109 protein-coding genes, 2 tRNA genes, 1 other RNA gene and 2 pseudogenes (2 of these 114 cut by a window edge) are annotated in these 114,302 nt (G+C 62.1%); 64 read left to right on the top strand and 50 right to left on the bottom strand.

The features are described 5' to 3' along the window. The 4 genes in view from gluQRS to ABWI03_RS22625 are tightly spaced (at most 51 nt apart) and all read right to left on the bottom strand, a layout consistent with a single transcriptional unit that may run on beyond the window. A protein-coding gene (gluQRS, locus tag ABWI03_RS22640) for a tRNA glutamyl-Q(34) synthetase GluQRS (protein WP_298776455.1) crosses the window boundary here: on the bottom strand, positions 1-154 show its start. The gene continues 743 nt to the left of window position 1, outside the view; the window shows 154 of its 897 coding nt (coding positions 1-154); the start codon lies at positions 152-154; its stop codon lies off the left edge, out of view. Position 155: 1 nt separating this feature from the next. Next, positions 156-764: a TetR/AcrR family transcriptional regulator gene (locus ABWI03_RS22635; protein ID WP_298776450.1), complete on the bottom strand. Its 609-nt coding sequence runs from the start codon at positions 762-764 to the stop codon at positions 156-158. A 51-nt stretch (positions 765-815) separates the two neighbouring features. After that, complete coding sequence (locus tag ABWI03_RS22630) at positions 816-1,376, bottom strand: TIGR03086 family metal-binding protein (RefSeq protein ID WP_298776445.1); 561 nt, start codon at positions 1,374-1,376, stop codon at positions 816-818. Positions 1,377-1,427: 51 nt separating this feature from the next. Then, positions 1,428-2,495, bottom strand: coding sequence for an Lrp/AsnC family transcriptional regulator (locus ABWI03_RS22625; RefSeq protein WP_206029666.1), 1,068 nt, complete (start codon positions 2,493-2,495; stop codon positions 1,428-1,430). A 109-nt stretch (positions 2,496-2,604) separates the two neighbouring features. Between ABWI03_RS22625 and argE the strand changes: the two genes are divergently transcribed. Together argE and ABWI03_RS22615 are read left to right on the top strand one after the other, a co-directional pair. Next, positions 2,605-3,792: an acetylornithine deacetylase gene (gene argE / locus ABWI03_RS22620; protein WP_298776438.1), complete on the top strand. Its 1,188-nt coding sequence runs from the start codon at positions 2,605-2,607 to the stop codon at positions 3,790-3,792. Positions 3,793-3,817: 25 nt separating this feature from the next. Then, entirely contained in the window at positions 3,818-5,107 is a 1,290-nt protein-coding gene (locus tag ABWI03_RS22615; protein WP_124566689.1) for an MFS transporter, read from the top strand. A gap of 22 nt (positions 5,108-5,129) precedes the next feature. Here the strand turns inward: ABWI03_RS22615 and ABWI03_RS22610 are convergent, their stop codons facing one another. From ABWI03_RS22610 to ABWI03_RS22600, 3 genes are read right to left on the bottom strand one after another with little or no spacing between them, the layout of a single operon-like run. Next, positions 5,130-5,909 (bottom strand): helix-turn-helix domain-containing protein, encoded by a 780-nt coding sequence (locus tag ABWI03_RS22610; RefSeq protein ID WP_298776436.1) that lies wholly within the window; start codon positions 5,907-5,909, stop codon positions 5,130-5,132. Positions 5,910-5,948: 39 nt separating this feature from the next. Continuing rightward, positions 5,949-6,209, bottom strand: a complete 261-nt coding sequence (locus ABWI03_RS22605; RefSeq protein WP_234036929.1) for a winged helix-turn-helix domain-containing protein — start codon at positions 6,207-6,209, stop codon at positions 5,949-5,951. Positions 6,210-6,231: 22 nt separating this feature from the next. Further along, a complete protein-coding gene (locus ABWI03_RS22600; protein WP_353798875.1) occupies positions 6,232-6,621 on the bottom strand; it encodes a response regulator transcription factor in 390 nt (129 codons plus the stop codon). Positions 6,622-6,753: 132 nt separating this feature from the next. On the opposite strand from ABWI03_RS22600, the gene ABWI03_RS22595 reads away from it, so the two are divergent. Beyond that, the gene (locus ABWI03_RS22595) at positions 6,754-7,062 is read left to right on the top strand and encodes a DUF6191 domain-containing protein (RefSeq protein WP_124566691.1); all 309 of its coding nucleotides are present in this window, start codon (positions 6,754-6,756) and stop codon (positions 7,060-7,062) included. A gap of 28 nt (positions 7,063-7,090) precedes the next feature. Here the strand turns inward: ABWI03_RS22595 and ABWI03_RS22590 are convergent, their stop codons facing one another. The 3 genes from ABWI03_RS22590 to ABWI03_RS22580 all read right to left on the bottom strand — a co-directional run bounded on the left by ABWI03_RS22590 (position 7,091) and on the right by ABWI03_RS22580 (position 8,571). Continuing rightward, positions 7,091-7,909: a pentapeptide repeat-containing protein gene (locus tag ABWI03_RS22590; RefSeq protein ID WP_298776430.1), complete on the bottom strand. Its 819-nt coding sequence runs from the start codon at positions 7,907-7,909 to the stop codon at positions 7,091-7,093. Between the two features lie 56 nt (positions 7,910-7,965). After that, complete coding sequence (locus tag ABWI03_RS22585; RefSeq protein ID WP_298776428.1) at positions 7,966-8,406, bottom strand: hypothetical protein; 441 nt, start codon at positions 8,404-8,406, stop codon at positions 7,966-7,968. A gap of 77 nt (positions 8,407-8,483) precedes the next feature. After that, positions 8,484-8,571: transfer RNA gene (locus tag ABWI03_RS22580), tRNA-Ser, on the bottom strand. Positions 8,572-8,707: 136 nt separating this feature from the next. On the opposite strand from ABWI03_RS22580, the gene ffs reads away from it, so the two are divergent. From ffs to ABWI03_RS22560, 4 genes are all read left to right on the top strand, one after another. Beyond that, an RNA gene (gene ffs / locus ABWI03_RS22575) (signal recognition particle sRNA small type) lies at positions 8,708-8,807 on the top strand. 42 nt (positions 8,808-8,849) lie between these two features. Further along, on the top strand, positions 8,850-10,142 hold the full coding sequence (locus ABWI03_RS22570; RefSeq protein ID WP_095969589.1) for an aspartate aminotransferase type Ic: 1,293 nt from the start codon (positions 8,850-8,852) through the stop codon (positions 10,140-10,142). Positions 10,143-10,240: 98 nt separating this feature from the next. Next, positions 10,241-11,596 carry a glycosyltransferase 87 family protein gene (locus ABWI03_RS22565; protein ID WP_298776424.1) on the top strand — a complete coding sequence of 452 codons (1,356 nt, stop codon included), beginning with the start codon at positions 10,241-10,243 and terminating at the stop codon, positions 11,594-11,596. Between the two features lie 18 nt (positions 11,597-11,614). Then, positions 11,615-12,196 carry an HhH-GPD-type base excision DNA repair protein gene (locus ABWI03_RS22560; RefSeq protein WP_095969591.1) on the top strand — a complete coding sequence of 194 codons (582 nt, stop codon included), beginning with the start codon at positions 11,615-11,617 and terminating at the stop codon, positions 12,194-12,196. A gap of 7 nt (positions 12,197-12,203) precedes the next feature. Here the strand turns inward: ABWI03_RS22560 and ABWI03_RS22555 are convergent, their stop codons facing one another. Beyond that, positions 12,204-13,112 carry a LysR family transcriptional regulator gene (locus ABWI03_RS22555; RefSeq protein WP_298776417.1) on the bottom strand — a complete coding sequence of 303 codons (909 nt, stop codon included), beginning with the start codon at positions 13,110-13,112 and terminating at the stop codon, positions 12,204-12,206. Positions 13,113-13,213: 101 nt separating this feature from the next. On the opposite strand from ABWI03_RS22555, the gene ABWI03_RS22550 reads away from it, so the two are divergent. Then, entirely contained in the window at positions 13,214-14,260 is a 1,047-nt protein-coding gene (locus ABWI03_RS22550) for a YeiH family protein (RefSeq protein ID WP_298776414.1), read from the top strand. On the opposite strand, the gene ABWI03_RS22545 is transcribed toward ABWI03_RS22550, so the two are convergent. Further along, positions 14,253-15,257 carry an AraC family transcriptional regulator gene (locus ABWI03_RS22545; RefSeq protein WP_298776411.1) on the bottom strand — a complete coding sequence of 335 codons (1,005 nt, stop codon included), beginning with the start codon at positions 15,255-15,257 and terminating at the stop codon, positions 14,253-14,255. The two genes, ABWI03_RS22550 and ABWI03_RS22545, sit on opposite strands and share 8 nt — an antisense overlap. A gap of 200 nt (positions 15,258-15,457) precedes the next feature. Here ABWI03_RS22545 and ABWI03_RS22540 point away from each other — a divergent pair, with 200 nt between their 5' ends. The 7 genes from ABWI03_RS22540 (at position 15,458) to ABWI03_RS22510 (ending at position 22,490) form a co-directional block, all read left to right on the top strand. Then, positions 15,458-16,432, top strand: a complete 975-nt coding sequence (locus tag ABWI03_RS22540; RefSeq protein WP_133728618.1) for a quinone oxidoreductase family protein — start codon at positions 15,458-15,460, stop codon at positions 16,430-16,432. A gap of 30 nt (positions 16,433-16,462) precedes the next feature. Beyond that, on the top strand, positions 16,463-17,362 hold the full coding sequence (locus ABWI03_RS22535; RefSeq protein ID WP_298776406.1) for a TauD/TfdA dioxygenase family protein: 900 nt from the start codon (positions 16,463-16,465) through the stop codon (positions 17,360-17,362). Between the two features lie 51 nt (positions 17,363-17,413). Next, on the top strand, positions 17,414-18,466 hold the full coding sequence (locus tag ABWI03_RS22530; protein ID WP_298776403.1) for a beta-keto acid cleavage family enzyme: 1,053 nt from the start codon (positions 17,414-17,416) through the stop codon (positions 18,464-18,466). A 95-nt stretch (positions 18,467-18,561) separates the two neighbouring features. Further along, the gene (locus ABWI03_RS22525; protein ID WP_095969598.1) at positions 18,562-19,923 is read left to right on the top strand and encodes an MFS transporter; all 1,362 of its coding nucleotides are present in this window, start codon (positions 18,562-18,564) and stop codon (positions 19,921-19,923) included. Beyond that, on the top strand, positions 19,923-20,528 hold the full coding sequence (locus ABWI03_RS22520; RefSeq protein WP_298776400.1) for an RBBP9/YdeN family alpha/beta hydrolase: 606 nt from the start codon (positions 19,923-19,925) through the stop codon (positions 20,526-20,528). The genes ABWI03_RS22525 and ABWI03_RS22520 overlap by 1 nt, the downstream gene beginning before the upstream one ends. Next, positions 20,521-22,122: a long-chain-fatty-acid--CoA ligase gene (locus ABWI03_RS22515; RefSeq protein WP_298776399.1), complete on the top strand. Its 1,602-nt coding sequence runs from the start codon at positions 20,521-20,523 to the stop codon at positions 22,120-22,122. The genes ABWI03_RS22520 and ABWI03_RS22515 overlap by 8 nt, the downstream gene beginning before the upstream one ends. After that, positions 22,119-22,490, top strand: a complete 372-nt coding sequence (locus ABWI03_RS22510) for a carboxymuconolactone decarboxylase family protein (protein ID WP_095969600.1) — start codon at positions 22,119-22,121, stop codon at positions 22,488-22,490. Before ABWI03_RS22515 ends, ABWI03_RS22510 begins: the two co-directional genes overlap by 4 nt. A gap of 6 nt (positions 22,491-22,496) precedes the next feature. On the opposite strand, the gene ABWI03_RS22505 is transcribed toward ABWI03_RS22510, so the two are convergent. Then, positions 22,497-23,810, bottom strand: coding sequence for an ammonium transporter (locus tag ABWI03_RS22505; RefSeq protein ID WP_003943791.1), 1,314 nt, complete (start codon positions 23,808-23,810; stop codon positions 22,497-22,499). Between the two features lie 162 nt (positions 23,811-23,972). On the opposite strand from ABWI03_RS22505, the gene ABWI03_RS22500 reads away from it, so the two are divergent. The 5 genes and pseudogenes from ABWI03_RS22500 (at position 23,973) to ABWI03_RS22480 (ending at position 31,367) form a co-directional block, all read left to right on the top strand. Further along, entirely contained in the window at positions 23,973-26,207 is a 2,235-nt protein-coding gene (locus ABWI03_RS22500) for a DNA polymerase III subunit gamma and tau (RefSeq protein ID WP_298776396.1), read from the top strand. 289 nt (positions 26,208-26,496) lie between these two features. After that, positions 26,497-26,580 (top strand): annotated as a pseudogene (locus ABWI03_RS22495) (multicopper oxidase domain-containing protein); the annotation flags it as partial. Between the two features lie 222 nt (positions 26,581-26,802). Beyond that, positions 26,803-28,017 carry an acetyl-CoA C-acetyltransferase gene (locus ABWI03_RS22490; protein ID WP_007731553.1) on the top strand — a complete coding sequence of 405 codons (1,215 nt, stop codon included), beginning with the start codon at positions 26,803-26,805 and terminating at the stop codon, positions 28,015-28,017. 45 nt (positions 28,018-28,062) lie between these two features. Beyond that, positions 28,063-30,204: a 3-hydroxyacyl-CoA dehydrogenase NAD-binding domain-containing protein gene (locus ABWI03_RS22485; RefSeq protein WP_095969605.1), complete on the top strand. Its 2,142-nt coding sequence runs from the start codon at positions 28,063-28,065 to the stop codon at positions 30,202-30,204. A 108-nt stretch (positions 30,205-30,312) separates the two neighbouring features. Beyond that, positions 30,313-31,367, top strand: a pseudogene (locus ABWI03_RS22480) (hypothetical protein). Positions 31,368-31,390: 23 nt separating this feature from the next. Here the strand turns inward: ABWI03_RS22480 and ABWI03_RS22475 are convergent. Both ABWI03_RS22475 and ABWI03_RS22470 read right to left on the bottom strand, forming a co-directional pair. After that, positions 31,391-32,692, bottom strand: coding sequence for a class I SAM-dependent methyltransferase (locus tag ABWI03_RS22475; RefSeq protein WP_003943932.1), 1,302 nt, complete (start codon positions 32,690-32,692; stop codon positions 31,391-31,393). Beyond that, positions 32,689-34,092: an FAD-binding oxidoreductase gene (locus ABWI03_RS22470; protein WP_095969608.1), complete on the bottom strand. Its 1,404-nt coding sequence runs from the start codon at positions 34,090-34,092 to the stop codon at positions 32,689-32,691. Before ABWI03_RS22470 ends, ABWI03_RS22475 begins: the two co-directional genes overlap by 4 nt. Positions 34,093-34,430: 338 nt before the next feature. Here ABWI03_RS22470 and ABWI03_RS22465 point away from each other — a divergent pair, with 338 nt between their 5' ends. Continuing rightward, on the top strand, positions 34,431-34,865 hold the full coding sequence (locus tag ABWI03_RS22465) for an SRPBCC family protein (protein ID WP_095969610.1): 435 nt from the start codon (positions 34,431-34,433) through the stop codon (positions 34,863-34,865). A 54-nt stretch (positions 34,866-34,919) separates the two neighbouring features. Here the strand turns inward: ABWI03_RS22465 and ABWI03_RS22460 are convergent, their stop codons facing one another. The 3 genes from ABWI03_RS22460 to ABWI03_RS22450 all read right to left on the bottom strand — a co-directional run bounded on the left by ABWI03_RS22460 (position 34,920) and on the right by ABWI03_RS22450 (position 37,612). Continuing rightward, positions 34,920-36,431: an alpha/beta hydrolase gene (locus ABWI03_RS22460; RefSeq protein WP_298776392.1), complete on the bottom strand. Its 1,512-nt coding sequence runs from the start codon at positions 36,429-36,431 to the stop codon at positions 34,920-34,922. Then, on the bottom strand, positions 36,431-36,727 hold the full coding sequence (locus ABWI03_RS22455; RefSeq protein ID WP_124566711.1) for a hypothetical protein: 297 nt from the start codon (positions 36,725-36,727) through the stop codon (positions 36,431-36,433). Before ABWI03_RS22455 ends, ABWI03_RS22460 begins: the two co-directional genes overlap by 1 nt. A gap of 84 nt (positions 36,728-36,811) precedes the next feature. After that, positions 36,812-37,612 (bottom strand): Rv3717 family N-acetylmuramoyl-L-alanine amidase, encoded by an 801-nt coding sequence (locus ABWI03_RS22450; protein WP_095969613.1) that lies wholly within the window; start codon positions 37,610-37,612, stop codon positions 36,812-36,814. A 109-nt stretch (positions 37,613-37,721) separates the two neighbouring features. On the opposite strand from ABWI03_RS22450, the gene ABWI03_RS22445 reads away from it, so the two are divergent. The 4 genes from ABWI03_RS22445 (at position 37,722) to ABWI03_RS22430 (ending at position 40,821) form a co-directional block, all read left to right on the top strand. Further along, a complete protein-coding gene (locus tag ABWI03_RS22445; RefSeq protein WP_003943929.1) occupies positions 37,722-38,060 on the top strand; it encodes a YbaB/EbfC family nucleoid-associated protein in 339 nt (112 codons plus the stop codon). A gap of 12 nt (positions 38,061-38,072) precedes the next feature. Then, positions 38,073-38,693: a recombination mediator RecR gene (gene recR / locus ABWI03_RS22440; RefSeq protein WP_003943917.1), complete on the top strand. Its 621-nt coding sequence runs from the start codon at positions 38,073-38,075 to the stop codon at positions 38,691-38,693. Next, a complete protein-coding gene (locus ABWI03_RS22435; RefSeq protein ID WP_095969614.1) occupies positions 38,693-39,262 on the top strand; it encodes a TetR/AcrR family transcriptional regulator in 570 nt (189 codons plus the stop codon). Before recR ends, ABWI03_RS22435 begins: the two co-directional genes overlap by 1 nt. Before the next feature lie 86 nt (positions 39,263-39,348). Continuing rightward, positions 39,349-40,821 (top strand): MFS transporter, encoded by a 1,473-nt coding sequence (locus tag ABWI03_RS22430; RefSeq protein ID WP_298776387.1) that lies wholly within the window; start codon positions 39,349-39,351, stop codon positions 40,819-40,821. Here ABWI03_RS22430 and ABWI03_RS22425 read toward each other — a convergent pair. Continuing rightward, on the bottom strand, positions 40,808-41,521 hold the full coding sequence (locus ABWI03_RS22425; protein ID WP_172436514.1) for a TetR/AcrR family transcriptional regulator: 714 nt from the start codon (positions 41,519-41,521) through the stop codon (positions 40,808-40,810). The two genes, ABWI03_RS22430 and ABWI03_RS22425, sit on opposite strands and share 14 nt — an antisense overlap. A gap of 65 nt (positions 41,522-41,586) precedes the next feature. On the opposite strand from ABWI03_RS22425, the gene ABWI03_RS22420 reads away from it, so the two are divergent. The 11 genes from ABWI03_RS22420 (at position 41,587) to ABWI03_RS22370 (ending at position 53,204) form a co-directional block, all read left to right on the top strand. After that, on the top strand, positions 41,587-42,165 hold the full coding sequence (locus ABWI03_RS22420) for an FAS1-like dehydratase domain-containing protein (protein WP_296553404.1): 579 nt from the start codon (positions 41,587-41,589) through the stop codon (positions 42,163-42,165). Then, positions 42,162-42,590: a Zn-ribbon domain-containing OB-fold protein gene (locus ABWI03_RS22415; RefSeq protein WP_095969617.1), complete on the top strand. Its 429-nt coding sequence runs from the start codon at positions 42,162-42,164 to the stop codon at positions 42,588-42,590. Before ABWI03_RS22420 ends, ABWI03_RS22415 begins: the two co-directional genes overlap by 4 nt. Then, positions 42,587-43,000, top strand: a complete 414-nt coding sequence (locus ABWI03_RS22410) for a hotdog family protein (protein ID WP_095969618.1) — start codon at positions 42,587-42,589, stop codon at positions 42,998-43,000. The genes ABWI03_RS22415 and ABWI03_RS22410 overlap by 4 nt, the downstream gene beginning before the upstream one ends. Continuing rightward, the gene (locus tag ABWI03_RS22405) at positions 42,997-44,178 is read left to right on the top strand and encodes a lipid-transfer protein (RefSeq protein ID WP_298776383.1); all 1,182 of its coding nucleotides are present in this window, start codon (positions 42,997-42,999) and stop codon (positions 44,176-44,178) included. The genes ABWI03_RS22410 and ABWI03_RS22405 overlap by 4 nt, the downstream gene beginning before the upstream one ends. A 32-nt stretch (positions 44,179-44,210) precedes the next feature. Then, positions 44,211-45,419, top strand: a complete 1,209-nt coding sequence (locus ABWI03_RS22400; RefSeq protein ID WP_298776381.1) for a DegT/DnrJ/EryC1/StrS family aminotransferase — start codon at positions 44,211-44,213, stop codon at positions 45,417-45,419. Between the two features lies 1 nt (position 45,420). After that, entirely contained in the window at positions 45,421-46,257 is an 837-nt protein-coding gene (locus ABWI03_RS22395; RefSeq protein WP_298776379.1) for an SDR family NAD(P)-dependent oxidoreductase, read from the top strand. After that, positions 46,254-47,384, top strand: a complete 1,131-nt coding sequence (locus ABWI03_RS22390) for a steroid 3-ketoacyl-CoA thiolase (RefSeq protein ID WP_298776376.1) — start codon at positions 46,254-46,256, stop codon at positions 47,382-47,384. The genes ABWI03_RS22395 and ABWI03_RS22390 overlap by 4 nt, the downstream gene beginning before the upstream one ends. 27 nt (positions 47,385-47,411) lie before the next feature. After that, complete coding sequence (locus tag ABWI03_RS22385; RefSeq protein WP_298776374.1) at positions 47,412-49,622, top strand: acyl-CoA dehydrogenase family protein; 2,211 nt, start codon at positions 47,412-47,414, stop codon at positions 49,620-49,622. Between the two features lie 17 nt (positions 49,623-49,639). Continuing rightward, complete coding sequence (locus ABWI03_RS22380; protein ID WP_298776371.1) at positions 49,640-50,845, top strand: acyl-CoA dehydrogenase family protein; 1,206 nt, start codon at positions 49,640-49,642, stop codon at positions 50,843-50,845. 1 nt (position 50,846) lies between these two features. After that, the gene (locus tag ABWI03_RS22375; RefSeq protein WP_296553418.1) at positions 50,847-51,974 is read left to right on the top strand and encodes an acyl-CoA dehydrogenase family protein; all 1,128 of its coding nucleotides are present in this window, start codon (positions 50,847-50,849) and stop codon (positions 51,972-51,974) included. A 66-nt stretch (positions 51,975-52,040) separates the two neighbouring features. Continuing rightward, on the top strand, positions 52,041-53,204 hold the full coding sequence (locus tag ABWI03_RS22370) for a low temperature requirement protein A (RefSeq protein WP_298776367.1): 1,164 nt from the start codon (positions 52,041-52,043) through the stop codon (positions 53,202-53,204). 4 nt (positions 53,205-53,208) lie between these two features. On the opposite strand, the gene ABWI03_RS22365 is transcribed toward ABWI03_RS22370, so the two are convergent. Genes ABWI03_RS22365 through ABWI03_RS22350 form a run of 4 tightly spaced genes read right to left on the bottom strand, consistent with a single transcriptional unit; the run spans position 53,209 to position 57,907 of the window. Then, positions 53,209-54,921 carry a vWA domain-containing protein gene (locus ABWI03_RS22365; RefSeq protein WP_298776365.1) on the bottom strand — a complete coding sequence of 571 codons (1,713 nt, stop codon included), beginning with the start codon at positions 54,919-54,921 and terminating at the stop codon, positions 53,209-53,211. A gap of 59 nt (positions 54,922-54,980) precedes the next feature. Next, entirely contained in the window at positions 54,981-55,694 is a 714-nt protein-coding gene (locus ABWI03_RS22360; RefSeq protein WP_095969627.1) for a type 1 glutamine amidotransferase, read from the bottom strand. After that, positions 55,687-56,940 (bottom strand): Mur ligase family protein, encoded by a 1,254-nt coding sequence (locus ABWI03_RS22355; RefSeq protein WP_003943457.1) that lies wholly within the window; start codon positions 56,938-56,940, stop codon positions 55,687-55,689. The genes ABWI03_RS22360 and ABWI03_RS22355 overlap by 8 nt, the downstream gene beginning before the upstream one ends. 25 nt (positions 56,941-56,965) lie before the next feature. Then, on the bottom strand, positions 56,966-57,907 hold the full coding sequence (locus ABWI03_RS22350; RefSeq protein WP_298776362.1) for an EamA family transporter: 942 nt from the start codon (positions 57,905-57,907) through the stop codon (positions 56,966-56,968). 108 nt (positions 57,908-58,015) lie between these two features. Between ABWI03_RS22350 and ABWI03_RS22345 the strand changes: the two genes are divergently transcribed. After that, the gene (locus tag ABWI03_RS22345) at positions 58,016-58,909 is read left to right on the top strand and encodes a LysR family transcriptional regulator (RefSeq protein WP_162114058.1); all 894 of its coding nucleotides are present in this window, start codon (positions 58,016-58,018) and stop codon (positions 58,907-58,909) included. Between the two features lie 144 nt (positions 58,910-59,053). On the opposite strand, the gene ABWI03_RS22340 is transcribed toward ABWI03_RS22345, so the two are convergent. Further along, positions 59,054-59,431 carry a PLDc N-terminal domain-containing protein gene (locus tag ABWI03_RS22340; protein WP_003943489.1) on the bottom strand — a complete coding sequence of 126 codons (378 nt, stop codon included), beginning with the start codon at positions 59,429-59,431 and terminating at the stop codon, positions 59,054-59,056. 249 nt (positions 59,432-59,680) lie between these two features. Next, positions 59,681-61,489, bottom strand: a complete 1,809-nt coding sequence (gene leuA, locus ABWI03_RS22335) for a 2-isopropylmalate synthase (protein WP_095969630.1) — start codon at positions 61,487-61,489, stop codon at positions 59,681-59,683. A 270-nt stretch (positions 61,490-61,759) separates the two neighbouring features. On the opposite strand from leuA, the gene ABWI03_RS22330 reads away from it, so the two are divergent. The 4 genes from ABWI03_RS22330 to ABWI03_RS22315 are packed head-to-tail and all read left to right on the top strand — an operon-like array spanning position 61,760 to position 65,434. After that, positions 61,760-62,125 carry a DUF8021 domain-containing protein gene (locus tag ABWI03_RS22330; protein WP_003943492.1) on the top strand — a complete coding sequence of 122 codons (366 nt, stop codon included), beginning with the start codon at positions 61,760-61,762 and terminating at the stop codon, positions 62,123-62,125. Continuing rightward, positions 62,125-63,078, top strand: coding sequence for a hypothetical protein (locus tag ABWI03_RS22325; protein WP_298776346.1), 954 nt, complete (start codon positions 62,125-62,127; stop codon positions 63,076-63,078). Before ABWI03_RS22330 ends, ABWI03_RS22325 begins: the two co-directional genes overlap by 1 nt. A gap of 49 nt (positions 63,079-63,127) precedes the next feature. Continuing rightward, the gene (locus ABWI03_RS22320) at positions 63,128-64,393 is read left to right on the top strand and encodes an aspartate kinase (protein ID WP_003943494.1); all 1,266 of its coding nucleotides are present in this window, start codon (positions 63,128-63,130) and stop codon (positions 64,391-64,393) included. A gap of 6 nt (positions 64,394-64,399) precedes the next feature. After that, entirely contained in the window at positions 64,400-65,434 is a 1,035-nt protein-coding gene (locus tag ABWI03_RS22315; protein ID WP_042447794.1) for an aspartate-semialdehyde dehydrogenase, read from the top strand. 63 nt (positions 65,435-65,497) lie between these two features. Here the strand turns inward: ABWI03_RS22315 and ABWI03_RS22310 are convergent, their stop codons facing one another. Together ABWI03_RS22310 and ABWI03_RS22305 are read right to left on the bottom strand one after the other, a co-directional pair. Continuing rightward, a complete protein-coding gene (locus tag ABWI03_RS22310; protein WP_298776341.1) occupies positions 65,498-65,839 on the bottom strand; it encodes an Imm51 family immunity protein in 342 nt (113 codons plus the stop codon). Positions 65,840-65,883: 44 nt separating this feature from the next. Continuing rightward, a complete protein-coding gene (locus ABWI03_RS22305) occupies positions 65,884-66,525 on the bottom strand; it encodes a TetR/AcrR family transcriptional regulator (RefSeq protein WP_020905924.1) in 642 nt (213 codons plus the stop codon). A gap of 159 nt (positions 66,526-66,684) precedes the next feature. On the opposite strand from ABWI03_RS22305, the gene ABWI03_RS22300 reads away from it, so the two are divergent. Beyond that, on the top strand, positions 66,685-68,484 hold the full coding sequence (locus ABWI03_RS22300; protein ID WP_298776338.1) for an acyl-CoA dehydrogenase family protein: 1,800 nt from the start codon (positions 66,685-66,687) through the stop codon (positions 68,482-68,484). A gap of 1 nt (position 68,485) precedes the next feature. Further along, positions 68,486-69,418, top strand: coding sequence for an oxygenase MpaB family protein (locus tag ABWI03_RS22295; protein ID WP_298776336.1), 933 nt, complete (start codon positions 68,486-68,488; stop codon positions 69,416-69,418). Positions 69,419-69,501: 83 nt separating this feature from the next. On the opposite strand, the gene ABWI03_RS22290 is transcribed toward ABWI03_RS22295, so the two are convergent. Next, a complete protein-coding gene (locus ABWI03_RS22290; protein ID WP_298776334.1) occupies positions 69,502-70,821 on the bottom strand; it encodes an HNH endonuclease signature motif containing protein in 1,320 nt (439 codons plus the stop codon). A 48-nt stretch (positions 70,822-70,869) separates the two neighbouring features. Further along, entirely contained in the window at positions 70,870-71,646 is a 777-nt protein-coding gene (locus tag ABWI03_RS22285; protein ID WP_298776331.1) for a TetR/AcrR family transcriptional regulator, read from the bottom strand. 65 nt (positions 71,647-71,711) lie between these two features. Here ABWI03_RS22285 and ABWI03_RS22280 point away from each other — a divergent pair, with 65 nt between their 5' ends. From ABWI03_RS22280 to ABWI03_RS22265, 4 genes are read left to right on the top strand one after another with little or no spacing between them, the layout of a single operon-like run. Then, a complete protein-coding gene (locus ABWI03_RS22280; protein WP_298776329.1) occupies positions 71,712-72,551 on the top strand; it encodes an alpha/beta fold hydrolase in 840 nt (279 codons plus the stop codon). Between the two features lie 56 nt (positions 72,552-72,607). Further along, positions 72,608-74,374, top strand: a complete 1,767-nt coding sequence (locus ABWI03_RS22275; protein ID WP_298776326.1) for a multicopper oxidase family protein — start codon at positions 72,608-72,610, stop codon at positions 74,372-74,374. Positions 74,375-74,410: 36 nt separating this feature from the next. Next, positions 74,411-75,625 carry a CaiB/BaiF CoA transferase family protein gene (locus ABWI03_RS22270; RefSeq protein WP_296554961.1) on the top strand — a complete coding sequence of 405 codons (1,215 nt, stop codon included), beginning with the start codon at positions 74,411-74,413 and terminating at the stop codon, positions 75,623-75,625. 1 nt (position 75,626) lies between these two features. Beyond that, on the top strand, positions 75,627-76,538 hold the full coding sequence (locus ABWI03_RS22265; RefSeq protein WP_298776323.1) for a hydroxymethylglutaryl-CoA lyase: 912 nt from the start codon (positions 75,627-75,629) through the stop codon (positions 76,536-76,538). Between the two features lie 16 nt (positions 76,539-76,554). On the opposite strand, the gene ABWI03_RS22260 is transcribed toward ABWI03_RS22265, so the two are convergent. The 5 genes from ABWI03_RS22260 to ABWI03_RS22240 form a co-directional block, all read right to left on the bottom strand. After that, positions 76,555-76,860, bottom strand: coding sequence for a hypothetical protein (locus tag ABWI03_RS22260; protein WP_298776321.1), 306 nt, complete (start codon positions 76,858-76,860; stop codon positions 76,555-76,557). A 47-nt stretch (positions 76,861-76,907) separates the two neighbouring features. After that, entirely contained in the window at positions 76,908-78,005 is a 1,098-nt protein-coding gene (locus ABWI03_RS22255; protein WP_298776319.1) for a DUF8320 family protein, read from the bottom strand. Next, on the bottom strand, positions 78,002-79,258 hold the full coding sequence (locus tag ABWI03_RS22250) for a sensor histidine kinase (RefSeq protein WP_253252818.1): 1,257 nt from the start codon (positions 79,256-79,258) through the stop codon (positions 78,002-78,004). Before ABWI03_RS22250 ends, ABWI03_RS22255 begins: the two co-directional genes overlap by 4 nt. After that, positions 79,201-79,443, bottom strand: coding sequence for a LuxR C-terminal-related transcriptional regulator (locus ABWI03_RS22245; protein WP_166811985.1), 243 nt, complete (start codon positions 79,441-79,443; stop codon positions 79,201-79,203). Before ABWI03_RS22245 ends, ABWI03_RS22250 begins: the two co-directional genes overlap by 58 nt. Before the next feature lie 191 nt (positions 79,444-79,634). Continuing rightward, positions 79,635-80,339, bottom strand: a complete 705-nt coding sequence (locus ABWI03_RS22240) for a response regulator transcription factor (protein WP_166811873.1) — start codon at positions 80,337-80,339, stop codon at positions 79,635-79,637. A 193-nt stretch (positions 80,340-80,532) separates the two neighbouring features. On the opposite strand from ABWI03_RS22240, the gene ABWI03_RS22235 reads away from it, so the two are divergent. The 4 genes from ABWI03_RS22235 to ABWI03_RS22220 are packed head-to-tail and all read left to right on the top strand — an operon-like array spanning position 80,533 to position 84,881. Next, the gene (locus tag ABWI03_RS22235) at positions 80,533-81,057 is read left to right on the top strand and encodes a TetR/AcrR family transcriptional regulator (protein WP_020968240.1); all 525 of its coding nucleotides are present in this window, start codon (positions 80,533-80,535) and stop codon (positions 81,055-81,057) included. Next, entirely contained in the window at positions 81,054-82,538 is a 1,485-nt protein-coding gene (locus tag ABWI03_RS22230) for a flavin-containing monooxygenase (RefSeq protein WP_298776315.1), read from the top strand. Before ABWI03_RS22235 ends, ABWI03_RS22230 begins: the two co-directional genes overlap by 4 nt. Then, the gene (locus tag ABWI03_RS22225) at positions 82,535-84,250 is read left to right on the top strand and encodes a GMC oxidoreductase (protein WP_298776312.1); all 1,716 of its coding nucleotides are present in this window, start codon (positions 82,535-82,537) and stop codon (positions 84,248-84,250) included. The genes ABWI03_RS22230 and ABWI03_RS22225 overlap by 4 nt, the downstream gene beginning before the upstream one ends. After that, on the top strand, positions 84,234-84,881 hold the full coding sequence (locus ABWI03_RS22220; protein ID WP_298776309.1) for an acetoacetate decarboxylase family protein: 648 nt from the start codon (positions 84,234-84,236) through the stop codon (positions 84,879-84,881). The genes ABWI03_RS22225 and ABWI03_RS22220 overlap by 17 nt, the downstream gene beginning before the upstream one ends. Before the next feature lie 281 nt (positions 84,882-85,162). Here ABWI03_RS22220 and ABWI03_RS22215 read toward each other — a convergent pair whose 3' ends face one another. The 7 genes from ABWI03_RS22215 to ABWI03_RS22185 all read right to left on the bottom strand — a co-directional run bounded on the left by ABWI03_RS22215 (position 85,163) and on the right by ABWI03_RS22185 (position 92,081). Next, the gene (locus ABWI03_RS22215) at positions 85,163-85,465 is read right to left on the bottom strand and encodes a hypothetical protein (protein ID WP_298776307.1); all 303 of its coding nucleotides are present in this window, start codon (positions 85,463-85,465) and stop codon (positions 85,163-85,165) included. Between the two features lie 26 nt (positions 85,466-85,491). Next, positions 85,492-86,325: a mycofactocin-coupled SDR family oxidoreductase gene (locus tag ABWI03_RS22210; RefSeq protein WP_020905939.1), complete on the bottom strand. Its 834-nt coding sequence runs from the start codon at positions 86,323-86,325 to the stop codon at positions 85,492-85,494. A gap of 49 nt (positions 86,326-86,374) precedes the next feature. Continuing rightward, positions 86,375-87,226 carry a mycofactocin-coupled SDR family oxidoreductase gene (locus tag ABWI03_RS22205; protein ID WP_166811861.1) on the bottom strand — a complete coding sequence of 284 codons (852 nt, stop codon included), beginning with the start codon at positions 87,224-87,226 and terminating at the stop codon, positions 86,375-86,377. After that, positions 87,223-88,236, bottom strand: a complete 1,014-nt coding sequence (locus tag ABWI03_RS22200) for an ABC transporter permease (protein ID WP_298776303.1) — start codon at positions 88,234-88,236, stop codon at positions 87,223-87,225. Before ABWI03_RS22200 ends, ABWI03_RS22205 begins: the two co-directional genes overlap by 4 nt. An 8-nt stretch (positions 88,237-88,244) precedes the next feature. After that, positions 88,245-89,774: a sugar ABC transporter ATP-binding protein gene (locus ABWI03_RS22195; protein ID WP_166811859.1), complete on the bottom strand. Its 1,530-nt coding sequence runs from the start codon at positions 89,772-89,774 to the stop codon at positions 88,245-88,247. Positions 89,775-89,790: 16 nt separating this feature from the next. After that, positions 89,791-91,089 (bottom strand): sugar ABC transporter substrate-binding protein, encoded by a 1,299-nt coding sequence (locus tag ABWI03_RS22190; protein WP_166811857.1) that lies wholly within the window; start codon positions 91,087-91,089, stop codon positions 89,791-89,793. Between the two features lie 74 nt (positions 91,090-91,163). After that, entirely contained in the window at positions 91,164-92,081 is a 918-nt protein-coding gene (locus ABWI03_RS22185) for an alpha/beta hydrolase (protein ID WP_166811855.1), read from the bottom strand. Positions 92,082-92,360: 279 nt separating this feature from the next. On the opposite strand from ABWI03_RS22185, the gene ABWI03_RS22180 reads away from it, so the two are divergent. From ABWI03_RS22180 to ABWI03_RS22150, 7 genes are all read left to right on the top strand, one after another. Beyond that, on the top strand, positions 92,361-94,331 hold the full coding sequence (locus tag ABWI03_RS22180) for an alpha-ketoacid dehydrogenase subunit alpha/beta (protein WP_298776298.1): 1,971 nt from the start codon (positions 92,361-92,363) through the stop codon (positions 94,329-94,331). After that, the gene (locus ABWI03_RS22175; protein ID WP_200312910.1) at positions 94,325-95,947 is read left to right on the top strand and encodes an AMP-binding protein; all 1,623 of its coding nucleotides are present in this window, start codon (positions 94,325-94,327) and stop codon (positions 95,945-95,947) included. Before ABWI03_RS22180 ends, ABWI03_RS22175 begins: the two co-directional genes overlap by 7 nt. After that, positions 95,916-96,671 carry a helix-turn-helix domain-containing protein gene (locus tag ABWI03_RS22170; protein WP_200312911.1) on the top strand — a complete coding sequence of 252 codons (756 nt, stop codon included), beginning with the start codon at positions 95,916-95,918 and terminating at the stop codon, positions 96,669-96,671. The genes ABWI03_RS22175 and ABWI03_RS22170 overlap by 32 nt, the downstream gene beginning before the upstream one ends. Positions 96,672-96,783: 112 nt before the next feature. Beyond that, complete coding sequence (locus ABWI03_RS22165; protein ID WP_095969646.1) at positions 96,784-97,338, top strand: Fur family transcriptional regulator; 555 nt, start codon at positions 96,784-96,786, stop codon at positions 97,336-97,338. A gap of 31 nt (positions 97,339-97,369) precedes the next feature. Beyond that, entirely contained in the window at positions 97,370-98,821 is a 1,452-nt protein-coding gene (locus ABWI03_RS22160) for a catalase (RefSeq protein ID WP_298776293.1), read from the top strand. A 269-nt stretch (positions 98,822-99,090) separates the two neighbouring features. Further along, positions 99,091-99,777 (top strand): HAD family hydrolase, encoded by a 687-nt coding sequence (locus tag ABWI03_RS22155; protein ID WP_124566735.1) that lies wholly within the window; start codon positions 99,091-99,093, stop codon positions 99,775-99,777. Between the two features lie 6 nt (positions 99,778-99,783). Next, entirely contained in the window at positions 99,784-100,773 is a 990-nt protein-coding gene (locus ABWI03_RS22150) for an LLM class F420-dependent oxidoreductase (protein ID WP_298776290.1), read from the top strand. Here the strand turns inward: ABWI03_RS22150 and ABWI03_RS22145 are convergent. Together ABWI03_RS22145 and ABWI03_RS22140 are read right to left on the bottom strand one after the other, a co-directional pair. After that, positions 100,670-102,049, bottom strand: coding sequence for a sensor histidine kinase (locus tag ABWI03_RS22145; RefSeq protein WP_298776288.1), 1,380 nt, complete (start codon positions 102,047-102,049; stop codon positions 100,670-100,672). The two genes, ABWI03_RS22150 and ABWI03_RS22145, sit on opposite strands and share 104 nt — an antisense overlap. Beyond that, on the bottom strand, positions 102,046-102,750 hold the full coding sequence (locus tag ABWI03_RS22140; RefSeq protein ID WP_296554993.1) for a response regulator transcription factor: 705 nt from the start codon (positions 102,748-102,750) through the stop codon (positions 102,046-102,048). Before ABWI03_RS22140 ends, ABWI03_RS22145 begins: the two co-directional genes overlap by 4 nt. A 167-nt stretch (positions 102,751-102,917) precedes the next feature. Here ABWI03_RS22140 and ABWI03_RS22135 point away from each other — a divergent pair, with 167 nt between their 5' ends. From ABWI03_RS22135 to ABWI03_RS22125, 3 genes are all read left to right on the top strand, one after another. After that, the gene (locus ABWI03_RS22135) at positions 102,918-103,382 is read left to right on the top strand and encodes a light harvesting protein subunit alpha (RefSeq protein WP_235171158.1); all 465 of its coding nucleotides are present in this window, start codon (positions 102,918-102,920) and stop codon (positions 103,380-103,382) included. Between the two features lie 220 nt (positions 103,383-103,602). Continuing rightward, the gene (locus ABWI03_RS22130; RefSeq protein ID WP_007732353.1) at positions 103,603-104,406 is read left to right on the top strand and encodes a metal-dependent hydrolase; all 804 of its coding nucleotides are present in this window, start codon (positions 103,603-103,605) and stop codon (positions 104,404-104,406) included. A gap of 97 nt (positions 104,407-104,503) precedes the next feature. Next, positions 104,504-106,270: a cholesterol oxidase substrate-binding domain-containing protein gene (locus ABWI03_RS22125; protein ID WP_298776284.1), complete on the top strand. Its 1,767-nt coding sequence runs from the start codon at positions 104,504-104,506 to the stop codon at positions 106,268-106,270. Positions 106,271-106,275: 5 nt separating this feature from the next. On the opposite strand, the gene ABWI03_RS22120 is transcribed toward ABWI03_RS22125, so the two are convergent. Beyond that, positions 106,276-106,944 (bottom strand): DUF6891 domain-containing protein, encoded by a 669-nt coding sequence (locus tag ABWI03_RS22120; RefSeq protein WP_298776282.1) that lies wholly within the window; start codon positions 106,942-106,944, stop codon positions 106,276-106,278. Between the two features lie 89 nt (positions 106,945-107,033). Continuing rightward, positions 107,034-108,650, bottom strand: coding sequence for a DHA2 family efflux MFS transporter permease subunit (locus tag ABWI03_RS22115; protein WP_166811839.1), 1,617 nt, complete (start codon positions 108,648-108,650; stop codon positions 107,034-107,036). A gap of 120 nt (positions 108,651-108,770) precedes the next feature. Between ABWI03_RS22115 and ABWI03_RS22110 the strand changes: the two genes are divergently transcribed. Further along, the gene (locus tag ABWI03_RS22110; protein ID WP_095969655.1) at positions 108,771-109,247 is read left to right on the top strand and encodes a MarR family winged helix-turn-helix transcriptional regulator; all 477 of its coding nucleotides are present in this window, start codon (positions 108,771-108,773) and stop codon (positions 109,245-109,247) included. Between the two features lie 57 nt (positions 109,248-109,304). Here ABWI03_RS22110 and ABWI03_RS22105 read toward each other — a convergent pair whose 3' ends face one another. Further along, positions 109,305-110,336 (bottom strand): ABC transporter substrate-binding protein, encoded by a 1,032-nt coding sequence (locus ABWI03_RS22105; RefSeq protein WP_298776278.1) that lies wholly within the window; start codon positions 110,334-110,336, stop codon positions 109,305-109,307. Between the two features lie 189 nt (positions 110,337-110,525). Here ABWI03_RS22105 and ABWI03_RS22100 point away from each other — a divergent pair, with 189 nt between their 5' ends. Then, entirely contained in the window at positions 110,526-112,082 is a 1,557-nt protein-coding gene (locus ABWI03_RS22100) for an acyl-CoA synthetase (protein WP_298776275.1), read from the top strand. 1 nt (position 112,083) lies between these two features. Here the strand turns inward: ABWI03_RS22100 and ABWI03_RS22095 are convergent, their stop codons facing one another. The 4 genes from ABWI03_RS22095 to ABWI03_RS22080 all read right to left on the bottom strand — a co-directional run bounded on the left by ABWI03_RS22095 (position 112,084) and on the right by ABWI03_RS22080 (position 114,032). Next, positions 112,084-112,437, bottom strand: coding sequence for a VOC family protein (locus tag ABWI03_RS22095; protein WP_298776273.1), 354 nt, complete (start codon positions 112,435-112,437; stop codon positions 112,084-112,086). Between the two features lie 100 nt (positions 112,438-112,537). Then, the gene (locus ABWI03_RS22090; RefSeq protein ID WP_298776271.1) at positions 112,538-112,861 is read right to left on the bottom strand and encodes a hypothetical protein; all 324 of its coding nucleotides are present in this window, start codon (positions 112,859-112,861) and stop codon (positions 112,538-112,540) included. 74 nt (positions 112,862-112,935) lie between these two features. Beyond that, positions 112,936-113,009 (bottom strand) — tRNA-Pro (locus ABWI03_RS22085). A gap of 54 nt (positions 113,010-113,063) precedes the next feature. Next, positions 113,064-114,032, bottom strand: a complete 969-nt coding sequence (locus ABWI03_RS22080) for a metallophosphoesterase (protein ID WP_298776268.1) — start codon at positions 114,030-114,032, stop codon at positions 113,064-113,066. A gap of 132 nt (positions 114,033-114,164) precedes the next feature. Here ABWI03_RS22080 and ABWI03_RS22075 point away from each other — a divergent pair, with 132 nt between their 5' ends. Beyond that, on the top strand, positions 114,165-114,302 hold the beginning of the coding sequence (locus ABWI03_RS22075; RefSeq protein WP_003943491.1) for a GatB/YqeY domain-containing protein. The gene runs 339 nt beyond the window's last position; the window shows 138 of its 477 coding nt (coding positions 1-138); it begins with the start codon at positions 114,165-114,167; its stop codon lies beyond the right edge, outside the window.

Raw genomic sequence — 114,302 nt, 5'->3', positions numbered from 1 at the left:
TCGCGCCGGGGCGGACACGGTCGAGATCCTCGACGCGAATGAGGAAATCGCGCCCGCTGGTGCGGGCGAACAGCCAGGCCAGAAGGGCGGTACGGAGGTTTCCCAGATGGAGATCACCGGACGGACTCGGCGCGAAGCGCCCTGCTCCTGCCACGTCAGCTGGCGAGCACGACGGAGGTGGGCAGATTCTCGGCGTCGTGCAGGGTGAGGCGGATCTGGGATTCCAAAGCGTGATCGAGGTACTGCGGTGGATACATGGCGGGGCTTCCGAGTGCGTCGAGTGCCAAACCGTTGACGGTTGAAAGTAGAAGTGCCGCTCTGGTTTCAGCTTCCGGAGTGCCGATTCCGATCAAGACGGTCGAGATGCCGGTGCGGATCGTGAACAGAGTTGTCCGGCGGATCTCGGAGAGTGACTCACTGGTTGCGGCGCGCACGGCAAAGGCGGCGAGCACATGTGCCTCGCGCGTACGTTGCTCGTCGAGGGGCAACAGTTGCGAGAGCGCTTGGAACAGGGAGGCATGTGGGTCCGCGTCGGCGGACGACTCGGCCAGTCGCGTCAACAATCGATCGACGAGGGTTCGCAGTGCGAACGCGAACATCTCGTCCTTGGTCGAGAAGTGATGTTGCACTGCGCCGATCGAGACGCCCGCCCGTTTTGCGACCTCGCGAACGCTGGCATTTTCCAGTCCGGATTCCGCGGCGACGTCGAACAATGCCGCCGCAAGCAGGTCTGGACTCGTGGAGGATTTTCGGCGTTCCGGCATACCGCGACATTACCTGTGTATGGAAGTAATGCCCACGTCAGGGGTGCTTTTTCAGGCCTTCCGGCCCAGGAAGGCAAGGAGTTTCGTTGCTTTGTCAGCGTTGTCCGGAACCGGAATTTCAGGGCCACACACACCTCTCATGCGGATCGACTCGCCGAGGCCCGCTGCGATCTCCGAGACCCACTCCACGTCCGTGTCGCGCATCGTCGTATCGGTGCCCGTTGCGGCTGCGAGGTCCCAACCGTGGATGACCAGATCGAAGCACAGGAAGCCCTCGACCGTGGCCCCGAGGTTGGTCCGGCCGAAGTGCCCGTCGTACTCGAGGGTGGACTTCGACGGATCGTCGAGAATGGCCTGCATCGAATCGCGGACGGCCGCCCAGGCTGCTGACGGGTCGTCGTCGACCGACGGACCGGGTGCCAGTTCCAGGCCGACTACCTTGACCATGTCTCGTTCGCTGTCGAGTACGTGTCTCACGACGTCGCGAGCGGTCCAGCCTTCGCAGGGGGAATTGTCGTCCCATCGATCGGCGGGTACGGCGTCGATCCGCGCCGTGAATCCGGCGGCAAGATCCCGATAACGCTGGGCGGGGGAGATCTCTGTTGAAGTCATGACGTCAATCCTTCTCCACAGCGGCGCGTCGTGATTGATTATTTCGGACATTCACTCGATCTCCGGGGCCTCCGCCCAGATGTCCATCGGTACGACACCGGCGCTCTTACCTTCGTCATCGAGAAGGCGGCCCACTCTTTTCATCGATCGCAGCACCACCGATCTGTTCAGCACCACCAGACCCGGCGCCTCTTGGGCAAGTTGTACCTCGGTAATGGGGGTTTCACGCAGGGAATGAGCGGCGATCGCGAGCAGTGTGTTGGCGCGGCCGCCGGATATACGCATACACACCCGTGTCCCCGGCACTCGTTCCACCAGCGCACGAATCGTCGACCGGTCCGTGGGATCGACATATCCCCACACCCAGGTGACGAGGGGCCAACCGGACAGCGGTAGCGAGACGTCGCAGCGGAACACGATTTGGTTGCGTGAGGTGAGTTCGGCAAGTCGCCGCCTGACCGTACTTTCGCTGAGTCCGGTGCCGACGGTGAGCTCGGCAATCGAGGATCGACCGTCCTCGCCCAGTTTCAATATCAATTGGCGATCGACGGCGTCGAACGTCTTCCCGTGATGGCGCTGATCCGTCGGCGCATATTTGTAACGCACAGGCCGGTCTGTCATGACCGTTCGCTGAGTGGCATCGAGTACCTGCAATTTCCAGTCGTCTCCGATCGCGAAGACCTCGGTGACGAGGTGTGCACGCGAACTGACGATTCCGGGTACCGACGCGAGCGACCGAAGCAGGAAGCGCGACAGGAAAGCCATGTCTCTGACCTCGACGAGAAGAGTCAAGTCGCCTGGGCCGCTTGTGTGTTCGACGCTCAGAACGTGCGGCCAGCGGGCAAGTCGTTCCGCGATCGTCAAGGCGTACGAAGTCGTGCAGTCGACTTCGACGAAAGCCAGACACGATTCCGGACGGCCGTGGCCGGTTGCCCGCGCGGAGACCCAGGCGGTGCCGGAGTCCTGTAGCCGCTGCCAGCGGCGTGCGACGGTGACCGGATCGACTTTGAGTGCGTCACCTACCGTGCGCCACGACGCTCGCGGGTCGAGCTGCAGGCAATTGATCAGGGCGAGGTCTATGTCGTCGAGTACGGCGGAATCCTGCGTTTCTTCGATCATCGTGCAAGTATCGTGCATCTTCACTGTGTCTGGGATCACTTCATTCATGCTCGAAGGCAGAACGCGGTGGCGAGAGTCACCGCGTTCCTGCTGGGAGAGGAGAACCCTGATGCCGTCCACCACGTTGTCCACCGTTCCGACCGAGAGAACCCTCGATTGGGTGCAGCGCCTCATCGAGATAGATACGACAAGTTCCGTGAGCAATCGACCGTTGATCGATCTTCTCGCTGCAGAACTGCGTCGCCACGGGGTCGAGCCGATACTTGTTTCCGACGACGAGGGGACGAAGCTCAATCTGTTGGCCACGTTCACCCCTCCTGACGGAAGTACTGCCGGTGGTGTGATGTTTTCCGGTCACACAGACGTTGTGCCGGTCGACGGTCAGGATTGGAGTAGCGACCCTTTCACTCCTGACATTCGCGACGGAAGTCTGTACGGGCGCGGCACGTGCGACATGAAGTCGTTCATCGGGATCGTCGTCGCGGCGATCCCCGACATCGTTGCTCGGCCGCTGGCTAAGCCGATTCACTTTGCCTTCTCCTACGACGAAGAAGTCGGCTGCATCGGTGCAGCCGGGTTGGTCGAAGAGGTTGTTGCGCGGAACCTGCGCCCCGACGTGTGCGTCGTCGGAGAGCCGTCGGAGATGCGCGTCATTCGCGCACACAAGTCGATGAATGTCATACGTGTTGATCTGCATGGTGTTTCGGCGCACTCGTCGCTCACTCCGCAAGGAGTCAATGCAATCGAATACGGTGCCGAGTTGATTCGATTCGTCAGAAACCGTGCCGACGAACTCCGGGCGTCCGGCCCGTACGACGACGCATTCGACGTGGCCTGGACGACGTGTTCGGTCAATCTCGTGTCCGGCGGAATAGCAGTGAACACAGTGCCCGAGGATTGCTCCATCACTTTCGAGTTCAGGAGCATCAGCACAGCCGGCGCCGCAGATCTGCTCGAACGCTTTGCCGCCGAGACGAATCGGATCGAGAACCTGATGCAGGAAGAAAACCCGTCGGCCTCCGTGACGATGCACGTCTCGGCCTCGGTTCCTCCTTTGGAGACGGATGCGAATGCTTCGGCGGCCGCACTGGTCGAACAATGGGGTGGCCTGCCCTCGGACGAAAAGGTCGCGTACGCCACCGAGGCCGGGATGTTCGCGAGCATCGGTATCCCCACCGTCGTGTGCGGGCCGGGAAGTATCGCCCAAGCGCATGCACCCGACGAGTACGTGACACTTGACCAGTTGGCACAGTGCGAGCAGTTCGTTCGGAGCGTCATCGCTCACGCCCGCGCCTGATCCACCCTCACCCCTAAGGAAAACCATGTCCACGGCAACTACGCCAACCTCCGGAACTGTCACCCCGGAGCGCCTGGCCGCTGCTCGCAAGGCGGTGATCAGCAGCTCACTCGGCGCTGCGCTCGAATGGTTCGACGTCATCGTCTACGCGTCATTCGCAGTGGTCATCGCCCATAACTTCTTTCCCGGCGGCGACAACACACTCGGCCTGATACTGACGTTCGCGACGTTCGCGATCTCGTACGTCATCCGCCCGCTCGGCGGGATGGTTCTCGGCAGCTACGCAGATCGTCGCGGGCGCAAGAATGCCCTGACGTTGACGATGATGCTCATGATGATCGGCACCCTCATCATGGCTGTGGCGCCGACGACCTCGATGATCGGGCCGTGGGCCGGCGTCGTCATCCTGGTTTCGCGACTCATTCAAGGGTTCTCTGCCGGCGGCGAATTCGGCACTGCCACAACCTTCCTCGTGGAAACAGCGCCCCACAAGAAGGCGTTCTATTCTTCCTGGCAGGTCGCCAGTCAGGGCGCCTCGGTTTTCCTGGCATCGTTGTTCGGATACATGCTCAACACCCATCTTTCGCATGAAGCGCTCTACTCGTGGGGCTGGCGCGTTCCGTTCTTCTTCGGCATCATCGTCGGGCCGGTCGGCCTCTACATCCGTGCCAAGCTCGATGAAACGGACGATTTCAAGACGAGCGTTCCGGAGAAGGCTCCGCTGAAGACGACGCTGACCAGGCATCTCGGCCGGGTGCTGACTGGTGCCGCAGTAGTGGGCGTCGCGACTATCTCGATCTACCTCATCTTGTACATGCCGACGTTTGCCGTGAAGAACCTCGGAGTTTCCGCCTCTGCCGGCTATCTCGGCGGCATCGTCGCCGGACTGGTCACCTTGATCACCGTGCCGTTGATCGGGCATCTTGCAGACCGGGTCGGACCTGCGAGAGTTATGACCTGGGCCTCCGTTGCGGCAATCGTCTTGGCCTGGCCGCTATTCAAATTGATGGTCGATCACCCGTCGACTCTGACGCTCGTCCTGGTTGTTTCGGTCCTGGGTGTCATCATGGCGTTTGCCTTCGGTCCCTTGCCCGCCCTGATGAGTTCGCTGTTCCCGGCGGAGATCCGGGCTACCGGAATGTCTTTGTCGTACAACCTCGGCGTGACCTTGCTCGGCGGAATCGCGCCGTTGGTCTTGACCTGGTTGATCAGTACAACAGGCTCGCTCGACGCTCCGAGCTACTACTACATGACCGTCGCAGTGCTCTCCCTCGGCGGTCTGTGGTCTGCCAGGACGCTTTTCAGCCAGAAGTGACGGCGGGGGAGCGCGGAAGCGATTACGCGACCGCGTCTCCCTCTGCCAGCGCAACGACGGTATCCGACCCATGCCAGTCGGGGGCTTGAGTTCGGAGTAGAGCTGCCGGGGTCAGTGAAGAGATTCGGCGGCATTCACGAGTCAAGTGGGCCTGATCGCTGAATCCGCAGTGCGCTGCGGATTCAGCGAGTCCCAGCGCGGGTCGACTGCGAGCGAGCGCCATGAAGCGCTGGAGGCGCAGGATCGAGCGCAGCGTTGCCGGGCCGTATCCGAAGGCGTCGTTGCATCGACGTTGGAGTTGGCGCGAAGTCAGTGCCGCCGCGTCGGCGAGAGAGCTGACACTCCACGAATGTTCGGACAGTGCGGTGCGAACGTGGTTGATCACCGGATCGTGCCGGAAACTCGAACTTGCCCAACTCCGGACAGCGCTCTCGAGAATGGCGACCTGTTCGTGGTCTTCGGAATTCTCCAAGCGGTTCAACAGTATTCGTTCGGTGCGTGCGTCGGTTACATCGCTGAGATCGGCGCGAGAATCCCGAAGCTCGGACGCCGAGGTTCGCAACATGGGCGATGCCGATCCCGGGCGGAATCGAACACCCACGGAGCGTGTTCCGGGCGGAAGAGTAAATGACCACGCAGCGGTTTCGGGGCCACAGACGCGTATGCCGACGCCACGTATCCACAGCACGTCCATGCAGGCATCGGGCACGAGGAGGTGTTCACCTTCTGCACACGCCGTCCAGCCGCACACCAGGATGTCGGAGAGATCCGAGGCGACCGATTGTGGTGTGTACCAACCCATGAGAACAGCCTATCGAGGGGCACCGACACGAAGGCGATTTCAGTCGACCGGGCCGAAGCGGTATCCGAACCCCCGGATGGTTTTGATGTATTTCGGTTTCGCGGGATTGGATTCGAGTTTGGATCGCAGACTGAGAATGGTCGCGTCGACCACACGCGTCTTTTCGTGATCGGAACCCCAGACGTTCCGGATCAGGTGATCACGTGAGTACACGCGCCCAGGCTCGGTCGACAGTTCCAGGAGTACCCGCCATTCGGTCCGGCTGAGAACCAGCAGCTTTCCACCCATCGTCGCCGTCATCGCACGTTGATCGAGGAGCAGGTCACCGTGACGTTGGTGCTTGCCGGGGGGCGGGATGTGCGGTTTCACGAAGGATCGCCGTGACCCGAAGATCGAGCGCGTGAGAATCGATCGGGTTCAGTACAAAGTCCGAAACAGCGCCATGTGGTGCTTCGTCGATGTCCTCGTGGGTGTCCACCAACATCATGATCGGCATCGAACTGCGCAAGCGGATCTGTCGTGCAATCTCGTAGCCGTCGATGTCCGGTAACAGGAGATCGATCACGGCGATATCGAAACTGTCGGTGTCGAGGTCGTCCAATAGGCGGCGCCCGGTGCGGACGAGCTGTGTTTGATGACCGAAATGAACTAATTCGGTCCCGAGTGTCCGGGCAAGCTCCGAACGGTCGGTAGCTGCAAGTATCAAGCTCACGTGAAATCCTCCCCCGAAGGTGTTACTAGTCGTAACAGCGTGCATTGTGGCAGATCATCTATCGCATGGCCACAAGAAGGTGGCTGATCGAAAGTTACGGGGATCGGGGGCGTTCGTCGCTAGACTTCTTTCATGGGCACTCTGTTCGCGTTGACGCTGCCAGGCTTGCTCGTGCTGCTGGTCCTGTTTGCATTCGCGGAGACTCTCTGGAACCGGCTCACCGGTGGTCGGGCACTGCCGTGGACTCGGGGACGCACGACTCGTCCTGTCTCGGCAGCAGGCTTCGAGGAGGTTGCTGCCCTGTTTCAGGGCTCCAAGCATCATGAATTCGAGCAACGGCAGAGTGCATTGATGCATCGTGAGGACGGAACCGACGGTGATCCGCCGTGGGTGTCGATCGATCCGGAAGCCAACAAGGTCGTTCTTCGTCGACGGAGTTGACAGTCGGCGGAGTTGACCGTCGCCAGGCTCAGGCCCAGTGGCCGGGGCGGGTAAGCGAATCGGGAAGCGTGGTAGCCGAATCGCCGATCGCCGCGTTGATCTGGAATTGAGTGAGAAAGATACTGCCGCGGAGTTTTGCGCCGCGAATGTCGGTGCCGCGTAAGTCTGCACCGATCAGATCGGCCCGATCGAGATCGCAGCCGCGCAGGTCTGCCCCGATCAGATAACTGCCGCGAAAGTTGGCCCCACGCAGGTCGGAACCACGGAATCTGGCGCCGATGAGGTCTGCGCCTCCGTGGTCGAGTTTGCGCCCCTTCTTGCCCGAGACCTGTGAGCGCACAAGGTCACTCGTCTGCAAGAGCAGTGTGTTCACTGCCGCCCGGTGTGCCGAGACGTCGACGGCTCGAATTTGCGAAGGCGTGCCGTTGGTCAGGCTTTCCGTCTCTGCCAGTGCCGCGTCGAGTTCCTTCCGAATCGAGTGGGTCTGCTTCAGGGAGCGGGCTTCGGTGAGATACCAGAGCAGTTCGTGCAACTGGCGTACGACAGGGAAGGTTTCGAACATGTCTGACGCGGTCTCCGGGGCATCTCGCCAACTGATGCCGTCGTAGGTATGCTGTGAAACCTTCTGTCCCGCACCGAAACATTCGTACACTGTGCAACCGGTGAAGCCCTTCTTTCGCAATCCAGTGTGAATGCCGCAACGGAAATCCTGCTGCAGGTTCTTGCAGGGGTCGCCTGCATTCTTGTTGGTCGCGAAGTCGGAGGACTTGGAAAAGGGGAGTGCGACACAGCACAGGCCGAAGCAATTGCTGCAATCCGCGAGCAGATTGGTCTGGCCGGCAATCACGCGCACTCCTGATTGTTGGGGTGGACGGAAAGTGTGTCTTCGGGTTCGTGAGTCTGTCAAACGAAATTGCGTGTTTCGACAGTAAGAAGCCCAGCGACGCCGAGGTCGTATCCCGCGCATATTGCGGGGTACCAATCCGGCAGGCGTGAGTCCGGACCACGCTCGTGAAGTAGGTCGAAAATCGGATGGATGGCCCAGCTTGCTGCAACCAGTCGCCGTGCGGATCTCGACGGCAGGATAAGTGCGCCGACGAAGACCGCAAAAGTGGCGGCCACTGCACTCCATTCGCGAGTGGGGATGGAGACGTCGACCGTGTGCCTCAGCCGGGCTTGTCCCTGTCGAGCCACGGGATAAACGGCCGCCGCAACCATGAGGCCGACGGCGTACGACGACGTTCGGTTGCGAGGCATCCACTTTTTCAGGGGCGCGTCGACAAAAGCGCTCAACGCAAGGCCTGTGCCTCCTGCGATGAGGCGGCCAGTTGTCGAGGGAAGCATTCGGCGACAGTATCGCGGCTCGGCGACGCTTCGCGGCAAAGAAAAAGTCCCCGACCAAAACTGGTCGGGGACTTCCCTGGCGGAGGATAGGGGATTTGAACCCCTGAGGGCGTTAACCCAACCCGCGTTCCAGGCGAGCGCCATAGGCCACTAGGCGAATCCTCCGTGGAGCAGCATACCCAATTGCGGGCGTGAAGCGTTAAACGGGTGCCTGAGCTGCGAAGAACCAGTGGATCGCGGGGTTTGCATCTCCGCCCCGGTAGGTGGTGTGCAGCGGCCGACGAAAGCCGTCTACACTGTTCATTGGATCCCGCGCGGCGCGCATCCTGTGAACTCCCCCAGGGCCGGAAGGCAGCAAGGGTCAACGGGCTCTGCCGGGTGCGCGGGGTCCTCTATTTTTTTCACATACCCGACCCCGCCTCGTCGGTGAAAGGCCGCTCCGGATGCCTATCCAAACCCAGATCGGGTTGATGAGCCATGAAGAACTCACCTCCGAGCATGAGAGCCAGAGCGCGAAGTACACGCAGCTCCAGGCGCAGAAGCTCGCACTCGATCTGACCCGCGGTAAGCCTTCCCCGGAACAACTCGACCTTTCCGCAGAGCTGCTGACGCTGCCCGGCGACGGTGATTTCCGTGACGGAAGCGGCACCGACTGCCGCAACTACGGCGGACTCACCGGTCTGCCGGAACTGCGCGCCATCTTCGGTGAGCTGTTGGGTATCCCCGTTGCGAACCTTCTCGCCGGAAACAATGCGAGCCTCGAGATCATGCACGACAACGTCGTGTTCTCACTGCTTCACGGCACACCTGATTCGGCGCGGCCGTGGGCACAGGAAGAGAAGATCAAGTTCCTCTGCCCCGCACCGGGCTACGACCGCCACTTCGCGATCACCGAGTCCCTCGGTATCGAGATGATCGCGGTGCCGATGAATCACGACGGCCCCGACGTCGTGAAGATCGCTGAACTCGTCGCGTCAGATCCGCAGATCAAGGGCATGTGGGCGGTTCCGGTCTACGCGAACCCCACCGGTGCCGTGTACTCCGAAGAAATTGTCCGGACGCTCGCGTCGATGCCCACGGCTGCGCCCGATTTCCGCCTGTACTGGGACAACGCCTACGCCGTGCATCCGCTTGTCGGCGAGACTGCGCCGTCCTACGACATTCTCTCGATGGCTGCCGAGGCCGGACACCCCAACCGTCCGCTCGTGTTCGCGTCGACGTCCAAGATCACTTTTGCCGGCGCGGGTGTGAGCTTCTTCGGTGGCTCGGCGGAGAACCTTGCCTGGTACCAGAAGTTCCTGGGTAAGAAGAGCATCGGACCGGACAAGGTCAATCAGCTTCGCCACCTGCGTTTCTTCGGCAATGCCGACGGCGTTCGTGCGCACATGGAGAAGCATCGCGCGTTCCTGGCGCCCAAGTTCGAGCTCGTACTGCGAATCCTCGAGGATCGTCTCGGTGCGTCGAAGGTCGCGTCCTGGACCGAGCCGAAGGGCGGATACTTCATCAGCCTCGACGTGGTCGACGGCACGGCCAAGCGGGTCATCGAACTGGCGAAGAATGCGGGTATCGCGCTCACTGCGGCCGGTTCTGCTTTCCCGTACAGCACGGATCCGGACGACCGGAACATCCGGTTGGCCCCGAGTTTCCCGTCCACGGCTGAACTCGAAGTTGCCATGGACGGCGTGGCTACGTGTGTCCTGCTGGCTGCCACCGAATCGCGTCTCTCCGAGATCTGAGTTCTCGAAGCGGCGTGCCCGGTCGGTACTTTTCGGTCTTGTCTTGTACCGTTCGGAGCATCAATTCCCGACATAGGGTGTAAATCCCGGAGGTTGTAGTGACGGGCGCGATCAACGCTTCGGATGGGCCTTCTTTCGAGGCGCACACCGCGAATTCAGAGTCGGTCATCGAAGCTGACATTCCGCGTCGCAGTCTTCGTGTCGGTGTTCTCGGATTCTCTGTGCTCGGTGTTCTGGCAGTCGCGTCCGTGCTGATGGTTCTGTTCGCCGTGCCGATGAATACGCAGTACTGGGGGATCTTCGAAAACTTCCTCGATCTCGACGTCTACCGCCACGGCGGCAGTGTCGTGGTTCAGGGCCTTCCGCTGTACGACGGTCCGGTTCTGCAGGGAATGATGTTCACGTACACGCCGTTTGCGGCTTTGCTGTTCACGGTGTGGGCGGTGCTCTCGTTCAAACAGGCGATTGTCGTGTGGACAGGTTTGAACATCGCGGCGTTGTTCACGGTGATCGTGTTGTGCTGGAAGTACCTCGGCTACCGGCTCGACGTGAAGGCCTACGCCGTCAGTGCGTTGGCCACCACGATCTTCCTGTTCATGGAACCGATACGTACGACGCTCTGGCTCGGGCAGATCAACATCTTCCTGCTGCTCCTGATCGTGTGGGACCTCGGTCGGGACGAGAAGAGTCGGCTCCGAGGAATCGGGGCAGGCATCGCCGCCGGCGTGAAGCTCACTCCGGCCTTCTTCTGGGCGTACCTCTTCATCACTCGTCAATGGCGTGCGTTGGTGACGGCCGTCGTGACGTTCGCGGCGACCGTCGCGATCGGCTTCGTCGTGATCTACAACGATGCGTACAAGTACTGGACCGGCACCCTCGTCGACAGCGAACGCGTCGGACCGACGGATGCTCCGAGCAACCAGTCCGTGTCCGGACTGATCGCCCAACTCACTCACACTCCGGAGCCGTCGAAGGCCCTGGTTCTCGTCTTCAGTGCGCTGGCGGTGTGCCTCGGACTCGGAGCGGCGTGGATTGCGCATCGGCACGGTCAGAAATTGCTCGGCCTCACCATGACTGGGTTGACTGCGACCACCGTCTCGCCGTTCTCATGGGGTCATCACTGGGTATGGTTCGTCCCGCTGGTCGTCCTCACCGCGCACTACGCGATGGTGTCGAAGAAGCGTTTGGCGTGGGTAGCGCCGTTCGTGTTCCTGCTCCCGGTCTTGAACTGGTCTCACACCTGGTGGGACCCGTCGGTCATTCCCGGTACGGATCGCTTTGTCGGCATGGGCTTGTTCATGTTCGTGCCGCCCGAATATCTGCGGATTCCGACCGTCGGCGTCTACCTGTGGGTCTTCACGCTTGCCGCGGTCTCGACCTTGGTTCTGTTCGGCTGGAAGAAGTGGAAGATTCCGGCGCCGGATGGGTCGGTGCCGGTCACAACTGCCCCTTGACGTGGCAGTATCGGACTCATGGCACTTCAACTGAACCTTGTCGGTGACCCCGAAGCCGATGCTCTCCTGGCCGAAGACCCGTTGGCGTTGTTGATCGGAATGCTTCTCGATCAACAGGTTCCGATGGAAACGGCCTTCCTCGGTCCGAAGAAGCTGGCGGATCGGCTCAGCGGCATCGACGTCAGGCGAATCGCCGACATGGACACCGACGAGTTCATCGGCATCTGTGCCGAGCCTCCGGCTGTGCACCGATTCCCCAAGTCGATGGGCGAGCGTATCCAGCTCATGTGCCAGTTCATCGTCGAGAATTACGACGGCGACACTGCGGCGATCTGGACGTCGGGAAATCCCGACGGCAAGGAAGTGCTGAAGCGGCTCAAGGCACTGCCCGGATACGGGGATCAGAAGGCCCGGATCTTCCTGGCGTTGCTCGGAAAACAGATCGGCGTCGAGCCGAAGGGTTGGCGTCAAGCGGCCGGCGACTACGGGCTCGAAGGTTCGAGGCGCTCGATTGCAGACGTGGTCGACGAACAGTCCTTGCTCGAGGTCCGTGAGTTCAAGAAGGCTGCAAAGGCAGCAGCGAAGGCCGACAAGAAGTAAGTCGCTTTCAGGGTTTCCGGGGCCCGCTCGCACGCACTACTTTCATCAGGTCGCCTGCGGGGCCCTCGAGCTGACGCGGCGGACGCCACACCGCACGCAGGGATCGGTCGAGCTCCAAGCCTTCGACGGCTACGGCCCGGAGCTCTCCCTTCTTCACCTGATCCTCGACGGCCAGTGTGCTCAGTACCGCCGGACCGACGCCACCGAGCACGCTGGTTCGAATCGCGGCCGAACTACCCAGTTCCAACAACGGTGCACCGCGCTCGTGTTCGTGTAACGCCAGGTCGAGAGTTGTTCTCGTTCCCGATCCGGGCTCACGCACCAGCAGCGGTGTCGCTGCCAGTTCGGCGACGGTCAGGGGCTTTCGTCGACGTGCCCATGGATGGTCCGGATGAACGACCACGACCAGCGAGTCACGCGCGACGGTGACGCTGGACAGGGTCTTCGGAGCGGTCGGGCACTCGACGAATCCGAGGTCACACATTCCTACTTCGACGGCTTCGAGTACGCGTGTCGAGTTGTAGACCTGGAGGTGGACGGTGACACCGGGATGCAGCGATCGAAAGACGCCGAGCCAGGCAGGGATCAGATGTTCGGCGACGGTCATGCTGGCGCAGACGGTCAATTCCGCCGATCGTTCGGTCCGCATCCCTTCGGCGACGTCGAGAAGCTGCCTCGAGTTGGCGAGGACGCGGCGCGCCCAGTGGACGATGACGGTCCCCTGCGGAGTCAAGGTTGCCCCCGTCGACTTTCGGTGTATGAGTGGCATCCCGAGCTGCCGCTCGAGGGCTTTGACGGCGCGGCTGGCATTCGGCTGTGCGATGTGAGCCAGACGGCTTGCAGCACTGAGGCTTCCATGATCGTCGATACCGACAAGTAGCTCGAGAGTGGTGAGGTCGGGCCACCTTCTGGTCATGCAGACAGGCTATACCCAGCACCCTTTCCATATCGATCTGATATGCCGTGATGGTAGAAATCGCCCTACCGGGACGATGATGGCTGAAGGACTCTGGATGGGTGAACCGTGATGTGAAGTCCGTGGCCGAGAAACCCGCAGTCGCCCCTTCGTCAGAAGTGCGACGGTGGTCGAACCTCGCCGCATTGACGCCCGGAGTTGCGTTGTGCGCCTTGGGGGCTGCGGTCGCACTGGTAGCCGGTCGGTTCACCTCCGCCGTGAGTCCGCTGCTGATTGCGATTGTCGCGGGTGCGGTGTTGGCGAATACCGTTGCCTTGCCGGCAAAACTCCAACCTGGTCTGGCATTCTCGGCGAAACGACTACTTCGGGTGGGGATCGCTCTGCTCGGGCTGCAATTGATGTTCTCCGACATCATCGGTTTGGGTTGGGGAGTGATCGCGGTTGTGGTGGCGATAGTGTTCCTCGGTATCGCCGGGACCATGTATGCCGGAAAGCTTCTGGGATTGAGTTGGTCGCAGAGGATTCTGATTGCCTGCGGCTTCTCGATCTGTGGCGCTGCCGCTGTGGCTGCGGCAGACGGTGTTGTGAATGCGCGGGAGGAAGAGTTGCTGACCGCCGTAGCGTTGGTGGTGATCTTCGGAACTCTGATGATTCCGACAATCCCATTGTTGGCCAATGCTTTCGGTATGAGCGAGATTGGCGCAGGCATGTGGGCCGGTGGGTCGATCCATGAAGTCGCGCAAGTAGTGGCTTCAGGCAGCGCTCTCGGCGCCACCGCGTTGGGTGTCGCGACCGTCGTGAAACTTGCGCGCGTGTTGATGCTGGCGCCGGTCATGGCGTTTCTGAGTATCCGGCAACGCACGATGGTCGACAACACTGCCACCAAGCGTCCCCCGCTGATTCCGTTGTTCGTTGTGGCATTCATCGGTTGCATGGGTTTGCGCTCCACCGGAATATTGCCGAATGAGTTTCTCGGATTGGCGAAGACTGTGCAGACGGCGCTGTTGGCTGCTGCGATGTTCGCTCTCGGGTTGGGAGTGCGGTTGAGCGTCATTCGTGGCGTGGGTGCCCGACCATTCGTGCTGGCCGCGATTTCCACCGTGTGGGTGGCGACGATCGCCTACGTCGGAGTCGTGCTGGTCAGCTGATCGAGCGTTGAGCCCGCCACGCGCTCGGGCTCATCGAGAACTGAGTGCGAAACCAGCGCGAGAAGCTACCCTGCGTCGAAAACCCCAGGTGTACCGCCACTTCGGTCAAAGAATAGCGAGGGTTGGCGACAAATCGTTCCGCGAGGGTGCTTCGGACCGAATTGAGAACGGCAGTGAACGTATCTCCGGATTCGGCGAGATGGCGGTGCAGTGTCCGCCGGTCGAATCCGAGGCTTCGTGCTACCTGCTCGACCGAGCAGCGGCCGGTCGGAAGCAGAACTTCGATCAATTCCTTGGTGCGGCTGAGTGTGTCGGAGGTTTCCGATGCGGGAAGTGAGTCGAGGAACTGGCGAGCGTACGGCCGGAGCAACTCGTCGGACAGTTGGTTTGCCGCATCCAGGTCGGCGGCGAAGAAAACGATTCCGGTGAATTCGTGATCGAATTCCACGGTGTCGCCGAGGATTCGTCGATGCGTGCTCGTATCTTTCGGGGCATTGTGCGTTAATCCCACGCTGACCGGATGCCATCGAGAACCCAGAAAACTTCGCAGGATCTGCAGCGTCGCGCCGACTGCGAGTTCGACGCTCTGTCTGGTGTCGACCGGCTCGCCGACCTCGAGCGAGATTCGCAGGGTGGCGAGTCCGTTGACCTCGTTCAATCGGATGCGCAATGACTCGTTGTACGTGTGCTCGTATCGCATCAACACGTCGAGTGCGCTCCTGACGTCTGGTTCTTCCCTGATGACCAAGCTGAGGGGACCGAGATTGGACAGTCGACGCAGGCCGGCGAGTAGAAGCCCGAAGTCTTCGTGTCCGGACTCCGCTGCCGATCGCTCCAGGAGCGATGCGATGGAGGCGGCCGGTACCCATTGGTCCGGGTTCGCCAGACTTGCCGGGCTCAGGCCGACACTTCTCATCAGGGCCACAGCGTCGACGTCCACTGTTCGGCACAGGTCGACGTAGCGGTTCAGTGATGCGTAACGGGCGAGTGGCTTCATGGGGCCTCCTTTACTCGATGTCCCGAAATGTTGTGTTGCGTGTCTCGTCAAGTTAAGCATGTGAGCCGGATCTCACATAGTTTTGTTCACATCAGTTCGGCACGACCGCGAAGTCGAGCACCGACTTCTGGAAGTTGTTGCGTACGAATGCAGCTCGACCGCAATCGAGTCGAGTCCGCCCACAGAATTGGAGAGCATCGATGGCAAACGCCATTCGGTTCCACGAGATCGGCACACCGTCCGTCATGCGTTGGGAAGAGATCGAGGTAGGACGACCGGGCGTCGGAGAGGTTCGAGTTCGCCATGAAGCGGTGGGGTTGAACTTCGCCGACACCTACTTTCGAAGCGGCCTCTACCCTGCGCAATTGCCTGCCGGGATGGGCGTTGAGGGTGCCGGCGTGGTCGAAGAGATCGGCGAGGGAGTCGTCGATTTTGCAGTGGGGGACCGCGTGACCTACACCGGCAGTCCGCTGGGTGCGTACGCCACCGAGCGGATCATGGCGTCGTCCGACCTGATCGCGCTTCCCGACGGCATTGCCTTCGACACCGCGGCCGCCATGACCATGCGAGGGTTGACTGCCGCATACCTTCTGCGGCGCATCTACCCGTTGAAAGCGGGGGACACCGTGTTGCTGCATGCTGCGGCCGGTGGTGTCGGACTGATCTTCACCCAGTGGGCAAAACTGTTGGGAATCAAAGTGATCGGCACGGTGTCGAGCGACGAGAAGGCGAGCGTCGCCCGAGCGCACGGGTGCGATGAAGTCGTCATCTACACCCGCGAGGACGTCGTCGCACGTGTCAAGGAGATCACCGGGGGCGTCGGCGTGCCGGTTGTCTACGACAGTATCGGGCAATCCACCTTCGACATCTCACTCGATTGCCTTGCCAGGCGCGGGCTGCTGGTGTGCTTCGGAACGGCCTCCGGACCGACTCCGCCGATTCAGGCAATGCAGTTGGCAGTCAAGGGATCTCTTTTCCTCACACGTCCGGCTCTTGCCGATTACATCGCGGATCCCGAAGAACGTGCCGAACTGGCGGGAGAACTGTTCTCCCACGTCGAGTCCGGGCGAATCAAGATCGAGATCAACCAGCGATACCCCCTCGAAGATGCGGTGCGTGCGCACCACGACATGGAGTCCGGTCGCAGTATCGGTTCCTCCGTCTTCTCCGTCTGAACCGAAACAGCACTTCCCAGAGGAATTGTCATGACCAACACCGCAACGCTGACAGAAAACCTTCCCTCGTCGACGAGTACGATCCGCGTCGAGAAATTGACCTGTTCGATCGGGGCAGAGTTGTCCGGGGTGGATCTCGGCGAGGTCGCGCGAGATGATGCACTCTTTGCCAAAATCAAGGGATTGTTGCTCGAACACAAGGTTCTGTTCTTTCGTGACCAGAACTTCTCCAGAGCCGAGCACGTCGAACTTGCCCAGCGATTCGGTGAACTCGAGGATCATCCGGCCCTGGGCAGCGACCCCGACCACCCAGGTCTGGTCCGCATCTACAAAGACCTGGACAGCCCGCCGGAGCACTTCGAGAATGCGTATCACTGCGACGCCACCTGGCGCGTCAACCCGCCCATGGGATGTGTATTGCGTTGTGTGGAAACACCTCCTGTCGGCGGCGACACGATTTGGGTGAACATGGCACTCGCCTACGAGAATCTGTCGGCGCGGGTCAAGGACCAGATCAAGGATCTGCGTGCCAGGCACAGTATCGAGTCGACCTTCGGCGCTCGGATGCCGATCGATCAGCGACACCAGCTGAAGGAACGCTTTCCCGACGCCGAACACCCCGTGGTACGAACACATCCGGAGACCGGCGAGAAGATTCTCTTCGTCAATTCCTTCGCCACACACCTCGTGAACTATCACACGCCCGAGAACGTCCGCTACGGAATCGATTACGCCCCCGGCGCCGGGAATCTGCTCACCTACCTGGCGAGCCAGGCTCAGATTCCCGAGTACCAGGTTCGGTGGCGCTGGACCGAGAACAGCGTCGCGATCTGGGACAACCGTTCGACACAGCACTACGCGGTGCAGGACTACTGGCCTGCTGTTCGAAAGATGGAGCGCGCCGGAATCGTCGGCGACGCACCGTTCTGATCTCTCTTTTCAGCCCTGAAGAAAATTCATTCACTCGATCGGAGTCACGCTATGCATTTCCACGACGATTCACTGTTCCCCGAAACCCAGGACAAGCTTGTCATCACCGTTGCTCCCTACGGACCGGAATGGGAGCCGGACGATTTTGCGGAAGACCTACCGCTGTCGATGGACGAGCACGTCCAGCAAGCCGTCGACTGCTTCAACGCCGGTGCCACCGTTCTCCACATCCACGTGCGTGAACTCGACGGCAAGGGCTCGAAGCGTCTGTCGAAGTTCAACGAGCTTCTCGGCCGCCTGCGTGAGGCCGTTCCCGAGATGATTCTGCAGGTCGGCGGCTCGATTTCGTTTGCTCCGGAGGGGGAAGGCGCCGATGCGAAGTGGTTGTCCGACGACGTGCGCCACATGCTTGCGGAATTGGAGCCGGCTCCCGATCAGGTGACGATCGCGATCAACACCAGCCAGATGAACATCATGGAACTGATGACCGACGACGACATCGCAGGTACGTCGATGCAACGTCCGGAATTGGCGGACACGTATCGGGAAATGACCGTGCCCGCCGGTCCGGAGTGGGTGGCAGAGCACCTGCGACGGCTGCAGGCCGCCGGAATCCAGCCGCACTTCCAGTTGTCGAGCATTCCGCAGCTCGAAACGGTGGAGCGGTTGATCCGACGCGGCATCTACACCGGCCCGGTCAACCTCACCTGGGTGGCAATCGGCGGCGGCTTCGACGGCCCCAACCCGTACAACATGATGAACTTCGTCCAGCGGGTTCCCGACGGTGCCTGCCTGACGCTGGAAACGCTGATGCGTAGCGTCCTGCCGGTGAACACGATGGCGATCGCGATGGGCCTGCACGCTCGTTGTGGCAACGAGGACACCATCTGGGGCCGCAAGGGCGAGAAGATGACATCGGTGCAGCAGATCGAGCAGTTGGTGCGCATTGCAGGCGAATTGGGCCGTGAGGTGGCGACCGCGAAGGAAGCTCGGGACATCTACCGGATCGGTGAGACGTATGGCAACACCGACGAGACGTTGGCGAAGCTGGGTTATGCACCCAACCGCCGTATCGGCCAGCTGGGATTCACGCAGCACGCCTGAGTTCGCCCCCTCTCGTACAACAGTTCCGGGGGTACGAACCGCATCGGTTTCGTACCCCCGTAGCCCCGTCTACCTCGAGTACTCCTAGGAGAGTCATGGGATTGCAAGCTCCCGCCACGTCACGTGTGGACACCGCCCTCGGAATCGGTGGACGACGAAAGTTCTACCCGTGGATCGTTTTCGCCCTGGCCTTCGGTCTTCTGCTCTCGGACTACATGTCGCGGCAGGTGCTCAGTGCGGTCTTCCCGATACTGAAAGCGGACTGGGATCTTTCCGACTCGCACCTTGCCTCCCTGAGCAGCGTGGTGGCATTGATGGTCGGGCTGTTGACGTTCCCGTTGTCGCTGCTCGCGGACCGCTGGGGCCGCGTCAAGAGCTTGATCTTGATGGCGGTGTTGTGGAGTGTCGCGACGTTGCTGTGCGCAATTGCTCAGACCTACGAGCAGATGTTGGGCGCCCGGTTCCTGGTCGGTGTCGGTGAAGCGGCGTACGGCAGTGTGGGTATCGCCGTGGTGCTCAGCGTATTTGCGCCCCGCGTGCACGCAGCTCTTGCCGGTGCCTTCATGGCGGGTGGATCGTTCGGTTCGGTCATCGGTGTGGCAATCGGCGGGTTCATCGCAGTTCAGTTCAGTTGGCGGTGGTCTTTTGCTGCCATGGCGATCTTCGGACTGATCCTGGTTGCACTCTTCCGTGCACTCGTCACCGAGAAGAAACTCACTGCCTATGCCGTCGAGGCCGCTCCGGATGCTGCCGGGGAAGTGGCGAGACACGACGGTTTCCGGGCGCCGGTGTCATCGCTGTTCACCAATCCGGCCGTGTTGTTCGCCTACATCGGTGGCGGTCTCCAGATGTTCACCGCCGCTGTACTTCTGGCGTGGTTGCCGAGCTTCTTCAATCGCTACTACGATTTGGCCCCGGACAAGGCCGGCGTCACGGCTTCCGTGTTCGTCCTCCTGGTCGGGAGCGGGATGGTGGTCTGCGGTTTCATCACAGACAGATTCAGCCGCGACGATTCGGCGCGGAAATGGACCACCGCCATCGTCTATTGCGCCATCTCATTGGTTACGCTGAGTATCGGGCTCCGGTTGGGCACGGGGACAGCGCAACTCGTGTTGCTCGGTATCGGTGCGTTCTTCTCCGCCGGTTCGTCGGGGCCGACAGCGGCGATGGTCGCGAACCTCACCCATCATTCGATTCGAGCGTCGGCTATGGGCACGCTCACCGTTGCCAACAACCTTCTGGGACTGGCTCTCGGTCCCTTCGTGGTCGGCATTCTCGCCGACCACCTGGGCCTCCTCGGCGCGCTCCAGCTTTCACCCTTCGTCTATGTCGTCGCGGCCCTCGCACTGATTGCGGGCAAGCGAGCCTACCCGGCGGGAATGAGGCGGCTGGCGACATTGCAGAAGGGGCCCGAAAGCCTCGGCGCCACTGAAGTAACAGACGTTCGGAGTTCATGATGAATGAATCAACCACGGTAGTAATGGTTCCCGGTCTGCGGGATCATGTCGAGGATCATTGGCAGACTCACCTCGCGCGCAGGCTCGACAACGTTCTGACGGTTCCTCCCCTCGAGACCGACAAGCTCAGCCGCGATGCAAGGGTTGCGGCGTTGGACGAGGTGCTGACAAGTGTTGGCGGGCCGGTGGTCCTTATCGCGCACAGCGCCGGAGTCATGACCGTTGCTCACTGGGCGAGGGCGCATTATCGAGAGATTGCCGGCGCACTTCTGGTCACGCCGGCGGATCTCGAACTTCCGCTGCCCGAGTCCTATCCGTCGCTCGAGGAGCTCGACCGGAACGGGTGGCTACCGATACCGCGTCAGCGTCTGCCTTTTCCGAGCACGGTCGCGGCGAGCCGGAACGATCCGCTCGCCGGGTATCGCCGAGTTGTGGGTTTGGCTGAAGGATGGGGGAGTCGGTTGCTGGATCTGGGTGAGGTCGGACATCTCAATCCGGCATCCGGATACGGGTATTGGCCGCGGGCGGAATCGTTGGTGTGGGAACTGCTCGAGTCGACGTCGCTAGTGGATCCCGTGGAGCAGGAGGACCACAGTCATGCTTGACCTTGCGACTCTGCTGGAAGACTCGGCCCGGCGATACCCGGAACGGGACGCGCTGGTGCTCGGGAAAGCGAGGCAGACGTATGCGCAGTTCGACGCCTACTCGAATCGCATTGCCCATCTGCTCGTCTCGCGGGGTGTCGAGCCAGGTGACAAGGTGGCGTTGTCCTGCCCGAACGTCCTCGAGTTCCCGATCGTCTACTACGGCATTCTCAAGGCCGGTGGCGTCGTCGTTCCTCTGAACATTCTGCTCAAGGGACGCGAAATCGCCTATCACCTGGCTGATTCGGAAGCGAAGCTGTACTTCTGTTTCGAGGGAAGTCCCGAATTGCCGATCGCCGAGTACGCCATCGCCGGGTTCGAGCAGAGCGAGAGATGTTCGTCCTTGATCGTGATCAGTGCCGAGTCGGGTGCACCGTCGTCGATCCTCGGAGTCGAGACACTAGGCGAAGCACTGGCATCCGTGTCCGGCACGGAAACGCCTGCAGCCGCGGTTGTTCGTGAACCGACGGATACCGCGGTCATTCTCTACACCAGCGGCACGACCGGAAAGCCCAAGGGCGCCGAACTCACTCACTCCAACATGGTCTTGAACGCACTGTCGACCAACCGGTTGTTCGAGAGCGTTCCGTCCAGGCATGAGCGATATCTCCTGACCTTGCCGTTGTTCCACTCGTTCGGCCAGACAGTGACCATGAATGCGGGAATCTGCGTCGGTGCCACCTTGGTGTTGATGCCGCGCTTCGATGCGACCGCGGCACTCGAGATCATGGAACGCGAAAAGATCTCGGTCTTCGCGGGCGTCCCGACCATGTACTGGGGACTGCTCGGCGTGCTGGACGAGGTAGTGGAATCCGGGGTGGATGTCGAGACCGTTGCGCAGAACATGCGGTGCGCGATCTCCGGTGGCGCAGCGCTTCCCGTCGAAATCTTGACACAGTTCAAGGAACGCTTCGGTGTTCAGATTCTCGAAGGATACGGCTTGTCCGAGACCTCTCCGCTGGCCTTGTTCAGTGACCCCGAGAGTGACCCCCGGCCCGGTTCGATCGGCGTGCCGATCTGGGGTGTCGAAGCGAGGCTTGTCGATGACTCCTGGAGCACGATCACCGGCCCCGATGAAGTGGGCGAGTTGGCCATTCGCGGGCACAACGTCATGAAGGGCTATTTCAACCGACCCGATGCGACGGCGGAAGTCATGTGCGACGGATGGTTTCGCACCGGGGATTTGGCACGGGTCGATACCGACGGAAGTTACTACATTGTCGATCGTGCGAAGGACATGATCGTGCGGGGCGGATTCAACGTCTACCCACGCGAAATCGAAGAGGTTCTGCTCACTCACCCAGCCGTCTCACTCGTCGCTGTCGTCGGGGTGCCGGACACGAGCCTCGGCGAAGAAGTTGTCGCGTTCGTGATCCGAGAGCCGAGTGAAGAGATCTCCGAATCGGATCTCGTGGAATGGTCGCGGGAACAGATGGCCGCCTACAAATATCCGCGCCGCATCGAGTTCGTGCCGTCGCTGCCGATGACGGCAACCGGAAAGATTCTCAAACGCGAACTGAATCAAGAATTTTCGATGGCCGGAGGAGATCGATGACTGACGTTCGAGCAAGTGAAGCATTTCCCGTCACCCAGGCCATGAAGGATTCGGGTGGCTGGAATCCGTTGTGGGACGGCCTTTCGGAGCTGGATCCCGAGTGGACCGAGCTGTACATGACGACAGCGATGCAGCCCTGGAACAGTGGGGTGCTGTCACCTCAGGTGATCCAGTTGCTGTGCATAGCCGTCGATGCGGCGAGCACACACATGTACGCGCCCGGCGTACGACGCCATATTCGCGCCGCGCTCGACATGGGAGTGACCCCGAAGGAGATTCTCGAGGTGCTGAAACTGACCACCGTCGTCGGGATTCATTCCTGCAATGTCGGCGTTCCGATCCTGATGGAGGAAATCGCGAACCGGTGAGGGCGGTCAGTCCCGCTCGCGGTTCTCCCGTTCCTCACGCTGACGCTGGAGGAACGGGCTGGGGTTCTGTCCACCGATCGGACCGTGGCCGAGGACTCCGTGCTCGTAGGCCGACTCCGCGTGCAGTGCAACGTCGATTCCGCGGGCCTCGTCTTCACGCGAAATACGGAAGCCGAAGGTCTTGTCGATGAGCTTTCCGAGACCGTAGGTCACACCGAAGGCATAGAGCGCGACCACGACGACACCGACGAACTGCTTGCCCAACTGCGCGAATCCACCGCCGAAGAACAAACCTTCCGGACCGCCCGTCATCACGGCCGTCGCGAGGAGTCCGATCAGCAACGAGCCGACGATTCCACCGACGAGGTGCACGCCGACGACGTCGAGGGAGTCGTCGTAGCCGAGCTTGTGCTTCCATCCCACGGCGTACGAGCAGACGATGCCGGCGATCAGACCGATGACGAGCGCACCGAACATGTTCACCGTTCCGCACGACGGGGTGATCGCGACCAGACCGGCGACGACGCCCGAAGCCGCGCCGAATGTGGTGGGGTGTCCGTCACGGTTCTGCTCGACGAACAGCCAGCCGAGGAGTCCGGTGCAGCCGGCGACGAGGGTGTTGAGGAAGATCTGCGAGGCCATACCGTCGGCCGCAAGTGCCGACCCGGCGTTGAATCCGAACCAACCGAACCACAGCAGTCCGACACCGAGCAGGACGAACGGCAGATTGTGCGGACGCATCGACTCGGCCTTGAAACCCATTCGCTGGCCGAGGACCAGCGCCAATGCCAGGCCAGACGCTCCGGACACGATTTCGACCACGAGGCCACCGGCGTAGTCGAGTGCGCCCATCTGGGCGAGCCATCCCTGCGGATTCCACACCCAGTGAGCGACGGGGACATAGACGAGCAAGGACCAGATGGGGACGAAGATCATCCAAGCGGAGAACTTCGCGCGGTCGGCGATCGCACCACTGATGAGTGCTGCAGTAAGGATTGCGAACGTCAATTGGAAGGTTGCGAACAACACTTCCGGAACGTTCCCGTGCACGGTCGAGGGGTCGATGCCCGCCATGCCGATGTGCTCGAGTCCGCCGATGATGCCACCGTGATCGTCGCCGAACACGAGGCTGTAGCCCACGAACAACCACGCAACCGTGACGAGTGCGATGGAGACGAAGCTCATCATGATCATGTTGAGTACGCCCGTCGAGCGGACCATGCCGCCGTAGAACAGCGCGAGTCCTGGCGTCATCAGAAGTACCAGTGCAGTACTGACGAGCAACCAGGCAGTTGCTCCGGCATCGATGGTGGCGGGCACAGTCTTCTCCTCACGCACGCGGACCAGCCCGCGTGCACGGAACCCACGATGAGTGCGCGCGGTTTCCTCCGCACTGCGATTGTGTTGCGAACATGTTTCGGGAGAAGTCGACGGTGCACCCGCACCGGACCACCTGTCGTGGGTCGCCGGTAGTCTTTGCGCGTGGCCCTGTACCGGAAGTATCGACCCGCGTCCTTCGCCGAGGTGGTGGGGCAGGAGCATGTCACCGCACCGCTCAGCACGGCCCTCGACACCGGACGCATCAACCATGCCTACCTGTTTTCCGGCCCGCGCGGCTGTGGAAAGACGTCGTCGGCGCGAATCCTGGCGCGTTCGCTGAACTGTGAGCAGGGACCGACGTCGACGCCGTGCGACGTGTGCGACTCGTGCGTTTCGCTGGGCCCGGGCGGCACAGGCAACCTGGACGTGACGGAACTCGACGCCGCAAGTCACGGCGGCGTCGACGACACCCGAGAACTCCGAGACAAGGCGTTCCACGCACCCGCCGCTTCTCGCTACCGCGTCTTCATCATCGACGAGGCACACATGGTGACGGCGGCGGGCTTCAACGCGCTGCTCAAGATCGTCGAAGAGCCGCCGGAGCACCTCATCTTCATCTTTGCGACGACGGAACCGGAGAAGGTTCTCCCGACCATTCGTTCGCGTACACACCACTACCCGTTCCGCCTGTTGGCGCCGTCGACCATGCGCGGACTCCTGGAAAAGATCTGCGCCCAGGAAGGGGTACCGGTCGAGCCCGCTGTGTACCCGCTGGTCATCAAGGCTGGCGGCGGTTCGCCTCGTGACTCGTTGAGTGTCCTCGATCAGCTGCTCGCGGGAGCCGGCGAAGAAGGCGTCACGTATCCACGAGCGCTCTCTCTTCTCGGGGTCACCGACGTCGCGCTCATCGACGAAGCAGTCGACGCTCTCTCCGCCAGTGACGGTGCCGCCTTGTTCGGCACTGTCGATCGCGTGATGGACGCCGGTCACGACCCACGCAGATTCGCGCTCGATCTCCTCGAACGTCTGCGTGATCTGATCTTGATGCAGGCCGTCACCGACGCCAGCGAACGCGGGTTGGTCGACGCGCCAGAGGCCGAGCTGGTCACGATGCGTGAGCAGATTCAACGGGTTGGTCCCGCCACGCTCACCCGCTTCGCCGAAACCGTCCACGCTGGTCTCAGCGAAATGCGAGGGGCAACGGCGCCGCGGCTGCTGCTCGAAGTGATGTGCGCGAGAATGCTGCTCCCTTCGGCCTCCGACACCGAGTCGGCCGTGTTGCAGCGGCTCGAGCGCCTGGAACAAGGTATTCCGGCTGCTGGAGTTGCGGCTGCCGCCGCCCCTCGCGCGGCAGCAGCGCCGGCACCGACCGTGCCGCCGCTCGAACCGGAGATTGCTTCCAAGTTCCAACGGCCCTCGCAACGCAAGGCCGAGCCTGAGGCACGGCCGGAACCAGCGGCACCTGCGCCAGCGGCGACGCCGCCGGTTGTGGAGGCTCCTGTCGTCGAAACTCCGGTAGCGGCAGTTCCCGTCGTCGAGCCTCCCACGGTCGAGATCGTCGATCCGCCAGTTGCCGAAGCTCCAGTGGTTGAAGCTCCGGCTGCCGAGGCTCCAATAGTTGAAGCTCCAGTCGTTGAAGCTCCAGTAGTTGAACCACCGGTTCCTGCTCCGGCCGAAGCGGAAGAGCCCATCGGACTCTCGGAGCCAGAACCGGACTACGAGCCCGAGCCCGAGTACGAGGAGCCGGCGGCTGCAGAAGCTGCGCCGGTCTCGGCAGGCCCCAGAGTCGAGACTCTCCGTGAATCGTGGAACACCTTGCGCAACAAGGTCGGTGAACGAAACAAGGTTCTTCCGGCCATGCTGTCCGCGGCGACGGTTCACGATGTGCGTGGACATGTCGTGGTCATCGCTCACGGCTCGCCGGTCCTGGGTGCTCGTGTGACACAGCCGCACAACGCGGCGGTCATCTGCGAGGTCCTTGCCGAGATGTTCGGTGGCACTTGGCAAGTCGAGTATCAAGAAGGTGCACCTACGGCGCCGGCCGCGTCGAGTGCTCCCAAGTCGTCCGAAGCTCCGAGCCGCCCTGCCGCTGCGCCGCGATTCTCTCGCCCCAGCCAGGAGCGCGCAGCGCAGCAGCCCAAGGCTCCGCAGCCCCAGCGCGGGGATTCGGACGACATTCCGCCGCCCGAGGCCCCCGACTATCCGGAAGACCCTGGACCGGCCCCTGCTCCGGAGGTCGACTACGAGGCAACTCCTCCGCCTGCAACGCCGGAGGACGAGGACGAGATGTTCGCGGAAGCTGCTGAGCCCGCTGATCCGACTGCCAGACGTGATCCCGAGGATGTTGCAAAGGAACTCCTCAAGGACGTCCTCGGAGCTCGCCGCCTCGAAAGCTGAGTTGCCCCCTTGGCCTGTGTGCGTGAAACAGCTGTCGGAATGTCGCAGCACCACTGTGTGAACGAATTGTTATAAGTGCCGTTCCCTTGTGCGCGCACGTGCCGAAAGCGCACTTGCTCGGCCCGGCAAAGCTGAATTGTGTGTGGCCGAGTTGGGTTTCGATCCCGACGCGATGTTCGATCGACTACCGAAGGCTGTCATGACGGGCGGTGCGATGACGGGCGGTGCGATGACGGGCGGCGATCAGGCGCATCAGGGAAACGGGCACCACGGTATGAGTGACCCTGGTCGACTCCAGGGGTACGTGTGGCACTGCCACCTGCTCGATCACGAAGATCACGACATGATGTTGCCCTATCGCATCGTGCCGTGAGCGCTTCCGAAGACGCTCGTGAAATGAACAGGAGCGGGCAGGCGCACGCACGTCGGATCACCTCGGTCACCTAGCAGGATCGCTTCGGTCCTTCCCATGAATTTGGAACACGTTCTACAGTGAAAGGGCTGAGGTCTGTACCTCGGCCATGCGCCACCACCGAAGGCGGCGCGGACGATCTGCAGACCGGTTCGACGAATTACACGGAAGGAACACCTCACAGTGACCACAGAGGCATTCATTTATGAAGCCATCCGTACCCCGCGAGGCCGCGGCAAGAAGACCGGGTCGTTGCACTCGGTCAAGCCGATCTCGCTGGTCACGGGTCTGATCCAGGAACTGCGCGTGCGCTTTCCCGACCTCGACGAGGACCGGATCTCCGACCTCATCCTGGGCGTCGTCACCCCCGTTGGCGATCAGGGAATGGACATCGCCCGCGTTGCAGTCAACGATGCAGGACTGCCCGACACCGTCGGTGGCGTTCAGCTCAACCGTTTCTGCGCTTCCGGCCTCGAAGCCGTGAACATGGCTGCTCAGAAGGTTCGGTCCGGCTGGGACGAACTGGTGATCGCCGGTGGCGTCGAGTCGATGTCCCGCGTTCCGATGGGATCCGACGGTGGACCGTGGGCGCTCGACCCCGCCACCAACTACGACAACTACTTCGTGCCGCAGGGCGTCGGCGCAGACCTCATCGCCACCATCGAGGGCTTCTCGCGTGACGACGTCGACGCATACGCCGTGCGCTCGCAGGACCTCGCCGCCAAGGCGTGGACCGGCGGATACTTCGCCAAGTCGGTAGTGCCGGTCAAGGACATCAACGGCATCACCATCCTCGACAACGACGAGCACATGCGTCCGGGCACCACGGCAGAGAACCTCGCCGGCTTGGCTCCCGCGTTCGGTGTGATCGGTGAAATCGGCGGATTCGACGCCGTATCGCTGCAGAAGTACCACTGGGTCGAGAAGATCAACCACGTTCACCACGGTGGCAACAGCTCGGGAATCGTCGACGGCGCTGCCCTCGTGCTCGTCGGTAGCGAGCAGGCCGGCAAGGACATGGGTCTGACGCCGCGCGCTCGCGTCGTCGCCACCGCCACCAGCGGCGCCGACTCCACCATCATGCTCACCGGCCCGACGCCGGCGTCGAAGAAGGTTCTGGCAGCTGCCGGCCTGACGGTCGACGACATCGACCTCTTCGAGATCAACGAGGCATTCGCTTCCGTCGTCCTGAAGTTCCAGAAGGACCTGAACATTCCGGACGAGAAGCTCAACGTCAACGGTGGCGCGATCGCCATGGGTCACCCGCTCGGTGCCACCGGCGCGATGATCACCGGAACGATGGTCGACGAGCTCGAGCGTCGTGGCGGCAAGCGCGCCCTCATCACCCTGTGCATCGGCGGCGGTATGGGCGTTGCCACCATCATCGAGCGCGTCTGACGCGGCGTCCGTCCTTCCAACGAGGCTTACCAGGAGTCAAGCAAAGTGACTGATCAGAACATCATCAACTGGGACCAGGACGCCGACGGCATCGTCGTGCTCACCATCAACGACCCCAACCAGGGCGCAAACACCATGAACGACGCGTACATCGCGTCGATGAAGGCCACCGTCGACCGTCTGGTCGCCGAGAAGGACTCCATCACCGGTGCCGTCATCACCTCCGGCAAGAAGACCTTCTTCGCCGGTGGCGACCTCAAGAACATGATCAAGGTCGGACCCGAGCAGGCCGAGGAGATCTACAACCACAGCGTCGAGATCAAGGCTGACCTGCGTCGCCTCGAAACTCTCGGCAAGCCGGTAGTCGCCGCGATCAACGGCGCGGCACTCGGTGGCGGCCTCGAGATCGCTCTCGCGACCCACCATCGCATCGCGGCAGACGTCAAGGGCGTCAAGATCGGCCTGCCCGAGGTCACCCTCGGCCTGCTGCCGGGTGGCGGTGGCGTCGTGCGTACCGTGCGGATGCTCGGTCTGCAGAACGCGCTCATGGGCGTCCTGCTCCAGGGACAGCAGCGCGGACCCGTTCAGGCCAAGGAAGTCGGCCTCATCGACGAGGTCGTCGGCTCGGTGGAGGAACTGGTTCCGGCTGCGAAGGCATGGATCAAGGCCAACCCCGAAGGCGGCGTTCAGCCGTGGGATGTCAAGGGCTACAAGATCCCTGGCGGAACCCCGTCCACCCCGGCATTCGCTGCCAACCTTCCGGCGTTCCCCGCGAACCTGCGCAAGCAGCTCAAGGGTGCTCCGATGCCGGCTCCGCGCGCCATCATGGCTGCAGCCGTCGAAGGCTCGCAGGTCGACATCGACAATGCGCTGCTCATCGAGGCTCGCTACTTCACCTCGCTGGTGACCGGCCGCGTCGCGAAGAACATGATTCAGGCGTTCTTCTTCGACCTGCAGTCGATCAACGGCGGCGGTTCACGTCCGGCAGGCATCGAGAAGTCCACCATCAAGAAGGTCGGCGTCCTCGGCGCAGGCATGATGGGCGCGGGCATCGCGTACGTCTCCGCGAAGGCCGGCTTCGACGTCGTCCTCAAGGACGTCACCATCGAGGCCGCCAACAAGGGTAAGGCGTACTCCGAAGGCATTGAGGCCAAGGCACTCTCGCGCGGCAAGACCACGCAGGAGAAGTCCGACGCACTCCTCGCCAAGATCACCCCGACGGCTGACCCGGCCGATTTCGCCGGCGTCGACTTCGTCATCGAAGCCGTCTTCGAGAGCCAGGAACTCAAGCACAAGGTGTTCCAGGAGATCGAGGACATCGTCGATCCCAAGGCGCTGCTGGGCTCGAACACCTCGACGCTGCCCATCACGGGTCTCGCCACCGGCGTGAAGCGTCAGGAAGACTTCATCGGCATCCACTTCTTCTCGCCCGTCGACAAGATGCCGCTGGTGGAGATCATCCGCGGTGAGAAGACCTCCGACGAGACTCTGGCTCGCGTGTTCGACTACGTCCAGGCGATCCGTAAGACGCCGATCGTGGTCAACGACTCGCGTGGCTTCTTCACCTCGCGTGTCATCGGAACCTTCATCAACGAGGCCATCGGCATGCTCGCCGAGGGCGTCGAGCCTGCCACCATCGAGCAGGCCGGTATGCAAGCCGGTTACCCGGCTGCGCCGCTTCAGCTTTCGGATGAGCTCAACCTCACCCTCATGCAGAAGATCCGCAAGGAATCTGCCGACGCCGCCAAGGCCGAAGGCAAGGAACTGCCGGCAGATCCGGCCGGCGAGGTCATCAACACCCTCGTCGAGAAGTTCGATCGTAAGGGCAAGCTCGGTGGAGCGGGCTTCTACGATTACGCAGAGGGCAAGCGCACCGGCCTGTGGTCCGGACTCCGCGAGAACTTCAACTCCGGAACCTCCGACGCCCCGATCCAGGACCTCATCGACCGCATGCTGTTCATCGAGGCGATCGAGACGCAGAAGTGCTTCGACGAGAACGTCCTGATCACCACGGCGGACGCCAACATCGGCTCCATCATGGGCATCGGATTCCCGGCCTGGACCGGTGGCGTTCACCAGTTCATCGTCGGTTACGAGGGCGGCACAGCCGGCTTCGTCGCTCGCGCAAAGGAACTCGCTGCGCAGTACGGCCCGCGGTTCACCCCGCCGGCGTCGCTGGAGGCATAACCCCCGTGCGCGGTTAGGGAGTCTCAGCACTTCCTAACCGCGCACAGCTTTATCCACAGGTTGGTTTTTTCGGCGAAATCCGTCTGTATGTTTTTGCAGGCTCGGCGTATGCCTTCACATACAGAAATCGATGAACTGCAGACAGTCGTCGATGCTCAGCACGGACTGGTCAGTCACACCCAACTTCACGCCATCGGATTTCCTCGCTCCCGCGTGAAACAACGAGTCGAGGTCGGGCGCGCTGGCAAACTGTTCTTCACGGCGTCTACTCCGTCACCACGGGCCCATTGACCAGGCATGCAGTACTCGAGGCCGCGCTCCTGTACGGCGGCGGTTCGTCGATGCTCAGCCATCACACTGCCGCTGAGGAATGGTCGATGCGTCGGCCGGACAGCACTGCGCCAGTACATATCACCGTTCCGTACGGGAAGTCTGCGATCTCTCAGGCTGCCACTTTCGTTCGTGGCCTCGGCGCCGAACGGCATCCGTCACCCATGATCGGCACCGTCCTCCATCCTGGCGTCGTGGTCCACCGTTCGAGGGCTCATCGTCACATCGGTGTCGACGCGCAGATGCCGCGAACCAGCAAGGCTGATACGGCTCTCGATCTGGCTGTTGCAGAACCGACTCCGCGCGAGGCCTATGTCTGCCTCATCACCACAGTCACCAACGGCCGCATCCGTTTGACGGACATCCGTCGACGCATGGAGGAGCGCTCACCCCGTAGATACCGGAAGGCCCTCGACAGTGCGGTGAAGCTGTTGGCAGACGGGGTGCAATCGACTCTCGAATATCACTATGCGGTGGATGTGGAGCAGGCACACGGGTTGCCGTCGGCCAGACGCCAATTACCGGTTCGCGTCGACGGTCGCACGCTGTACGAGGATTGCGATTACAGCGAAGTGGGTGTGCCGTTGACAGTTCGTCTCGACGGTCGGTGGGCGCATTCCATGGCCGAGGTGGCATTCCGTGATCGCCGCCGTGACAATGCGGCAGAGCTGGCAGGTCGTCCGCGGTTGGTCTACGGATTCGACGAGGTGGTGAAGACCCCGTGCGAGGTTGCGCGCGAGGTGGAGATGGTCTTGCGGCGGGGAGGTTGGGAGAGAACGGGGGAGAACCCCTGCAGGGCCTGTGAGTGGTTAAGGAGTGCAGAGACTCCTTAACCACTCACAGGGAGCGGAGCTCCCTAGGCCTTCCACCACGGACGAAGCGGCACATGCGCCTCACCCTTGGGGCCGAGCTTGACGGCCAGAACCTGGTGCAGCTGAACGACATTGCGCTCGAATCCGAGGCGAGAGCCGGCCATGTACAGGCCCCAGACGCGTGCGGTTCCCTCGCCGACCTCGGCGACGCAGGCGTCCCAGTTGTCGACGAGGTTCTGGCACCATCCGGCGAGTGTCAGTGCGTAGTGCTCGCGCAGGTTCTCCTCGTGCCGCACCTCGAGGCCGACGTTCTGGATCTCGGAGATGATGCGACCCGATCCGGTGAGCTCCCCGTCGGGGAAGACGTACCGGTCGATGAATCCGCCTGCCTTGGCGCTGCTTCGGTTGTCCGGACGGGTGATGCAGTGGTTGAGCAGACGCCCACCCTCACGCAGCTTGCCCTTGAGGAACTCGAAGTACGCCGGGTAGTTTCCGACGCCGATGTGTTCGGTCAGGCCGATGGACGATACTGCGTCGAAGCCGGTCTCGGCTACGTCGCGGTAGTCGGAGAAACGGACCTGGGCGAGATCGGCGAGGCCCTCGTCCTCGATGGCCTTCTGTGCCCAATCTGCTTGCTCGCGTGAGAGAGTCACACCGATCACCTTGACGCCGCGCCGGGCGGCGTAGCGGACCATCGAGCCCCAGCCGCAACCGATGTCGAGAAGTCGGTCACCCTTCTGGAGTCCGAGCTTCTCGAAGACCAGCCGGTACTTGTTCTCCTGGGCTTCTTCGAGGGTCTGCTCCGCATTGTCGTAGGCGGCGCAGGTGTACGTCATGGACGGGCCGAGTACGTACTCGTAGAAGGTGTTGGAGACGTCGTAGTGGTGGTGAATGACTTCGGCGTCACGAGTCTTGGAGTGACGCAGGCCTTCTGCAACGCGACGCCAGCGAGGAAGGTGTTCCTGGGGCGGCGGAGCGATGGGCCGCAACAGATCCCAGCCCAGTGAGCGGGTGATGCTGGCGAGCGTCAGCGCCGACGGGCGCTTGAGGTGGAGTTCGTCACCCATGATGCGCAGAATCTCGTACGGATCACCGGGGTGAACACCCTCGGCTTCGAGATCGCCGGAGACGTACGCGCGGGCCATACCGAGATCGCCGGGCGCCGTTGCGAGATAAGTGGTTCCGCGAGTCGACTTGAGATGCAGTCCGTAGTCGGCATCTTCGGGGCCGGCGGTGCTGCCGTCGTACGCGGTGAATCGAAGCGGCAGCATGCCGTCGGAAAGCGTCTCGAGAATCTCTGCGATAGAGAGCTTGTCCTGGCTTTTGGAGTCTTTGAACGTGGTCATTTACGTTGCACCGCCTTAGAGAATAGATCCAATAAACGGGATTTCGGGTCGTAGCGTTCCTTGAGTCCGATGTACCGGTCGCCGCCGTAGTACAGCTCCTCGAAGTCTTCCCTCGAGTAGTAGGAGTCGGAGTAGAGCGATTTGTGTCCGTCGAAATCGCTGACCTTTTCTTCGATCAGTCGATTTGCTGCCCCCTCGCGCTCACCGGGAACGATCGGCACCGAAGACCAGAAGCCGATGTTGACGTAGGTGCGCTTGGGTTCGAGGGGGTAGAGGGGCCACGGCCGCGATGCGGAGGCAGCGGCCGGGCTGGGCTCACGTAGGCGCAACGGGCACAACCACAGTGGTTCGATCGGGATTTCCTCGAGGAACCACGAGACGAAGTCCGCGGTTCGTTCGATGGGTACCTCGACGTCCTGGACGACGCGTTCGCGCGGGGGCTTGCCCTTGCGCTTTTCGAGGCGATCTCCGATGTCGTACTTGTGGTCGAGGGCGATCAGCTTCCAGTAGAAGCTGCTGCGCAGGTACTGCTTGGGCCAGAAGCGTCGAATCTTCGGGTTCTGTGCACCGAAAGCCCGTGAGCACCAGAACCAGTCGGTGTCCCAGCGCCACAGGTAGTCCCGAATGGTCAAGCGATCCGTCTTGGGCTGGGTGAGCGACGAGTGCTGGATCGACCGGTAGAAGATGTCCTGATCGGTGTAGTCGCTGACCGGGCCTTCCTCGTCGGTCTGCACGCCGAGGGTGAGGTAGCTCTCGGAATCGGTGAAGACCACCCCGTCGAGATAGTCGACGGCAATTCCGTCGTACTCGCGCTCGGTGACGATGCGGTCCATCGTTTCTTCGAGCTTCTTCAGCGAATCGAAGCGCACGTGACGCAAGGCGACGTACTTCTTCACAGGCTCGAGTGCGATCTTCAATCGCGTCGAATAGCCAAGGGTGCCGTAGGAATTGGGGAAACCGAAGAACAACTCGGCGTGTTCACCGTCCGGTGTTGCGGTGATGATCTCGCCGCTTCCGGTCAGCACGTCGATCTCGAGTACAGACTCGTGCGGCAGGCCGTTGCGGAAGGAGGTGGACTCGATGCCCAGGCCTGTCACCGCACCGCCCAGGGTGATGGTCTTGAGCTGAGGCACGACCAACGGCGCCAGCCCGTAGGGCAGCGTCGCGTCGACGAGGTCCTCGTACGTGCACATGCCGGCGACGTCGGCTGTGCGCGCCTGCGCATCGACGGCGATGACACCGGCCAGACCGCTGACGTCGAGGCCGGGGGCCGACGTCTTGGCGCGAGCGCGGAACAAATTGGATGTCTTCTTTGCCAGGCGTACAGAAGCATCGGCGGGAATGGCGCGGTATGACGCGAGTAGGCGTTCGACGCCTTCTCTGTGCTGCTCGAACCCCATTTCACGCGCAGCATCGGAACCCGGGCCTTGCTTTGTCCGGATTCGATCTAACTTCTGAACTACCCCATTGAACGAGAGAGTCACACCCTGACGCTATCGGTAGTTGCGTGTGCAAGCTATCTGGAGGGGTCTTAATGCCCGAATTTGATCGAGTTGTTGCAAACGAACTCGGTAAATGCGCCGAGTGGTGAACCAGCTCACACGGAATGGGTAGATGGTCGAGATACCCGGGCGCAGCAGGCAGTATGGAAAGGAATATCTGCGCAGTTCGAGGTGCGGATTCGGGTAGTCAATCGCGGTATCGAGCCGCGTTGGTCGAGCAAGGAGACGTAGGGCATATGGGTCAGGTCAATGCAATGAGTTCGATAGTCGTCACAGCAGCACCCGACAAGGTGCTCGCGGCGCTCTCGGACTACGAGACGGTTCGCCCGCGAATCCTGTCCGAGCAGTACCTCGACTACAAGGTCGTCGAAGGCGGCCAGGGTGACGGCACCGTCGCGCAGTGGACGCTGAAGGCGACGGAAAAGCGCTCGCGCAACGTCAAGGCCACCGTGACGGTCGACGGCAACGTCATCACCGAGAAGGACGCGAACTCCAGTCTCGTCACCACCTGGACCGTTGCCCCCAACGGCACCGGAACGACGGTGACGACGCTCACCCAGTGGCAGGGTGCCACCGGTATCGGTGGTTTCTTCGAGCGCACCTTCGCTCCGAAGGGTCTGCAGCGTATCCAGGCCCAGGTCCTCGAGAACCTCAAGCGCGAACTCGTCTGACTGATCCTGCATCACCGAGATGGCGTCGTACCTTCACCGGTACGGCGCCTTCTTTCATGGGCCGGTAATGATCCGCCCCAATTCGGTGAGTGCGGGGTTTCCGCTTTCCCAGTAATCGCTGTGAACTCCGAACCCAGGCTCTCCGGGTGATCCGGTGAATACCTGCGCGCCGAATTCCGGGTCCGAGGGGTCGAACCCGTGGATTCCGAGGATCTTGGGGATCAATTGGACCGGATCCCAGAAGGCCGTCGTCGAATGAACATGGCGCGCCACCTCGGCCGCGTCGACGCGGTCCAGGCTCAGTTCGTTCACGCGCTCGGCATCGACGCCCGGGCTGGCGACGAAAACCAGTTCGTCGACGTCGAGGGAAGCGCCACGGGTAGTCGCAGCACCGACGACGGTGCTGCCGTAGGAATGACCGATCACCACGTTGTGTGACGGCGGACCGTCGTGTGAGGCGCGTAGCCCGTTTTGAAAACTGTCCAGCCTCGGCGCCGCGGAGTTGGCGTAGAGATCCGATGCTGCGTCGGGAATGCCTGGGGGAGAGTCGTATCCGGACCACAGGATCACTGATGTGGCTTCCGTTGGTGCCGTCCTGACGGCCGCGTCGTACATGGCCTTGGTTCGTTGCAGATCGCCGCCGACGCCGGATAGCCCGGAGCCGGTTCCGGGAACCAGTGTTGCGACGTTGTCGGCGGCATCGGGATTACCGACTGCCACGACGGCGTGCCCATCCGTGACCGAGAGAAGGAACATGTCCGGTCGAAGTTCGCCGTGCACGGCCGCATATCCCGCGGCTACCGTTCGATCCGGCAACCGCTCGAGCACAGTGAGGTACCGCCGGTTGTAGTAGTCCCGGTCGAGAGCGGGAAGGCCGTCGAGGCTACCGATGGACGGATCCCACCTCGCCAACGCGTCTTTCTCGCCGGGGCTCAGTGTTTCCCACAGTCGATGTAGTTCTGCGGGTGTCCCGGGGAGTGTCGACCTCCCGTCGAGAATGTCGACGACTGTGCGGCCCAGAGAATCAGGCTGACTACCCAAAAGTGATCCGATCTCCCGGAATGCCTCACCCAGAGCAGTCGCGGCCCGGTTGTCTTGGTCGTCGAGCAACGTCAACGCAGTGGAGATCTTCTGCTGAAAAATCTGTGCAGTCGTGGCGTTTTCGGAATCCTGCATGACGTCGGCCACATTCCACGGCTGCTTCGGCGCGGGTGCCGATACAGCCCCACTGTCTGACACCGTCAAGCCGTGTTCGAGCGTCGCCTCCTCGACCAGATCCAGAACTGATTTTCGCGCCACACCAATCGTATTGGCCGCTCCGCCATACAGATCCGCAACTACGCGAACCGCGATCGACAGCCGAGACGAGGAAAGCGAGATGCCAGACCACAGCACTGCCGCCGCGCTCGACGCTTGTCCCTGCCAGAATTCACGGACGGCGTCGACGCTGCGTCCGGCGTCATCGCCGAGAACTTCGATCTGCCGGTCGATTTCGATCAGTTCCGAAGCGCTTGTGCGCAATCTCTCCGGTGACCACGCGCGAAGCTGAGAAACGGTGGGCCGCATCAGTAGGCTCCGCGCAGTTCGGACACCACTTCTGCCTCGGCAGCGTCGTACAGACCTGCTGCGGCAGCGGTTCCCGACGCCATCAGTCCCAACTGCGTAGCCAGGTGCCGGTACGCGTCCGCGATGACGTCTGCATTCCCGATCGACACAGCCGTGACGGCGGACGAGTTCAGGGCCGCCGAGGCTTCGAAGATCGGGCCGGCAGAATCGATCCCCGAGATCTGATCCGCAATTCGAGACAGATCAGCCGAAAGTTGCTGCAACGCAGCAATGTCTACCTGAAGTATCGGCCCCATGGCAGAACCGTATCCAGGTGAGCGGGCTACCGGGGCGGTGACGACTTTCCTGTGGACAAGCGGGATTTCTCCACAGAAGCGAGGTCAGGGGGTTGTCAGGAAGGCGGTGACTCCGCTGGTGACGGCGGCTGCGTACTCCTGCTGACCGTCCGGGCTCGTCATGCGCGCTGCCTCGTCGGCATTTCGCATGTTGCCGAGTTCGACCAGAATCGACGGCCGCTGCGACAGGTTGAGGCCAGTGAGGTCGGCACGTGGTGCCAGCCCGTCGTCACCGATGTAGGTCGACGGGGTGAGTCCGGCCGTGACGAGTGAGTCGCGCATGGTTTCGGCGAAAGCCACGGACGGGCCGGCCTGAACCGTGTTCAGCGGGGGAGCGGAGTAGCAGACGTGGAAGCCCTCGGCGCCAGCTGCTGCGCCATCCGCGTGAATGCTCACCACGACGTCGGCGCCGGAGGAATTGGCCGCTTCGGCGCGTGCGTCGACGCATGATCCGACGCTGACGTCATCGGGTCGACTCAGGACGACTGTGGCGCCTCGGCCTTCGAGTTCGCTCTTGACCAGGCTCGCCACTTCCCAGTTGAAGGTGTGCTCGGGGAACCCGGCATCGGTGTTGGTTCCGGTGGTCTGGCAGTTCTTGGTGCCGCCGCGGCCCGTGGGGACCTGGGTATTGATGCTGTCGTCGTTCGCCCCGCTGTGCCCGGGATCGAGGAAGACGACCTTGCCGGTGAGCGCAGCGGGGACGTCAGCGGCGACAGTGCTGAGCGGAGACACCTCGACCGAGGTCGTGGCCTCGGCAGTCTCAGTCGGAATCGTGCACGCAGCGCTCAGAAGCCCGGCCCCGACCACGGCAATCAGGGCAGTGGAGCGGAACACACGTGATGCCATGTTTGACCTACCTGACGGTTTTACGGTGTCTGACTGGTTCCGGCGCACCCGCTCACGGTAGCGCGCACCGACTACGCTGGTGGGGATAACTCTGTAGAAAGGACCGCTCGTGCAACCAGGTGGAGCACCCGACATGTCTGCTCTGTTGGCTCAGGCTCAGCAGATGCAGCAGCAATTGATGGCGGCGCAGCAGGAAATGGCTCAGGCCGAAGTGACCGGTCAGGCCGGTGGCGGACTGGTTGTCGCCACGGTCAAGGGCACCGGCGAGGTTGTCGGTCTGCAGATCGACCCCAAGGTCGTCGACCCCGAAGACGTCGAGACGCTGCAGGATCTGGTGATCGGCGCGATCGAGGACGCTTCGCGCAAGGCACAGGAAGTCGCTGCTGAGAAGCTCGGCCCGTTGGCCGGCGGACTCGGCGGAGGCCTTCCCGGTCTCCCCGGCTTCTAGAAACGAGAACGCGTGTACGAAGGTCCGGTTCAGGATCTGATCGACGAACTCGGGAAGCTTCCCGGAGTCGGGCCGAAGAGCGCTCAACGCATCGCTTTTCACCTGCTTTCCGTGGAGCCTCCCGAGATCGACCGTTTGAAGAATGCATTGCAGCGCATCCGTGACGGGGTTCAGTTCTGCACGGTGTGCGGAACTGTGTCCGATCAGGAGAAGTGCCGCATCTGCGCCGACGCACGTCGCGACCGCACGGTGATCTGCGTCGTAGAGGAGCCGAAGGACGTCCAGGCTGTCGAGCGCACCCGGGAGTTCAAGGGTCGCTATCACGTGCTCGGTGGTGCGCTCAATCCGCTCTCGGGGATCGGGCCGGACCAGTTGCGCATCCGGGAGTTGTTGGCTCGCATCGCAAATCAGGAGGACGGTGTCGACGTGTCCGAGGTCATCATCGCCACCGACCCCAATACCGAGGGCGAGGCGACAGCTACGTATCTCGTTCGCATGATGCGAGACATCCCGGGGCTGACGGTGTCTCGGTTGGCTTCGGGCCTTCCGATGGGTGGCGATCTCGAATTTGCCGACGAGTTGACGTTGGGTCGGGCATTGTCCGGCCGTCGTGAATTGTCGCGGAACGCTTGATGAGCGGCACGGGGCAAGGTCAGCAAGTGCGGCGTACGTCCGAGCAGACCCGTGCGGAGATCATCGCGTCGGCCGGGAAGGCGTTTGCGACTCGGCCGTACCGCGAGATCACGCTCAAGGACATTGCCGAAGACGCGGGAGTCAGCGCTCCGCTGATCATCAAGTACTTCGGATCCAAAGAGCAGTTGTACGACGAGTTGGTCGACTTCCGCGCGGCGGCGATAACGGTATTCGACGCACCGAACGACTCGCTGGGCGAACGCATGGTCTCTTTGTTCACCAAGCCGCTGGAGTCGTACAAGCCGTTGTCCATGAGCTTGTTGTTCATGAGCGGTGTCAGCGAAGAGAGCAACCGCAAGCTGCGCGAGAACTATTCGACGCAGATGATCGACACTCTCGCCGCTCGCCTGTCCGGCCCAGACGCCAGATTGCGCGCGGAACTGGCGATGTCGATGGTGGTCGGAGTGGCGATCATGCGCCGACGGATGATGGCCGGCCATGCCACCGGCACCCAGGACGAGGTGGTTGCCCTGTACGCACCACTTGTCCAAAAGCTCCTCGACGGGTGAGCGGCGTCACAATTCTTGCTTGGTAAACATCCGTTCACCTAATGTAGGTGAACGGATATTTACCTAGTGGGAACAGGCGGTGTGGGGTGACGACGCTCGACCGTCCACCGGGCACACCAGCAGTCCCCACCCTCGATACGAGTCCGGTGCTGCCGCGCTCCCGCTTCCTGTTTCCCATCGTTGTCGCCGCCGCCGTGTTCCAGGCAGTTCTGCAGACCGTCATCGTTCCGCTGCTGCCGGAGTTGCCTCACTTCACGGGTGCCGGGCGCACGGCCGTGTCGTGGTTGGTGACCGTCACGCTGCTGGTCGGCGCCGTGGTCACTCCCATCTTCGGCCGGCTCGCAGACATGTTCGGCAAGAAGAAGATGCTTCTCGTCGCCTTCTCGATGATGACTCTCGGCTCGATGTTGTGTGCACTGTCCTCGGACATCGCGGTCCTCATCTTCGCGAGAGCGTTGCAAGGGGCCGGGTCGGCAGTCATCCCCATCGGAATCTCCATGCTGCGCGACGAGTTGCCACGCAACAAGGTCAACGGCGCAGTGGCCATGATGAGTTCGACGCTCGGCGTCGGAACAGCTTTGGGCATACCGTTTTCCGCGATGATCGCGCAGTACTCGAACTGGCACGTCCTGTTCTGGGTAACCACCGCCATCGGGCTGTCCGTGACTCTTGCTGCGGTGCTGTTCATTCGAGAGTCCGAGCCGAATCCGTCGGGAAGATTCGACGGCGTCGGGGCTGCCGGTTTGAGTGCCGCGATGATCGCGCTACTGGTACCGATCACCCAGGGATCGAGTTGGGGATGGACCAGCGGAGCGGTGATCTCCATGCTGGCCGCGTCGGCGGTGCTGTTCACACTCTGGGTAATTCAACAGCGGCGCAACGTCAATCCGCTGGTCGACGTCCGTGCTCTCGTCAAGCGTGCGGTGTTGATCCCGCATCTGGCGGCTCTGCTGGTCGGGTTCGCCTTCTTCGGGAACACGCTGATCACCACGCAGCTGCTGCAAGGGATGAAGGGGCCGGGCGCCGGGTACGGCCTGTCGATCATCGCAGCAGCGCTCTGCCAGATTCCGGCGAGTATCGCGATGGTGCTGTTCTCACCGGTCGCGGTGCGAATCACCGACCGCTTCGGTTCACGAACTGCGATGTTGACCGGTGCCGTGTTCCTCGCCGGCGGGTACGGGATTCACGCAGTTGCAGGTAAGCCGCTGTGGGGAGTGGTTGCAGCACTGGGCATCACAGCAGTCGGGACCGCCATCGTCTACAGCACGCTCTCGCTGCTGATTCTGGTTGCCGTGCCGCGTCAGCGACTGGCGGCAGCCAACGGGGTGAACTCACTTCTGCGGACGTCCGGAAGCACGATCTGCAGCGCGACGGTGGCAACCATCCTCGCGGCATTCGTGATCAGCGGTTCGGAACATTCCACGTCGTGGACCGGATTCTCCGTCGCCTACCTGGTGTGCGCGGGTTGCGCGGTGGTCGTATTCGCAGTGTCGATCCTGTTGCCGCAGGGGCGAACCCCGAAACACATTGATCTGCCGGATCTCGTCAGGCGACCCTGAATCCCGAGAGGAAGAGCGTGATCATCAGATCCGCGAACTCTTCGGTGGTGTACTTCTGGCGGTCCGGCCAATGCGTTGTCGACCACAGGGTGTCGCGTACCGATCGATAGAAAATCTCCGGGGCCACGTCTTTGCGGAAGATTCCCTGATCGACACCTTCGGCAATCGCTTTCATCCAATGCTCGCGGACCTGGCGGGAAGGCCCGTCGACGGATTGCAGGAGATCGTTGTCGCGTAGGTAGGCCCGATCGTTCTGGTAGATCGCCGTCGGGTGGGGGTGCAGTTCGATGACGATCAGCGTCTCGCGGATCAGGCCGCGTAGGACGTCCTCGGGGCCGTTCGCCGTCTGCTCCACCTGATCGAAGCGGAGCTGAATGTCGGTGATGAAGCCGCGCATGAGCTCGGCAACTATCGCATTCTTCGACTTGAAGTAGTGGTAAAGGCTGCCCGAGAACACTCCGGCGGCGTCGCCGATCTCGCGAACGGTCGTGGTGGCGACACCCTTCCTGGCGAACAACTCGGCTGAGCTCTCCAGGATCTTCTCCCGACGATCTGGTGATGCCACTGAAATCTCCACTGGTTGTCGGTCCTGCTCAGGGCAGGGTTTCGCGGGTGCCGGGCTGCCGGCGTCGAACGTAGCGCAATCCTGCCTGATAGCTCCGGCTCGAACCAATTCGTCGGTGAGATCGCGTGTTTCCACTTCCGGATTCCTATGCTAGCTTCAGAATCAAGCGCTTGCTCAACTTTCGTTCACGGAGGATTTCAGTGCAGAGCCTGCAGACGCAATTTCCGAATTTCATCGGCGCAGAGGCCGAACCGGCCCGGGTCGCCCGCTACGCGGTCAACGAGGCGATGATCCGCAACTGGGTCGAGGCGCACGACGACCGCAACCCGATCTACGTCGACGCCGAGGCCGCCCGCAGTACCGGCCGTCGAGACGTCGTCTGTCCGCCCGCCATGATTTCGACCTGGGTGATGGCGGGTTACCGACGTTATCGGCAGGTCCAGCAACTTCGCGCCGACGGAGCCTCCGAGGACTTCGCGTATTCACGACTGCTGGCGTTGTTGGACGAGGCCGGATACACGTCCGTTGTCGCGACCAACGTCGAGCAGGAGTATTTCGCGGAGCTGAGCCCCGGAGATCACGTCACCGCGCATTTCACCATCGAAGCGATCTCGCCGTTCAAACAGACTGCCCTCGGTCACGGGTGCTTCATCACTCTGTTCAAGAAGTACGTCGACCAGGACGGAAAGACGTTGGTCGAAGAGCGCTTTCGATTGCTCAGGTTCAAACCAGATGCCCAGCCCGATACCCGGCTCGATGCCCAGGAGGTAATCGCATGAGCGAGACCGGCTCCCGCAACACTGCTGTACCGAGACTTACCGTCACCGACGACAACGATTTCTTCTTCTCCGCCGCACAAGAGGGTCGCCTCGAGATCCAACGGTGCGCGGATTGCAAGACGCTGCGCCACCCACCCGCGCCCGCCTGCCCGGAATGCCGCTCGTTCAGTTGGGACACAGTCGAATCCACGCGTCGATGCACGTTGCACAGCTTCACAGTCATCCATCACCCGAAGGATCCTGCCTTCGAGTACCCGCTCGCCGTCGGGCTCGTCGACCTCGAAGAAGGCACGCGACTGGTTGCCGACATCGCGGGGATCGATCACGAGGAACTCGAATTCGGCATGGAACTCGAAGTGGCGTTCTCCGAGCACGCTCACGGCGAGATGCTGCCGCAACTGAGGCGACGGGGATCGGTGCAATGACGAATCTTTTTGATTACGAAGTGGGTTCGGCCCTCCCCAGCCTCGAACTGCCGTTGGACCGAACGCTCATCGTCGCCACCGCGATCTCTTCGCAGGATTTCGAGGACGTGCATCACGATCCGGGTAAGGCACAGGGTCGCGGAACTCCCGACATCTTCATGAGCATCAACACCACCAACGGGCTCATCGACCGCTATATCACCGACTGGTCCGGCCCGGGATCGCGAATCGTCAAAACATCACTACGGCTTGGTGTTCCGAACTTCCCCGGAGACACAATGACATTCACCGGCAAGGTCACCGCCGCAGACGGCCGGGCGCTCACCGTGACAGTTCTCGGGCAGAACGCGCGCGGAACACACGTGACGGCCGACGTGACTCTCGAACCGGTGGAAAGGGTAATCGCATGACACGAGGATTTTCGAGACAAGCAGCCATCGCCGGGATCGGCGCCACCGAGTTCTCCAAGAACTCCGGCCGCAGTGAATGGCAGTTGGCGTGCGAATCCGTGATCGCCGCGCTCGACGACGCTCACATCGAGGCAGAAGAGGTGAACGGATTTGCGCTGTTCACCATGGAGAACAACCCCGAGATTGCGGTCGCACGCGCCCTCGGGATCCCGGAACTGACGTTCTTCAGTCGTATTCCACACGGAGGCGGCGGTGCCTGCGCACCGGTTCAGCAAGCAGCGCTTGCCGTCGCCAGTGGTGTCGCCGACGTCGTGGTCGTCTACCGTGCCTTCAACGAAAGATCAGGTCACCGATTCGGCGCCGGGCCACCGCCCTTTGCGTACAACGCGTCGACGGACCAGGAGTATCGGAACTGGATCAACCCGTACGGGCTTCTGACCCCGGCGCAGCAGGAAGCCTTCCTGGCCAAGCTGTACATGCACAAGTACGGGGCAACCAGCGCCGACTTCGGTCAGATCTCGGTTCTCTCACGCAAGCACGCCGCGAACAACCCCAAGGCCTGGTTCTACGAACGCCCGATCACTATCGAGGACCATCAGAACTCACGCATGATCGCCGACCCCATCCGCCTGCTCGACTGCTGCCAGGAAAGTGACGGCGGACAGGCGCTGGTCATCGTCAGTGCGGAGCGCGCCCGCGACCTGCCGCACAAACCGGCGATCATCAGCGGTGCTGCGCAAGGCGTAGGTCCGCAACAGATCTCGATGAGCAGCTACTACCGCGACGACATCGACAGCATGCCGGAAGTCGAACTCGTGGCGCGCCAACTGTGGGACCAGGCCGATATCGGTCCGGACGACATCGATGCCGCAATTCTCTACGACGCTTTCACCCCGATGGTCCTGCTTCAACTCGAGGAGTACGGATTCTGCGGTCGGGGCGAGGCCAAAGACTTCATCGCCGACGGCAATCTCGAGTTGGACGGTCGCCTGCCGATCAACACCCACGGCGGTCAACTCGGTGAGGGATACATCCACGGCGTCAACGGCATTGCCGAAGGTGTTCGCCTGATCCGCGGCACCTCCACCAACCAACCCACCAAAACTCTGGACAACGTGCTCGTGACCGGCGGCTCTCCCGTCCCGCACAGTGCGCTCGTCCTCTCGGCAGATCGCTGAATCTGCCGCCTATTCGAGAAAGCAGGAACAAGATGAGCGAGCGGATCACCTACGCCAGGGCCACCCACGGCGAGGAAGAAATACAGGCGGTTGTCGACGTCTTGCGCAGCGGGCATCAAGGATTGCGCATCGGCAAGAACGTCTTCGAGATGGAAGAACGCATCGCGGCCTTGGCAGGCAAGAAGTTCGGCGTCATGTGCAACTCGGGATCCTCGGGTTTGTACTTGGCAGTCGAGCTGCTCGGGCTGCCTGCCGGAAGCGAGATCATCACGTCGCCGCTGACGTTCTCCACCGACATCGCACCGATCGTTCGTGCCGGTCTGGTGCCGGTGTTCGTGGACGTGGAACCGAACACGTTCAACGTCGACGTCACCAAGATCGAGGCCATGGTCACCGAGAAGACCGGTGCCATACTGATGCCGAACCTGGCCGGCAACTGCCCGGACTGGGACGTCATCCGCGACATCGCAGATCGACACGGACTCAAGGTGATCGAGGATTCGTGTGATGCGATCGGCGCCACGCTCCGCGGCACTCCTACCGGCTCTCGGGCCGACATCGTCGTCACCAGTTTCTCGATGGCACACATCATCACGTGCGCGGGAACCGGCGGAATGGTGTGCGTCGACGACGAAGCCAGCCGAGACAAGGCTCTTCTGCTTCGCCGTTGGGGCCGTCGTAGCGAGCCGAACCTGTTCGGCAGCACCAAGTCCGGTCGAGTGTTCCGTGAAGAACTCGACGGCGTCGACTACGACAACGATTTCATTTTCGAGCTCATGTCGTGGAACTTCGAGCCCTCCGAACTCGGCGCAGCCTACGGCGTGGTGCAGCTCGACAAGCTGGAAGAGAACTACAAGACGCGCAAGGCCACCTTTGCGGCCTTCACAGCGGCATATGGTGCTCACCCCGAATTCTTCACGACGCCGGTAGAACTCGGCGGTCTCGATACCGCGTGGCTGTGCTACCCGGTGATGATCAACGAGAACGCACCCTTCACGCGTAGCGACCTGCAGGAAGCCATCGAGGCCGACGGTATCGACACCCGAACTGTGTGGAGCGGCAATGTCACTCGTCACCCGATGATGAACAACATCGAGTTCCGCCAGCCGGCCGAGGGTCTGCCGGAAGCCGACGCGGTCTTTGCCCGCGGCATGACACTCGGTATGAGCCACGGCCTGCGTGACGACGAAGTTGCTCGGATTGCGGAGAGCATCAATCGCTTCGCTTCGAAGTTCAAATAGCATGACGAGGCGCTTTGACGGCCGCCGAGCGCTTGTCACCGGTTCCAGCCGCGGAATCGGTGCGGGCGTAGCAGAGCGACTGGCAGCTGAGGGTGCCGACGTCGCCCTTGTGGCTCGGACACTCGGCACGCATGCAACCCTGCCGGGCAGTCTCGAAGAGACTGCGGCTCGAATTGCCAAGTACGGAACCAAAGTCGAGATAGTCGTGGCAGATCTGACGGACGAGCAGCAGCGCGACACCGTTGTGCCGGTCGCGATCGAGAAGCTCGGCGGGACTGTCGACATCCTGGTGAACAACGCGGCAGCGGCGATCTATCAGCCTCTGTCGGATTACCCACTGCGGCGGCGACGTCTGATGTTCGAGGCGAATGTCCATGCACCGCTCGATCTCATGCAAGCCGTGGTACCGGGGATGCTGGCAAACGGATACGGCTGGATCGTGAACGTGTCCAGCGGCACCGTCAAACCGTGGCAGGGTCCGCCGTTCACGTGGGTCGAACCGGGAACTGCCATGACCGTGTACGGCGCGTCCAAGGCGGCGCTCAACAGGCTGAGCAACGGTATGGGCGTGGAACTCTATGGCCAGGGGGTTCGCGTCAACACGGTTCAACCGCGGGCAGCGGTGCTCAGTGAGGGTGCAAGAGTCCTGGTCGGTGAGACTATCCGGCCGGATCAGGTCGAATCTATGGAACAAATGGTGGAAGCGGTCACAGCGTTGTGCGATTGCGACACCGAGTTCACCGCTCGATCGTGCGTCAGCTTGGACCTGATCGACGAGTGGTCCCTGACCGTGCGTGGTCTGGACGGAACGGCACTACGAACCGAGGAGTTGGCATGAAGCCCGTCATCGTGGACGCAGCACGAACGCCGTTCGGCAAGCGTGAGGGTTGGCTGTCCGGAGTCCACGCGGCGGAACTGTTGGGTTATGCGCAGAAGGGCGTGCTGGATCGGGTCGGCGTGGATCCTGACGCGGTCGACCAGGTCATCGGTGGCTGTGTGACGCCTCTCGGTGAGCAGTTCGGCAACGTCGTGCGTACGTCCTGGATGCATGCGGGCCTTCCGTTGAAAGCCGGCTGCACCACGATCGACGCGCAGTGCGGCACAGCGCAGCAGTCTGTGCAGTTGATCGCCGGGCAAATTGCCATCGGTGCAGTCGAGGTGGGGGTGGCGTGCGGAGTCGAGCTGATGTCCCGCGCGCCGTTGACGTACAAGGTGGGTACGGGCCTGGGGACACCCCGGCCCGAGTCGTGGTCACTCGATACCGTCGACCAGTACACCGCTGCCGATCGGATTGCGGTCAAGCGCGGTTTCAGCCGCGAGGATCTCGACGCCTTCGGGTTGCGCTCGCAGCAGCGAGCCGCAGCAGCCTGGGAGGCAGGACGCTTCGACTCGCACATCATCGACGTGGTCGCTCCGGGCTCCGACGTTCCGGTTCACCGGGATCAGGGACTGCGCGAATCGAGCCTCGAAGGACTCGCGAAACTGCGCACCGTCCAAGAGGGCGGATTGCACACCGCTGGAACGTCTTCGCAGGTCTCGGACGGTGCGAGTGCGGCTCTGCTGATGTCCGAGGATCGAGCCAAGGCTCTCGGCGTGCGGCCGCGGGCAAAGTTGCTGGCGCAGTGCGTCATCGGCGGGGACACCGAGTTCATGCTCGACGGTCCCGTCGACGCGGCGAATATCGTGCTCGGACGCACCGGTCTGACGATCGACGACATCGATCTGTTCGAGGTCAACGAGGCATTTGCTTCGGTACCGATGTCGTTCGCAAAGGTTCACGGCGTCGATCCCGAATTGCTGAACGTCAACGGTGGCGCAATTGCACTGGGCCATCCAGCCGGTGCAACCGGAATCAGGCTGTTGGCCAATGTCATCGACGAATTGGAGCGCCGGGACAAATCCACCGCACTGATCGCGATCTGCGCGTCCGCCGCAACCACCTGCCTGATTCTCGAACGCATCTGACCAGAACCGAAGATTGAGGAACCTGCCATGGCGCTACCCCTGCTCGAAGATCACCGTGACCTGGCGGAAGCGGTAGCCGCATTCACGAACCGCTTCGGCGGAATCGCCGATACGCGGAGCAACGTCAAGCGGTACGCCGCCGGTGATCGGCCGGACTCGTGGGATGGGTTGGTCCGTCAGGGCCTGCACGCAGTGCACCTGCCGGAGCAGTACGGCGGTGACGGGGCGGGTCTTGCCGAACTTGCGGTGATAGTCGAGCAATTGGGTGATGCGCTCTATCCGGGACCGTACGTTCCGACGGTCATCGCGAGTGGGATTCTCGCGACAGCCGCCGGATCGGCTGCGGATACAATGCTGACCGAATTGGCTACCGGTGCAACCGGAGCAGTCTGTACCGGCGCGGGGTTGCGTGCGGCTCGCGGCGATGCGGGGTGGACAGTGAGCGGTTCTGGCGACCCAACTCTTGGTCTGCCCGGAGCCGATGTTGTTCTCGTACGGGCGAACAGCGAAGACGGCGATTTGTGGTTCCGGCTCGGACCGTCGACTTCCGCTGCGGTGGCGATCGAGGACGGGGTGGATCTGACACGGTCGATCGGGACCCTGACGTTGACCGAATACCAGGTCGACGACGGACTGATCGTCGACGGTCTCCAGGCGCACCGAGTCGAACTGATCGCCAACACGGTGTTGGCTGCGGAGGCGAGCGGTATCGCCGGTTGGGCGCTACGCACCGCGGTCGACTATGTGAAGTCCCGGCAGCAGTTCGGCCGTCCGGTCGGAAGCTTCCAGGCAGTTCAGCACAAGGCGGCCATGATGCTGGTCCGTTCCGAGATTGCCTGTGCCGCAGCGTGGGATGCGGCTCGGTCCGAGGATCACGACGAGGATCAGCAGAAACTCGTCTCTGCTCAAGCTGTGTTGGCGGCTTTGCCCGTCGGCATCGAGAACGCCCTCGAATGTGTGACTTTGCTCGGCGGAATCGGATTCACCTGGGAGCACGACGCGCATCTGTACTGGCGACGGGCGATCAGTATTGCCGCGGTAGCAGGATCCGAGGTCAAGTGGGCACACACCTTGGGGGACCGGTCTGCTGATTCGGCCCGCGACTTCTCCTTTGTCGACCCGGAGATGCTGCCGGAACTGCGGGAGCAGGTTCGCCGGGTTCTGGACGAGGTCGCGCTGCTGCCTGACGACGGAACCACCAGCGCGAGTTGGGCCCCGGCCAAAGGTAGTGCTCGACGGGCGCGATTTGCCGAAGCCAAACTGGTTGCCCCGCACTATCGGGCGCCGTACGGGCTGGGAGCGGGACCGAGGGAACAGGCTGTCATCGCACATGAATTCGCGATGCGAGGTTGGGCTCAGCCGTCCACGGTGATCGGGGAATGGGTGCTGCCCACGATCCTCGAACACGGTAACGCCGAACAGCAGGACAGGTTCGTCGAGCCCTCTCTGCGAGCCGACATCATCTGGTGCCAGCTCTTCAGCGAGCCGGGCGCGGGATCAGACCTGGCCGGTCTGAGTACGAAAGCGCGGAAAGTCGACGGTGGCTGGGTCCTGTCGGGGCAGAAAGTGTGGAACTCGGGTGCGCACGAGGCAGATTGGGGAGTATGCCTGGCACGCTCCGATGCCGACGTTCCGAAACACCGTGGGCTGTCGTACTTCCTGGTCGACATGACCTCGAAGGGCATCGACGTACGTCCGCTCAAACAATCCACCGGAAAGTCGGAGTTCAACGAGGTATTCCTCGACGACGTGTTCGTGCCGGACGACTGCCTGGTCGCGGAACCGGGGCAGGGTTGGAAGTTGGCTGCGACCACACTGTCCAACGAGCGCCTGAGTATGGGCAGCACACTGCACCACGGTTCGAGCGATCAATTCCGCCAGGTGATAGCCGAGGCGAGCCACGACTGCCCCCGCGAGGAGGCGGTGGAAGGCCTCGGCCGCAGTATCTCTCGCGAACTGGCGCTGTCCGCGATGAATCTGCGCGGGGTATCGGCGCGACTGGCGGGTCAGGAACCGGGTGCCGAGATCAGTGTCTCGAAGGTGTACAACGCCCTGGCACAACGTGAGGGCTCGCGGGATCTTTTGCGACTGCTCGGACCGCGCGCTGCCGTTGTCGATCCGGCAGCGAATTACGCGATAGACCACATCGGACTTCCCTCGATTCTGTTCGGCGGCGGAACCGTCGAAATTCAACTCAACGTCATCGCGCAGCGCGTACTCGGCCTGCCGCGTCCGTAGATCTTAGGAGCTTCACCATGTATCTGGATTTGTCGGAGGAGTCGAAGACTCTGCGCAAGGAATTGCGCGCGTACTTCGCCGAAATCATCAACGACGAGGATCGCCGCGCGTTGGTCGATCAGACCGAAGGCGGACCCGTCTTCGATCGCATCCTGCGCCGGATGGGCAAGGACGGCTGGTTGGGCTTGGGGTGGCCGGAGGAATTCGGCGGACGGGGTGAGGACCCCGAGGCTCTGTACGTGTTCTACGACGAGGTGATTCGCGCCAACGCACCGCTGTCGCTGGTCACGCTGAACACCGTTGGTCCAGCCTTGATCAAGCATGGAACGCAGGCGCAGAAGGACTTCTTCCTCCGCCCGATCCTCGCCGGCGAGTTGATCTTTGCCATCGGCTACACCGAACCGAATGCGGGCACCGATCTCGCGGCACTGGAAACTCGCGCCCGCATCGAGGGTGACGAACTGGTCATCAATGGCAACAAGATCTTCACCAGTGCCGGTGTGTTTGCCGACTGGGTCTGGCTGGCCGTTCGTACCGATCCGGATGCGCCGACGCATCAGGGTATTTCCGTGGTCCTGGTGCCGACGAACTCCCCGGGGTTCTCGGTCACCGAAATTCACACCGTGGGCGGAATCAGTACTTCGGCAACCTATTACGAAGATGTTCGGGTCCCGATCGCCAATGTCGTCGGTGAGCTCAATCAGGGGTGGAAGCTCATCACCAACCAGCTCAACCACGAACGTGTCGCCCTGGCAGCACGCGGAGGCATCGCCAACGAGCTCTTCGCCGAGGTGGTCGAGTGGGCGAAGACAGAACCCGCGGGTGACGGCCGCGTCTACGACATCGGCTGGGTACGTGAGAAATTGGCGGAGGTCTACGCGCTGCTCAGTGCTGCTGATCTGATGAACCTGCGGCTGGTGGCGGACGTCGCCGCCAACACCTTGGGCGGTGGGGATTCGGCCGCGGCCAAGATCTTCGGTACAGAAGCCGTCGTCAGTGCGTACGGCATGCTGCAGGAAGTGCTGGGCGCCAAGGGCTTGCTGCGCCCCGGCACACCCGGAGCTGTACTCGAAGGGCGAGTCGAGAACCTGGGTCGCCGTGCCCAGAACAACACCTTCGGCGGCGGTACCAACGAAGTGATGCGTGAAATTGTCGCAGCCAAGTGCCTGGGTATGACGCTCGCTGCGCGTCGCCGGCCCGCTGCACAGAACGAAAAGAGCTGACATGGAATTCGAATTCGACGACAATCTTTCCGCCGTGCGGGATCTGAGTGAATCGATCTTCTCGGCGAAGTCCGGAGTGGACCGACTGCGGGAAGTGGAGGGCGCCGGCGGTTTCGACGCCGAACTGTGGAAGCTCCTCGCCGACTCCGACGTCCTGGGGATTGCTCTGCCAGAGGAGGTCGGGGGAGCGGGACTCGGAATGCTCGGGCTCGCCGCCGTTCTCGAACAACAGGGCCGACGCGTTGCTCAGGTTCCGTTGTGGTCGGTAGTTGCAACGGCGGCGCTACCGATTGCCGAGTTCGGCAGCACGGAGCAGAAAGCGTCGTGGCTTCCGGGACTGCTCGACGGCTCGGTGATCGTCACCGGTGCCTTCGACACCGGCTACAACGCCGAGACGGCGGTTCGCGCCGAGCCCGCCGCGGACGGCTGGGTACTGTCCGGACGTGTCGACTCGGTCCCGGCGGCCGAGTTCGCTGCCGCACTGGTGCTTCCGGTGACGATGCCGGACGGCAGTGTCACCGTCATGATCGTGCCGACGGACCGGGACGCGCTGGTGCGTACACCGCTTCAGGTGACGAACCGCGAGAACAACAGCGCTGTGCAGTTCGAGGGGGTTGCGGTTACTACAGCTGACGCACTTCCCGCCGACGGCGCGGTGGTTCGAGACTGGACGTTGCGGCGAGCACGGGTGGCGCTGGCGGCCCTGGCCACCGGCGTTTGCGAGGAAGCGCTGGCGATGACGGCGAAATACACCTCCGAGCGAGTGCAATTCGGTCGTCCCCTCTCGACCAACCAGGCAGTTGCCGTCCGGGCCGCCGACGCGTACCTCGACACCGAGAGCACAAGGTTGACCACGCACCGTGCTGCCTGGCTGATGGACAGCGGAGTCGAGAGTGAAGCGGAAGCAGCTGCGCTGGTCGCCAAATGGTGGGCGTCGCGCGGTGGCCTGCGCGTGGTCCACGCGACCCAGCACATGCACGGCGGAATCGGCGCGGATGTCGACTACCCGATTCACCGCTACTTCCTGTGGGGACGGCAGATCGCCTTCACCTTGGGGAGCGCGGGGGCGATAGGCGCCGAACTCGCCGATCAGTTGGAGATCCGAGCCCAGATCGGCGCGTCGGCGTGAATATCTGAGACGACAGGTTCCAGTGACGGGCAGCGCGTCGGCAATCGTCGCGCTACTCTGCCCTTCGTGAATCGCACCAGTTCGTTCATCAGGCCGTTGGTTCCGCGGGATCCGCACGAGCCGCATCGGGTGGCGACGCCGCTCGAGCTGCTCACCGACCTCTGCTTCGTCGTGGCGGTCGCTCAAGCGGCGACCGGTCTGCACCACGCGATCAGCGAAGGGCACGCAGCTTCGGGCGTCGGACACTTCGCGATGGCGTTCTTCGCGATCTGGTGGACGTGGCTGAACTTCACGTGGTTCACCTCGGCGTACGACAACGACGACGGAATCGCCCGGCTGCTGACCATCTTCCAGATCCTCGGATCGCTGGTCCTTGCAGCCGGCATCGTCCGCTTCTTCAACGACGACGCCCTGCTCATTATCGTCGGCTACGTCATCATGCGAATAGCCCTGGTCATCCAATGGCTCAGGGTGTCGCGGAACGACCCCGAACATGCGCTCACGGCTCGTCGATACGCTCTCGGGATCGTCTTGGTCCAGCTCGGTTGGATCGGTTTCTACTTCGTGCCGTCCGCCATTTACGTCCCGACGTTCCTGGTGTTGGTTCTGTGCGAATTCGCGGTACCGATCTGGTCGGAGAAGCCGGGCATGACACCGTGGCACCCGCATCACATCGCAGAGCGGTACTCGTTGTTCTTCATCATCGTTCTGGGCGAGACGATCCTCTCGACCACCATTGCGATTCAGGACGCCGTGGACGGTGAGCATCCGGCAGCGCAGGTCACCTACGTCGTGATCGGCGGTATTCTGATTGTCTTCAGCCTGTGGTGGCTCTACTTCCAACGCAATGCAGGCGAAGTGATCGGCGGTGACAACGTCTCACCCTTTGTCTGGGGGTTCGGTCACTACTTCATCTTCGCCGCCGCTGCCGCCATCGGTGCGGGGTTGGCTTCGCGTGTCGACTTCTGGACTCACCACGGTGACGGCAGCGCGCTGGTGACGGGTGCTGCGGTCACCATTCCGGTCGCGGTCATCCTTGCAGCGTTGTGGTTCATCCACATTCGACTGCACGACTCCTCGGTACGCACCCTCGCACCGTTCTCGGTAGCGATAGTCGTCGTGCTCGGCGGCACCTACACCGCGGTGCCCGAACTTGTCGCGGGACTGGCTTGCGCCGCGCTGTTGGCCGTGGAACTGATTCTGACCGAGGGTAAATCGGAAACCGTCTGAGCGCTCATTCGGCGGCAAGGAATATCGCCTTGGTGACGGCGACGGTTTCCAGCGGTCCCTTCGACGGTCCGACCAGCACGGTCCACCGATCTTCGGAACGATCGATCGGATAGGTGCTTTCGGCCCATACGATGGGTGTATCCGTCCCCTGCCCTCGGCAGGAGTAGGCGCCCGCCAGACGGGGGTCGGATTCGGGAGAAGGCCACGAACCGCCGTACCGGACGCGGCAGAGAAGGCCGTTCTCGAGTTCGAGCCCGAAGGGACTCGGGTCGGCGGGCCGCGGATATGCCTCGACGCCGTCCACACCCCGAGCGGTGATCAGTTCTGTTCCCCAGGGAAATTGCAGGCAGAGAATCGAATCGGGCTCCGGGCCGACCCAACACGCGTCCGCCCCGTCTGCGGTGCTTCCGCAGGTGATGACTCCCGGCGTGACTGCCGATTGCGATGCTGCGTAGCACTCGCTGATCTTCATGACCGGTGTCTTGACACTCCAACCGGGTTTGGGTTCGCCTGAACTGTCGACGGCAACAAGATTCACGATCTCGGTGGGTGTACCGCCCGCCGATGACCCCGCAGTTGCGGGCAAACACCGGCAGAGGACTATGCGGGTGATAGTTCCCTCATCCGCTTTCTTGCCTTCGGGTGTGAAGGTGATGCGATACCCGGTTCCTGCTTCGGAGTCGGCCGGAAAGACCGCAACCGATTCGCCGTCGGAATTGGTTGTGGCAGTGAAGGGGCCGTACAGTTCGGCGGCGCGCTGCATCTTCTGGCCGACGGTCAGTCCGTCCAGTGTGGCAGCGCCGGTCCGGGGCGCAATTTCGACGAGAACGCCGTCGGTGAAGGTCAATTCGCAGTCCTGCCATTCGAGGACTACCGTTCCGGTCTTCGACACCGGTGCCAGGTCGCCGGCAACCTCTCGCGCCTCGCTCTCAGTCATCCCGATACGAAGGTTGCGGAAGCCGCTGGTGGAGAGTCGCTCCCGCGCGGACTCGGGGTTCGAGGCGACCGCAAGGCGTGCGGTGAGTTGGGCCGCGTTGGCGGCGTCGATCGCCATGCCCCCGGTGGCGTCGGCGATGCACTTCAGCTGGCCGGACGCAGCGGCGTCGAGCTTGAATCCGATGGTGTGGATGGTCAGGTCAGGATCGTGAGGTATCGCTTCGGTGGACTCGCACGGAGGTTCGGTTGAGCAGGTGTCCTCCCCGTCAGAGACGAGGATGATCGTGCGCTCACCATCGGCGGGGAGCGCGGCGGCCGCCTGCTGAAGTGCAGACATGATCGGCGTGTATCCCGACGCGGACAGCCCGTCGATTCCCGCTGCGAATGCGTGTCGATCAAGTGGACCGAGTGGCACGACGGTCTTGATGTCGCGGCAACCCGCGTCCTTCTCGGCGTCGCTGCTACCTGTGGCGGTGCCGTACGCGATCAGACCGAGCGCAGCATCGTCTGGAAGACCACTGACAAGAGTGTGAATCGCGTTCTTGGCGGCATCGATCCGAGGACCGGGAGCGTCGTCCTGCTTCATCGACCCCGAGGCGTCCAGCACGATGACGGTAGGCGCCGTTGCTTCTGCAGCCGGATCAGCAGCGACAGTTGCCTGCTGGGCCCCGCCTACTTCCTGGGTTCCACCCACTTCCTGGGTTCCACCGCCGCCCTGCGTCGAACACCCGACGGCAATGATCGCAGTCGCCGCAATACAGATCGCCACCCGAAGACGCATGGAACGAGGCTACGAGGTGCCGCGGCCCACCAACAGTCGTCCGAACGGACGACATGGGCTCAGCGAATTGCGAGTCGCTCCTTGCGGAGCTTGTCGACCTCGGGCAGGTGCAGGGGTTCGAGCTCGTCGACGCCCAAGGCCCGCATGAGCAGGAGGTCCGCGAGTTCCGGGTTACGCGCCAAAGCGGGTCCGTGCATGTACGTCCCGATCACCGAACCCTGCACGACGCCTTCGAATCCGTCACCGACGCCGTTTCCGACGCCGTGGGTGACTCGCGCGAACCCAGAGGCTGAGCTGCCCAGAGTTGTTCCGCCGCGGTGATTCTCGAAACCCGAGAGAGGAGCGGTGAGCCCGTCGATCAACGGTTTCGTGATGACCTCGCCGATGGAACGCTTCTCCTGCGGAGAGGTCGTGACGTCGAGCATCGAGACACCTTCGACGCGTTCGCCACTGGAGGTTTCGTACCAGTTGCCGAGCACTTGAATGGCAGCGCAGATCGCCAGAACCGGTGCACCGCGCTCGGCGGCGCGTTGCAGGCCAGGGTATTTCGCGAGGTGACGTGTCGCGAGTCGCTGAGCGGAATCCTCGGCGCCACCCAACGTGTACACATCGAGTGAATCCGGGACGGGATCGCTCAAGGTGATGTCCACGATCTCGGCGTCGTAGCCGCGCATCCGCAGGCGCTGACGCAGGATCAGGGCATTGCCGCCGTCTCCGTAGGTGCCCATGACGTCGGGGAGTACCAGACCGATGCGAATTGTCGAGTCAGACATTGCGAGACTCCTTCGCGATGGCGGTGTTGAGATCACGGAAGGCCGTGTAGTTCGCCAGTACCTCCACACGTCCGGGAGGGCAGGAAGCGATGGCACGCAACGGATCCGGATCGAGGGTGTGCTCGACGCCTGCGTACGTGAGACGAACGGCGAGATCGGTTCCGCGTTCGCCGGCGGCCACTACCTTGACGCCTTCGAAGTGTTCGAACTTCACGTCCCACAGCCAGGAGAGGTCCTCGCCGTCCGGCACCTGACCGTTCACCGCGATGACCAGGCCGTCCACCGTGGGATCGATCATCGACAGTGCTTCCTGCCAACCGGCCGGATTCTTCGCGAGCAGCATGTGAACGGAGTGCGGTCCGACCTCGACGGTGCTGTACCGGCCGGCGACTTCCTGGACCGTCGACGCGGCGGCAACTGCCCCGACCGGATCTGCGCCCAAAGCCGCCGCTGCCGCTACGGCCTGAGCGGCGTTACCGCGGTTGGCTTTTCCGGGGAGAGTCAATGTCATCGGAATCTTCAGGCCGTCGGGGCCGTAAAGATTGTCGTCGTCGAGCCACCAGGTCGGCTCGGGCCGTGCGAAGTCGGAACCGGTACTGCGCCAGTGCTTTCCCTCCCACACGATGGGTTCGCCGGTCCGCGGGCAGCTGACGGAATCGCCGGCCCAGCCGCCGCCGGCAGCAACCCACACGACGTTGGTGGCGTCGTATGCCACGGAGGTGACCAGTACGTCGTCGCAGTTGGCGACGATCACCGCGTTCGGATGAGCATTGACGCACGCGCGGAGCTTCCGCTCGATCATGTTGATCTCGCCGACCCGGTCGAGCTGATCGCGGCTGAGATTCAGCAGCACGATCACTTCCGGGTTCACGGCGTCGGCAACGTGGGGGACGTGTAGTTCGTCGACCTCGAGTGCTGCCAGCGTCGCGTCCGTACGCGCGGCCAGAGCGGCCACGATCCCGGCATCCATGTTGGCGCCGTCGGCCTGCGTGGCGACGTCACCGAGCGTCGCGAGCGCTGCGGCGGTCATACGCGTGGTCGTCGACTTGCCGTTGGTGCCTGTGACCACGACGGTGCGCTTGCCGCGTCCGAGTTGAGTCATGAGCGTCGGGTCGATCTTGAGGGCGATCAACCCGCCGATCATCGAACCCTTGCCGCGCCCGGCCTTCTGCGATGCCCAAGATGCTGCTGCGGCAGCTCGCATGGCGAGCTTTCCGCGCGCTGTGATCGATAGTCCAGTTCCCACGGCCCGAGTTTGGCACAGGGCGTCGTCAGACGCCGAGTCGCGCCGGTGGTGAGGCTGCAGGTGTGTCCGAGAAAACAGTGCCGGCGGGTTTGCGCCTCATCTGCGCGGCACTCGCTCCGGCAATCACGATGACTGCCCCGACCAGTGACAACGGGCTCGGATCCTCGTGCAGGAACAACCAGGACGCGCCGATACCCACAACCGGCACCAGCAAGGAGAGCGGAGCCACCATGCCGGCGGGATAGCGTCCCATGAGCATCGTCCAGAGCCCGGATCCGGCGATGGTGCCGAGCAGAATGATGTAGGCCAACCCGACCAGTGACGGCCAGGCGTCGGCGCTGAACGCGGTGCCGAGTGCGTGCCAGCCGACAGTGGGGCCTTCGACCACCGCGGACAGGGCGAGCATCGGCAACGGCGGGATGACGCACATCCACAACATCAAGCGCATCGGTGCGGGCTCGCCGACGGTGTTCGCCGCGGCCAAACGGCTGCCGAGATTACCGAACGCCCAGGACAGACCACCGAGGAGCGTCAGGATGACGGGCAGCAGTGCCGCGTGGTGTGAACGGTCCCAGCCGATCAAGGACATCCCGGCAACGGCAACGGCGATCCCGGAGACCTGCCAGACGCTGAGCTTCTCGCGGAGCAGAAACGCGCCGAGTACGACGGTGAACGGCGCTGACGACTGCAGAACCAGTGATGCAAGACCCGTCGGCATCCCCGAGTGCATCGCCCAGAAGAGGAAGACGAACTGGCCGAATCCGAAACCGAATCCGTAGAGCAGCAGCCAACGGAGCGGTACCTGCGGACGCGGCACGAAGATGACCACCGGAACCGCGATGATCAGGAACCGCAGCGCAGCGAAGAAGAACGGTGGGAAATGATCCAGGCCGACACGAATGGCCAGGAAGTTCAGACCCCACAAGACGATCACGGTCAGGCCGAGGAGACGGTCGCGGGGAGTCATGACGTTAATCGTGAGCCGTACAAAGCATCAGAACAAGCGAATATAGATGCACTATCCATGTAGTTTTGCTACATGGATGCAGGGCGCTACAAAGAAGCTGGTCACTAGATGGACGCCACACGTTTGCGAATCCTCCGCGAGCTCGCCGATCGAGGAACTGTCGGTGCCACTGCTCTCGCTCTGTCGATGACGCCGTCAGCGGTCTCGCAACAACTCAAGATCCTCGGACGAGAAGCGGGGGTCTCGCTCCTCGAACCGGACGGGCGCACGCTGCGCCTCACCGACGCGGGTCGAGCGCTGGTACTTCGCGCCGACGACGTGGTGGCGGCTCTCGACCGGGCAGCGGACGAGATGGCGTCGTACCGAGGCTCGCCGCGCGGCAAGGTGCGAGTCGCGTTCTTTCCTTCCGGCGCGGCTCTCCTGCTGCCCGGTGTCCTGACGGCGCTGAAGAACTCGGACGTGGACATCGACGCCTACGATGTCGACAAACCGGCGTCGGCCGTCCCTGGGCTGTTGGCCGATCACGACGTGATCCTCACTCACCGTGACGAACGCGGAGCCGAGACGTCGTTTCCCCGGGTCAGCGTTCAACCGCTGATGCGTGAACCGATCGATCTGGTGCTGCGGCCTGATCATCCACTCGCCGAGCAGGATTCGGTTCGGTTGGAGCAATTGGCCGACGAGAACTGGATCAGCGTGCGCGGCGGGTTTCCGGTCGACGACGTTCTGTTGTCGGTTGCGTCCGTGACCGGCGTCCAGCCTCGCGTCGCTCATCGGATAAACGATTTCCGCGTCATCGAAGAACTGGTGGCGGCCGGTCACGGCGTGGCTTTGATGCCGCGTTACGCCATCACGCATCCCGGAGTGTCGAGGAAACCGGTGGCGGGAGTGCGCGCTGCCCGCGTTTATGAATTGGCAACTCGGTTACATGCCAACCGCAGTCCGGCTGTCGGAGTGGTTCTCGACGCTTTTCGCGACGTCGCGCGTGCTGTTGGTGAATGAAGGGCCGTTGGTGATGGAGGGCCGTTGGTGAATGAACGGCTGTTGGTGAATGAACACAAAACGGGAGCGACACGATTAGTGTCGCTCCCGCTTCGGTAGTGCAATCCTCACGGATTAGTGAGGGCCGCTTAGTGAGGGCCGGTATCAGGCGAGAGCCTTGGCCTTCAGTGCTGCGAATTCTTCTTCGCTGATGGTTCCGGCGTCGAGAAGGGCCTTTGCATCTGCGATGGATTCGGCCGGGGACTTTCCGGCAACCTCACGGATGTAGCTGTCCTGTGCGTTCTTGACCTGCTGCGCAGCCTCGAGGGACCGCTGTGCCATTCCGTCGCTGCGAACGATCAGGTAGACGAGCGAGGTGAGCAGCGGAATGAAGAACAAGAAGACGATCCAGATTGCCTTCACCCATCCGGAGGTCTTGTGATCGCGGAACAGGTCGGTGATGATCGAGAAGAGCAGGATCAGGTACGCGATGAACGCGAAGCTGATGATGATCAGCCAGAGGAAGTCCCAAAAGGAATCCATTGTCGAGCTCCATTTCACAAGTCGGATTTGTCTGAGCTGACTATCTCACGCGCACGTGGCGTCTGCATCATCCTCGATGGGTGAATTCTTTTTGTTAACTTCGCTAACCGACTCTTTCGGGACCAATGTCATGTGGAATCGAAATCATGAAGCGATAGTCTTCAGCGCCCTGAAAACGACCCTGGTCTCACCCGAAAATCGGGTGAGACCAGGGTTTGTTCAGAAGCAGGGTTTATCAGGCGTTGAGTGTCAGCTGGCGCGGTTCACTGCCGAGACCACGGCACGCAGCGAAGCTGTCGTGATCGACGTGGCGATACCCACACCCCAGACGACGGTGCTCTGACCGTCCGGGCCGGTCACGGCGCACTCGACGTAGGCCGCGGCCTGGGCGTCGTCACCGGCGGACATCGCGTGCTCGGAGTAGTCGAGGACACGGACGTCGAAGTTGATGCTTCCCAGCGCGTCGACGAAGGCAGCGAGCGGGCCGTTACCGGTACCCGAGATCTCCTGCTCCTTGCCGTTCACCTTGACGATCGCGGTGATCGCGTCGGTGCCGCCGTCTTCCTCGGACGCGGTGACCTTCTGCTTCATGCGCTCGAGCGGGGTGATGGGAGCGAGGTACTCCTCGTGGAATACGTCCCACATTTCCTTCGGCGAGACCTCGCCGCCCTCGCCGTCGGTGATCTTCTGGACCGACTGCGAGAACTCGACCTGCAGACGACGCGGCAGCACCAGACCGTGATCGGCCTTCATGATGTACGCGACGCCGCCCTTGCCGGACTGCGAGTTCACGCGGATGACTGCCTCGTAGCTGCGGCCGACGTCCTTCGGGTCGATCGGCAGGTAGGGGACCTGCCAGAGAATGTCGTCGACGTCGGAGTCCTGGCTGTCGGCGTCGACCTTCATGGCGTCGAGGCCCTTGTTGATCGCATCCTGGTGGCTGCCGGAGAACGCGGTGTAGACCAGGTCGCCGCCGTACGGATGACGCTCGTGGACGGGCAGCTGGTTGCAGTACTCGACCGTGCGACGGATCTCGTCGATGTTCGAGAAATCGATCTGCGGGTCGACGCCGCGCGTGAACATGTTCAGGGCGAGGGTCACCAGGCAGACGTTGCCGGTGCGCTCGCCGTTGCCGAACAGGCAGCCTTCGATGCGGTCTGCGCCGGCCTGGTAGCCCAGTTCGGCTGCAGCGACGCCGGTGCCGCGGTCGTTGTGGGGGTGCAGCGACAGGATGACCGAATCGCGGCGAGCCAGGTTGCGGTGCATCCACTCGATGGAGTCGGCGTACACGTTGGGTGTAGCCATCTCGACGGTGGCGGGCAGGTTCAGAATGACCGGGTTGGCAGGCGTCGCACCCAGGGTTTCGGTGACGGCGTCACATACTTCCTTGGCGTACTCGAGCTCGGTACCGGTGTAGGACTCGGGCGAGTACTCCCAGCGCCAGTTGGTGTCCGGGTACTTCTTCGACTCGGCCAGGACCAGTTCGGCGGCGTCGGTGGCGATCTTCTTGATCGTGTCCTTGTCGGCGCGGAACACGACGCGGCGCTGCAGGATCGAGGTGGAGTTGTAGAAGTGCACGATCGCGTTCTCGGCACCTTCACACGCCTCGAAGGTTCGCTTGATCAGTTCGGGACGCGACTGCGTCAGCACCTGGATGGTGACGTCGGACGGGATCGCGCCGTCTTCGATGATCTCGCGAACGAAATCGAAGTCCGTCTGGCTCGCGGACGGAAAGCCGACCTCGATCTCCTTGTAGCCCATACGAACCAGGAGATCGAACATACGACGCTTGCGTGCCGGGCTCATCGGATCGATCAGTGCCTGGTTGCCGTCGCGCAGGTCAACGGCACACCACTGCGGTGCTCGGTCGATGATCTTGTCCGGCCAGGTGCGGTCGGGCAGCGTGACCGTCTCGACCTCTTCGGCGAACGGGCGGTAGCGGAACGTCGGCATCGACGAGTTCTTCTGCGTGTTCCACGCAGGCTGGTCGGAAGGTGCCGGCTTCGTGGGCGGGGTGATGGTGCGAGTGCCGGTGGTGAATGCGTCAGCGGGGGACATGGGTGTGATCTCCAGGATTGTGGACCCGGCCTGTTGACCTGTTGGTCAAGACCATGAGTCCGGAAGGCTTGGTCGACCGGCGCACAAAAACCCCGCGGCGGGAGGCCAGTCTGGATCAGACCCCGTCGCGGCAACCAAGAAGGAGTGCGCGCTGCATGCAGAGCACTCTACTCCTGGATTTCGGGAGAAATCGGTGGGGTTCGCCCTCATGTCCAATTTGTCGCCGAATTGTGCTGCCGTTTCGGCCCCGAAAATGGTGGACTGTCGTCCATGGATCCCCGAATCGCCGTGGCGAGCACGTACCTCGACGCGCTCCGCAGCCACGATGGCAGTTCCGTACCGCTGGCTCCGGACGCGGTACGTCACGAGGTCGGGTTGAAGACCGGGTTTTCGGGGAATCATTTGCGGCGCAGCCTTTCCGGAGGTCCTCAGTATCGCGTGATCCGCGACATTCGTGAGGTGGAGTGGACGGTCGACGGGGACGACCTGACGGCTGACTACCTCCTTGACGCCGGGTTGTTCGGGCGGAACCTGATGACCGTTCGGGTTACCGAGACCTTCCGGATACCCGCTGACGATCACCGCATTCACCACATCACCGCGAAGATTCGACCGGCGCGCGCCAAGCACACGTGATGCGCTCGATCCGCTGGATCGTCTGTTCACTGCTGATCGTTCTCGCTGGTCTCGGTTCTGCCGGCTCGGTGCTCGCGCTGTTCGTCCACACCCAGGTGAACGACACCGACAGCTACGTCGAGACGGTTGCCCCGTTGGCTGCCGACCCCGCTGTCCAATCGGCGGTCGTCGACCGGCTGACCGAGGAATTGACGCAGCGGTTGGACAGATTTCCGCAGGTGGTGACGAGACAAGCCGAGAGACTCGTTCGCGAGGCCGCTCAGGCGTTGGTCTCGAGCGATCAGTTCGCGACGCTCTGGACCGCGGCCAACCGACAGGCTCACGCGCAACTTGCCGCGATGGTGACCGGCCGAGCCACCGACGGCATCGTTCGCGCCGACGACAGCGGAACGGTCACCCTCTCCCTCGAACCGATCATGACGGAACTGCGGACGAACCTCCGCGATCGCGGATTCACCGTGGTCGATCGCCTCCCGACCTTCGATCCTCAGTTCGAGATCGTGCAATCCGACGAGTTGGTGCGGGCTCAGAACTTCTCGGACACTCTCGACCGAGCAGCGGCCTGGCTGCCGTGGGCTTCGGTGGCCTGCGCGATTGCGGCCGTCGCAGTTGCACCGGGGCGAATGCGCGCGCTGTCCCTGGTCGGGCTGGCGACGGCGGTGGCGATGATCGCCCTGCTGGTGGCGCTGGCCGTCGTGCGCCGGGTCTATTTACAGAATTCAGACATACCGTCGTCCGAGGCGGCTGTGGCGGTGTACGACGCGCTGGCAGTTTCCCTGGTCAGCAGTATCCGCGTGCTTCTCGCCTGCGGAGTTGCCGTCGCGGTGGTCGGTTACGTTGCCGGTGGTTCGCGTTCTGCGACGTTGATGCGAGCGCGGATCTCGCAACTGATCCCGCGCGGATCTGAGGCGAACAGCAGTACGCATCGGGAAGTCCCAGGACCACCTCGGTAAGCTCGACCTCTGGTATCTGTAAACAATTTCGACCTGGAGGTAGAAACGCGTGGCTCTCGTCGTCCAGAAGTACGGCGGATCCTCGGTGGCAACCGCCGAGCGCATCCGACGAGTCGCTGAACGGATCGTCGAGACCAAGAAGGCCGGCAATGATGTCGTCGTCGTGGTGTCAGCGATGGGCGATACCACCGATGAGCTGCTCGACCTGGCTCAGCAGGTGTGCCCTTCCCCGCCGGCCCGTGAAATGGACATGCTGCTGACCTCGGGTGAGCGCATCTCCAACTCCTTGGTAGCGATGGCAATTCACTCCCTCGGCGCCGAAGCTCGTTCGTTCTCGGGCTCACAAGCCGGAGTCATCACGACCGGCAGCCACGGAAACGCCAAGATCATCGACGTCACGCCGGGCCGTGTTCGCACCGCCCTCGACGAAGGCTCGATCGTTCTGGTCGCCGGATTCCAAGGCGTCAGCCAGGACAGCAAGGACATCACGACGCTCGGACGCGGTGGCTCCGACACCACTGCCGTGGCGTTGGCAGCTGCACTTAACGCTGACGTCTGCGAGATCTACACCGACGTCGACGGCGTTTTCTCCGCCGATCCGCGTATCGTCCCCGACGCTCACCGCCTCGAGACGGTTTCCTTCGAGGAAATGCTCGAACTCGCAGCGTGTGGCGCCAAGGTGCTCATGCTCCGGTGCGTCGAGTACGCCCGTCGTTACAACGTGCCTGTGCACGTCCGTTCGTCATACACCACCAAGCCCGGAACAATCGTGTCCGGATCGATGGAGGACATTCCTGTGGAAGAGGCCCTGATCACCGGAGTCGCGCACGATCGCGGCGAAGCCAAGATCACCGTTGTCGGATTGCCGGACACACCGGGACACGCTGCCAAGGTGTTCCGCGCAGTTTCCGATGCCGAGATCAACATCGACATGGTGCTGCAGAACATCTCCAAGGTGGAGACCAACAAGACGGACATCACCTTCACTCTTCCGACGGCCGACGGCCCCCGCGCCGTCGAGATCCTGACCAAGCGCCAGGAAGACATCGGCTTCACGCAGATCTTGTTCGACGACCACATCGGCAAGGTTTCCCTGGTCGGCGCCGGAATGCGGAGCCACCCGGGCGTCACCGCCACGTTCTGCGAGGCGCTGGCCAAGGCAGACATCAACATCGACCTCATCTCGACCTCTGAGATTCGCATCTCAGTGCTGGTCAAGGACACCGAATTGGACGACGCTGTACGTGTCATCCACGACGCTTTTGGGCTCGGTGGCGAAGAAGAAGCAGTAGTACACGCTGGAACGGGACGGTAATTTCTCATGACGACTATCGCTGTTGTCGGTGCGACCGGTCAGGTCGGCATCGTCATGCGCACTTTGCTCGAAGAGCGGAACTTCCCCGCGGACAAGGTGCGGTTCTTCGCATCGGCACGCTCCGCCGGTAAGAAGCTGCCCTTCCGCGGCGAAGAGATCATCGTCGAGGATGCGGCCGCCACATCGGATGAGGACCTGAAGGGCATCGACATCGCCCTCTTCTCCGCCGGTGCGACGCTCTCGCGCGCCCAGGCTCCGCGCTTCGCTGCTGCCGGAGCAACGGTTGTCGACAACTCTTCGGCATGGCGTAAGGATCCCGAGGTTCCCCTCGTGGTCAGCGAGGTCAACCCGCAGGACACGAAGAACCTGGTCAAGGGCATCATCGCGAACCCCAACTGCACCACCATGGCAGCGATGCCGGTACTCAAGGTTCTGCACGACGAAGCCGGTCTGCAGCGTCTGATCGTCTCCAGCTACCAGGCTGTGTCCGGTAGCGGCATCGCCGGCGTCGAGGAACTCCTCGGCCAGGTGCGCGCCGTTGTCGGTGACGCCGAGAAGCTGGTTCACGACGGCAGTGCCGTCGACTTCCCGGCCCCGAACAACTACGTCGCCCCCATCGCGTTCAACGTTCTGCCGTTGGCCGGTTCGCTGGTCGACGACGGAAGCGGCGAGACCGACGAGGATCAGAAGCTCCGCAACGAGAGCCGCAAGATCCTCGGACTTCCTGATCTGCTGGTTTCGGGCACATGCGTGCGCGTTCCCGTCGTGACCGGGCACTCGCTCGCGATCAACGCAGAGTTCGCCAACCCGCTCTCGGTTGCTCGCGCCAAGGAAATCCTCGCCGACGCTCCGGGCGTCGAGCTGGTCGAGGTTCCGACGCCGCTGGCCGCTGCCGGTGGCAACGCGTCGCTGGTCGGTCGTATCCGTCAGGATCCGGGTGTCCCGGAGGGCCGCGGACTCGCGCTCTTCGTTTCGGGTGACAACCTGCGTAAGGGTGCCGCGCTCAACACCATTCAGATTGCCGAGCTGTTGGTCGGCTAGATCTTTCGTTCGGTACCGGCCCCGCACCTAGGTGCGGGGCCGGTGTCGTTTTGCTGGTGGGTATCAGTCGAGTTCGGAGATCGCGACCAGGCCGCCGAGGTAGTCAGCATTCGAATACGCTTTGGCGAGAAGCGCTCCGAGTTCACCGAGAGCTTCGCTGTCGCCGCCGTACGCAACGAACATGCCGGCTTCGGGATCGGTGCCGAATCGACCTTCCAGATGCGGTGCATCCCGACCCACCACTGCATGGGCCACCGAAGCCCAGTCGTAGCCGGAACCTTCGAAGCCCTCTACCTGCTCGAATACCGCTGCAACCTTGCCGAAGTGCTGGTCGGTGAGCATCAGCGACCAGTTTCCGGGAGACGTTTCGAAGAGCTGCAGCGGTTCGATCGATGGTGATGTCATGCGTGTATTGAAGCAGATCCGACCGACAGGTTTCGGGTCTCTGTCTAACGGCCTACCGACTGTGCGAGAGCCACGGCGAAGCTGGAAAGCCGTTCTCGGGTATAGGTTTCGGGGTCGCTGACCGCCAACCGTCCAAGCATTTCGGCAAACGACATCATGGTGTGTGCGAGGAGAACCGGATCAAGGCCTTCGAGCTTCGGTTCGAGTGCAATCCCGGCACGGGCCAGTTCTTCGGCGCGGGCGAAAACAGCTCCGCGAGAGAGCTTCAACAAGCCGTGATACTCGCTGGGGGCGTTCTCGACAGACGTCAGAATCAGGCGCCAGCGCGTCGGGTTCTCGAGTACGGCGTCGACGAAGGCTCCGACGGTCCCGGTGTACGACGCCGCTGGGCCGAGCTCGCTCAGATCAGTCGGCATGGTTTCAAGCACCTGAGCGATGGCTCGCTCGTGCTCGCGGCGCAGGAGTGCGGCGACGAGATCGGTCCTGGTATCGAAAATCGTGTAGAGGACGGGCTTGCCGACGCCGGCTTCGGCGGCAACTGATTCCATGCTGAGGTTGTGCAGGCCAACACGGCCGGTGACCTCGAATGCTGCGTCGAGGAGCTGTTCGCGTCGTTGCTCGGGCGCCATACGAGGGGCGTATTTGCGTCGCGGTGTATCCGTTGCGTCAGCTTGTGACCTGGTCATCGTGTGCCTCACCTCCGCTCCCACCCTAATCTGCCTGCCACTTCCTCGTGAATCATACGCAACCGTTGTATTCGAGGTCTGCAATTGTTACGGTGGCGTTGTATTCGAAGAGGCGGTCAGTGAGGCGCCTCTGCCGAGATCTCTAGGAGAACAACCGCGATGACAGCGCCTACCTCTTCAGTGCCGAATGATCTGTTGCTCCATCCCTCTACATACGATCGGCCGGAATTCGACGCGACCACGCGGAGACTGCTGGGTGCGACCGTCGACTGGTTCGAGGCGCGTGGAAAGAATCGACTTCTGGCCGACTATCACGACAAGATCTTCTACTCCGACTTCCTCGACTTCGCGGCAAAGGAAGGCCTGTTCGCGACTTTCCTGACGCCCGCCCGCGACAGTAGCGGTGACTCCGACAAGCGCTGGGATACCAGCCGTATCGCCGCGTTGTCCGAGATTCTCGGTTTCTACGGACTCAACTACTGGTACCCGTGGCAGGTGACCATTCTCGGGCTCGGGCCGGTGTGGCAGAGCGACAACGAGACTGCAAGGGCGCGAGCAGCTTCCGCTTTGGCTTCCGGAGGCGTTGCAGCATTCGGATTGTCCGAGAAAGAGCATGGCGCCGACGTCTACTCCACCGACATGGTGTTGACGCCCAACGGCAGCGGCGGGTACCTGGCCAGCGGTTCGAAGTACTACATCGGAAATGGCAACTGCGCCAACACGGTCTCCGTCTTCGGTCGTGTCGACGGAGTGGAGGGTGCCGATCAGTACGTCTTCTTCTACGCCGACTCGGAGCATCCGGCATTCACCGTGGTGAAGAACATCGTTCCGGCGCAGATGTACGTAGCGGAGTTCTCACTCACCGACTATCCCGTTGCAGCAGAAGATATTCTGCATACCGGTGAGGCGGCATTCAGTGCCGCACTCAACACCGTGAACATCGGAAAATTCAATCTCTGCTTCGGCGGAATCGGTATGTCGACGCATGCCTTGTACGAGACGATCACCCACGCGCACAATCGAATCTTGTTCGGCAATCCCGTCACGGCTTTCCCGCACGTACGACGTGAATTCGTCGACGCGTACGCGCGCCTGCTGGCGATGAGGCTCTTCTCGGATCGCGCGGTGGACTACTTCCGCACCGCATCGCCCGAGGACCGCCGCTACCTCTTGTTCAACCCCGTCACCAAGATGAAGGTGACAACCGAAGCACAGAAGGTGATCGGACTGCTTTCCGACATCGCTGCGGCAAAGGGCTTCGAGAAGGACAGCTACCTCGCGGTGGCCAAGATGGATGTCGACGGGTTGCCCAAGCTGGAAGGCACCGTCGCAGTCAACCTCGCGCTCATTGCAAAGTTCATGCCGGCGTATCTCTTTGCCCCTGAGTCATTTCCGGCGGTTCCGACGCGCAATGACGCAGCCGACGACGAATTCCTGTTCCGCCAGGGCCCGGCACGGGGGTTGTCGAAGGTTCGATTCGACGACTGGCGAGCGGTGTACGCGAAGTTCGTGGATGTTCCCAACGTCGCGTTGTTCGTCGTGCAGGCAGAAGCGCTCGTGACCCTCCTTGCCGAAGCAGCCCCGGATGCGGCGCAGCAGGTCGACTTGGACTTCGGCCTGGCGATCACCGAACTCTTCACCCTCGTCGTTTACGGCCAGTTGATCCTCGAACAAGCTGAGATCTTGGGATTGGACGAGGGGCAGCGGAACGGTGGAGTGGTGGATCAGATCTTCGATGTCCTGGTCCGCGACTTCAGTGCTGCAGCGGTGGAGTTGTACGGAAAACCCAGCGCCAGTGACGATCAGCAACGGTTGGCTCTCGCATCTATTCGCCGCCCAGCGTTTGCGGCCGAGCGATTCGAGTACGTCTGGCAGCAGGTAGTCGCTTTGTCTGGTGCCTACGAAATGAACGGTGCCGGCGAATTGAACGGTGTCGGCGAAACGAACGGGGAGGAATGAAATGTCTGAACTGGCGATGAATCGACCGCGTGAGGATTACGGTTTCTTCGGCCCAGGATCACCTAGCTGGAAGATATGGGCGGCGCCGACAGCACTGATCGGTTTCCAGCGATCAGTGGTGCTCGAGCACTTCGACCCCTTTCTTGCTGCCGCAGTGGCAGATATGAGCGGGATCTACAGCGATCCGGCCGGGCGACTCGACCGAACCTTGGCGTACTTCCTCACCGTCGCCACTGCCGACGGGCGGACGGCACTGGCGTTGTCCGACCATCTCATGACGGTTCATGCTCAGGCCACGGGTATCGAACCGATCACCGGAACTCGTTACAGTGCAAACAATCCGGCGTCACAACTGTGGATCCACGTGACCGGTTGGCATTCGGTGCTCAAGTGCTACGAGATGTACGGGCCGGGCCCTCTCTCCGCCGTCGAAGAGCAGCGGTACTGGGAAGAATGCGTGATCGCTGCCGAACTGCAGACATGCAAAGCGTCCGACGTTCCGCAATCGCGAGATGAGGTACGGGAGTACTTCGCTGAAGTCAGGCCCAGATTGTGTACCTCCGAGCGTGCCAACCGCGCGATGCACTACTTGCTGAGAACACCAAGAGCGCAGGGGAAGACGAAGTTCGCGACATTCAGCCGACTCGTCGCGCCGGCAACTATCGCGACATTGCCCGGCTGGATGCGAACGATGGGTGGGTTCGATCAACCCGCGTTGTTGGACAAGGCGATTGCGCCCGCGGTGCGAGCTGCGGTACGAGTGGGTAGTTCGCCGAAAAATATGACCACAGCTCTGAAAGTCATTGCGCCGATGACCGGCAAGGTGTTGGAGCGCCACCTGCGCGACGAGCAACCCCTCGACCCGAGGGTTGTCACCCCGGCCGAGATTCGGGAGCGATTCCCGCGAGGAACCATGGTTCCGCAGGCGGTCTGACGGAATCCACGGCTTTCGGCACCGCATCGAGGTCTTCTTTGATGCGGTGCTCGGCCGTGTTCTGTTGTGCCTGAGGTTCGTCCTCAGGTTTTGAAGGTGGTGTTCGCCGGCCGCGGGTGCCGCTGCGGGTCGATCGAGGGCGGTGGGATGAACCAGGGTTTGTTGTCGATGCCGATCCGGATTTCCCATTTTCCGACGAACCCGGATTTTCGGTGCATCAGCCGGTGATGTGAACGGCACAGCAGGACCAGGTTGTTCATCACCGTCGGGCCGCCGTTGGCCCAGTGCCGGATGTGGTGCGCATCCGTCCATGCCGGCACACACGTACAGCCGGGGAACGCGCAGCCTTTGTCTCTCGCGATCAGGGCGACGCGTTGTTCGGCGGTGACCAATCGTTTCCCGGGTTTCGCATCGAGCGGCGCTCCGTGATCGTCGAGTAGGACAGTGGACAGGAAGCAGTCGCACCCGAGGAGCCTGGTCTGCGATACCGAGAGTGGTCCGAGCCAGGGCATGTGCCCGACATCGAGATCCGACAGATCTAGATCGAGTGTGCCTTCGTCGGCATCAGCGGCAGCGGCAGATGCTGCGCAGTCGCGGTGCTCGGCGAGATCCCGGGCATTGATGTGCACGTTCACGTGCGGACGCTGCCCACCATCCATACCGGTCTTGGCGCAGTCCAGATACCGACGGATCAGTTCGGTGAACCCGTCCGCGGTCCGCTTCGCCGCCGACCGAGCATCCGGCGTTCCGTCCGGTGCCGGGGTCGGCATCGTCAGATTCGACAACGCCGACAGCAGCATTTCGCCGGTGAGGGCATCGAAATCCCCACGCACCACCACCCGACCGTTCAACGTCGAGGCGATCCTCAACTCGTTGCGGTCGATATCTTCGGCGGGTGGAATTTCATCGGATTCGAAGATTCGCTCCAACGTCGCGATGACGTTCCGCACCTTCGTCGTCGTGGCCTCCACACCCGACGCTGCAGCCAACAACAAGTCGATGCACTTCGGTAGCGCTTCGTCCGGCATTCCCTTCGGTGGTGACTCGCAGAACGCCACGATCAACACGGCGTGCTCGAACGAGCAATCCCCGACATCAAACCGAGCCGCCACCGCCGGAAACGGCCGCAGCGCAGCACCGAGGGCGGCGATCTTCTTCCCATCCCGAACCTGCAGCATCGTGTTCGACGCCAACCACGCACCGACCCCGCGGCTCGCGATCACCTGATCATCCGGGCGCAACGACAACTCGTCCACCACCGCCACCCGAACGGCTTCCAGGCGCAGAATCTCCGCGCTCGCCTCGACTGCAGCAGCCCGCAACTCAGAAGCCGACAACCTCCACAGACGTCCGCGTAACCCCACCGCAGAACCCGAAACCACGTCCGACAGATAGACACTCATTGAATCCCCCGATCCCCACCCTAAACAATACTCGAACACCAGTTCGAGTCAAGAGTGTTTTCGAATCTGCGATTCGATCCCGTCGAGGAGGATTTGGAGGCCCTGAGTAAACGACTCCTCGGCTTCTCGTTCGAGATAGAAGTCGCCGCCGAGTGTTGGCGGGGCCTCCCGACCCAACTGCATCGTGTGGGGGAAGCGGTCTGCGAAGTCTGGTGCAGCAGCGGTCAGTGCAGCAGAAGACTGTGCCCACCAATGTGACTCGGATTCTCCAATCGTCGATGCGCTCCGGATCTCGGCCAGGGTCCGCGCGGATCCTCGGATGAAATGGAAAAGCATGCTCACCGATCTGCGAATGGTCGGAGAATCGAGACCTGTGGAGTAGAGGATGGACAGGAGTGATTCGAGTCCGGCTTGCTCGCGCGGACCCAGGACGGGGCGCGCCAACGAGACGTCCAATGTCCACGGATGGCGTGTGTGTAGGGCGAAGAGTGTGGCAGCCCAGTTGGACAGCGAAATGCGCCAGTTGCCGGTGCCTTCGATCGTAGGTAGTTCGGCATGAACCCTGTCGTACATCAGGTCGAGCAACTCGTCCTTTCCTGGGACATACGTGTACAGCGACATTGCGGTGCGTCCGAGATGCTCGCCGAGCATGCGCATCGACAACGGTGTCGTGGGGTTGGCGTCGGCGACTTCGATTGCGGCGTCGACGACCGTGTCCGTTGACAGGGCGGGTTTCGGTCCTCGCCGTCCGGAAGGCGCCTCGGTACGGCGCCACAGAAGTGAAATCGTGCGTGCGATATCGCGTCGGCCTGCCTGTTTGTTCATCTTGTCGCTTTCGTGGAGTCGCGCTACTCTTAATTACTTTACAGTGTAAAGATTTGGGAGTGGGCATGGTTGAGGCAAGACTTCACGACGGGACAACTATCGAGGTGGAGGTTCTCGGACATGGCCCAGCCGTGCTCATGCCCGTGAACCCGATCCCGGCTACCGGCGACAAGGCGGAAGAACTGAGTGCCTGGGGCGTCGACCCGGCGCTCGGTCGAACATTCGTGGAAGCATTGGCGTCGAATTTCACCGTGGTTGCCTTCGATTACGAAGGGCACCGGATGGCGTCGCCTGCTCCGGACACGCTCACTCCCGACAAGATCGCGTCAGATCTTCTGGCCGTGGCGAATGCTGCTGGCATCGATCACTTCGCCTACTACGGATACTCCTGGCTGGCTGTGTGTGGGTTGCAGTTGGCGCTGCGCACCCATCGTCTGACCGCACTGGTCATGGGCGGTTTCCCGCCGGTGGATGGGCCGTACAAGGCAATGCTCCAGGTCACCGAAGCGACACATCGCATGGCGAGCGAACCGCCCCAGTCCTCATTGCAGTCCACGGCATCGCCGGACGAGTTCGATTGGAACTCCATCGACATTGCATTGACCGAAGCGCAGACCCGGCAGTTCGTGACGCTGTACCGCGCACTTGGTGAATTCGACGATCGAACGATTCAAGAGCGCATCCTATGTCCGCGAATGTGTTTCGTCGGTTCGCAAGACGTCATCGAGTACGGTGACCGATGGGGTGGGGTACGGGTCGCGCCGGCCGATTTCGACCTCGACGCCGTTCGGTCGGCAGGGTGGGATATCGAGGTACTCGACGGTCTGGATCACACGCAGGCAATGCAACCGGCTCATGTTCTACCCATCCTCAAACCTTGGTTGGAGAAGGTGGTCGGTGTTTGACCGTGCGAGCACGCGGGTAACCCGCTCCGGATGCCGTCAGCGTGAGGGGGCCGTGAGTGGACGAGTCGCACAAGATCCGTCGCCGATCGTTTGTTCAAGGGCTGGGCCTGCTGGCTGGACTGAGCGCATTGTCCGCTGGATCTGCGACGGCTCGACCTCCTGATGTCGATCCGCTGCGCCCGTTCCAACTTCCATCTCCCCGGCTGGAACCGTTCCGGGAGTCCCTTCCTGTCCTGCCGAGCATTTCGGGTGGCAATCTGGAAATTCGTGCGGCCTCGTCGATGCACCGTTTCCATCCGGACCTACCGACGTCGCCGTCGCTGGGCTACGGCGGAATGGATTATCTGGGCCCCACCATCGAGGCGCACGTCGATCAGCTCGTGACAGTCCGGTATGCCAACGACATTGCTGCGTATCCGCTTGCCGCGGATGTGGATCCGGGTTTACACGGCGTCAGCGACCTCGACCGTACACAGGTCCCCACTTCGCTTCACCTGCACGGAGGTGTAACCGCACCGCAGTTCGACGGGCATCCGGAGCTGATTCAGCGTCCGGGCGAAGGCTTGGTCCACGAATACACGAATGGTCGTGCCGCCGGCAATCTCTGGTACCACGATCATGCCATGGGGATGACGCGCCTCAACGTCTACGCCGGGTTGGTCGGGATGTATTTTCTCCGCGACGATGCTGACACAGGCACCGCCGGGAACTCACTCGGCCTGCCGTCCGGTGAGTTCGAACTCCCGATGATTCTGCAGGACAAGGTATTCACCTCCGACGGTCAACAGAGTGTCCGTTCCACGTGGCTCACTCCGCAGGGGTCCTGGGACCCTGCGACTCCCGGTGACTTGGGTGTGGTGAACGGCGTCGTATGGCCGAAGTTGGAAGTCGCTCGCGGACTGTACCGCTTGCGCCTGCTCAATGCAGCAACCTATTCGGTGTGGAATCTACACTTCGCAAATCGCATGCGGTTCTGGGTGATCGGGTCCGAAGGCGGGTTGCTGGCCGCTCCTGCGCCGACGGATCACGTTCGGTTGAGTCCGGGTGAGCGCGCTGATTTGCTTGTCGACTTCAGTATGCTCGAGCCGGGCACGACGGTGGAATTGCGCAACGACGAACCGGTACCCCTTGCGGTGGCTCAACGCGGCACCCAGGTGATGCCGGTGTTCTGTCGGTTCGACGTTGGCAGCGCAGCGGGGTTCACCGGATCGATCCCACAGCAGCTGAATTCCGTTGCCGCCGAACCAGCGTCCCCGGATGTGGTGCGAAATCTCACGATCATGCAGCTGTCGCGTCCCTCGGATTACCCGTCGATCACTATGTCGCTCAACAATTTGAGGTTCACCGATTCGGATATCGAACTGCCGCGTCAGGGAACCGTCGAGCAATGGAACCTGATCAACATCACCACGGAACCGCATCCGATTCATCTGCATCTGGTGGCGTTCCGCGTTGTGGGACGCCAAAGCATCGACACGGCAGCGCTGATGCAGCGGTATCCGGTGCCCGACTTGGGGGTCCGGTGGACGCCGTCGGCAGAGGAATTCGTGACTTCGTCGCTGCGGCCTCCCGAAGTGTGGGAAACGGGGGAGAAGGACACGGTCATCGTGGATGCCAACTCGATCACCCGCGTGATCGTGCGCTTTCCGACCGCCGATGAGTTGGGCTTCGATCCGGATGCAACTTTCGCGAGAGGGTCCATGGCAGATCACTCGGCCCACGGAGAAGCCGGCATGGGAGACCTGCAGGGGTACGTCTGGCACTGCCACATGCTCGATCACGAAGACCACGACATGATGTTGCGATACCGGGTGGTGACGTAGCCTTCAAAGGGAGAAAAGTTCCCAGAGGAGGCAGCTGTGTCGGAAGGTGCGCCCACCGGGCCCCTGGACGGATATCGGGTGATTGAACTCGGAACCTTGATCGCCGGGCCCTTCGCCGGGAAACTGCTCGGCGACATGGGTGCCGACGTGATCAAGATCGAATCACCGGACCGCCCCGATCCGCTTCGTACCTGGGGTCAGGCAGAGCAGGACGGTCATCGATTCTTCTGGACGGTTCACGCCCGCAACAAGCGGTGTGTGACGTTGGACCTTCGGGTCGACGCGGGCCGAGACCTGTTTCTGAATCTGATCGAACATGCCGACGTGGTGGTCGAGAACTTCCGGCCGGGCACCCTCGAGAAGTGGGGTCTGGGATTCGACGTTCTCAGCGCGCGCAATCCGAAGTTGGTGTTGGCCAGGGTATCCGGCTACGGACAGAGTGGCCCGCAAGCGAAGAGCGCCGGATACGCCTCGGTTGCCGAAGCGGTCAGCGGATTTCGGCATCTGAACGGTTATCCAGGGCAGGCACCTCCGCGTATTGCCCTTTCACTCGGAGATTCTCTCGGCGGGATGTTCGCCGTTCAGGGAGTGCTGGCGGCGTTGCTCTCGCGAGAGCGGACCGGCCGTGGTCAGGTGGTGGACGTTGCCCTCACGGAATCCTGTCTGGCAGTGCAGGAATCCACGATCCCGGATTACGATCGGGGCGGGATCATCCGGCAGCCCTCGGGAACGAGGTTGGAGGGTATCGCGCCGTCCAACATCTACCAGACCTCGGAAGGAAACTGGGTGGTGATCGCGGCCAATCAGGACACGCTCTTCGTGCGTCTGTGCACCATCATGGGTCGACCGGAACTAGCGCATGACGACCGATTCTCCAATCATGTTGCGCGTGGCAAGCATCAGGACGAGCTCGACGAATTGATCAGCGCCTGGGTCGCGCTCCAAGATCCCACCAGCCTGGTGGAACGCCTCACCGAAGTGGGAGTTGTTGCCGGGCCGATCAATACGGTTGAAGATGTGGTCAAGGATCCGCAGCTGATCGAACGGGGGATGCTCGTCGACCATTATGACGAACGGATCGGCGAAAACGTCCTCGGCCTGGGCGTCGTGCCTACCTTCAGTGAGACACCCGGGTCCGTGCGCAACGCGGGAGCATCGTCGCCGGGGCACGACAACGCTTCCGTCTGGGGCGGGATCCTCGGACTCTCGGACGACGAGCAGGAAGAACTGAAGAAGAAGGGCGTGATCTGACGTGTCGGTACCTGAAGCAGGTGTTCCCGCGGTCAGCATTCGCGAGGTCGGGCCTCGGGACGGGTTACAGATCGAAAAGCCAGTATCGCTGGCGGACAAACTTCGACTCGTAGAAGCTCTGGCTGCGACGGGTGTTTCGCGCATCGAGGCGACGTCATTCGTGTCGCCGCGAGCTGTGCCGGCATTAGCCGACGCGGAGTCGTTGGCCGCAGAGCTGCACCGGTGGCCGGGTATCGAGTTCTCGGCATTGGTCGCCGGAATCGGCGGAGCAAAGCGGGCCGTCGCCGCAGGAATGAAAACCGTCGAATATGTTGTGTCAGCGTCGAACGGCCACAGCGAGGCCAACACTCGGTCGACGACGGAGCAAGCGACCGAACGTATCGGAGAGGTCGTCCGGATCGTTCACGACGCCGGCGGGCGGGTAGAGGTCATCGTCGCTACAGCCTGGGACTGTCCGTTCGACGGTCCAACCGATCCGGATCGCGTTCTACGGATTGCGGAGCAGGCCAAAGAGTTCGGCGTTGATCAGTTCTCGATCGCAGATACCATCGGTACTGCAACGCCCGGACGTGTCGGACGATTGATCGACGCTGTCGGCGAAAGAGTGGGTGACTTCGGCTTGGGTGTGCACTTCCACAACACGCGTGGCGCTGGCATTGCCTGCGCGTTGGCGGCTGTGCAGCACGGTGTTCGAAATCTGGACGCATCCACCGGTGGTCTCGGCGGCTGCCCGTTCGCTCCCGGTGCGAGCGGTAACATCGCGACCGAGGAGTTGGTCTACATGCTTGAGGACATGGGCATCACGACGGGCATCGACCTGGATGCGAGCATTCAGGCCGCCGCTGTCGCGGAAGAGATTGTGGGCCATACTGTTCCCAGTAATCTTCTCCGCGCGGGCGATAGGAAGCGATAGGAAGCGATAGGAAGCTTCACTCGTTTCGGTTGGGTGATGCGAGTTGAAGTTTGACCAGCTGTTCGTGTGCTGCCGGGGGCCAACCGATGCGCTGCTTCTCCAGATACCAGGCGCCGGCGGCGAATGCGATGGCGAGGACGATCCAGATCGCGACGCTTCCGATCTGCGAACCCAGGTCGCTCGATGAGGACAATTCGCCCGTGCTGTAGTCGTATTCCGTTGTCGTGGTGATCCCCTCGACTGCGAAGGTCCACAGAATCGGAACGGCGCACAGTGCGGCGAGAGCGCGAGCGACATGCGCTGGACGCAGTTCGAAGATCATTCTTTTCTCCTGGTGATCGACCCGGTGAATCTCACTCGCCTCGAAAACTATTCGGGATCGACGGCGCTGTCTGTAGTCGGATCGACGGACATGGACGGGGTGCCGAGTTCCCCCCGATCTCCCTGCCGTACCGGCTGCACTCCATTGTGATCGAACTCGATTCGTCGAACGTCTTCAGCGTCGACCAGCATCGTGGCCATAGCGGTACGCCGTGGTGGAAGGATCCGAATGGTCACTTTCCCTCGCGTGATCGCGGTGAGTTCCCGGACGATGCTCGAGTGGATCCTGTCGCGAACGGCGGGGTTCGCGCTATCCATTCCGTGGTCGTCGAGCAGGACCACCTCGACGCCACGGTTTCGAGCGGCATGCACAGCATCGATGACATCTGTCTGTTGTAAGACAGGCGCTCTCAGCGAATCTCGGAGTTGCGCCTCGAGGAGTTCGCATTCTTGCCGTTCCGCCGTTGTCAGCGGAATCCCGGAAGCAACCCGTTCGAGAAGCGGGCGTGCAAGGAGATCGAGCCTGTCGAGTTGCGCGTCGCGTTCCTCGAGAACCGCAGCGCTAGCGGACGCGGAGGCAATTCGTTGGGTGGACTGCTCCCGAAGTTCGTAGATAACCCTGGCTTGAGGACGGATGGTGTACGCGAAGAAGGTCGACATCAGAACGGGGCCCGCGTTGATGACCGTCAATGACACTCCGTACATGGCTCCCTGGCCGGTAGTGGACGACCAGATGGCGGTCACCAACACCATGAGCCCAAGCCCGAGCCACGCGAGTGCCGTACGCCCACGAACGCACATGAAGGTGAAAACGGCCGTCGACATCCCGAACATCCACAATTGAGTCATGTCGTTGACGGGCACTGGAACCACTGACAACACCAGGCCACTCGTGACGGCGCCGGTCAGGGACACCAGAAGGCTCTGGCCCAGCGGCATCGGGTCGCCTCTGCTCAGAACGAGTGTGAATGCCGCAGTTGAGCACACGACAATTGCCAAAACCATCGGCCAGACTGCGCGGACGTCGGAGGAGGTGTACGCGACCGAGATCACGCAGGTGAGAGCGAAGCATGCAGCCATGAATCGAGCAGCACGGCTGTGCATGCCGAGAAGATCGCGGACATCTCGTCCGTCCGGTCTGGTCACGCCATCACCGCTGCGGGCAAGCTCAACGTCAGAGTCACCGAAGTACCGCGACCGGGTGACGATCGAATGGTTGCCGATCCACCGTCGAGTTGACGCATTCTGCCGCGGATACTGACAGTGATTCCGAGGCGATGCGTCTCGACGGAGCTCGGATCGAAGCCGACGCCGTCGTCCTCGACGACTACCTCGAGGCGGGTTGTGGTTGCCGTGACCGTAACCGAACGCCGTGCACTGCTTCCGGCGTGCTTGACGCTGTTGCGCAGCGCCTCGGCCATCGCACCGGCTATCGCACGAATCGAGTCGGGTGCGTATCCGCTCGGATCGGACCCGCTCGAGATGGCAGTCTCGAACGCGACGCTTTCATCTACTTCCGAAGCAGCTGAACGCAACTGAGCGAGGATTCCGTCGAAGTCGAGAATCGTCTCGTGATCGGTTCCGGAGCGGAGTTCGTCAAGCCTTTCGACAGTCCGTCGCGCCTGAGCGATGACCGAGGGATCGGCATCGTTTCTCGAAGCAGCGAGCAGAGTGGACATCACGGTGTCATGGATCAGTGCGTCGAATCTCTCGCGTTCGACGGACTTGGCCTCGGCCGCGGCGGCACCGGCGGCAGCGGCATGAGTGGTGGCGATGGTCGCGTCCAGTACTCGGCCGGTGCGCAAGGCCATGACGGCTGCTGCGACGAAAACCGCGCAAAATGTCCAGGCGAAGGCGAGGTCGGGAACAAGCAGGTGCGTCGTAGGACTCGTCCGGATTATGTGATTGGTCAACTGTGCGAGCGTTGCCGCCAGGAAAAGGTGCACGACGGCAGCGGCCGGTCGCCAAGCCGCAGCTGCCGCAAGGCTGGCGACACCGGGGAAATTGGAAATCCACAACGTGAAATCCGTGACGTGCTCACCATTCCAGGCCGGCCACCACAGGAGGATGACTACGACGTAGAGAATCGCGTTTGCACTCGCGGCTCGTTTCACCCACCGGGTGTCCGCGTGAAACGTCGAAGCTCCCAATAGCAGTCCACTACCGAAAGTTGCGACCGCTGCCAGCGGGGTCCACCATGACGCGGACATCGCGGTGGCTTCGGCAATGGCAGGGGCAAGCAATAGCAGATAGCAGATATAGCCTGCACCGATGAAGCGGCCGAAGAGCCTCAGAATTTCGTCAGAAGCTGTGGCTGTTTTGTCGAAGGCAACTCTGTCGATCAGAGTTCGTCGATCGTCACTATCCGATCTTGTATCGCTCGCACGAGTAGTTCGCATTTCGTCGGTGCTTTCCTTCCAACGTCGGCATACTTCTCGCGAATCCGAGACAGGTGAGTCCCCACCGTTCCCACGCTTATGTAGAGGTTTTGAGCGACGCGTGACTTCGAATCACTCAGTAGCCATTCCCTGAGGACCTCGACTTCGCGATCCGACAAACTTGGTCCGACGGGATCCTGTGCCATGCAGTTTTCCACAGTGACGGTCATGAGTTTCGTCCTTCTTTCGTCCAGCGGAATGACAGACTCCCCGACAGCGCCGTCTTCGTACCAGGTGAATGTAAGTCGAAGTTGGTCATTTCCCCAGACATCAATTCCTCTGCCCATATTTCCAGGGGCAGCCTTTTGGCAAAACCATTCGTTACCGAACTTTTTCTTTACTGAAGGTCATTATTAGTCAGGGTCAGATTTCTACCGAAATCCCTCCGTTCCGGAATCGGTAACACCCCGTCCTCGACTGCTCGCTTGTACAAATCGGTTTTGGTTGGCGCCGGCCGTCCGGCGGCAGCATATTTTTGCCTGATGCGCTGTAGGTAGTCGTTGACCGTTTGTGGTGCCAAACCGGTGAGCCGTGCAACGCGATCCGCTTTCTCTCCGGATGCGTAGAGTTCGAGGACCTCTAGCTGTCGAGGGCTCAGACCTACTTCATCTAGACCTGGATCCCCGTCGATGGCGGCGGCCCACTCCGTCGTCACCACTTGCCCTCCCGAAGCGGCGGCACGTATCGCATCAACCACGACGGCCGTCGGTTCGGACTTGCGCACAACTCCGAGTACACCGGCACGCGCGGCCGAGCGAACAAGGAAAGGGTTTTCTGCCCCGGTGAAGATCAGAGTCTCGAGGCCGGCGGTCCGAAGTTGCTCGACGTTGCTCTTGGGTGATGACCCGTCAGCTAATCGGAGGTCGAGAATTGCCAGATCCAGGGTGACGTTCTGCGCCAGAAGTTCGGACACGGTGGTCCCGATGCACACCAACTCGAGATCTGGCTCGTCCTTCAGCATCACAGACAGGCCGATAGCCACCGACTCGTGGTCCTCCACCAGCCCTATGCGGCGATGCTGAGATGCAGTTTGCTCTGACATAACGACCGATCCCCTCCTCTCGATGCGAAGACGCTATCAGGGAAGCTGACTGGTTGGTCCGGATCGTGTTATCGGCTGGCTAAGTTTTGAAGTCAGTCTGGACTGTTTTACGTTTCGGCTCTACAGTGTTCTTGTGACCGAGACCACTTCTGATGCGAAAGTGAGCCGTACGCAGGCCGAACGAACTGCCGCGATGCGTGGGCGTCTGCTCGACGCCGCCGTCGAATCGTTGGTCGAGCTTGGCTACGCACGGACCAGTACGCAAGAGATCGCCCGCCGCGCAGGCGTCTCGCGGGGTACGCAACTGCATCATTTTCCGACCAAGGAATCGCTGGTCGTCGCGGCCGTCGAGTATCTGGTCGACAAGCGACTTGAAGAAATCCTCACCGCTGAAGTGGATCGCGGCCGAGGTCTCGAGGTCTTGGCGGACGCGTTCTCCGGGCCGCTGTTCTACGCTGCGCTCGAATTGTGGGTCGCGGCGCGAACCGATCCTGTTCTGCACGCGGCGACGGTGCCCCTCGAACGCAAGGTCAGTGAGGCACTCGAGTTCGGTAGCGCCGAGTTGTTCGGCGATCGATTCGATTCCGAGTCGGTCGAACTCACCATCGAACTCGTCCGCGGTCTTGCAGTCTCAGCCCTTTTCCGTACACCCGAAGCCGACGATGCGCTCAGGGCGCGACTGTTGCCGGCCTGGCAATCCCGAGTGGAGAAGAAGTGAAGCTTCCCGAACATGTCGAAACGCTGATCGTCGGTGCCGGATTCGCTGGTATGGGCTTGGCAGCCAGAATGCTTCGCGACAATCACGCGGCGGACGTCGTGTTGATCGAGCGCGGAGCTGACATCGGCGGCACTTGGCGCGACAACACCTACCCAGGGTGTGCCTGTGACGTGCCGACGGCGCTGTACTCGTATTCTTTTGCGCCGAGCGCCGATTGGAGTCATACCTTTGCTCGTCAGCCCGAGATCTACGACTATCTGAAGAAGGTGGCGGCAGACACCGGCATCGTGGATCGCGTAGTCCTGAACTGCGAACTCGAAGCTGCTGTGTGGGACGAGGATGCGGCGCTGTGGCGTGTTCGGACATCCCGAGGGGCATTGACGGCCAAGACGCTGGTCGCTGCGACCGGGGCGTTGTCGACTCCAAAGATTCCCGACTTTCCCGGTCTCGACCAGTTCTCCGGTACCACTTTCCATTCGGCGACGTGGAATCACGAACACGACCTGCGCGGTGAGCGCGTAGCAGTGATCGGAACGGGAGCGTCGGCGGTTCAGTTCGTTCCCGAAATTGCCGACCCGGCGGACCATGTCACCGTGTTCCAGAGAACTCCGGCCTGGGTGATTCCGCGAATGGATCGCACCCTGCCTGCTGCGCAGAAAGCCGTGTACTCGCGGATTCCCTTTACTCAGAAGGTTGTTCGCGGAGCGGTTTACGGCTTCCGTGAGCTACTCGGTGCCGCGATGTCGCACGCGACGTGGGTGCTGCCTGCCTTCGAGGCGGCCGCGCGCCTCCATCTGCGAAGGCAGGTGAAAGATCCGGAACTGCGCCGGAAACTGACCCCCGATTTCACGATCGGTTGCAAGCGCATGCTTCTGTCCAACGACTGGTTGCGCACCCTTGACCGCACGGACGTGAGTCTGGAAGACAGCGGGCTCGTCTCGGTCACAGAAAACGGAGTGGTCGACGGTCGCGGAGTCGAGCACAAGGTCGACACCATCATCTTCGCCACGGGATTCACTCCCACGGAACCGCCTGTCGCGCATCTGATCACCGGAAAACATGGCGAGACGCTGGCTGCGCATTGGAACGGGAGTCCCAATGCGTACAAGGGCACCGCGGTCAGCGGGTTTCCGAATCTGTTCCTCATGTACGGTCCGAACACCAACCTCGGACACAGTTCGATCGTGTACATGCTCGAGTCCCAGGCCGAGTACGTCAACGACGCCTTGAACACCATGAAGCGAGAGCGGATCGATGCACTCGACGTGAACGAGACGGTACAGGTGCACTACAACACGGGAATTCAGCACGAGTTGCAGCACACGGTGTGGAACAAGGGCGGATGCTCGAGTTGGTACATCGATCCGGAGGGGCGCAACTCGGTGCAGTGGCCGACGTTCACGTTCAAATTCCGTTCGCTGCTGGAGCATTTCGATCGCGAGAACTACTCCGCTCGCAAGATCGAAAGCGTCGAGGCATGACCACGACGCACTACGACGTGGTGGTGATCGGATCGGGATTCGGTGGCAGTGTCGCAGCTCTTCGCCTGACGGAGAAGGGTTACCGTGTCGGGGTGCTCGAAGCCGGCCGCCGGTTTGCCGACGACGAGTTGCCTGAAACCAGTTGGCGACTGCGAAAGTACCTGTGGGCGCCGTGGATTGGGTGCTACGGCGTGCAGCGCATCCATCTGCTTCCGGATGTACTGGTGATGGCGGGATCCGGAGTTGGCGGAGGATCGTTGAACTACGCCAACACGTTGTATCAGCCACCCAAGCGGTTCTTCGAAGACCGTCAATGGGCGCACATCACCGACTGGCACGATGAACTGGCGCCGTACTACGACCAGGCCAAGCGGATGTTGGGTGTTCGTACCAATCCGTCCTTCACTCCCGCCGACGCGGTGATGAAGGACGTCGCCGAAGAGATGGGCGTGGGGGAGACCTTCACGTCTACCCCCGTCGGTGTTTTCTTCGGGGAGGCAGGAGTTTCCGTGCCGGATCCGTTCTTCGGTGGCAAAGGGCCCGAACGCACCGGCTGCACCGAATGTGGGGGATGCATGACCGGGTGCCGAGTCGGGGCGAAGAACACGCTGGTCAAGAACTACCTCCATCTCGCCGAGCAAGCGGGCGCCAGGGTTCATCCGCTCACGACCGTCACCGACCTTCGGCCGAGCGCAGATGGTGGTTACCACCTGCTCGCCCGAAGAACGGACGGCGTCCGCCGGCGAGAAATCAGGTTCACCGCAGATCAGGTGGTGGTTGCCGCCGGAACGTACGGAACGGCGAGACTGCTGCTCGGTATGAAGGAATCCGGCGCCCTGCCGGGCCTGTCGGACACGCTGGGCACCGTCGTACGTACCAATTCCGAAGCCGTGCTGGCCGCAACGTCGAAGTCGCGTGGACGGGATTTCACGCAGGGCGTTGCGATCACCTCCTCCTTTCACCCGGACGATCACACGCATATCGAACCGGTGCGATACGGCAAGGGCAGCAATGCGATAGGTCTTCTGCAGACTGTCCTGAGTGACGGGGGTGGGCGAACTCCCCGGGTGCTGAAGACTCTGGCAGTCGCGGCCCGGCACCCGGGTGCGTTCTTCCGATCCTTGTCGGTGCGGAACTGGTCCGAGCGAACCGTCATCGCGCTGGTGATGCAGACCGACGACAACTCCCTCGAACTTTCCAAGAACACCAAACGATTCGGACGTTCCCTCACCAGTAGGCCGGGGCCGGGTGATCCACCTCCGCCGTGGATTCCGCAGGGGCATACAGCTATTCGCAAGGTCGCCGAGAAGATCGACGGCGATCCGGGTGGTTCCATCGCCGAGATCGTGAACATCCCGATGACGGCGCACTTTCTCGGTGGCTGCGCGATCGGGGACAGTGCGTCGAGTGGTGTCGTCGATCCGTATCTCCGTGCCTACGGACATGCGGGCCTGCACGTCATGGACGGTTCGGTGGTGAGCGCGAATCTCGGAGTGAATCCTTCCCTGACCATCACCGCGCAAGCGGAACGAGCGTGCGCGATGTGGCCGAACAAAGGTGGCGCAGACGCCCGCCCGAGGACTGGCGAGCCATACGTACGTATCGACCCGACGTTGCCGTCCGATCCGGTGGTGCCGACGCATGCACCAGGCGCTTTGCGGCTTCCCCTGGCCATTCGAGCTGAGAAGGTGTCCGATGTGGAGCGTGCCTGAATCGACAAGTGACCGCGTCGACTGGCCGGTGAGTGATCCGCCGCCGTGGCCTGCTTCCGTTCGCGCGACACTGTGGTGGCACCGCAGTACGCCGGCGGCGCGTGAGCTCGGGCCGGACGGTCGAACGATTCCGGTGACGGTAGCCATGATGGTGGACTACCTCGATTCTCCGGTCGGCCCGTATCGCGAGATCCTCGCCAGTCCGGTCTTGCATGCGCCAGGGAAACGGATCGGGCCTATGCCGCGGATGGCGGTCCCTTTCATCGCGGTGGATTCGGAACCTTCGGTGCACGGCGGACGGTTCCACTGGCAACTGCCCAAGGTGCTGGCCGAGTTCGACGGAGACGTGCAGCAGAAATTCACGGCAACCGGCGACGGATGGCGGGTGCGTTCCGACACGCGGATGCTCGGGCCGCGTCTGCCGATTGCCGGGGCGTTGGGATTTGCGCAGCCGGAATCCGGTGGTGGTGTGGCGATCGCGTCGGCCAGGCTGACGGGGTCGTTCCGATACGCGCGCGTGAGCGTCGAGGCAGAGGGACCGACACTGCCGAACTGGTTGGCCGCGGGCACCCATCACGGCGTCGTGATTCTGGGCGGAAAAATGACTACGGGAGCAGCCAAGCACCGATAGCAGGGGGCTGACCTGCGAAAGAACGACCGAGGCCGCCCATCAGTGATTGGGCGGCCTCGGTCGTGTTGTGTTGAAAGTGTCGTGTTGTGTTGAAAGTTAGGTGTCGACGTCCCACAGGCGCCTCTCGGCGGGTGGTCGCTCGCAGCGACAAAAGGGGTGGGGCCCGGGGCTTGTTCGGACGCCGACAGGGTGTTCAACGGTGGTCTCCCCGGATTTGTTCCCGGGGATCGCCAAGTAGTTTCCGACAGGGTGTGCAGCGAATTCCAGCAGGGCCGACGAGTTCAGGCAGGGCCGAGAAGGGCGAGTTCCTTTTTCAGTCCCACACACAGATCCGATCCCGCCGGCCCACTCAGAGCTGATCGCAATCGGTTGTAATACGTCCGCGGCGACAGACCGAAAGTGACGAAGATGTCCTCGGCGGTGGCACCGTTCCACGGTCGCCACAGGATTGCGAAGTCGATGAGGTCGTCCGCGTACGATCCACGATTTCGCGAGCGTTTGGCGCGTCGAACCTGGCATTCGTGGGTGGTAGGGACGCCCGCTCCTCCGCAGGGCTGAGGTGGCATCTTCGTCAGTCGGTTCACGAGAGTCTCCTGAACTGGTCGAGCACTCACATGACCAGCACGCCGCCGTCCACAGGCAGTGCGACGCCGGTGATGTAACGCGCTTCGTCGGAGGCGAGGAATTTGACGGCATTGGTGACGTCGTCGTTTTCGACCCACGGAATCGGGTAGAGGATCATGTCTCCGGAGGCCTTGGCGAAATCGTCGCGACCCGGATTGTCGGTGCCGGGAACGAACTGGTTGTACATCGCCTGGTTCTGCACCATCTCGGTGTCGACCTGCGTCGGGTTCACGGTATTGACGCGAATGCGGTGCGGAGCGAGTTCCTGAGCGAGAGTCTTCATCAATCCCACGACGCCGTGCTTGGCCGAGACGTAGTGCCCGACACCCGTGTACGCGCGTAGCCCGGCAACTGAGGCGGTGAGGACGATCGCGCCGCCGGTGCCCTGTTCGATCATGTGGGGGATCGCGGCCTTGACGGTGCGCCACACCCCGCTGAGGTTGACGTCGATCATTTCGCCCCACTTCTCCTCGTCCAACTCGTGCGCGTTCCCGAAGGAGAGGATGCCCGCGTTGGCGATGACGATGTCGACGTGCCCGAAGCGATCGAGCCCGGCTTCGAGGGCGAGCTTGACCGAGTCGAAGTTGCGCACGTCGGCGTGCGAGAAGATGATCTTGCCGCCTGCTTCTTCGACGAGACGGATTGTTTCCTGGACGTCGTCCTCCGTGGCCAAGGGGTACGGCACGGTGTCGTTGTCCTTGACGGAGTCGAGAGCGATGATGTTCGCGCCCTCCTGGGCCAGCCGCAGCGCGTGATTGCGTCCTTGCCCGCGAGCAGCACCCGTGATGAATGCGACCTTGCCTTCGAATCGTCCGGTCATGAGGATCCTCCTGTTGCTGAAATCGTTGTATGAGTAAGTGATCGGAGAGTTACTTGACGAGTACGCCTGCATCGACAGGTAGTGCGACGCCAGTGATGTACCTGGCTTCGTCGGACGCGAGGAAAAGCACGGCGTTGCTGACGTCGACGGATTCGACCCACGGGATGGGCAGCGCATTCATCGCTTGTGACAGCGGGGCGAAATCCTCGCGAGTGGGCTCGTCGATGTTCGGGCAGAACAACTGATACATCGCGTCGTTCATGATCATCGGAGTGTCGACCTGGGTGGGGTTCACGGTGTTCACTCGGATTCGGTGGGGAGCCAGTTCCTGAGCGAGGGTCTTCATCAATCCGTTGACGCCGTGTTTTGCGGCCGTGTAGTGCGCGATGTTGCCGTATCCCTTGAGCCCGGCCGCTGAACTGGTCAGGATGATCGCGCCCCCGACCCTCTGCTCGATCAAGTAGGGGATTGCCGCTTTGGCGGTTCGCCACGTGCCGCTGAGATCGATGTCGAGGACAGTGCCCCACTGGCTTTCGGTGAGTTCGTGCGTAGGCGAGGGGATGTTGATACCGACGTTGGCGCAGATGATGTCGACGTGACCGAATTGGTCGACCCCGCGGTCCAGGACACCCTTGATCGCGGTGAAGTCGCGAACATCGGCCACCTCGGCCAGGATTCGCCCGCCGACGGCCTCGACCGACCGGACGGTCTCGGCGAGGTCGGCTTCGCTTGCCAGTGAGTACGGAACTCCGTCGATGTCGGAACAGATGTCGAGCGCGATGATGTCTGCGCCTTCTTCGGCCAGACGGACCGCGTGTGCCCGACCCTGGCCGCGTGCTGCGCCGGTGACGAACGCGACCTTGCCCGAAACGCGTCCGGTGGTGCGTGCTGTGGTGGTCACTTGATCACTCCGTATCGGCGTCGGTCGATGGTCAGGGCAACTGCGGCAATCACCACGATGCCCTTGATGACGAGTTGTGTGTAGGGGTCGACGGACGTCAGGTCCATTCCGGCGCTCAGCAACACGATCACGAGTGCGCCGAGGATCGTGCGATGTGGGCCGCCGACGCCACCGGACAGCGCAGTGCCTCCGACCACCACGGCCGCGATGGAATTGAGCAGGCTGGGACCGGCACCCATCGGAACGCCGGTGCTGGCCTGGCCGGTGAAGATGATTCCGGCGATCGCGGCGACGGCTCCGGCGACGGCGAAGACAGCAAGTTTGGTGCGTCGTACGCGAACACCGACGAGGGCTGCGGCGCGCTCGTTGCCACCGACCGCGTACATGTGGCGACCGAATGACGTACCGAAGGCAAGGACTGTCGCGCCGATGGTCAGCAGGATTGCGATCAGTGCCCCGTTGGGGACGTTGGGAATCATCGACTCGTTCACCAGGCTCTGGAGAAGATTCGAATTGTAGGAAACAGGACCGCCTTTGGAGACGGTATTGGAAATGCCGTCGAGTACGGACATCATTCCCAGCGTCACCAGGAACGACGGCACCTTGAGCATTGTCGTGATCAACCCGTTGACCAGTCCAACCACAGCCCCCGCGACGATCACCATGACTATCGCCAACGGGCCACCGAATTTGTCGATCCATGTGGCGATCAGAATTCCGGCGAGAGTGGCCGTCGCGGCGACTGACAGATCGATACCGCCGATGAGGATGACAAATGTGCCGGCGAGTGCGAGCACGGTCAGGAAAGCCATCTGGTTGAGAATGTTCTGCGCGGACGTGGTAGTGATGAAACTTTCCGTGCGCCACTGGAAATAGATGATCAGGACCAGCACTGCAACCGTCGGAACAACTATGTTGCGGTGCTGATCGAGTCGACTCAGCAGACCGCGCGCGCCTGACGGCGCTGCGGCATCGCTGGCCGGCGATTGCTTCGAGAGTGTCTGGGTCACTGCATTCCTCACATCATGTGCTTGATCACGTCGACTTCGGCGGGCTTGTGCTCTGCAGGGGCCGCCAACTCTGCGCTGATGACCCCGTCCTTCATGACCACGATTCGGTCAGACATTCCGATCACTTCTTCGAGGGACTCGGCGCACAGCAGCACACCGACCCCCGACGCAGCCATCGATCGGACCAAACCGTAGATCTCCTCGCGAGTCCCGACGTCGATTCCTCGCGTCGGATCGCTGAGTACCAGCACTTTGCATTCGCGACCTTGCCACCGAGCGAAGATCGCCTTCTGTTGGTTCCCGCCACTGAGTTCCCCGATAGGCGTCGACAACGACGGAGCCTTGACCTGCAGCGCGCGGGCCAACTCCGTCGTCCGTTCCCGTTCGGTCCGCAGACGCAGTAGCCGCGTCCACGGGTGGCGGATGAGATCGAGGAAGCCGATCGAGATGTTGTTTCTGATCGATGCGCTGCGGAAGAGGGAGTCCAGGGCGCGCTCCGGTGGGACGTACAGGACGCCGGCGGCCACGGCGGCGGGAACCGACCAGTGCTCGTGCACGGTACCGCCGACGTGAATCGAACCCGTCGACAACGACTCGGCACCCGCGACAGTTGCGGCCACCGACGCTTTCCCCGAACCGATGACCCCAGCTAATCCCACTACCTCGCCCGGTCGGACGACCAGATCGACCGACTCGAACTCGCCTGTGCTGCCTGCATTTCGGAGTTCGATCAGCGGGTTCGTCGACAGCGCTCCGGCCTGTTCGCCTTCTCGGTAGTAGTCGGCGCTGCGCTCGCTACCCACCATCAACTCGTGCAGTCGCTCCGCCGTGACGCCGTCGGCAGAGAGGGTTTCGATGGACCGCCCGTCGCGAAGTACGAGTAGCCGCGTGCTGATCCGCAAGACGTCTTGCAGGATGTGGGACACGAAGATGAACGACACCCGATCGCGCCACCCTTCGATCAATGCGAAGAGAATTTCCACCTCGGTCTCGGTCAACGCGCTGGTTGGCTCGTCGAGAAGGATCACCGGAGCTTCGGTGGCGTCGGTGATCCGCGAAAAGGCGCGTGCGATCTCGACCAGTTGCCTTTGTGGGTATGTCAATTCGGCGACGACGGCGTCGGCGCGCAACCCTTCGATGCCGAGGGTGTCGAGAAGGGACTGGGCGGCGTCGCGCATTCTCCGACGCCGGCCGGGGCCCCAACCACCTATCTCGCCCTCACGTCCGAGGTAGATGTTCTCGTACACCCGCAGTGCATCGACCAATGACTGCTCCTGGACCACCACGGAGATTCCGAGTTCGCGGAGAGTGCGAGAGTCGCCGAGTTCCACGTGAGTCCCGTTGACGTCGAGGCTGCCGGCGTCGGGGCGTACCGTTCCCGTCAAAACGCCGATCAGCGTTGACTTTCCGGCGCCGTTCTCACCGATCAAGCCGAGAACGTCACCTCTGCTGACGTCGAGTGAGACGTCCTGGAGGGCGTGAACGGGCCCGTAACTCTTGCAGACCCCACGCAAGCTGATGGTTGCTGTGTCGCTCACCTTCGTATCACTCATTTCAAGCCACGAGTTGATCTTTGTACTGCAGCAACGGGCCCGATCGGAAAGCGGCTGCGTAATCGGTCCGTACTCCGGTGATGTCTGCAGAGTTCCAGGCGCTGTTCAGCGTGTACTGGTCCTGCGATACGCCGGCGTAGTACTCCCGCGGATCGATCGGGTTGAGTACGGTCTGCGGGTCCCAGTCGTCAGGATGCAGAGCCTTGCTCATCTTTGCCCAGTCGAACGGAAGTGTAGGCGCGTACACAGTTTTCAGTACGTCGTCGGCGATCTCCGGAGTCACCAGGAGTGCTCCCTGTGAAAGGAAGCGCTCCGGCAGGGACAGGTCGACACCGTTGAGTTGATCGAAGATGGTGACACCGAGAATTCCTGCCGTGAGTCCGCCGACCGTCGCACTGGTCAGGTATTGCTTTCCCTGCGCGATGTATTCGACGTTCTGCTTGTTGCCGTCGAATCCGACAACGATCTTGCCCGTGATCTTCGCAGCATCCAGTGCCGCGATGACTCCTGCGGCTTGACTGTCGTTCTGCGCGAACACCCCGACGAAGTCCGGCACCGAAGGCAGGATGTTCGTGAACGCCTTTCTTGCGTCCTCCGAAGTCCAGTTGCCCGGCGAAGCGGTGACGATCTTGATTCCCGGGTAGTCCTTGGCCGCGGCGTTCAAACCAGCGGTCCGTTGATCATCGGAAGACGAACCCTTCTGTCCCGGAACATGAATGATGGTTCCGCTGCCACCGACTTTCTCGAACAGAGCCTTGGCGGTTGCGACGGCGATCTTGGTCGACGGCGGCGTGATGAAACGAACCCACTTGTCCGCGTCGGCAGGCGTGTACCAGGCGGGTGCCGTGTACGAGCTGGCATACAGGATCCCCGCTGCCTGGCAGGCCTTCGTGACAGCGGCGGCTTGAGCTTCCGTGGCGGGAGTGCCGAAGATCGACTTGCCGCCCGAAGCGCGGACGTTGCCTACCTGCCCCAGTGCGGTGTTGACGTTGCCCTGGTCCTCCACCGAGGACATGCTGACGCCCAACGCGTCCATTGCCTGTTTGCCGCCGTCCGAGAAGGCGACGAAGTAGTCGTTGGAGAGTGTTGTCACCTGGCAGAGGGTTTTTTCCTGGACTTTTCCCGCACCGGCGCCACCGCCGGCAGCGGTACTGGTGGAACTGCCGCCTGCTCCGCAGGCCACTGCGCCGAGAGTGATGCCTGCTGCGCCCATTGCGGCGAAGAAGGAACGTCGGGTCAGTGGATGAGAGAACGTCGCGTTTCGCGCGACGTCCACGATCTTCGATTCGATCGAAGGCATGATCACATCCTTGGTCTCGCAAGAGGGGGTTCTCGAGAGGTCTTCTCGAGGTGTGGAGGAAACGGGAGATTTCGCTACTTCGACAGCAGATGCGTTGTGAACCAACGGGAAGCGTGTTCGGCAGCCACTGCGAGCTTGGACTGGTCGCTGTAGAGCGTCATGTGCGACGTGTGCGGCAGGACGACAAGTTCTTTCTTCGGAGTCGGGATGTTGTTGAAACTCTCGATTTCCAAGTCCCACAACGTGAGGTCGTCACCTTCGGCGACGATCATCATCGACGGTGTGTCGAGGATCCTGGGCACGAAATAGTTGACGTCGTAGTCGAGCAGGAGATCGACGGATTCCATAGTCGAACTGTTCTGGTAGAGAGGAGCTTCGGTGGCTTGAAGAGCTGCGAAGGTCGTCTTCGTCTCGGGGAACGGCCAGGAAGACAGTTCTTCCTCGGGATTCTCGCTGGCGTGAGCGATGTGCAGTCGCTGATCCGGATCGTCGAAGCGGAGTCGGCGATCTTCGAGGATCGCGTCCCACAGCTTTCGATAACCCATGGTCCCGTGGATCCGACGCATGTTGCGGAACCCGTCGATCACCGGAATCTGAGACACGATGGCCTTCACCCGAGGATCGGTCGCGGCGAGAATCATCACGTGGCCGCCGGAGTAGGAGATGCCCCAGGCTCCGAGACGGTCGTTGTCGATGCCGGGAGTGCGCTCGAGAAAGCTGAGCGCGTTCTGATAATCACGAATCTGTTGCTTCGGGTCCAGGTGTTGACGGGGTTCACCGTCCGACACGCCCAGGTTGCGGTAGTCGAAGACCAGCGCAGCCATACCAGCCGTCACGAAGGCCTCGGCGTAATAGGGCATGACCAACTCACGGACGTAGCACCAACCGCCTGCCAGTACGACGGCCGGTACGTCTTCGTCGGTGTCGGGTCGGTACAGCCAACCGCGGACGGTGACTCCGTCGCTGGAGAATTCGACATCTTCACGGCGCATTGCGCGACTCCTCATGTAACGAGTGAAAGCTGAACGGAAGTAGGTGCGAAAGAAAACGGACGGTCTTGTCGCCGTGCGTATTACGGCATCGACGCGGTTCGCTCGTGTCAACTGCCCCGAGCGGATCGTCGCGGATCCGAAGTACCCCGTAATCGTGAGTCACCTCACAGCCTTTGTCAAGTGTCACTGGACAGCAAGGAAAATCCGTCGGTATAGTCCTGCTCACCCACTGCGCATGTATTCGTAACGAGCGCAGCATTATTGGAGGTGTTCCGGCTCGTGAACGGCGAAGAAGTCCTGTGTGCCTACGAAAAGATGTTGTTGATCCGTGTGATGGAGGAGCGCATCTCGGCGCTCTACAAGGGCGACATCATTCCCGGATTCGTTCACACCTCGATAGGTCAAGAGGCATGCGCGGTGGGGGCTCTCACTCATGCGCGGGTCAGTGACGTCATCACCTCGACGCACCGCGGGCACGGTCATGTTCTGGCCAAAGGTCTCGAGCCCGACCGGATGATGGCGGAGTTGATGGGAAAGGTCACCGGGGCCAACAACGGCCGGGGCGGTTCGATGCACGTCGCCGATCCCCGCCTGGGAATCTTCGGTGCGAACGGCATCGTGGGCGCAGGGTTGCCGATCGCCCTCGGTGCGGCTTTCGCTGCCAAGGATCGCGGTGAGGGTGATCTGGTCGTGGCGTTCTTCGGTGACGGGGCGATCGCGACCGGCGCGTTCCACGAGGCGATGAACATGGCCGCGCTGTGGAAACTGCCGATCATCTTCCTGTGCGAGAACAATGGGTTCTCGGAGTTCTCCTCGACGGCGGATCAGCATCCGGTCCCGATCTCTGCGCGCGCAGCGGGATACGGAATGGAATCGATCACGCTGGCAGGCAACGACGTCGAGGCAGTCGCCGACGGTATTCGGCCGGTGTACGCGCAGGTGCGAGGCGGCAGTGGTCCGGTGTTCGTCGAGGTCACGACCCTGCGGGTGCACGGGCACTACGAGGGCGATCCGCAGGTGTACCGCGACAAGGACGAGATGGCCCGAGGCATTCTCGCGGCCGATCCACTGACGGTGACGCGGGGCCGACTTCGGGAGCGAGGCATCGGGGACGATGTCCTCGATCTGGTGGACAAGCGGGTGAGGGCGGTGGTCGACGAGGCGGAGCGTTTCGCGCGGGCGTCGCCGCAACCGGAGGCGTCGAGCGTGATGGAGTACATCTATTCACCGCGACGTGTCTATCCGCCGGGCCACCTCGACGTGAGTATCGACGCGGGTGGTGCAGCGGTGTCGCAGTCCAAGATCATCAAAGCCGCGCTCGACGACTCCCTGGGGGCGGATCCGGATGTGTTTCTTGCCGGTATCGATGTTGCCGGCGGGAATGTTTTCGGTCTGACCAGGGGATTGGCCGCGAAGTATCCGGGGCGGGTGTTCGATACTCCGATCTCGGAATCGGCGATCATGGGCCTTGCCGTCGGCTCCGCGATGGCAGGCCGAAGACCTGTCGTGGAACTGATGTACCTCGATTTTCTCGGGGTGTGTCTGGATCAACTGATGAATCAGGCGGCGAAGTTGCGGTTCATGACGGGCGGCGCAGCCAGTCTGCCGTTGGTGGTGCGGACGCAGTTCGGTTCCGGCAGATCGTCGGGTGGCCAGCATTCGCAGAGTCTCGAAGCGCTGTTGGCGCACATCCCTGGACTGACTGTGCTCATGCCCAGTTCGGGCGCCGATGCGTACGGCCTGCTGCGGGCAGCGATCGAGGACGACAACCCCGTGATGTTCATCGAACATCGACTGCTGTACGAGAAGAAAAATTTGTTGCCGAGCAAGGATTTTCGGGTTCCGATCGGAAAGGCGGCGGTGACGAGGCCAGGGTCGGACGTCACCATTGTCTCGTGGTCGAGGATGGCGATGCACGCTTTGATTGCGGCGGAGTCGTTGGCAGACGAAGGGATCGATGCGGAGGTCATCGATCTACGAACGATTGCTCCACTCGATCGGGAGACCATTCTCGAATCCTTCGGTCGGACCAACCGGATGGTCATTGCTCAGGAAGCGGTGGTGGACTTCGGCGTCGGAGCCGAGATCGCAGCGTTGGCAGTAGATTCCGGTTTCTACTCGCTGGACGCCCCGGTGGTACGGGTGGGAGCACGGTACGCACCCGCACCCTATGCGCCGGTGCTCGAACGTGAGTGGGAAGTCGGGCCTGACGACATCGTTGCAGCTGTTCGGCGGGTGATGTCATGCTGAGCGCTACCCGTCCGCGGGCGATGACCGGCGGAGGTCCGGTGCTGCCTGAGATGCTTCTCGATGCTCTGCATCGAGATCCCGAGGCACTGGCCCTTGTCGATGGCAGTGCGCGGTGGACGTACCGGGCATTGGTGGACGCTTCGACGAGATTTGCAGGCGCGCTGCATAAATCAGGGTTCGAGCCTGGAGAAGTGGTACTCGTTCAGCTGCCGAACTGGTGGGAATCCGTGGTTGCGGCCTGGGGTACATGGCTTGCCGGCGGCATTCTCCTTCCGGTAGTCCCGATCTACCGCGCACACGAGTTGTCCTTCATCATCGAGCAAGCTGAGCCGACGGTGATCGTCGCCCCGCAGGAATACCGCGGATATCGTCACGTCGAGCAATTCGGGACCGTACTCCGTGATCTGGGCCGAGAGATTCTTCTCGTGGAAGCTCGCGGCGAAGGTGGGTTGCGGCGCACCACGTTCGACGACTTTCTGGACTTCGGGACGGCGTCGAACAGGCCCGACCGCCACGCGGATCCCGACGATGTCGCCCTCGTTCTCTACACGTCCGGAACCACTTCGGCTCCGAAAGGCGTTCTGCACACTCACCGGACCCTGATGGCCGAGAGTTCGAGCATGATTGCGCACTGCGGCGTGGATTCGCACGATCGAATCTTCATGCCTTCGCCGTTGCCCCACATCACCGGGATTTCGTATGCGGTCGTCCTGCCGGCAGCGGCAGCCTGCTCGACGGTTCTGATGCAACGGTGGAATCCTGACGAGGCGGTTGCGTTGATCGAGCGCGAACAATGCACGTTCACCGTGAGCGCGACACCGTTTCTCCGTGGTCTTGCCGACGCGTACGAGAGTGGCGAATATCGACGATCCCAGCTGACCCGATTCGTGTGTGGTGGGGCCGGGATTCCGCCCGAGTTGGTGCGCCGGGCCCATCGCGTGATGGGGACAGCGGTTGTACGTACCTACGGATCGACGGAACTTCCGACTCTCGTCATGGGTGATCCTTTCGGTGACATCGATTTGCAGGCCGAGGACGAAGGGGCTGTGATCGGGGGAAACGAATTCCGGCTCGGCGAAGACGACGAGCTGTTGGTGCGGGGTCCGGAACTGTTCGTCGGCTACGTCGACAGCTCGATCAACGCGGAATCGTTCACCGACGACGGCTTTTTCCGAACCGGCGACGTAGCCGCCGTGGACGGACCCGGTCAGATCCGGATCACGTCGCGAATCAAAGACATCATCAATCGGGGCGGAGAGAAATTCAGTGCTGCCGACATCGAGTGGGCCCTCGAGGCTCATCCCAACGTCGGAGAGGTGGCAGTGGTCGGGTATCCGGACGAGGAACTGGGGGAGCGCGCGTGCGCCTTCGTCGTTCCGGAGGGTGAACCACCAAGCGTTCGAGACCTGCGGATCTTCTTGCTGTCCGAAGGATTCGCTGTTCAGAAGGCTCCGGAGAGAGTCGAGACTGTCGCGTCTCTTCCTCGGACGGAGAGTGGGAAGGTTCAGAAGTTTCTCCTGCGTCGAGCGTTAGGCTTGGGCTCCGCACAGGCGGTCCCCGAGACCTACGGAAGCGAGTTCGGACATGACGGCAACCGGCGCAAAGCCACCTCGTAGGGCGGCTGAGTCGACAGCGGCTGCATCGAAGAAATCGCAACCGCGCAAGACGACTCCCCCAAAGGCGACGGCACAGAAGAAGTCGGCACAGAAGAAGTCGGCACAGAAGTCGGCGCCGGCCAAGGTGGCGGCGCGCAAACAGAAGGCGGAGGACAACGGTTTGGGGACGTCGGTAGGCAAGACGGTTCGTGCCGAACGCACGCGACAGGGAATCCCGGTTCGCGAATTGGCGAGGCGGCTCGGCGTATCGCCGTCCTTCCTGTCGCAGTTCGAACTGGGGCAGAGTCAGGCCGCGGTGAACACGCTTTTTGCGATCGCGACCGAACTCAACCTGTCGCTGGACGTGCTGCTGGGCAACAGCGTCGATCCGGAACGTGAATCCGCATCCGAAACGAAGACTCACGAACCGCGGATCTCCGACTGCCTCACCTTTCGGTCGGGTGTTCGCTGGCAACGGTTGGCGAACACTCCCGCCAACCATCACGTCCAGTTCCTCCTCACGGAGTACGAGCCCGGCGCCGACTCCGCGCCGGGCGATGCACCGCAGACCCATTCGGGTGACGACTACGGGTACGTGCTCGAAGGGACTTTGACTATCGACATCGACGGAATGCGTCGGCTGCTCAAGTCGGGTGAAGCGATCCACCTGGTCGGGAACGTTCCCCACCGGTTGCGCAACGAGACAGACGAGACGGTCAAGGCGATCTGGTTCGTCCTGGGCTGAGTAACCGGGTGCGGTGCACTGGGTGTGATGCCACTGGGTGTGACGCCGATCTCGATTCAACTTAGGCAATCCTTTTCTTGACTAATTCCAGAAAAGCGGCATACTGGGAAACATGCGAGACGGAGAGCATGACTTCGACCCCCGAGCGCAACTGCGCGCCGTCGGGTTGAGGGTCACTGCTCCGCGCCTCGCCGTGCTGGATGCGGTTACAGCCCAACCGCATTCAGACGCCGATTCTGTTGCAGCACTCGTGCGGCAGCAGCTCGGATCGGTATCCACACAGGCCGTTTACGACGTGCTGAAGGCATGCGTGAACGCAGGATTGCTGCGACGCATCGAGCCGGCGGGTTCACCCGCCCGGTTCGAGACGAGAACTGGTGACAACCACCATCACCTCGTCTGTCGCGGCTGCGGCAAGGTCGTCGACGTCGATTGTGTTGTCGGCCAAGCTCCCTGCCTCGAACCTTCCGATAATCACGGCTTCGAAATCGACGAAGCTGAGGTCGTGTTCTGGGGCCGTTGCGAAGATTGCCTGAAGAAGTCTGCCGAATCCGACACCGCGTCGGACACGGTCTCGCAGAATCGAATTGATGCGTCCAGAACCTCCGAGCCAGCCCCTTCGCATGCAGCCCATGCGTTCGGCTCGGATGCAGCCCCGCTCCTCTGACGCCCAGCCCACAACGCTAGGAGGCTTCGCCATGACCAAGCCCACCACCAACAATTTCGGTATCGCGGTCGCAAGTGATGACGAATCGCTGACCGCGGGTATTCAGGGGCCGGTGCTCCTTCACGACTACTACCTGATCGAGAAGCTCGCGCAGTTCAACCGCGAGCGTGTCCCGGAGCGCATCGTCCACGCCAAGGGCGGCGGTGCTTTCGGTGAACTCGTCATCACACACGACGTCAGCAAGTACACGAAGGCCGCGTTCCTGCAGCCGGGTAAGAAGACCGAGTCGCTCGTCCGCTTCTCCACCGTCGCCGGTGAGCAGGGCAGCCCGGACACCTGGCGCGATCCGCGCGGTTTTGCGATGAAGTTCTACACCGAAGAGGGAAACTACGACCTCGTCGGCAACAACACCCCGGTGTTCTTCATCAAGGACGCGATCAAGTTCCCCGACTTCATTCGTTCGCAGAAGCGACTGCCGGGTTCCGGCCTTCGTGACCACGACATGCAGTGGGACTTCTGGACGCTGCGTCCCGAGACTGCTCACCAGGTGACCTGGCTGATGGGTGACCGCGGTATCCCGAAGACCTGGCGCAACATGGACGGTTTCGGATCGCACACCTACCAGTGGGTCAACGCTGCGGGTGAACGCTTCTGGGTGAAGTACCACTTCAAGACCGATCAGGGCATCGAATTCCTGACGCAGGCCGAGGCAGACAGCCTCGCCGGTAGCGATCCCGACTACCACCGTGCGGATCTGTACAACGCCATCGAGGCAGGCAATTTCCCGAGTTGGACCCTCAAGGTCCAGATCATGCCCGTCGACGAGGCCGAAGGCTACCGCTTCAACCCGTTCGACCTCACCAAGGTTTGGTCTCAGAAGGACTACCCGCTGATCGAGGTCGGCAAGTGGACGCTGAACCGCAACCCGGAGAACTTCTTCGCGCAGATCGAGCAGGCGTCGTTCGAGCCGTCGAACGTGGTGCCCGGCATCGGATTCAGCCCGGACAAGATGCTTCTCGGCCGCGTCTTCTCCTACGCCGACGCACATCGTTACCGTATCGGCACCAACTACGCCGACCTGCCGGTCAACGCCCCGAAGAACGAGGTGAACTCCTACTCCAAGGAGGGCGCCATGCGGTACAGCTTCAATTCCCCGTCGACGCCGGTGTACGCACCGAACTCGTACGGCGGACCGCATGCCGATCCGTCGGTTGCCGGTGACGAAGGACTGTGGGCGTTCGACGGCAAGGCAGTGCGCGCCGGATACATCGAGCACGCCGAAGACGGCGACTTCACGCAAGCCGGAACGCTGGTTCGTGAGGTTCTCGACGACGCTGCTCGTGAGCGCCTGGTGAGCAACATCGTCGGCCACGCACTTGCGGGCGTCAGTGAAGAAGTTCTGCTGCGTGTCTTCGAATACTGGAAGAACGTCGACGCTGATTTGGGTAAACGCGTCGAAGAGGGTGTACGCGCAGGTCAGTGACCCGCTGACATGAGCATCGCTTAGGTGTACCGAATGCGGACCGCTGCAAGGGAAATCACTTCCCCGCGGCGGTCCGTTTTCGTCTGCCCGACTACAGCAGTGCGAACCAGTAGACGAAGCATGCGAGAAGAAACACAACTACTGACTCCATGACGACACCCCTGTTCGACGTGCACTTCTGCTGTTCGCACTCTCCATGATCCGCTTCTCGAGCGGAGAATGCTCGGGGCACAAGTTTCGCGAACGGAAGTGTTGGGCAGTCAATTCCCATGGCAATAGGTGCAGTTCTCTTCGACATCGACGGAACGCTCGTCGATTCCAACTATCTGCATGTAGAAGCGTGGTCACGAGCCTTCTTCGAGGTAGGTCGCCCGGTTGACGCGTGGCGGGTGCACCGCAGCATCGGAATGGACGGCGACCAACTGTTGGAGACGCTGCTCGGGGAAGACATCGACGGGTGCGGGCCGCGGGCCAAAGAACTTCACACCACGTACTACCGGCAGTCGGCCGATCGTCTCCGAGTGCTGCCGGGAGCGCGCGAGTTGATCCGCCGAGTTCACTCGCTCGGACTGCACGTGGTGCTCGCTACCTCGGCGCCTGACGACGAACTGAAGTTGCTTCGCCAGACGCTCGACATCGACGAAATGATTTACGCCGCCACCTCTTCGGAATCCGTCGAGGAGGCAAAACCTGATCCGGACCTGATCGAGGTCGCGCTCGCGAAGGCAGGTGTCGACGCGGGCGAGGCGGTCATGGTCGGGGATGCCGTCTGGGACATGAAGGCGGCGACATGGGCGGGCGTTGTGGCTGTGGGAGTGCGCAGCGGCGGCATGTCGACCGACGAACTCGAAGGCGCGGGTGCGGCGGCCGTGTACGACGACGCCCGCGATCTTCTCGACCACCTCGACGGCAGTGTGATCTCCGAACTCGTTTCAGGCCAAGATACCGGGAGTTGATCAGTGATGGCACGATTCGGCTACACCTTGATGACGGAACAGGCAGGCCCGAAAGAACTGGTTCGCCATGCAATTCGGGCCGAGGAAGTCGGCTTCGACTTCGAAGTGATGAGTGATCACTACTCGCCGTGGCTGACCGAGCAGGGGCATGCGCCCTATGCCTGGTCGGTGCTGGGGGCAGTCGCCCACGCCACCGAGCGAGTCGGATTGATGACGTATGTGACGTGTCCGACCGTGAGGTACCACCCCGCCGTCGTCGCTCAGAAAGCTGCGACGATCCAGATCCTCGCGGACGGTCGCTTCACCCTGGGGTTGGGTAGTGGCGAGAGCCTGAACGAGCATGTGGTTGGCGAGGGTTGGCCGTCCATCGACACCCGCCAGGACATGCTGCAAGAGGCGGTGAGCATCATTCGCGCACTGCTCGCCGGAGATCTGGTGAGCTGGAAGGGGGAGTACTTCGACGTCCAGTCCGCCAGGATCTGGGATCTCCCGGAGAACCCGGTTCCTCTGGCGCTGGCCATGTCCGGAGACAAGTCCGTCGAGCGTTTCGGTCCGATGGCCGACGATCTGATTGCCGTGCAACCTGATTCGGATCTGGTGCACCAGTGGAAGCACGTGCACGGCCGGGCATACGGATTGGCTCCCGCAGGACGGACCATCGGTCAGATTCCGATCTCGTGGGACCCTGATCGCGACACGGCAATTGCCCGAGCTCATCAGCAGTTCCGCTGGTTCGGCGGCGGGTGGTCCGTGAATTCCGAACTGCCGACGCCGGCGAGCTTCTCGGGTGCGACTCAGTTCGTGCGCAAAGAGGATGTAGCTGAAAGCATTCCGTGTGGTCCCGATCTGGATGTGATCGTCGAGGCGGTCAAGGCATACACGGACGCCGGATTCACCGATGTGGCACTGGTACAGATCGGTGGAGATACCCAAGACCGATTCTTCGACGAGGCTGCCAAGCCGCTGCTCGAGGCTCTGCACGTCGAATTGGGTTGATCGAGAAGATCAATCGAGTTCCGCCTAGTGGGCTCTTGTCGAGTCGCGCGCTACCGCCGTGCAGTCGCGCCTGCTGCGCCACGAGGGCCAACCCCAAACCGCTTCCGGCGTCGCCCGCACCGGTGCCACGAACAAATCGTTCGAACATCGCTTCGCGTTCCGAAGGCGCGATCACGGTGCCGTTGTCGTCGACGAATACCGTCGCCGAACCGGTGGCGGCCCCTGATCGGACGGTGATCTCGACTTCGTCGGCATTGCCGTGCCGAACGGAGTTGGTGACGGCGTTGGTCAACACCAGACGGATGCCCGCGGGGAAGGCCTGAACCGAAAGTTCTTCCGGTGCTTTCAAGCGAACGTCGACCTGAGGGTGCAGACGGCCCGCATCCGCGACAGCGCGATCGGCAACTTCCACGAGATCGACGTCGGCACAATCCTCGGGATCGGCCACTTCACCCAGGGCGAGTGTCTCCAGATCGGTCAAGGTGCGCTCGATCTGGCGCTGCGCTTCCAATAATTCGCTGGACAGTTCGCGCCGTTGGCTTTCCGTGAGATCCAGCGTCGCGAGAACTTCCAGATCGGTGCGCATCGACGTGAGAGGTGTGCGCAGTTCGTGGGCGGAGACGCGAGCAAAATCGCGTGCCGACTCCAACGCCTCCTCGGTGCGGCTTCGATCGCTCTCGATGCGACTGAGCATGCTGTGGATTGCCTCCGACAGTTCTTCGGCTTCGCGCGTTCCACGTACCGACGGTGCCCGGCGCGAGAGTCCTTCGACATCGAGGTTGTTGCCTATGGAACTGGTGGTCTCGGTCAATTGCTGGAGAGGGCGGACGGCACGGCCCGTGAGGAACCAGCCGAGCCCGGCCGAGGCAAGGATGGCGACCACTGCCGCAGCGGCCACTTGGAACTGCTGCTCACGGATTGCCTGGGTCAGTGGGTCTTCGGGGATACTGACAGCCAGTGCGGCGCCGCTGTCGCCGGGTACGAGAACATCGCGACTGCGAACATCGGTGGTAGCCAAGGCGCTGACGGTCGTGGCATTGAATCCAGGGCTGACGACCAATGGTTCTGTTGTTGCAGTTGGTGTTTCGATGAACAGCGGGCTCGGCGCACTCGCTGCGACACCCAGGGTGACGGAATCGAGAGTGCGTTCCAGTTGTTCGGATCCGTTGACGCGCAAGAAGACCGCGAATGCAATTCCGATCGCGGCAATCACGATTCCGGCGGCCAGACCCGAGGCGATGGCTACCCGGGTCTGAAGTGACAGCGGCCGCTTCATCGTTCGGCCCTCAGGACGAAGCCCACTCCGCGCACCGTGTGGATCACGCGGGGCGCCCCGTCGACTTCGAGTTTCTTCCGTAGATAGGTGACGAAGACGTCGACGACATTGGTGTCGGCCGCGAAGTCGTAACCCCAGACGAGTCGCAGGAGTTGTGCGCGACTGAGTACGACACCGGCATGCTCGGCGAGTACCGACAACAGGTCGAACTCTCTTTTGGTGAGTTCGATTCGCCTACCGTCGATGTGCGCTCGATGGCCACGGAGATCGACCGTCAGCGGTCCCACCGTGATCGGATGGTCGACCGACGGAGTGGCTCGCGTCGTGCGTCGAAGCAAGGCATTGAGTCTGGCGACAAGCTCCGCCAACTCGAAAGGTTTGGTGAGGTAGTCGTCGGCGCCCGCCTCCAGCCCCGCGATGCGGTCACCCACGGAACTTCGGGCACTGAGTACGCAGATCGGAACCTCGTTGCCGATTGCGCGCAGGGCCGTCACGACTCCGACGCCGTCGAGGCCGGGCATGTTGACGTCGAGAACAAGTGCGGCCGGGCATTGCTTGTTCACCGAGGCCAAGGCGGATCGTCCGTCGACGGCAGTTGCCGTGTCGAAGCCCGACAATCGAAGTCCACGTTCGAGCGAATTCAGAACCTTCGTGTCGTCGTCGACGATCAGGATGCGCTCGCGTGTACTCACCCCAGCCATGGTGCCATCGGATTACGGCCCGGGGCCTCGCTCGGAGCCAGGGCCGCCGCATTCTCATCAACTCCTAAGAAACCGACAACAGATCTGCAGTGTCGGCTTCATAACCTCGGGTTTCTCGGATGCGACCGCGCCGAGAATTCGAGAACGTTCGATCAAGGAGAACAACGATGACGCGATTGACAGTGAACGGCAAGCGGGCCCGCCGGACCGGTGTGGTGGTGGCGTCCGTGGCGGTCCTCGGTATGGCCGTGGCACCGGGAATCGCCTGGGCTTCCAATCCGATTTCCGACGGGTCGCCGGTAGCGGTGCGATCGATCGCGACCGCTCCGTCCGATGCTGGTGTGGCACCCGAAGTAGCGTGTGGTGCCACGACGCCGATATCCGACGAGGAGCTGCAGAAGCTCATCGACGAGGGCAAGGTTGTGCGCGCGGAGGAGGCCGGTACAGCCGCAATCACGATTGAAGTGCCGAGCGACGCCGCGACATTCATTGCGCGTGAAGGGGTGCCGGCGTTGCCGACCGTCGAGTGGGCTCCGACCACCGAGGGGGTTCCGGCAGAGGTGCTCGACTTGGCCGGCGTCGCTCCGCTGGAGGAAGGCATTGCCCTGTCATGCACCGTTGCTGCGGGCTGACGAGCGAAAAAAGCTCCGCATGAACCGCTTTGACCTGGAACGGTACGGCCGTACTCAACTGGGGCGAGAGGGTGGTCAACCCTGTCGGTAGCACTTGCTACGTTCGGGGCGGTCTCGGCGAGCATGCCGGGACCGTCGCCGATGGCGTCATGTGTGTGGTGTCTTGCAGAGGGTGCGGTACGGCCTGATGCGGGGCGCGTTTCGAAAGGTGTTGTGTTTCATGGTCATGGGCCCCACCCACGCGATGTCCGGTGCTGCTGTGGGGTTGGTGGTTGCAGAGTTGTTGCCTCTCGATTGGGGAGGGCCCACATCCACCGCTGAAACCTTGACCTTTGCCGGTGTGTGCGCCGGCGCCGCCTTGCTTCCCGATCTCGATACCGGTCAGTCGACGGTTTCCCGATCATTCGGTCCGCTCAGCAAAGCGCTGGCCAAAGGTATTGACGCAATTTCGGTGACCTTCTATCGCATCACCAAAGGCAAGAAAGACGGCAAGCGTCGTGGTGGGCATCGGACGCTCACGCACACCGCACTGTTTGCCGCCGGTCTGGGGGCCGGGGTCTCTGCGTTGGTTGTTCAATTCGGGAAGCCCGCCATCATCATCACGCTGTTCTTCTGCCTCGGGCTGGCCATCCGAGGGTTGGCGGGTGAATTGGCCAAGGAGAAGGGGTGGCTCGCGGTTTCCGCCGTTGCGTTGGTGCTCTCCGCCCTCACTTGGCAGTGGTATCCCAGTGAGGCCGGATCCACCGGGCTAGGTGTTGCGGTGGCACTGGGCTGCGCCACGCACTGTCTCGGCGATGCGATCACCAAGGAAGGGGTGCCGTTTCTCGCGCCCCTGATTCCGCTCGGCGGCAAGCGATGGTGGGAACAACGGCTGCCGTCATTCCTGTCCATCCGTGCAGGTGGGAACCTCGAGAAGATCCTGATCGGGCCGGCGCTGACTGTTCTGACTGCGTGGTTGATCATCAGTGCGTTCGACGGCGCCCCGGAAGCGATCTATGCCGTCTTCGCTCCGATGGTGCAGTGAGCTTCGGAAAACTTTTATTACGGAACCACTGGCATCGTAATCATATTTGTTCTACGTTCGTCCCTGACATGAACCGAGTCGGCTGACGGAGTGAGCAGTGGTGCATCGAGCAGAACCCAAGGCAGAGCACAGCTCAGGAGTAGACGGTGTGAGCCGGCGCGGATTTCTCGCAGCGAGTGCCGGTGCTGCCGCGCTGGCGGGCATTTCCTGGGCGCCGGCGGGAGCAGTGCCCTGGGGTTCGGCATCGACCATCGCGCCACCGCCCGGATTTCCGTCGGACATTCCGCTGTCACAGCAGGCATACGCCAACTGGTCGCGAGAAATCATGCTCGACAGCGTGTGGACTGCAACGGCGCGTCACAGCGGCGACGTCGTCACCCTCGCCAACTGGGCGTTCGACAACGGGTACACAGTGCGTGCGAAGGGAACGATGCACGGGTGGAGTCCGTTGACCGTGGTGCCCGGCGCGCCTTCGGATCGAGTTCTGCTGGTCGATACGATGGCGAACTTGAATTCGGTTGTGGTGCAGCACGGCACGCCCGCAACAATCACGGCGGGCGCCGGTGCCAGTATCGAAGCCATTCTGACAGCGCTCGAGCGAGAAGGGCTCGGCTGGGCGAACTCTCCGGCGATCGGTGAGCTGTCCATCGCCGGGGCACTGGCGATCGGCGCTCACGGGGCAACGTATCCGGCGGTAGGGGAGACGATCACCCCTGGTCAATCGTATGGTTCGCTGAGCAATCTGATCACCGAGATCACGGTGGTGGCGTGGGACGAAGGCAGCAATCGATACGGGCTGAAGACTTTTCGCCGATCAGATGACGAGATCACGGCTTTCCTGACTCACCTGGGCCGAACCTTCGTCACCTCCGTGACGCTGCAAGGCGGGGAGAATTATCGGCTACGGTGCCAGAGTTTCACCGACATTCCGTGGCAAGAACTCTTTGCTGCTCCCGGTTCGCCAGGGCGTACCTACGAGAGTTTTGTCGAGAAATCCGGACGGGTAGAAGCCATCTGGTTCCCGTTCACGCAAACACCGTGGCTCAAGGTCTGGACGCCGACCCCGGTCAAACCTCCGGAGTCCCGAGAGGTGAGCGGGCCGTACAACTACTTCTTCTCCGACGCGATTCCCGAAGAAGTCACCACGCCGTTGGGGATGGTGGCGCAGGGTCTTCAAGCTGCGACACCACTGTTCGGTGCCTCTCAGTTCGGAGCTGTAGCAGCAGGGTTGGTGCTGACCGACACCGACGATCTGTGGGGCTGGTCGAAGGACGTCTTGTTCTACCTGCGGCACACGACGTTGCGCGTCGTAGCGGGCGGCGGGGCAGTGATCACCAAGCGCTCCAACATCGGCCGCGTCGTCCACGAGATGACGAGTTGGCTGAACGAGCGAATGACGCACTACGCGTCGCTGGGGCAGTATCCCGTCAACATGCCGTTCGAAGTACGTCTCTGCGGTGTCGACGATAACGGCGAGGTGTTGGTCGACAGCGCCGGTGTGCCGGATCTGTCAGCGGTGCGGCCCCGCGCGGATCGTCAGGACTGGGACACGGCGATCTGGATGAACGTGGTCTCGATTCCCGGCACCGCGGGATTGCCCGCGTTCCTTCGCGAGATGGAACGGTGGATGGTCGCGAACTACTCCGGCGACTACGCGACTTTCCGTCCGGAGTGGTCGAAGGGATGGGCATTCACCGATCAGGCGGCGTACCAGGACGACGAATTCCTCACCAGCACAGTGCCTGCCACCTTCCGTGCCGGTGGAGACGGGAACTGGGACTTCGCTATCGCCACTCTCGACGAACACGACCCGCACCGCGTATTCAGCAATATGTTCCTCGACCGCGTATTGCCACCCAGCTGAATCTCCTACTGCGGGAGCGGTTTGCGCCAACGTACGTCGGTGACACGGATACGCTGATTGTTGTCACCGTTCCAGTCGATGCTCAGTCCCTGGGCTCGGAGTGCGTCGGCCACCTGGCGCCCGACGGTCTGATCGGTGTGCGCGATCATGTGTGCCTCGGCGGTTTCGTCGCCGCCGAAAGCAGCGGCGATCAGTGCGGGATCGAGATCGTGGGCAGGGCGAAACGCACTGTAGGACAAGTAGAGATCGGACGGCTCGTCGCCGAGACGCTCCGCGTCCTGCATGTGGAAGAACGTGTACGCCCACTGAGCAAAGGGATACCCGTTCTCGTCCGGTTCGGCCGGCGTGCGCTCGTCGTCGATTTCGGTAGTGCCACACTGCATGCAGCAGGTGAAGTTCATTCGGGCCACGATGCCGTTGTGCTCGAGTTCTGCGAAGGCGGCGGATAGGCGCTCGAAGTCGCCAGGAGCCGTCCACTGGGTCTGCTCCTCGAGTCTTCGGTCCCAGACCTCACGCACTATTGCGTCGATCCGTCTGCCGAGTTCATCGTTCTCGAAACCGCCCTCGACGCTGTCTCGGGCGGCTTCGCAGATTTCGTCGAACGTCGCGAAACCAGGGACTACCAGTTCGCGCGCTTGCTCACGGACAGCGACGATGTCAGCCTCACTGAGCACCGGTGCTGACCGTGACTGTGCTGACCGTGACTGTGCTGATCGTGACCAGGGCAATCGCATACCGGCACCGTACTGCACCTATTCGGCCGTCAGGCGACGTCGGCTGGTGCTTTCGTTTCCTCCTCGCTTGACGGGGCAGGCTTGTTCGGGATGAGCGCGGTGGCGATCAGACCGACCACGACGAATCCGGCCGCAAGGTATCCGCCGAGTGTGATGCCGTGAGTCATTGCAGACTGTGCAGCGTCGGCGACGAAAGCGGTGCTCGGTGACCCGGCCAGCGAGTCTATGGCGGCGCCCGCGCTGTCGGTGACAGCACGAGTCAACTGATCAGCCTGAGCTTGGTCGACACCGGATTCGGTGAGGTCGTTGTTGAGCGTGGAGTTGAGAGTGCTGAAGAAGACCGTGGTCAGGACAGCGATGCCCAGTGCGGATCCGAGTTGGCGGAACGCACTCTGAATTCCGGAGCCTTGACCGGCGCTCTGCTCGGGAATCTCCTCGAGCACGACGTTGGTCACCTGCGCAGTCGCAAAACCGACGCCGATTCCGTAGAAGAACAGCACTGCGGCGATAGTCCACCAGGGGCTGTCTGTCGCAGCGATGAATCCGAGACCGGCGAGACCGAGCGCTTCGAGGGCCAAACCGATACGGACCAAACCCAACGGCGAGACCTTCGATGCCATTCCAAAGCTCGCACCACTGGCGACGAAGCTGCCGATGGCGATGGGAACCAGTGCAAGTCCGGCCTGGAGTGCGCTGTATCCGAGCGTGAACTGAAGCCAGAGAGGAAGCACCGCAACGATTCCGAACTCGCCGAGCCCGATGATCAGCGTCGCGATGTTGCCGTTGCGGAACGACGAGATGGAGAAGAGTCGCACGTCCATCAGCGCCCGCGACGGATCGTCGCTGCGGGTGAGCATGGTTTGCCGGTAGGCGAACGCACCGAGCGACAGAACGGCGAGTACGAGCGCGACCAGAACCGGTGACGGTCCGCTGGTCCATGACAGACCGAACAGATCGAAGGGTTCCTTCGTGGTCAGCCACCCGTACGTACGTCCCTCGACGAGGCCGAAGGCGAGCAAGCCAAGGCCGGCGATGGACAGTGCCGCTCCCGTGGCGTCGATGCGCCCAGCGGTGCGGGGTGAGGGCGCGATGAACAGCACTGCGCCGATGAGAATGAGCGCAGCCAGCGGAATGTTGATCCCGAATGCCCAACGCCATGAGGCATGTTCGGCAAGCCAGCCGCCGAGCAATGGGCCGAGGGCGGAGGCTGCACCGATGGTGGAGCCCCAGACTGCGAAGGCCTGGCCGCGGGCTTTGCCGGTGAACATCGCGTTCAGCAGCGACAGTGAGGTGGGCAGGATCATGGCCGCCCCGGCGCCCTGCAGGAATCGCGCCAGTATCAGTAGACCGCCGTTCGGTGCCAGTCCGGCCAGCAGGCTCGTCGCGCCGAACACGATGACACCGGCAATGAAGATACGACGAGCGCCGACCAGATCGGCAACTCTGCCGACCAACAGCAGAAGTGCCGCGAACACGATTGCGTAGGACTCTTGGATCCATTGAGCCTGAACGGAATTGATTCCGAGATCTTCGATGATCGAGGGAACGATGACGTTGACGATGGTGGTGTCGACGACGATCAGCGCCACGCCGAGTGCAATGGCGATCAGGCCCAACCACTTGCGGGTGGTGGGTGAGATGTTCACGAATAAACCTCCATGGTGAAGTAACTTTACAATGAAGGTATATTTGAGGCGGTAAGTTGTCAACGTGCGCGCTGGGCTCTGCTGGCCGCCGTCTGGCACAGGAAAGGTGGGATCACCGAGGTGGAGGCACCGCGCGACATCTCCGTGGAGCGGGAGCGGCTGATGGACGAATTCCGCGCGTACGGTGGGACGTTCACCGAATTCAGCCATCGATTCGCGTCGTGGCTGGGTCTTCATTCCACCGATGCAACTGCCCTGATGGAAATCACCGCAGCCGAGGAGAAAGGTGCGCCGCTCTCACCCGCGCGCCTCGCGGAGCGGATCTCCTTGACGTCGGGCGCAACCACCGCGCTGCTCAATCGTCTGGAGAAGGCGGGACACATCGTCAGGACCCGAGAGAATGCAGACCGTCGCGTGGTCACGCTGCACAGCAGTGCGCATGTGCAGGATCTGGCGGACGAGTTCTTCGGGCCCCTTGCCGTGCGGCTCGACGCCATGATGGCGAAGTACCCGCCCGAACTGCTCAGTCGATTCGAGGAATTTCTCGTCGACCTGCACTCGACGATGAACGAACACCTCGAGCAGGACAACCGCTGAACAAAAAACGCCGCTCGACTCCGGAGAGTCGAGCGGCGGTCTTGGCTTCGGTGACGGCTACTTGCCGAGCTTGGCCTGCAGGTCGTCGAGAACCAGGCCGGCACCTGTCGGGCCGAGACCCAGGAACCAGGTCTCGTCGCTGACCTCGGTGGCGCGACCTTCCTTGACTGCGTCCATGCTGGCCCACAGCGGGCCGGCAACGACGGTGGTCTGGCCGGTGTCGGCGGGATCTCCGTAGCTGGAGTAGAAAATTCGGTCTCCCTCTGCTTCGGTGATAGTTTCCGGGCTGACCTCGACGGCCAGTTCGTCGATGTCCTGGATCGCCGGGCGGGGCAGGCCGACGTCCTTCAAGATGACGCCGATGAACGACAGGTTGCCGTACAGGCGCAGCTTGCCGGACATGAAGCGAACCAGTGAGATGGTGGGGGAGCCGTCGATCGACTCACGGACCTGATCCGCGTGCGTCTGGTAATCGTTGAGAACCTGCTCGGCCTTGGTCTCCTCGCCGAGCGCGTCACCGGCGAGGAGGAAGTTCTCCTTCCACGGGAAGCCGGGGCGGATACTGAAGACCGTCGGAGCGATTGCCGCGAGCTGCGGGTACAGCTTGTCCTGGCGCAACTTGCTACCGAGGATCAGATCGGGCTGCAGTGCGGTGATCGCCTCGAGGTTGAGGTTGTTGGTCGTGCCCACGTCGGGGACTCCGACCAACTTGTTTGCCAGGTACGACGGCTGACCGGCGGCACTTTCCGGGCTGGCGATGCCTACCGGGGTGATCCCGAGCGAGAGGACCTCGTCGAGTTCGCCACTGTCGAGGACCACGACGCGGGTCGGCTTGGCCTCGAGGGTGGTCTCGCCCAGAGCGTGGGTGATGGTGCGCGGGAACTCGCCGGGCGCGGCATCGCTGCCGAGCTTCGCAGTTTCCGTGTCGGCAGTGCTGAACAGCTTGCCGCCGGTCGCGACATCGGTGTTGCCGTTTGCGTTGCCGCCGGCGTCGGAAGAACCGCAGGCCGTAGCGGCAAAAACAGTCGCCAAGGCAACCATGGCGACCCGGACCGACGTGCGGCTCCGGAGAGTGGTGCGTGAATGCATTAGGCTACCCTACCTTCCGCCTATCGGGCTTGGTCAGGGAGGTATCCGCACCGTCGATACCGGGTGAACGGCGCGTCAGGTCTCGCTCAGCGGGACCTCTACGCAATTCGGACTACAGGGCTCGAGCAACGTGTTAGCTTCGCGAAAGACCTGTGCTGGTAAGTGAAGACGCGTGTAGTGAGGAATTCGATGACCCTGAACATTGCCGATCTGTTCGAGGCCGTTGCCGATGCGATCCCCGATCGAGTTCCCTTGATTCTGGAAGATTCGCGGTTGAGCTACGCCGAACTCGAACTGCGATCGAACCGCCTCGCTCATCATCTGCAGTCCGTCGGCGTCGAACCGGGCCAGCATGTCGGTATTCACATGCGTAACTGCGTCGAGTACGTCGAAGCGCTCCTGGCGTGCTTGAAGATCAGAGCGGTGCCGATCAACGTCAACTTCCGTTATACCGATGCAGAACTGCTGTACATCTACACCAACTCTCAAATGGTGGCACTGCTGGTCGAAGCAGAATTCGTGCCGACGGCTTTGGCTGTGGTTCCGCAGTGTCCGGAGATCACCCACGTGCTGATCGTCGGCGACGACTACGAGAACGCGCTTGCGGCGCAATCCGATACCCGCGACTTCGGCCCTCGCAGCAACGACGACCATTTCATCATCTACACCGGCGGTACAACCGGAATGCCCAAGGGCGTGGTGTGGCGGCACGAGGACTTCTTCTTCGCTGCGCTGTCCGGAGCAAACCTCAGCGGGCCACCGCGTCGGAGCCTCGAAGAGGTTGTGGAGGCGGCCGTGGCGAACACCAACCCGACTGTGCTGCTACTCATTCCGCCGCTCATGCATGGAGCCGCGATCTATTCACTGCTCACGGCATTTCTCATGGGAGCGCCCCGAGTGTTGACCCGCAGCTTCGATCCGATGGAGGTGCTGCGACTGGTCGAGGCCGAGAAGATCACCGGAATCACCGTCGTCGGCGATGCAATTGCTCGGCCGATCGCCGACGCCATCACCGCAAGCGAAGGGCGCTACGACCTTTCGACTCTCAAACTTATCGGGTCGGGTGGCGCATTGTTCTCCCCGAACCTGAAGGCAGAACTGACAACCCGATTGCCAGGGCTGGTGATCAAGGATGCGTTCGGTGCTTCGGAATCCGGCAACGACGGCGTCGTCGAATTCGGGGAGGACGGTTCCAAGCGAATTCGATCCAACCCCAACATGATTCTTGTCGACGACGAGTTTCGTCGTATCGAACCAGGCTCGGACACAGTCGGGTTCATCGCCAGGGCCGGCCATGTTCCCGTGGCCTACTTCGACGACCCCGTCAAGACTGCGGCAACTTTCCCCGTCGTCGACGGGGTGCGTCTGGCGGTGCTCGGGGACATGGGCACGATGGAAGCCGACGGAACCATCGTGCTGCTCGGGCGCGGTTCGATGTGCATCAACTCCGGTGGCGAGAAGGTCTACCCCGAGGAAGTGGAGCAGGCACTCAAAACTCACCCGGCAGTTTTCGACGCGCTGGTCGCGGGCGCGCCCGACGCACGATTCGGTGAGAAGGTCGCCGCTGTCGTGCAGGTTCGACCGGGGTTCGAAGATGTTGCGACGGAAGCATTGTCGGAGCACTGCCGCACCCACGTCGCCGGGTACAAGATCCCCCGCTCGATCGTGCTCGTACCAAGTATCCTCCGCTCACCCAGCGGTAAGGCGGACTACCGTTGGGCTCGCGAAACCGTAGCGGGAGTGTGAATCAACTTTCGACTCCTTTGACGACGCACCACTCGTTTCCCTCGGGATCCAGCAACACCTGAAACGTGCCTGCCGGGTCCTCCTGAACAGTGCCGACCCGAGTTGCGCCGAGGCGCTCGGCCGCCTCGGTTGCAACTACGACGTCATCCACGCTGACGTCGATGTGGAGGCGATTCTTCGTCAGCTTGGATTCCGGTACGCGCTGGAAGGCGAGGCGGGTCCATCCTGGTGGGTCGACAAACGCCCACTCCTCGCTCCGTTTCACCGGCTGCCCACCGAGGATTCCGGCCCAGAAGGTCGCCAACTGAACTGGCGCGGAGCAATCCACAACTACTTCGTCGACCTGCCCGATCACCTGTTCACAGCTCCGCTGAATGCGGCTGTCACATCTGCGCCCAATTCGGCTGTCACAGCTGCGCTGAATTCGGCTGTCACAGCTGCGCTGAATTCGGCTGTCACAGCCAGGGCTCGATCGGTTTCTTCACCCACATGATCTTCTCGTCCGGATGCTCACGCCGAGCTTCGGGTCGGTCTGGATGAGCGGCTGCCCACACGGCTTTCTCGTCGAGCAGTCCGGCCGCGATCGTCCAGGTCTCCCGCGTGCTCGGCGGATTGGCGCCCGCCGCCCGCGCGAGTTTGCGCAGCCGATCATCGGGCATCTCGAGCAACTCTGCACTGCTGATATCGCGATCCCAGGCGAACTTGGCAAGGCCGACAGCTTTCTCACGTCGGCTACGGCTCGCTATGTCGTTGTGCGCGAAGTCTGGTTCGGATGCCACGGCTTCACCTTATCGTCAACGCAATCGAGGCCCTCCCGCGTAAGCGGAAGGGCCTCGATTGCTGTTCTTCACTGTCGGGGTGGCGGGATTTGAACCCACGACCTCTTCGTCCCGAACGAAGCGCGCTACCAAGCTGCGCCACACCCCGTGTCGAACCTCGGTTAGCTTACATTACCGAGTCGACTGACATTAAATCCGCAGGTCAGTTGCGTAGAACCGACGCTGGAGACTCTGTGGAACTGTGTGCGGAGACGTGCTCCGGTTCGCGCCTGGTGGCCGGAACCAGAGTCAGCAGAGTTGCCTCGGGGCGGCAGCAGAAGCGCGCCGGTGCCCACGGCGAAGTGCCGATGCCCGCGGAGACGTGCAGCCGAGTGTGTGCGCCCCACTTGGACGGCCCCTTGACCCGCGACCGGTCGATCTGGCAGTTGGTGACCAACGCGCCGTAGAACGGAAGGCACAGCTGACCACCGTGCGTGTGGCCGGCGAGCACGAGGTCGTAGCCGTCGTCGGCGAACCGGTCGAGAACTCGAGGTTCGGGCGAGTGTGTCAGGCCGAGCTTGAGCTGGGCGACGGGATTGGGTGTTCCGGCGACGGTGTCGTAGCGATCACGCTTCAGGTGCGGGTCGTCGACGCCGGCGGCCGCAATGCGAATACCGGCCACTTCGAGTTCGCGGCGCACGTGGGTCATGTCCAGCCACCCACGTTCGGTGAACGCGGCCCGCAGATCGCCCCAGGGGAGGGGATCCCCGGTGATGCGCTTGTCCTTGTTGAAGATGTAGCTCAGTGGGTTCTTCGGTTTCGGAGCGAAGTAGTCGTTGCTGCCGAAGACGAACAGACCCGGCCGAGCCAACAGATCGCCGAGCGCCTGGACCACTGCCGGGACGCTGCGCTGGTGCGACAGGTTGTCGCCGGTGTTGACCACGAGATCGGGATCGAGGCCTTCGAGCTCACGCAACCAATTCTGTTTCAACCGTTGGTTCGGCATCATGTGCAGGTCGCTGAGATGGAGGACCCGCAGCGACGACGAACCGGGCGCCAGGACTGGCATCGTCACCTCACGCAGTGCAAATGCATTGCGTTCGATGCCGGATGCGTACCCGATCCCTAGTGCAGCGGCGCCCGCGGCACCAAGTGCGGTGCGGGTCAGATTGGTGCGGAACTGGGAAGACACCTCTCAAGGATACGGGTGTGGCGTTCTTCTGCGTCGCTCTCGCCGCCTTTTACAGCTATTCCACAGAGAATTGTGTCCGGGCGGAGGTAACTATCGGCACGCTCGAAACGCCGAGCGCGTAACGTTTCCACCATGTCCGACACGACACCATCGCTCAAAGCCACTCTCCGAACCGACATGGTTGCATCCATGAAGGCGAAGGATCCGCTACGTACAGCCACCCTTCGGATGCTCATGGCAGCCATCCAGACCGAAGAGGTGGCCGGTAAG

Source organism: Rhodococcus baikonurensis, from assembly GCF_040489275.1.
Lineage (GTDB): Bacteria > Actinomycetota > Actinomycetes > Mycobacteriales > Mycobacteriaceae > Rhodococcus_F > Rhodococcus_F baikonurensis.
This window is presented reverse-complemented; position numbering and strand designations above follow the sequence as displayed.

Excerpts from the sequence above, each read along its gene's own strand:
- ABWI03_RS22245 (WP_166811985.1), bottom strand. The coding sequence starts at position 79,443 with ATGGCACAGGATCCCGTCGGACCAAGTTTGTCGGATCGCGAAGTCGAG.
- ABWI03_RS22610 (WP_298776436.1), bottom strand. The coding sequence starts at position 5,909 with ATGGGTTGGTACACACCACAATCGGTCGCCTCGGATCTCTCCGACATC.
- ABWI03_RS22135 (WP_235171158.1), top strand. The coding sequence starts at position 102,918 with ATGACGCGATTGACAGTGAACGGCAAGCGGGCCCGCCGGACCGGTGTG.
- ABWI03_RS22175 (WP_200312910.1), top strand. The coding sequence starts at position 94,325 with ATGCTGAGCGCTACCCGTCCGCGGGCGATGACCGGCGGAGGTCCGGTG.
- ABWI03_RS22535 (WP_298776406.1), top strand. The coding sequence starts at position 16,463 with ATGACCAACACCGCAACGCTGACAGAAAACCTTCCCTCGTCGACGAGT.
- ABWI03_RS22365 (WP_298776365.1), bottom strand. The coding sequence starts at position 54,921 with ATGCGTCTTCGGGTGGCGATCTGTATTGCGGCGACTGCGATCATTGCC.
- ABWI03_RS22185 (WP_166811855.1), bottom strand. The coding sequence starts at position 92,081 with ATGCGCCGTGAAGATGTCGAATTCTCCAGCGACGGAGTCACCGTCCGC.
- ABWI03_RS22625 (WP_206029666.1), bottom strand. The coding sequence starts at position 2,495 with ATGATCGAAGAAACGCAGGATTCCGCCGTACTCGACGACATAGACCTC.
- ABWI03_RS22295 (WP_298776336.1), top strand. The coding sequence starts at position 68,486 with ATGTCTGAACTGGCGATGAATCGACCGCGTGAGGATTACGGTTTCTTC.
- ABWI03_RS22400 (WP_298776381.1), top strand. The coding sequence starts at position 44,211 with ATGAGCGAGCGGATCACCTACGCCAGGGCCACCCACGGCGAGGAAGAA.
- ABWI03_RS22150 (WP_298776290.1), top strand. The coding sequence starts at position 99,784 with ATGGCACGATTCGGCTACACCTTGATGACGGAACAGGCAGGCCCGAAA.
- ABWI03_RS22525 (WP_095969598.1), top strand. The coding sequence starts at position 18,562 with ATGGGATTGCAAGCTCCCGCCACGTCACGTGTGGACACCGCCCTCGGA.
- ABWI03_RS22315 (WP_042447794.1), top strand. The coding sequence starts at position 64,400 with ATGACGACTATCGCTGTTGTCGGTGCGACCGGTCAGGTCGGCATCGTC.
- ABWI03_RS22605 (WP_234036929.1), bottom strand. The coding sequence starts at position 6,209 with ATGACGGCGACGATGGGTGGAAAGCTGCTGGTTCTCAGCCGGACCGAA.
- ABWI03_RS22305 (WP_020905924.1), bottom strand. The coding sequence starts at position 66,525 with ATGACCAGGTCACAAGCTGACGCAACGGATACACCGCGACGCAAATAC.
- ABWI03_RS22615 (WP_124566689.1), top strand. The coding sequence starts at position 3,818 with ATGTCCACGGCAACTACGCCAACCTCCGGAACTGTCACCCCGGAGCGC.
- ABWI03_RS22130 (WP_007732353.1), top strand. The coding sequence starts at position 103,603 with ATGGTCATGGGCCCCACCCACGCGATGTCCGGTGCTGCTGTGGGGTTG.
- ABWI03_RS22595 (WP_124566691.1), top strand. The coding sequence starts at position 6,754 with ATGGGCACTCTGTTCGCGTTGACGCTGCCAGGCTTGCTCGTGCTGCTG.
- ABWI03_RS22160 (WP_298776293.1), top strand. The coding sequence starts at position 97,370 with ATGACCAAGCCCACCACCAACAATTTCGGTATCGCGGTCGCAAGTGAT.
- ABWI03_RS22235 (WP_020968240.1), top strand. The coding sequence starts at position 80,533 with ATGCGTGGGCGTCTGCTCGACGCCGCCGTCGAATCGTTGGTCGAGCTT.
- ABWI03_RS22280 (WP_298776329.1), top strand. The coding sequence starts at position 71,712 with ATGGTTGAGGCAAGACTTCACGACGGGACAACTATCGAGGTGGAGGTT.
- ABWI03_RS22475 (WP_003943932.1), bottom strand. The coding sequence starts at position 32,692 with ATGACCACGTTCAAAGACTCCAAAAGCCAGGACAAGCTCTCTATCGCA.
- ABWI03_RS22220 (WP_298776309.1), top strand. The coding sequence starts at position 84,234 with ATGTGGAGCGTGCCTGAATCGACAAGTGACCGCGTCGACTGGCCGGTG.
- ABWI03_RS22530 (WP_298776403.1), top strand. The coding sequence starts at position 17,414 with ATGCATTTCCACGACGATTCACTGTTCCCCGAAACCCAGGACAAGCTT.
- ABWI03_RS22360 (WP_095969627.1), bottom strand. The coding sequence starts at position 55,694 with ATGTCTGACTCGACAATTCGCATCGGTCTGGTACTCCCCGACGTCATG.
- ABWI03_RS22585 (WP_298776428.1), bottom strand. The coding sequence starts at position 8,406 with ATGCTTCCCTCGACAACTGGCCGCCTCATCGCAGGAGGCACAGGCCTT.
- ABWI03_RS22140 (WP_296554993.1), bottom strand. The coding sequence starts at position 102,750 with ATGGCTGGGGTGAGTACACGCGAGCGCATCCTGATCGTCGACGACGAC.
- ABWI03_RS22450 (WP_095969613.1), bottom strand. The coding sequence starts at position 37,612 with ATGGCATCACGTGTGTTCCGCTCCACTGCCCTGATTGCCGTGGTCGGG.
- ABWI03_RS22375 (WP_296553418.1), top strand. The coding sequence starts at position 50,847 with ATGGAATTCGAATTCGACGACAATCTTTCCGCCGTGCGGGATCTGAGT.
- ABWI03_RS22435 (WP_095969614.1), top strand. The coding sequence starts at position 38,693 with ATGAGCGGCACGGGGCAAGGTCAGCAAGTGCGGCGTACGTCCGAGCAG.
- ABWI03_RS22350 (WP_298776362.1), bottom strand. The coding sequence starts at position 57,907 with ATGACTCCCCGCGACCGTCTCCTCGGCCTGACCGTGATCGTCTTGTGG.
- ABWI03_RS22545 (WP_298776411.1), bottom strand. The coding sequence starts at position 15,257 with ATGAAGCCACTCGCCCGTTACGCATCACTGAACCGCTACGTCGACCTG.
- ABWI03_RS22635 (WP_298776450.1), bottom strand. The coding sequence starts at position 764 with ATGCCGGAACGCCGAAAATCCTCCACGAGTCCAGACCTGCTTGCGGCG.
- ABWI03_RS22510 (WP_095969600.1), top strand. The coding sequence starts at position 22,119 with ATGACTGACGTTCGAGCAAGTGAAGCATTTCCCGTCACCCAGGCCATG.
- ABWI03_RS22460 (WP_298776392.1), bottom strand. The coding sequence starts at position 36,431 with ATGCGGCCCACCGTTTCTCAGCTTCGCGCGTGGTCACCGGAGAGATTG.
- ABWI03_RS22380 (WP_298776371.1), top strand. The coding sequence starts at position 49,640 with ATGTATCTGGATTTGTCGGAGGAGTCGAAGACTCTGCGCAAGGAATTG.
- argE (WP_298776438.1), top strand. The coding sequence starts at position 2,605 with ATGCCGTCCACCACGTTGTCCACCGTTCCGACCGAGAGAACCCTCGAT.
- ABWI03_RS22470 (WP_095969608.1), bottom strand. The coding sequence starts at position 34,092 with ATGGGGTTCGAGCAGCACAGAGAAGGCGTCGAACGCCTACTCGCGTCA.
- ABWI03_RS22310 (WP_298776341.1), bottom strand. The coding sequence starts at position 65,839 with ATGACATCACCATCGATCGAACCGCTGCAGCTCTTCGAAACGTCTCCC.
- ABWI03_RS22170 (WP_200312911.1), top strand. The coding sequence starts at position 95,916 with ATGACGGCAACCGGCGCAAAGCCACCTCGTAGGGCGGCTGAGTCGACA.
- ABWI03_RS22405 (WP_298776383.1), top strand. The coding sequence starts at position 42,997 with ATGACACGAGGATTTTCGAGACAAGCAGCCATCGCCGGGATCGGCGCC.
- ABWI03_RS22390 (WP_298776376.1), top strand. The coding sequence starts at position 46,254 with ATGAAGCCCGTCATCGTGGACGCAGCACGAACGCCGTTCGGCAAGCGT.
- ABWI03_RS22465 (WP_095969610.1), top strand. The coding sequence starts at position 34,431 with ATGGGTCAGGTCAATGCAATGAGTTCGATAGTCGTCACAGCAGCACCC.
- leuA (WP_095969630.1), bottom strand. The coding sequence starts at position 61,489 with ATGTCCCCCGCTGACGCATTCACCACCGGCACTCGCACCATCACCCCG.
- ABWI03_RS22290 (WP_298776334.1), bottom strand. The coding sequence starts at position 70,821 with ATGAGTGTCTATCTGTCGGACGTGGTTTCGGGTTCTGCGGTGGGGTTA.
- ABWI03_RS22155 (WP_124566735.1), top strand. The coding sequence starts at position 99,091 with ATGGCAATAGGTGCAGTTCTCTTCGACATCGACGGAACGCTCGTCGAT.
- ABWI03_RS22330 (WP_003943492.1), top strand. The coding sequence starts at position 61,760 with ATGGATCCCCGAATCGCCGTGGCGAGCACGTACCTCGACGCGCTCCGC.
- ABWI03_RS22285 (WP_298776331.1), bottom strand. The coding sequence starts at position 71,646 with ATGAACAAACAGGCAGGCCGACGCGATATCGCACGCACGATTTCACTT.
- ABWI03_RS22165 (WP_095969646.1), top strand. The coding sequence starts at position 96,784 with ATGCGAGACGGAGAGCATGACTTCGACCCCCGAGCGCAACTGCGCGCC.
- ABWI03_RS22225 (WP_298776312.1), top strand. The coding sequence starts at position 82,535 with ATGACCACGACGCACTACGACGTGGTGGTGATCGGATCGGGATTCGGT.
- ABWI03_RS22515 (WP_298776399.1), top strand. The coding sequence starts at position 20,521 with ATGCTTGACCTTGCGACTCTGCTGGAAGACTCGGCCCGGCGATACCCG.
- ABWI03_RS22385 (WP_298776374.1), top strand. The coding sequence starts at position 47,412 with ATGGCGCTACCCCTGCTCGAAGATCACCGTGACCTGGCGGAAGCGGTA.
- ABWI03_RS22415 (WP_095969617.1), top strand. The coding sequence starts at position 42,162 with ATGAGCGAGACCGGCTCCCGCAACACTGCTGTACCGAGACTTACCGTC.
- ABWI03_RS22250 (WP_253252818.1), bottom strand. The coding sequence starts at position 79,258 with ATGCGAACTACTCGTGCGAGCGATACAAGATCGGATAGTGACGATCGA.
- ABWI03_RS22100 (WP_298776275.1), top strand. The coding sequence starts at position 110,526 with ATGACCCTGAACATTGCCGATCTGTTCGAGGCCGTTGCCGATGCGATC.
- ABWI03_RS22395 (WP_298776379.1), top strand. The coding sequence starts at position 45,421 with ATGACGAGGCGCTTTGACGGCCGCCGAGCGCTTGTCACCGGTTCCAGC.
- ABWI03_RS22260 (WP_298776321.1), bottom strand. The coding sequence starts at position 76,860 with ATGATCTTCGAACTGCGTCCAGCGCATGTCGCTCGCGCTCTCGCCGCA.
- ABWI03_RS22630 (WP_298776445.1), bottom strand. The coding sequence starts at position 1,376 with ATGACTTCAACAGAGATCTCCCCCGCCCAGCGTTATCGGGATCTTGCC.
- ABWI03_RS22145 (WP_298776288.1), bottom strand. The coding sequence starts at position 102,049 with ATGAAGCGGCCGCTGTCACTTCAGACCCGGGTAGCCATCGCCTCGGGT.
- ABWI03_RS22325 (WP_298776346.1), top strand. The coding sequence starts at position 62,125 with ATGCGCTCGATCCGCTGGATCGTCTGTTCACTGCTGATCGTTCTCGCT.
- ABWI03_RS22570 (WP_095969589.1), top strand. The coding sequence starts at position 8,850 with ATGCCTATCCAAACCCAGATCGGGTTGATGAGCCATGAAGAACTCACC.
- ABWI03_RS22520 (WP_298776400.1), top strand. The coding sequence starts at position 19,923 with ATGAATGAATCAACCACGGTAGTAATGGTTCCCGGTCTGCGGGATCAT.
- ABWI03_RS22210 (WP_020905939.1), bottom strand. The coding sequence starts at position 86,325 with ATGACCGGACGATTCGAAGGCAAGGTCGCATTCATCACGGGTGCTGCT.
- ABWI03_RS22345 (WP_162114058.1), top strand. The coding sequence starts at position 58,016 with ATGGACGCCACACGTTTGCGAATCCTCCGCGAGCTCGCCGATCGAGGA.
- ABWI03_RS22410 (WP_095969618.1), top strand. The coding sequence starts at position 42,587 with ATGACGAATCTTTTTGATTACGAAGTGGGTTCGGCCCTCCCCAGCCTC.
- ABWI03_RS22540 (WP_133728618.1), top strand. The coding sequence starts at position 15,458 with ATGGCAAACGCCATTCGGTTCCACGAGATCGGCACACCGTCCGTCATG.
- ABWI03_RS22455 (WP_124566711.1), bottom strand. The coding sequence starts at position 36,727 with ATGGGGCCGATACTTCAGGTAGACATTGCTGCGTTGCAGCAACTTTCG.
- ABWI03_RS22555 (WP_298776417.1), bottom strand. The coding sequence starts at position 13,112 with ATGACCAGAAGGTGGCCCGACCTCACCACTCTCGAGCTACTTGTCGGT.
- ABWI03_RS22190 (WP_166811857.1), bottom strand. The coding sequence starts at position 91,089 with ATGCCTTCGATCGAATCGAAGATCGTGGACGTCGCGCGAAACGCGACG.
- ABWI03_RS22340 (WP_003943489.1), bottom strand. The coding sequence starts at position 59,431 with ATGGATTCCTTTTGGGACTTCCTCTGGCTGATCATCATCAGCTTCGCG.
- ABWI03_RS22300 (WP_298776338.1), top strand. The coding sequence starts at position 66,685 with ATGACAGCGCCTACCTCTTCAGTGCCGAATGATCTGTTGCTCCATCCC.
- ABWI03_RS22240 (WP_166811873.1), bottom strand. The coding sequence starts at position 80,339 with ATGTCAGAGCAAACTGCATCTCAGCATCGCCGCATAGGGCTGGTGGAG.
- ABWI03_RS22560 (WP_095969591.1), top strand. The coding sequence starts at position 11,615 with ATGGCACTTCAACTGAACCTTGTCGGTGACCCCGAAGCCGATGCTCTC.
- ABWI03_RS22105 (WP_298776278.1), bottom strand. The coding sequence starts at position 110,336 with ATGCATTCACGCACCACTCTCCGGAGCCGCACGTCGGTCCGGGTCGCC.